This is a genomic window from Tenacibaculum profundicola (assembly GCF_057220795.1).
Genome location: NZ_CM170137.1, coordinates 473529 through 588871, shown reverse-complemented (window position 1 = coordinate 588871; position 115343 = coordinate 473529). Strand labels below are relative to the sequence as shown.

At 32.0% G+C, this 115343-nt stretch carries 105 protein-coding genes, 1 other RNA gene and 2 pseudogenes (1 of these 108 only partly in view); 48 read left to right on the top strand and 60 right to left on the bottom strand.

The window, feature by feature from the left end; genetic code table 11:
• Both AC2TDS_RS02505 and AC2TDS_RS02500 read left to right on the top strand, forming a co-directional pair.
• A protein-coding gene (locus AC2TDS_RS02505) for a ligand-binding sensor domain-containing protein (RefSeq protein WP_484737558.1) crosses the window boundary here: on the top strand, window positions 1-352 show its 3' end. 701 nt of this gene lie to the left of the window's left edge; 352 of the gene's 1053 nt are visible here — the last part of the coding sequence; the start codon falls outside the window, past its left edge; its stop codon occupies window positions 350-352.
• 524 nt (window positions 353-876) lie between these two features.
• On the top strand, window positions 877-1314 hold the full coding sequence (locus AC2TDS_RS02500) for a hypothetical protein (protein WP_484737557.1): 438 nt from the start codon (window positions 877-879) through the stop codon (window positions 1312-1314).
• A gap of 300 nt (window positions 1315-1614) precedes the next feature.
• Here the strand turns inward: AC2TDS_RS02500 and AC2TDS_RS02495 are convergent.
• A pseudogene (locus AC2TDS_RS02495) lies at window positions 1615-2187 on the bottom strand (IS91 family transposase); the annotation flags it as partial.
• Window positions 2188-2262: 75 nt separating this feature from the next.
• Here AC2TDS_RS02495 and AC2TDS_RS02490 point away from each other — a divergent pair.
• Together AC2TDS_RS02490 and AC2TDS_RS02485 are read left to right on the top strand one after the other, a co-directional pair.
• The gene (locus tag AC2TDS_RS02490; RefSeq protein WP_484736659.1) at window positions 2263-2391 is read left to right on the top strand and encodes a hypothetical protein; all 129 of its coding nucleotides are present in this window, start codon (window positions 2263-2265) and stop codon (window positions 2389-2391) included.
• A 160-nt stretch (window positions 2392-2551) separates the two neighbouring features.
• Complete coding sequence (locus tag AC2TDS_RS02485; protein ID WP_484737556.1) at window positions 2552-3145, top strand: hypothetical protein; 594 nt, start codon at window positions 2552-2554, stop codon at window positions 3143-3145.
• Between the two features lie 283 nt (window positions 3146-3428).
• Here AC2TDS_RS02485 and AC2TDS_RS02480 read toward each other — a convergent pair whose 3' ends face one another.
• On the bottom strand, window positions 3429-4577 hold the full coding sequence (locus tag AC2TDS_RS02480) for an IS91 family transposase (protein WP_484737555.1): 1149 nt from the start codon (window positions 4575-4577) through the stop codon (window positions 3429-3431).
• Between the two features lie 5 nt (window positions 4578-4582).
• Window positions 4583-4867, bottom strand: a complete 285-nt coding sequence (locus AC2TDS_RS02475) for a tyrosine-type recombinase/integrase (RefSeq protein WP_484737554.1) — start codon at window positions 4865-4867, stop codon at window positions 4583-4585.
• A gap of 137 nt (window positions 4868-5004) precedes the next feature.
• Here AC2TDS_RS02475 and AC2TDS_RS02470 point away from each other — a divergent pair, with 137 nt between their 5' ends.
• Entirely contained in the window at window positions 5005-5349 is a 345-nt protein-coding gene (locus AC2TDS_RS02470) for a DUF3024 domain-containing protein (RefSeq protein WP_484737553.1), read from the top strand.
• Window positions 5342-5782 (top strand): UPF0158 family protein, encoded by a 441-nt coding sequence (locus AC2TDS_RS02465; protein ID WP_484737552.1) that lies wholly within the window; start codon window positions 5342-5344, stop codon window positions 5780-5782. The genes AC2TDS_RS02470 and AC2TDS_RS02465 overlap by 8 nt, the downstream gene beginning before the upstream one ends.
• Window positions 5783-6216: 434 nt before the next feature.
• Here AC2TDS_RS02465 and AC2TDS_RS02460 read toward each other — a convergent pair whose 3' ends face one another.
• From AC2TDS_RS02460 to pyrR, 5 genes are read right to left on the bottom strand one after another with little or no spacing between them, the layout of a single operon-like run.
• Window positions 6217-7158, bottom strand: a complete 942-nt coding sequence (locus AC2TDS_RS02460; RefSeq protein WP_484737551.1) for a ribonuclease Z — start codon at window positions 7156-7158, stop codon at window positions 6217-6219.
• Window positions 7158-7478, bottom strand: a complete 321-nt coding sequence (locus AC2TDS_RS02455) for a T9SS type A sorting domain-containing protein (protein WP_484737550.1) — start codon at window positions 7476-7478, stop codon at window positions 7158-7160. The genes AC2TDS_RS02460 and AC2TDS_RS02455 overlap by 1 nt, the downstream gene beginning before the upstream one ends.
• 36 nt (window positions 7479-7514) lie before the next feature.
• Window positions 7515-7847: a ribonuclease Z gene (locus AC2TDS_RS02450; protein ID WP_484737549.1), complete on the bottom strand. Its 333-nt coding sequence runs from the start codon at window positions 7845-7847 to the stop codon at window positions 7515-7517.
• A 2-nt stretch (window positions 7848-7849) separates the two neighbouring features.
• Complete coding sequence (locus tag AC2TDS_RS02445; RefSeq protein WP_484737548.1) at window positions 7850-8782, bottom strand: aspartate carbamoyltransferase catalytic subunit; 933 nt, start codon at window positions 8780-8782, stop codon at window positions 7850-7852.
• 36 nt (window positions 8783-8818) lie between these two features.
• A complete protein-coding gene (gene pyrR, locus AC2TDS_RS02440; RefSeq protein ID WP_484737547.1) occupies window positions 8819-9361 on the bottom strand; it encodes a bifunctional pyr operon transcriptional regulator/uracil phosphoribosyltransferase PyrR in 543 nt (180 codons plus the stop codon).
• Window positions 9362-9498: 137 nt separating this feature from the next.
• Between pyrR and AC2TDS_RS02435 the strand changes: the two genes are divergently transcribed.
• On the top strand, window positions 9499-11160 hold the full coding sequence (locus tag AC2TDS_RS02435) for a SulP family inorganic anion transporter (RefSeq protein ID WP_484737546.1): 1662 nt from the start codon (window positions 9499-9501) through the stop codon (window positions 11158-11160).
• 31 nt (window positions 11161-11191) lie between these two features.
• Here AC2TDS_RS02435 and AC2TDS_RS02430 read toward each other — a convergent pair whose 3' ends face one another.
• Window positions 11192-12133: a hydrogen peroxide-inducible genes activator gene (locus AC2TDS_RS02430; protein ID WP_484737545.1), complete on the bottom strand. Its 942-nt coding sequence runs from the start codon at window positions 12131-12133 to the stop codon at window positions 11192-11194.
• A gap of 116 nt (window positions 12134-12249) precedes the next feature.
• Here AC2TDS_RS02430 and AC2TDS_RS02425 point away from each other — a divergent pair, with 116 nt between their 5' ends.
• Entirely contained in the window at window positions 12250-12720 is a 471-nt protein-coding gene (locus tag AC2TDS_RS02425; RefSeq protein WP_484737544.1) for a Dps family protein, read from the top strand.
• Window positions 12721-13134: 414 nt separating this feature from the next.
• Entirely contained in the window at window positions 13135-16320 is a 3186-nt protein-coding gene (locus AC2TDS_RS02420) for a VCBS repeat-containing protein (RefSeq protein WP_484737543.1), read from the top strand.
• Between the two features lie 191 nt (window positions 16321-16511).
• Here the strand turns inward: AC2TDS_RS02420 and AC2TDS_RS02415 are convergent, their stop codons facing one another.
• On the bottom strand, window positions 16512-17282 hold the full coding sequence (locus AC2TDS_RS02415; RefSeq protein ID WP_484737542.1) for a sulfite exporter TauE/SafE family protein: 771 nt from the start codon (window positions 17280-17282) through the stop codon (window positions 16512-16514).
• Between the two features lie 114 nt (window positions 17283-17396).
• On the opposite strand from AC2TDS_RS02415, the gene acs reads away from it, so the two are divergent.
• Window positions 17397-19319: an acetate--CoA ligase gene (acs, locus tag AC2TDS_RS02410; RefSeq protein ID WP_484737541.1), complete on the top strand. Its 1923-nt coding sequence runs from the start codon at window positions 17397-17399 to the stop codon at window positions 19317-19319.
• 3 nt (window positions 19320-19322) lie between these two features.
• On the opposite strand, the gene AC2TDS_RS02405 is transcribed toward acs, so the two are convergent.
• The 4 genes from AC2TDS_RS02405 to AC2TDS_RS02390 form a co-directional block, all read right to left on the bottom strand.
• Complete coding sequence (locus AC2TDS_RS02405) at window positions 19323-19601, bottom strand: STAS domain-containing protein (protein WP_484737540.1); 279 nt, start codon at window positions 19599-19601, stop codon at window positions 19323-19325.
• A 122-nt stretch (window positions 19602-19723) separates the two neighbouring features.
• Window positions 19724-20266 (bottom strand): RsmD family RNA methyltransferase, encoded by a 543-nt coding sequence (locus AC2TDS_RS02400; protein ID WP_484737539.1) that lies wholly within the window; start codon window positions 20264-20266, stop codon window positions 19724-19726.
• Complete coding sequence (locus AC2TDS_RS02395) at window positions 20267-21097, bottom strand: DUF3822 family protein (RefSeq protein WP_484738909.1); 831 nt, start codon at window positions 21095-21097, stop codon at window positions 20267-20269. It abuts the gene before it with no gap.
• The gene (locus tag AC2TDS_RS02390; RefSeq protein ID WP_484737538.1) at window positions 21075-21812 is read right to left on the bottom strand and encodes a hypothetical protein; all 738 of its coding nucleotides are present in this window, start codon (window positions 21810-21812) and stop codon (window positions 21075-21077) included. Before AC2TDS_RS02390 ends, AC2TDS_RS02395 begins: the two co-directional genes overlap by 23 nt.
• A gap of 103 nt (window positions 21813-21915) precedes the next feature.
• Here AC2TDS_RS02390 and AC2TDS_RS02385 point away from each other — a divergent pair, with 103 nt between their 5' ends.
• From AC2TDS_RS02385 to AC2TDS_RS02375, 3 genes are all read left to right on the top strand, one after another.
• Entirely contained in the window at window positions 21916-23343 is a 1428-nt protein-coding gene (locus AC2TDS_RS02385) for an ATP-dependent DNA helicase (RefSeq protein WP_484737537.1), read from the top strand.
• 403 nt (window positions 23344-23746) lie between these two features.
• Entirely contained in the window at window positions 23747-24394 is a 648-nt protein-coding gene (locus AC2TDS_RS02380) for an energy transducer TonB (protein ID WP_484737536.1), read from the top strand.
• A gap of 204 nt (window positions 24395-24598) precedes the next feature.
• The gene (locus AC2TDS_RS02375; RefSeq protein WP_484737535.1) at window positions 24599-27124 is read left to right on the top strand and encodes a PIG-L family deacetylase; all 2526 of its coding nucleotides are present in this window, start codon (window positions 24599-24601) and stop codon (window positions 27122-27124) included.
• A gap of 175 nt (window positions 27125-27299) precedes the next feature.
• Here the strand turns inward: AC2TDS_RS02375 and AC2TDS_RS02370 are convergent, their stop codons facing one another.
• Window positions 27300-28919, bottom strand: coding sequence for a class I SAM-dependent methyltransferase (locus AC2TDS_RS02370; RefSeq protein ID WP_484737534.1), 1620 nt, complete (start codon window positions 28917-28919; stop codon window positions 27300-27302).
• 445 nt (window positions 28920-29364) lie between these two features.
• Between AC2TDS_RS02370 and AC2TDS_RS02365 the strand changes: the two genes are divergently transcribed.
• Window positions 29365-30108 (top strand): LytR/AlgR family response regulator transcription factor, encoded by a 744-nt coding sequence (locus tag AC2TDS_RS02365; protein ID WP_484737533.1) that lies wholly within the window; start codon window positions 29365-29367, stop codon window positions 30106-30108.
• Window positions 30109-30112: 4 nt separating this feature from the next.
• Here AC2TDS_RS02365 and AC2TDS_RS02360 read toward each other — a convergent pair whose 3' ends face one another.
• The 6 genes from AC2TDS_RS02360 to AC2TDS_RS02335 form a co-directional block, all read right to left on the bottom strand.
• Window positions 30113-30838, bottom strand: a complete 726-nt coding sequence (locus AC2TDS_RS02360) for an SDR family NAD(P)-dependent oxidoreductase (RefSeq protein WP_484737532.1) — start codon at window positions 30836-30838, stop codon at window positions 30113-30115.
• A gap of 810 nt (window positions 30839-31648) precedes the next feature.
• Window positions 31649-33265: an RluA family pseudouridine synthase gene (locus AC2TDS_RS02355; RefSeq protein WP_484737531.1), complete on the bottom strand. Its 1617-nt coding sequence runs from the start codon at window positions 33263-33265 to the stop codon at window positions 31649-31651.
• 80 nt (window positions 33266-33345) lie between these two features.
• Window positions 33346-35118, bottom strand: coding sequence for an AMP-dependent synthetase/ligase (locus AC2TDS_RS02350; protein WP_484737530.1), 1773 nt, complete (start codon window positions 35116-35118; stop codon window positions 33346-33348).
• Between the two features lie 71 nt (window positions 35119-35189).
• The gene (locus AC2TDS_RS02345; protein WP_484737529.1) at window positions 35190-36956 is read right to left on the bottom strand and encodes an AMP-dependent synthetase/ligase; all 1767 of its coding nucleotides are present in this window, start codon (window positions 36954-36956) and stop codon (window positions 35190-35192) included.
• Between the two features lie 35 nt (window positions 36957-36991).
• Window positions 36992-38167: an aspartate aminotransferase family protein gene (locus tag AC2TDS_RS02340; RefSeq protein WP_484737528.1), complete on the bottom strand. Its 1176-nt coding sequence runs from the start codon at window positions 38165-38167 to the stop codon at window positions 36992-36994.
• Window positions 38168-38172: 5 nt separating this feature from the next.
• On the bottom strand, window positions 38173-39807 hold the full coding sequence (locus tag AC2TDS_RS02335) for an OstA-like protein (RefSeq protein ID WP_484737527.1): 1635 nt from the start codon (window positions 39805-39807) through the stop codon (window positions 38173-38175).
• Between the two features lie 139 nt (window positions 39808-39946).
• On the opposite strand from AC2TDS_RS02335, the gene AC2TDS_RS02330 reads away from it, so the two are divergent.
• On the top strand, window positions 39947-41383 hold the full coding sequence (locus tag AC2TDS_RS02330) for a pyridoxal phosphate-dependent decarboxylase family protein (RefSeq protein ID WP_484737526.1): 1437 nt from the start codon (window positions 39947-39949) through the stop codon (window positions 41381-41383).
• A 252-nt stretch (window positions 41384-41635) separates the two neighbouring features.
• Here the strand turns inward: AC2TDS_RS02330 and gcvT are convergent, their stop codons facing one another.
• Complete coding sequence (gcvT, locus tag AC2TDS_RS02325; RefSeq protein WP_484737525.1) at window positions 41636-42718, bottom strand: glycine cleavage system aminomethyltransferase GcvT; 1083 nt, start codon at window positions 42716-42718, stop codon at window positions 41636-41638.
• Between the two features lie 117 nt (window positions 42719-42835).
• Between gcvT and AC2TDS_RS02320 the strand changes: the two genes are divergently transcribed.
• The 5 genes from AC2TDS_RS02320 to AC2TDS_RS02300 all read left to right on the top strand — a co-directional run bounded on the left by AC2TDS_RS02320 (window position 42836) and on the right by AC2TDS_RS02300 (window position 47882).
• Window positions 42836-43027 carry a hypothetical protein gene (locus tag AC2TDS_RS02320; protein ID WP_484737524.1) on the top strand — a complete coding sequence of 64 codons (192 nt, stop codon included), beginning with the start codon at window positions 42836-42838 and terminating at the stop codon, window positions 43025-43027.
• A gap of 159 nt (window positions 43028-43186) precedes the next feature.
• Window positions 43187-43747 carry a TlpA family protein disulfide reductase gene (locus AC2TDS_RS02315; protein WP_484737523.1) on the top strand — a complete coding sequence of 187 codons (561 nt, stop codon included), beginning with the start codon at window positions 43187-43189 and terminating at the stop codon, window positions 43745-43747.
• A 343-nt stretch (window positions 43748-44090) separates the two neighbouring features.
• Window positions 44091-46511: a replication restart helicase PriA gene (priA, locus tag AC2TDS_RS02310; protein WP_484737522.1), complete on the top strand. Its 2421-nt coding sequence runs from the start codon at window positions 44091-44093 to the stop codon at window positions 46509-46511.
• Window positions 46512-46849: 338 nt separating this feature from the next.
• The gene (locus AC2TDS_RS02305; protein WP_484737521.1) at window positions 46850-47005 is read left to right on the top strand and encodes a hypothetical protein; all 156 of its coding nucleotides are present in this window, start codon (window positions 46850-46852) and stop codon (window positions 47003-47005) included.
• Between the two features lie 454 nt (window positions 47006-47459).
• Window positions 47460-47882, top strand: a complete 423-nt coding sequence (locus tag AC2TDS_RS02300) for a hypothetical protein (protein ID WP_484737520.1) — start codon at window positions 47460-47462, stop codon at window positions 47880-47882.
• A 262-nt stretch (window positions 47883-48144) separates the two neighbouring features.
• On the opposite strand, the gene AC2TDS_RS02295 is transcribed toward AC2TDS_RS02300, so the two are convergent.
• The 5 genes from AC2TDS_RS02295 to AC2TDS_RS02275 all read right to left on the bottom strand — a co-directional run bounded on the left by AC2TDS_RS02295 (window position 48145) and on the right by AC2TDS_RS02275 (window position 54220).
• A complete protein-coding gene (locus AC2TDS_RS02295; protein WP_484737519.1) occupies window positions 48145-50502 on the bottom strand; it encodes a TonB-dependent receptor in 2358 nt (785 codons plus the stop codon).
• 495 nt (window positions 50503-50997) lie between these two features.
• Window positions 50998-51771, bottom strand: a complete 774-nt coding sequence (locus AC2TDS_RS02290; protein WP_484737518.1) for a TerC family protein — start codon at window positions 51769-51771, stop codon at window positions 50998-51000.
• 4 nt (window positions 51772-51775) lie between these two features.
• Window positions 51776-52195 carry a hypothetical protein gene (locus AC2TDS_RS02285; RefSeq protein ID WP_484737517.1) on the bottom strand — a complete coding sequence of 140 codons (420 nt, stop codon included), beginning with the start codon at window positions 52193-52195 and terminating at the stop codon, window positions 51776-51778.
• Between the two features lie 13 nt (window positions 52196-52208).
• A complete protein-coding gene (purB, locus tag AC2TDS_RS02280) occupies window positions 52209-53552 on the bottom strand; it encodes an adenylosuccinate lyase (RefSeq protein WP_484737516.1) in 1344 nt (447 codons plus the stop codon).
• A 71-nt stretch (window positions 53553-53623) separates the two neighbouring features.
• Window positions 53624-54220, bottom strand: a complete 597-nt coding sequence (locus tag AC2TDS_RS02275; RefSeq protein WP_484737515.1) for a Crp/Fnr family transcriptional regulator — start codon at window positions 54218-54220, stop codon at window positions 53624-53626.
• A 67-nt stretch (window positions 54221-54287) separates the two neighbouring features.
• On the opposite strand from AC2TDS_RS02275, the gene AC2TDS_RS02270 reads away from it, so the two are divergent.
• Window positions 54288-54686, top strand: coding sequence for a group III truncated hemoglobin (locus AC2TDS_RS02270; protein ID WP_484737514.1), 399 nt, complete (start codon window positions 54288-54290; stop codon window positions 54684-54686).
• Window positions 54687-54689: 3 nt separating this feature from the next.
• Here the strand turns inward: AC2TDS_RS02270 and AC2TDS_RS02265 are convergent, their stop codons facing one another.
• On the bottom strand, window positions 54690-55025 hold the full coding sequence (locus tag AC2TDS_RS02265; protein WP_484737513.1) for a hypothetical protein: 336 nt from the start codon (window positions 55023-55025) through the stop codon (window positions 54690-54692).
• Between the two features lie 142 nt (window positions 55026-55167).
• On the opposite strand from AC2TDS_RS02265, the gene AC2TDS_RS02260 reads away from it, so the two are divergent.
• The 3 genes from AC2TDS_RS02260 to AC2TDS_RS02250 all read left to right on the top strand — a co-directional run bounded on the left by AC2TDS_RS02260 (window position 55168) and on the right by AC2TDS_RS02250 (window position 57881).
• Entirely contained in the window at window positions 55168-57186 is a 2019-nt protein-coding gene (locus AC2TDS_RS02260; protein ID WP_484737512.1) for a VWA domain-containing protein, read from the top strand.
• A gap of 19 nt (window positions 57187-57205) precedes the next feature.
• A complete protein-coding gene (locus AC2TDS_RS02255; protein ID WP_484737511.1) occupies window positions 57206-57388 on the top strand; it encodes a CPXCG motif-containing cysteine-rich protein in 183 nt (60 codons plus the stop codon).
• A 100-nt stretch (window positions 57389-57488) separates the two neighbouring features.
• A complete protein-coding gene (locus AC2TDS_RS02250) occupies window positions 57489-57881 on the top strand; it encodes an acyl-CoA thioesterase (RefSeq protein WP_484737510.1) in 393 nt (130 codons plus the stop codon).
• A 72-nt stretch (window positions 57882-57953) separates the two neighbouring features.
• On the opposite strand, the gene AC2TDS_RS02245 is transcribed toward AC2TDS_RS02250, so the two are convergent.
• From AC2TDS_RS02245 to AC2TDS_RS02220, 6 genes are read right to left on the bottom strand one after another with little or no spacing between them, the layout of a single operon-like run.
• Window positions 57954-58304 carry a hypothetical protein gene (locus tag AC2TDS_RS02245; RefSeq protein WP_484737509.1) on the bottom strand — a complete coding sequence of 117 codons (351 nt, stop codon included), beginning with the start codon at window positions 58302-58304 and terminating at the stop codon, window positions 57954-57956.
• A 36-nt stretch (window positions 58305-58340) separates the two neighbouring features.
• Window positions 58341-59675, bottom strand: coding sequence for a DUF58 domain-containing protein (locus tag AC2TDS_RS02240; RefSeq protein ID WP_484737508.1), 1335 nt, complete (start codon window positions 59673-59675; stop codon window positions 58341-58343).
• Window positions 59676-59681: 6 nt separating this feature from the next.
• Window positions 59682-60686 (bottom strand): AAA family ATPase, encoded by a 1005-nt coding sequence (locus AC2TDS_RS02235; protein WP_484737507.1) that lies wholly within the window; start codon window positions 60684-60686, stop codon window positions 59682-59684.
• A 2-nt stretch (window positions 60687-60688) separates the two neighbouring features.
• Window positions 60689-61900 (bottom strand): DUF4350 domain-containing protein, encoded by a 1212-nt coding sequence (locus AC2TDS_RS02230; RefSeq protein ID WP_484737506.1) that lies wholly within the window; start codon window positions 61898-61900, stop codon window positions 60689-60691.
• Window positions 61901-62626: a hypothetical protein gene (locus tag AC2TDS_RS02225; protein WP_484737505.1), complete on the bottom strand. Its 726-nt coding sequence runs from the start codon at window positions 62624-62626 to the stop codon at window positions 61901-61903.
• The gene (locus AC2TDS_RS02220) at window positions 62623-63591 is read right to left on the bottom strand and encodes a stage II sporulation protein M (protein WP_484737504.1); all 969 of its coding nucleotides are present in this window, start codon (window positions 63589-63591) and stop codon (window positions 62623-62625) included. Before AC2TDS_RS02220 ends, AC2TDS_RS02225 begins: the two co-directional genes overlap by 4 nt.
• Window positions 63592-63612: 21 nt before the next feature.
• On the opposite strand from AC2TDS_RS02220, the gene AC2TDS_RS02215 reads away from it, so the two are divergent.
• The 6 genes from AC2TDS_RS02215 (at window position 63613) to AC2TDS_RS02190 (ending at window position 72278) form a co-directional block, all read left to right on the top strand.
• Window positions 63613-64425, top strand: a complete 813-nt coding sequence (locus AC2TDS_RS02215; RefSeq protein ID WP_484737503.1) for an RDD family protein — start codon at window positions 63613-63615, stop codon at window positions 64423-64425.
• A 61-nt stretch (window positions 64426-64486) separates the two neighbouring features.
• Window positions 64487-64819 carry a hypothetical protein gene (locus AC2TDS_RS02210; RefSeq protein WP_484737502.1) on the top strand — a complete coding sequence of 111 codons (333 nt, stop codon included), beginning with the start codon at window positions 64487-64489 and terminating at the stop codon, window positions 64817-64819.
• A gap of 108 nt (window positions 64820-64927) precedes the next feature.
• Entirely contained in the window at window positions 64928-69241 is a 4314-nt protein-coding gene (locus tag AC2TDS_RS02205) for a CusA/CzcA family heavy metal efflux RND transporter (protein ID WP_484737501.1), read from the top strand.
• Window positions 69242-69244: 3 nt separating this feature from the next.
• Entirely contained in the window at window positions 69245-70438 is a 1194-nt protein-coding gene (locus tag AC2TDS_RS02200; RefSeq protein ID WP_484737500.1) for an efflux RND transporter periplasmic adaptor subunit, read from the top strand.
• A 78-nt stretch (window positions 70439-70516) separates the two neighbouring features.
• The gene (locus AC2TDS_RS02195) at window positions 70517-71407 is read left to right on the top strand and encodes a cation diffusion facilitator family transporter (RefSeq protein WP_484737499.1); all 891 of its coding nucleotides are present in this window, start codon (window positions 70517-70519) and stop codon (window positions 71405-71407) included.
• A gap of 43 nt (window positions 71408-71450) precedes the next feature.
• Window positions 71451-72278, top strand: coding sequence for a prohibitin family protein (locus AC2TDS_RS02190; protein WP_484737498.1), 828 nt, complete (start codon window positions 71451-71453; stop codon window positions 72276-72278).
• Window positions 72279-72314: 36 nt separating this feature from the next.
• Here the strand turns inward: AC2TDS_RS02190 and AC2TDS_RS02185 are convergent, their stop codons facing one another.
• A complete protein-coding gene (locus tag AC2TDS_RS02185) occupies window positions 72315-73211 on the bottom strand; it encodes a sterol desaturase family protein (protein ID WP_484737497.1) in 897 nt (298 codons plus the stop codon).
• A gap of 111 nt (window positions 73212-73322) precedes the next feature.
• On the opposite strand from AC2TDS_RS02185, the gene rpsF reads away from it, so the two are divergent.
• Genes rpsF through rplI form a run of 3 tightly spaced genes read left to right on the top strand, consistent with a single transcriptional unit; the run spans window position 73323 to window position 74429 of the window.
• Window positions 73323-73664: a 30S ribosomal protein S6 gene (gene rpsF / locus AC2TDS_RS02180; RefSeq protein WP_484737496.1), complete on the top strand. Its 342-nt coding sequence runs from the start codon at window positions 73323-73325 to the stop codon at window positions 73662-73664.
• A 3-nt stretch (window positions 73665-73667) separates the two neighbouring features.
• A complete protein-coding gene (rpsR, locus tag AC2TDS_RS02175; protein WP_484737495.1) occupies window positions 73668-73964 on the top strand; it encodes a 30S ribosomal protein S18 in 297 nt (98 codons plus the stop codon).
• A 15-nt stretch (window positions 73965-73979) separates the two neighbouring features.
• Window positions 73980-74429 (top strand): 50S ribosomal protein L9, encoded by a 450-nt coding sequence (gene rplI / locus AC2TDS_RS02170; RefSeq protein ID WP_484737494.1) that lies wholly within the window; start codon window positions 73980-73982, stop codon window positions 74427-74429.
• A gap of 227 nt (window positions 74430-74656) precedes the next feature.
• On the opposite strand, the gene lysA is transcribed toward rplI, so the two are convergent.
• From lysA to AC2TDS_RS02145, 5 genes are all read right to left on the bottom strand, one after another.
• Window positions 74657-75865: a diaminopimelate decarboxylase gene (lysA, locus tag AC2TDS_RS02165; RefSeq protein WP_484737493.1), complete on the bottom strand. Its 1209-nt coding sequence runs from the start codon at window positions 75863-75865 to the stop codon at window positions 74657-74659.
• A 154-nt stretch (window positions 75866-76019) separates the two neighbouring features.
• Window positions 76020-76754, bottom strand: a complete 735-nt coding sequence (locus AC2TDS_RS02160; RefSeq protein WP_484737492.1) for a head GIN domain-containing protein — start codon at window positions 76752-76754, stop codon at window positions 76020-76022.
• A 22-nt stretch (window positions 76755-76776) separates the two neighbouring features.
• Complete coding sequence (locus AC2TDS_RS02155; RefSeq protein ID WP_484737491.1) at window positions 76777-77859, bottom strand: hypothetical protein; 1083 nt, start codon at window positions 77857-77859, stop codon at window positions 76777-76779.
• A complete protein-coding gene (locus AC2TDS_RS02150) occupies window positions 77843-78367 on the bottom strand; it encodes a hypothetical protein (protein ID WP_484737490.1) in 525 nt (174 codons plus the stop codon). Before AC2TDS_RS02150 ends, AC2TDS_RS02155 begins: the two co-directional genes overlap by 17 nt.
• An 11-nt stretch (window positions 78368-78378) precedes the next feature.
• A complete protein-coding gene (locus AC2TDS_RS02145) occupies window positions 78379-78927 on the bottom strand; it encodes an RNA polymerase sigma factor (RefSeq protein WP_484737489.1) in 549 nt (182 codons plus the stop codon).
• A gap of 183 nt (window positions 78928-79110) precedes the next feature.
• Between AC2TDS_RS02145 and AC2TDS_RS02140 the strand changes: the two genes are divergently transcribed.
• Both AC2TDS_RS02140 and AC2TDS_RS02135 read left to right on the top strand, forming a co-directional pair.
• The gene (locus tag AC2TDS_RS02140) at window positions 79111-79968 is read left to right on the top strand and encodes a hydroxymethylglutaryl-CoA lyase (RefSeq protein ID WP_484737488.1); all 858 of its coding nucleotides are present in this window, start codon (window positions 79111-79113) and stop codon (window positions 79966-79968) included.
• Between the two features lie 4 nt (window positions 79969-79972).
• Window positions 79973-80776, top strand: a complete 804-nt coding sequence (locus tag AC2TDS_RS02135) for a hypothetical protein (protein WP_484737487.1) — start codon at window positions 79973-79975, stop codon at window positions 80774-80776.
• 167 nt (window positions 80777-80943) lie between these two features.
• Here AC2TDS_RS02135 and mazG read toward each other — a convergent pair whose 3' ends face one another.
• From mazG to ruvX, 4 genes are read right to left on the bottom strand one after another with little or no spacing between them, the layout of a single operon-like run.
• Window positions 80944-81723, bottom strand: coding sequence for a nucleoside triphosphate pyrophosphohydrolase (gene mazG, locus AC2TDS_RS02130; RefSeq protein WP_484737486.1), 780 nt, complete (start codon window positions 81721-81723; stop codon window positions 80944-80946).
• 4 nt (window positions 81724-81727) lie between these two features.
• Entirely contained in the window at window positions 81728-82150 is a 423-nt protein-coding gene (locus AC2TDS_RS02125) for a DUF5606 family protein (RefSeq protein WP_484737485.1), read from the bottom strand.
• A gap of 34 nt (window positions 82151-82184) precedes the next feature.
• Window positions 82185-82769: a peptide deformylase gene (gene def / locus AC2TDS_RS02120; protein WP_484737484.1), complete on the bottom strand. Its 585-nt coding sequence runs from the start codon at window positions 82767-82769 to the stop codon at window positions 82185-82187.
• Window positions 82770-82823: 54 nt separating this feature from the next.
• On the bottom strand, window positions 82824-83234 hold the full coding sequence (gene ruvX / locus AC2TDS_RS02115) for a Holliday junction resolvase RuvX (protein ID WP_484737483.1): 411 nt from the start codon (window positions 83232-83234) through the stop codon (window positions 82824-82826).
• A 120-nt stretch (window positions 83235-83354) separates the two neighbouring features.
• Here ruvX and AC2TDS_RS02110 point away from each other — a divergent pair, with 120 nt between their 5' ends.
• The 4 genes from AC2TDS_RS02110 to AC2TDS_RS02095 all read left to right on the top strand — a co-directional run bounded on the left by AC2TDS_RS02110 (window position 83355) and on the right by AC2TDS_RS02095 (window position 87151).
• Window positions 83355-84170 carry a 2,3,4,5-tetrahydropyridine-2,6-dicarboxylate N-succinyltransferase gene (locus tag AC2TDS_RS02110; RefSeq protein WP_484737482.1) on the top strand — a complete coding sequence of 272 codons (816 nt, stop codon included), beginning with the start codon at window positions 83355-83357 and terminating at the stop codon, window positions 84168-84170.
• A 77-nt stretch (window positions 84171-84247) separates the two neighbouring features.
• A complete protein-coding gene (locus AC2TDS_RS02105) occupies window positions 84248-84997 on the top strand; it encodes a glycosyltransferase family 2 protein (RefSeq protein ID WP_484737481.1) in 750 nt (249 codons plus the stop codon).
• Window positions 84994-86109, top strand: coding sequence for a glycosyltransferase family 4 protein (locus AC2TDS_RS02100; RefSeq protein ID WP_484737480.1), 1116 nt, complete (start codon window positions 84994-84996; stop codon window positions 86107-86109). Before AC2TDS_RS02105 ends, AC2TDS_RS02100 begins: the two co-directional genes overlap by 4 nt.
• Window positions 86090-87151: a glycosyltransferase family 4 protein gene (locus tag AC2TDS_RS02095; protein ID WP_484737479.1), complete on the top strand. Its 1062-nt coding sequence runs from the start codon at window positions 86090-86092 to the stop codon at window positions 87149-87151. Before AC2TDS_RS02100 ends, AC2TDS_RS02095 begins: the two co-directional genes overlap by 20 nt.
• 569 nt (window positions 87152-87720) lie before the next feature.
• Here AC2TDS_RS02095 and AC2TDS_RS02090 read toward each other — a convergent pair.
• The gene (locus AC2TDS_RS02090; protein WP_484737478.1) at window positions 87721-88863 is read right to left on the bottom strand and encodes a glycosyltransferase; all 1143 of its coding nucleotides are present in this window, start codon (window positions 88861-88863) and stop codon (window positions 87721-87723) included.
• Between the two features lie 6 nt (window positions 88864-88869).
• Window positions 88870-89757, bottom strand: a complete 888-nt coding sequence (locus tag AC2TDS_RS02085; RefSeq protein WP_484737477.1) for a polysaccharide pyruvyl transferase family protein — start codon at window positions 89755-89757, stop codon at window positions 88870-88872.
• A 129-nt stretch (window positions 89758-89886) separates the two neighbouring features.
• Here AC2TDS_RS02085 and AC2TDS_RS02080 point away from each other — a divergent pair, with 129 nt between their 5' ends.
• Window positions 89887-90447, top strand: coding sequence for an L-threonylcarbamoyladenylate synthase (locus tag AC2TDS_RS02080; RefSeq protein WP_484737476.1), 561 nt, complete (start codon window positions 89887-89889; stop codon window positions 90445-90447).
• Between the two features lie 4 nt (window positions 90448-90451).
• A complete protein-coding gene (locus AC2TDS_RS02075) occupies window positions 90452-91876 on the top strand; it encodes a CCA tRNA nucleotidyltransferase (protein WP_484737475.1) in 1425 nt (474 codons plus the stop codon).
• Here AC2TDS_RS02075 and AC2TDS_RS02070 read toward each other — a convergent pair.
• The 5 genes from AC2TDS_RS02070 to AC2TDS_RS02050 all read right to left on the bottom strand — a co-directional run bounded on the left by AC2TDS_RS02070 (window position 91873) and on the right by AC2TDS_RS02050 (window position 97939).
• Complete coding sequence (locus AC2TDS_RS02070; RefSeq protein ID WP_484737474.1) at window positions 91873-92823, bottom strand: glycosyl transferase family 90; 951 nt, start codon at window positions 92821-92823, stop codon at window positions 91873-91875. The genes AC2TDS_RS02075 and AC2TDS_RS02070 overlap by 4 nt on opposite strands.
• A gap of 1 nt (window position 92824) precedes the next feature.
• The gene (locus AC2TDS_RS02065; protein ID WP_484737473.1) at window positions 92825-94657 is read right to left on the bottom strand and encodes an ABC transporter ATP-binding protein; all 1833 of its coding nucleotides are present in this window, start codon (window positions 94655-94657) and stop codon (window positions 92825-92827) included.
• Window positions 94644-96350, bottom strand: a complete 1707-nt coding sequence (locus tag AC2TDS_RS02060; protein ID WP_484737472.1) for a phospho-sugar mutase — start codon at window positions 96348-96350, stop codon at window positions 94644-94646. The genes AC2TDS_RS02065 and AC2TDS_RS02060 overlap by 14 nt, the downstream gene beginning before the upstream one ends.
• 34 nt (window positions 96351-96384) lie before the next feature.
• Window positions 96385-97341 carry a glycosyltransferase family 2 protein gene (locus AC2TDS_RS02055; protein ID WP_484737471.1) on the bottom strand — a complete coding sequence of 319 codons (957 nt, stop codon included), beginning with the start codon at window positions 97339-97341 and terminating at the stop codon, window positions 96385-96387.
• 76 nt (window positions 97342-97417) lie between these two features.
• The gene (locus AC2TDS_RS02050) at window positions 97418-97939 is read right to left on the bottom strand and encodes a DUF4199 domain-containing protein (RefSeq protein WP_484737470.1); all 522 of its coding nucleotides are present in this window, start codon (window positions 97937-97939) and stop codon (window positions 97418-97420) included.
• A gap of 174 nt (window positions 97940-98113) precedes the next feature.
• On the opposite strand from AC2TDS_RS02050, the gene ffs reads away from it, so the two are divergent.
• Window positions 98114-98212: signal recognition particle sRNA small type (gene ffs, locus AC2TDS_RS02045), an RNA gene on the top strand.
• Between the two features lie 18 nt (window positions 98213-98230).
• Here ffs and AC2TDS_RS02040 read toward each other — a convergent pair.
• Window positions 98231-99145, bottom strand: a complete 915-nt coding sequence (locus tag AC2TDS_RS02040; RefSeq protein ID WP_484737469.1) for a site-specific tyrosine recombinase — start codon at window positions 99143-99145, stop codon at window positions 98231-98233.
• A 743-nt stretch (window positions 99146-99888) separates the two neighbouring features.
• On the opposite strand from AC2TDS_RS02040, the gene AC2TDS_RS02035 reads away from it, so the two are divergent.
• A complete protein-coding gene (locus AC2TDS_RS02035; RefSeq protein WP_484737468.1) occupies window positions 99889-100443 on the top strand; it encodes a DUF3575 domain-containing protein in 555 nt (184 codons plus the stop codon).
• Between the two features lie 506 nt (window positions 100444-100949).
• Window positions 100950-101423, top strand: a complete 474-nt coding sequence (locus AC2TDS_RS02030; protein ID WP_484737467.1) for a putative outer membrane beta-barrel protein — start codon at window positions 100950-100952, stop codon at window positions 101421-101423.
• Between the two features lie 87 nt (window positions 101424-101510).
• On the opposite strand, the gene AC2TDS_RS02025 is transcribed toward AC2TDS_RS02030, so the two are convergent.
• From AC2TDS_RS02025 to AC2TDS_RS02010, 4 genes are all read right to left on the bottom strand, one after another.
• On the bottom strand, window positions 101511-102191 hold the full coding sequence (locus AC2TDS_RS02025) for a response regulator (protein WP_484737466.1): 681 nt from the start codon (window positions 102189-102191) through the stop codon (window positions 101511-101513).
• Complete coding sequence (locus AC2TDS_RS02020) at window positions 102163-104232, bottom strand: tetratricopeptide repeat-containing sensor histidine kinase (protein WP_484737465.1); 2070 nt, start codon at window positions 104230-104232, stop codon at window positions 102163-102165. The genes AC2TDS_RS02025 and AC2TDS_RS02020 overlap by 29 nt, the downstream gene beginning before the upstream one ends.
• A 67-nt stretch (window positions 104233-104299) precedes the next feature.
• Complete coding sequence (locus tag AC2TDS_RS02015) at window positions 104300-104491, bottom strand: hypothetical protein (protein ID WP_484737464.1); 192 nt, start codon at window positions 104489-104491, stop codon at window positions 104300-104302.
• Between the two features lie 576 nt (window positions 104492-105067).
• The gene (locus AC2TDS_RS02010; protein WP_484737463.1) at window positions 105068-105196 is read right to left on the bottom strand and encodes a hypothetical protein; all 129 of its coding nucleotides are present in this window, start codon (window positions 105194-105196) and stop codon (window positions 105068-105070) included.
• 986 nt (window positions 105197-106182) lie between these two features.
• Here AC2TDS_RS02010 and AC2TDS_RS02005 point away from each other — a divergent pair.
• The 4 genes from AC2TDS_RS02005 (at window position 106183) to AC2TDS_RS01990 (ending at window position 111405) form a co-directional block, all read left to right on the top strand.
• Window positions 106183-106914 carry a DUF6503 family protein gene (locus AC2TDS_RS02005; RefSeq protein ID WP_484737462.1) on the top strand — a complete coding sequence of 244 codons (732 nt, stop codon included), beginning with the start codon at window positions 106183-106185 and terminating at the stop codon, window positions 106912-106914.
• A 48-nt stretch (window positions 106915-106962) separates the two neighbouring features.
• A complete protein-coding gene (locus tag AC2TDS_RS02000) occupies window positions 106963-108066 on the top strand; it encodes a helix-turn-helix domain-containing protein (protein WP_484737461.1) in 1104 nt (367 codons plus the stop codon).
• 138 nt (window positions 108067-108204) lie between these two features.
• Window positions 108205-110544, top strand: a complete 2340-nt coding sequence (locus tag AC2TDS_RS01995) for a TonB-dependent receptor (protein ID WP_484737460.1) — start codon at window positions 108205-108207, stop codon at window positions 110542-110544.
• 3 nt (window positions 110545-110547) lie between these two features.
• Window positions 110548-111405: a DUF4249 domain-containing protein gene (locus tag AC2TDS_RS01990; protein ID WP_484737459.1), complete on the top strand. Its 858-nt coding sequence runs from the start codon at window positions 110548-110550 to the stop codon at window positions 111403-111405.
• 229 nt (window positions 111406-111634) lie between these two features.
• On the opposite strand, the gene AC2TDS_RS01985 is transcribed toward AC2TDS_RS01990, so the two are convergent.
• From AC2TDS_RS01985 to AC2TDS_RS01970, 4 genes and pseudogenes are all read right to left on the bottom strand, one after another.
• Window positions 111635-112882 (bottom strand): exo-beta-N-acetylmuramidase NamZ family protein, encoded by a 1248-nt coding sequence (locus AC2TDS_RS01985; RefSeq protein ID WP_484737458.1) that lies wholly within the window; start codon window positions 112880-112882, stop codon window positions 111635-111637.
• A 336-nt stretch (window positions 112883-113218) separates the two neighbouring features.
• Window positions 113219-113395 (bottom strand): annotated as a pseudogene (locus tag AC2TDS_RS01980) (helix-turn-helix transcriptional regulator); the annotation flags it as partial.
• A gap of 126 nt (window positions 113396-113521) precedes the next feature.
• Entirely contained in the window at window positions 113522-113962 is a 441-nt protein-coding gene (locus tag AC2TDS_RS01975) for a hypothetical protein (protein ID WP_484737457.1), read from the bottom strand.
• A gap of 12 nt (window positions 113963-113974) precedes the next feature.
• Window positions 113975-114703 carry a hypothetical protein gene (locus AC2TDS_RS01970; protein WP_484737456.1) on the bottom strand — a complete coding sequence of 243 codons (729 nt, stop codon included), beginning with the start codon at window positions 114701-114703 and terminating at the stop codon, window positions 113975-113977.
• Between the last annotated feature and the right edge of the window lie 640 nt (window positions 114704-115343).

Below are 115343 nucleotides of genomic sequence, written 5' to 3'. Positions count from 1 at the left end.
CAGAGTAGCTGAAAAAGATAATCCTAACCTAAAAAAACGAATAGGGAAAGGAGGAATCAACATGTATGACGGAAAATTTATGAATGTATTTCCAGAATTAGAAGGGTTTAATAATGATGATGTCTATGGAATTTACAAAGATAAATCAGATAATATATGGATTAGCACAATAGCAAATGGAGTATATAGGTTTGATGGAAAAGAATTCAAGAACTATAATATACCAATATCAATAATGGGAATGATGAAAGATAAAAAGGAAAATTTATGGTTAGCTGGTGCAGGAGGTCTGTATAGAATAAATAATAATGGTGAAATAATAAATGTAACAACAAACGGACCTTGGCAATAAACAAAATACGAACGTACCACTAAACATATGGAGTGCCGATAGGCTAACGCTATATGATTTGTTGGGCACATAAGGAATAAAAAACATATAATATACTTACCACAAACACCTTTTTCAAGGTGTTTTTTTATGTCCAAGGTTTAGTAAACAAATTATAAATAAAGAGTAGGTTCTCCGACACCTTAAAAGCGGAAAAGTTCTTTGACATAATTGTGGTAAGTAAATTACAATAAGTGTTTATAAAACGGTTATTTGTAAACATATTATTATCTTTTAACATGATAAATTCTTTGGGATGATATTCATGTTTATTTCATATAGAAGTATAAACACAGGGGAAATCAATGAAATTTTAGTAATTAGATGTTAAACTTAAACCTAGATATACAATCAACCCTAAAAATAATTTTAATCTCAGCCCTATTTACTTATATTTGAAAGGTAGATATGCGCAATTGTGCATATACACTAGTTGTAAGCAATTACTCTGTTGCACTAAAAATTAGAATTGAAAAGTACACTAAATGGAATTTTATAATAAATTATCTGACGGAAAGAAAAGTGCGTTAATTGGAGGAATATTAATTATAATTCTTTCCTCTATTCTATTCTTTGTTGCAAACAAGAGGAAAGAAAAATTAAATAAAAATCCTTTAATCACATTTGGAATAGTTGAAAAATTAAGACCAAGAGCGAGTAAAAGTACAATTACAAGAAAAGATGTTATTTATTTTTATTTTATCAAAAATGACACTGTGTTTCATAAATTGGCAACTTTGAGTGTTGGAAATATTGAAAACAAAAAAATTGAATTAAATAATGCTTATGAATTAAAAGTGGCTGAATCTGATCACGGAATCTTTAAAATTGATTTTAATAAAAAAGTAAATAAATTTATTGATAAAAAGGATTATAATAAACATATATATAATTCTGAAAAACATAGAAATAGGATTGAATAAAATTAAAAAAATATAGAACTGCTTACAATAACTAAGCATATGGCGTGCCGATAGGCTAACGCTATATGCCCTGTGGACTGATCCGTTGACAGTAAGGGGTAAAACGATAAGTTTATGCTGTTTTTGTAAGTGAAGATTCGTTATTTTCTAAGAGAATTTTAGATATTTTTATATGTCTTAGTTTATAATTTGCTACTTTTTCTTTCTGATTGTAAAATTCATAGCTTAATCTGCTTGTTTATTTGGTTTTTTCTTAAATATAGGCATTAATTGTCTAGGACACTTTTTAGTGTCATTTTTTTAAGTCATGTATTTTTTAATTTTATGTTTAGCTATTTTTAGATAGTTTTTTGGAGGTCCTCTAGAGTCAAAAGTTAGCAATGTAATTAAGCTTGCTTTTTTACAACTCGGGCAACATCTGTGTACACTTTTCTCAGTAGGGATAAATAGGTCAATAGTATCTAGCTCTTTATCTGCTAATAGCAATTGTAATCTTGGTAACTTTTCTTTTTTCCAATTACTACTTAAAATTCCATAATGTCTAATTTTGGTAAACCCTTTGGGTAGAATATGAAATTGAAACCGTCGAATAAACTCTTTAATCTTTAAATTTAGGATGGTTTTTTGTCCGTTTTTACGATAGTCTTTGATACGAAAAGTCACTGTTTTCTCTTCTTTATTAATAGCTATTATTCGGTGATTACTAATGGCTATTTTATGAGTATATCTTCCTAAATATTCTATTACATTTTCTGGTTTTCCAAAGGGAGGCTTTGCGTAAACAATCCATTTATTTTTAAACAAATCATCATATAATGATTGGTCTACATCTGGAATTACTTTTCGTAGTTTAGCCACAAAGACACCTCTAAAATAAGTAAAACGACCCATATTTGGGAAACGATCAAGGTTATAAAGAAACAATTGGATTACCAACTGTTTAAATGGATGAAAAGAAAAGGTCGAAAAGCACATCGGAAGCTTCGCCAGCGTCCCTATGAGACATTAGTTAGATTGTATAATCTTCTAGACATAGAAAAGTATGCTCGCTTAAAGACACTCTCGAAAGCGGAATGAAGAACTCTATTCGGTAAGCCGTATGAGGGAAAACTTCATGTACGGTTTGATGAAGGGGGCACTGATAGCTATTTTGTTTTGTATATTTGGTAAAACAAGTAAAACAAAAATATAGAGATAGCTATCAGGCTCTACTCTACCCACACATTAAAACCCAACTATGAAAATATTGACAAGCTTTTACATCTTTGTTCTATTTACAAGCTTCATAACAATTATTAACAACCTGAATAATTTATTAAATCCGACAATAATTATTAGTCTAATCGGTATTATTTCTGCTATTTTATTTTTCTTCAAAAAATCGAATTTTTATTTTTTAGCAGTTATTTGGATTATTGCTCAAATTCCATTTTTTGAAACTGAAACTTTTAAATTAGATTTATCTCAATTTCTAAATATTCATTTTTCAATGAGATGGGGAACAGTATCTATTGGATTGAATGCTCAAATATTTCTGCTTTTCTTTGTAAAAACTATTTTACTCTCTGAATTTTTATTTCGGAAAATATCATTCAAAGCTTACACTGAAAATGCAAAATTGAAAAGGGAGAATGAATATACTTTTATGACAACAGATATCATTGGTAAAAAAATAGTTGGCAAATCTGAAATTGAAATAGAAAATGAAATCTATACAAAAGCTGAATTTGAACCTCAAAAAAGCGAAAGAATTAAGAAAGCTGGAATTACATTAATTCCTATAAATAAAATTGGAAAAATAAATGTAACAGTTGAATATAGGTTGAAATAAAAACGTGTGGTAATAACTAAGTATATGGCGTGCCGATAGGCTAACGCTATATGCCCTGTTGACTGATCCGTTGACAGTAAGGGGTAAAACGATAAGTTTATGCTGTTTTTGTAAGTGAAGATTCGTTATTTTCTAAGAGAATTTTAGCTATTTTTATATATCTTAGTTTAAAATTGCTACTTTTTCTTTCTGATTGTAAAATTCATAGCTTAATCTGCTTGTTTATTTGGTTTTTTCTTAAGTATAGGCATTAATTGTCTAGGACACTTTTTAGTGTCATTTTTTAAGTCATGTATTTTTGAATTTTCTGATTAGCCAACTGTTTATAATTTTTAGGAGGTCCTCTAGAGTCAAAAGTTAGCAATGTAATTAAGCTTGCTTTTTTACAACTCGGGCAACATCTGTGTACACTTTTCTCAGTAGGGATAAATAGGTCAATAGTATCTAGCTCTTTATCTGCTAATAGCAATTGTAATCTTGGTAACTTTAATTTTTTCCAACTACTACTTAAAATTCCATAATGTCTAATTCTGGTAAATCCTTTGGGTAGAATATGTAATTGAAACCGTCGAATAAACTCTTTAATCTTTAAAGTTAGGATGGTTTTTCGTCCATTTTTACGATAGTCTTTGATACGAAAAGTCACTGTTTTCTCTTCTTTATTAATAGCTATTATTCGGTGATTACTAATGACTATTTTATGAGTATATCTCCCTAAATATTCTATTACATTTTCTGGTTTTCCAAAGGGAGACTTTGCATAAACAACCCATTTATTTTTAAACAAATCATCATATAATGATTGGTCTACATCTGGAATTACTTTTCGTAGTTTAGCCACAAAGACACCTCTAAATTTTATACTTATTGCCTTTACACTGAATAGGAAATCGTCTTTGTAGTTCCCTTTTTTCCAATATCCTGCTTTAGTAACACCTCCTTTGGGAACAATACAATGCAAATGTGGGTGTAAACTCAGATTTTGCCCCCAAGTATGTAATACGGCTATCATTCCCATTTTAGCACCAAGATGTTTGGGGTTATCACCAAAAGCAGTCAAAGTTTCCCAGGCGGCATCAAATAGCATTTTATAGATCTGTTTAGGATATTGAACAGCTACTGGATTTAGAGTATCGGGTAAGGTAAACACGACATGAAAATAGGGCACCGGTAATAGCTCTTTGGTTCTAGCTTGAATCCATTGTTGTTGTTTATGTCCTTGGCAAGTGGTACAATGCCTATTACGACAGGAGTTGAATTGTAAATGTAATTTGTTACAGGCTTTACACCAATCTAAATGTCCGCCAAGCGCTTTGGTACGGCATTTTCTAATGGCGTGTAAGGTTCTTTCATGCCAGCTACTGCTGGTTAATTCTTTTAGATGCTCTACTTGTATATTCAATACATCCGCTACGGTATGTTTAGGGAACATTACCTTTAGTATAAGGTGTCTAAGGGACTAAATTTTCTGGAACTTCCTGTATTGGCAACATGCAGATAGATGATAGTGGTTTGTATATGAGCGTGGCCTAGGAGTTCCTTAACACTCATGATATTAAGACCATCTTCCAATAAGTGTGTAGCAAAGGAATGACGTAGGGTGTGGGCTGTGAATTTTTTTTTGGTATTGACCTTAGCGCTACTTTCTTTAATAACCCATTGTATGGCTCTGACAGATATAGGTTGAGGGAGTCCATTTTTAGTGACTTGATTTAACCTCAAAAAACGCCTTTTTAGCAATGGAGTTTAATTTTTATGATTTTAACAAAAGAAATACGAATTCTTTTTTATTTTCACCATACTAATAGGAGTTAATACACAAACTCCCGTTGTGCGTAAGCTGAAAAAACTGTAAATGAATGACAAATAAAACAATTGATATAAATGAATCCACAATAAAAAATTGTGTAGAATCACTACGACCTGAAAATACTGAAATTCGGGAACAAGTCGATATTGGATATTCATATGATGGGAAAAATGTAATCTTATTTGAAATTCGACCTGATTGGAGCGACCCAAAAGAAAAAAAACAAATAGAATTTGCTAAAATCCGATATTATAAATCCAGAAAAGAATGGAATTTATATTGGATGCGAGCAAGTGGAAAATGGGAGATTTACGAACCTTTTCCTGAATCCACATATTTGGACAAGATAATAGAAATTATAAAAGAAGATAAACACGCTTGTTTTTTTGGATAATCTTAAACAAAATATCGTAACGAATATCGCACAAGAATTAGACTCCGGATTTGACTGTTATTACAATTTTAAAACTAATGAAATAGTAACAATACCTAGCTTATCTCATATCATAGACGAAGATGATTTTAGAGAGGCTTTCAGAACTGGTTTAGAAAAAGTAGAAAAGCATAAAGCGGATTTTATAAAAATTGAGGTTTTACAAAGTTTTGATAGTTTTAAATTAATGGAACGATTTGTTGAGCAATTACCTGACAAAGATTTTAAATCGGAATTGGAAAATGCTTTAGCTAATAAAAAACCATTTCAGAATTTCAACCACTTTATTGACAAATCTGATTTTAGGCAAGCTTGGTTTGATTTTAAACAAAAAGAAATTGAAAAAATAGTAGAAAACGAATTAGAATTCGGAAAGCCTACGCACAATAACTAACCATATGGCGTGCCGATAGGTTAAAGGCTATATACTTGTTGCGCACTTAAGGGATAAAACGAGATACTTCAACTTACTAGAAGCACCTTTTTATGGTGTTTTTTTATGTCTCGGTTTAAAGTAAACGAAATATAAAATTAATCTTGGTTTATAGGTTTCAAATAACCATCGGTGTGATACCATGAAAATAATGGTGAAAAATGAGTATTCAAATACTATCATTTATAGATCTGTATTTATCATAAACAATTATCGACTGCAAGTTAATATCCGAAAGAGTGTAAGGTGTTTCGTTCATTTCTGATCAGAAAAAAGTATTGCGAAGAAGGAGTTTCTTGAGAGGTGTCAAAAGTAATTTAACAGTTCTTAAAACTTCGTCTTAGCTTATGGTGTCAGAAATATGATTGCACTAAAAGATGATGAAAGTGATGTTACTAGATTAAAACTTCAATAGGGTAAGAATCTATAGAGTATCTTTTTCCTGCTTCCGCGAGTTCAACATTTTCAAAAACAGCTTCCGCTTCTTTTTTAAATTCGGAGATATCACGGTATCTACTAGAGTAGTGGCCAATGATTAATTTACCAACATTAGCTTGATGGGCAATGGATGCCGCTTGCGCTGCGGTAGAATGTTTTGTTTTTTCACACAACTCTTCTCGATCTTTTAAAAAAGTAGCTTCATGATAAAGTAGATCTACATTTTTAATAATAGGAACAATATCTGGTTTATAGGATGTATCACTACAAAAAGCAAAGCTTTTAGGTTTATCGGGTTCGATGGTAAGTGCGCTATTGGGTATTGTTTCGCCTGAAGAAAGAACAAAGTCTCTACCAGCCTTTATGTGATGATAATCACAAATTTCTATCTCTTCGTATTGCTGAATGGTATCCATATGAAGTTTTCGTAACTTTAATTTCTCCACAAACAAAAAACCATTGGTATACACGCGATGATCTAACGGAATGGTATATACAGAAACTTTATCATCTTCAAATATTAATTCACTTTCATTAGAAGAAAGTTCATGAAAGATAATGTTGTACTTTGTCCAAGATTTTGAAAGCTTTAATTGTAAGGTTGTTACCTCTTTGATTCCTTTAGGGCCATAAATATGCAAGTCTTTTTCTCTATTTAAAATGCCAAGAGTTGATATTAAACCAATTAACCCAAAAAAATGATCGCCGTGTAAATGTGAAATGAAAATATGATTGATTTTTGTAAAACCGATTTTATATTTTCTCATTTGTCGCTGCGTACCTTCTCCACAATCAATTAGGAAGTGACTATTATTCATTTCCAAGTATTGTGAAGTAGGGTGTGCGTTCACACGCGGGGTTGCTGAATGGCACCCAAGGATAGTTAAATTAAAACTCATTATTTAATAATGAATCGTTTAGAGATCACTTCCTTATTTGTTTGGATAGCATAGATATACATTCCTGATTTTAAATCATTACGCTTAAAGTAAAAAGAATTTTTTCCTGTTTCAATATTTAGTTTTTCACTAAATACTGTTTTACCCAATATGTTTCTTACGGTTAACAGGATAGGCTGATTAATTTTAGAATGGAAATAAATGGTCGTAGTGTTGGTAAATGGATTTGGGGATGCAACTAAATTTTCAATACTTTTCTCTTGAGAGAGTACTGATAAAGAAGTGATTAAAAATATGCCTAATAGTATTTTTTTTATCATAATAATTCATTAAGGGGGTTATGAATAGTTATATGGTTAAAAACCTAAATCGCGTTGAATGTCTTCCATTTCAATTACATCTTCTGCTTCGTCTAAAGTAGGAACGATGTTAAAATCTTCAGGAAAATTATCAACGTTTATGTTGCTTAAGACTATTACAAAAGACATGCCATTTTGTAATTGAGCTTCAGCGTATTTCAAAAGTACTAAAATATTCTCTTCGGAAAAATTATTTTCTTGGTAAATTTGTAGTATTAGATGGTTTTTCTTTAAATTACCATAACTTTTATCAAAGTTTGCAATAAACTCATCAAAAGTTGTTTCTTCTATAGAAACTAAGGTATAGTTCTTTTTTTTAAGAATTTTCATGATTATCGTTTTACCTGTTGAGCCAACAAATAAATAACGGCCATTCTAACAGCGACACCATTTTCTACTTGATTCAAAATAATAGACTGATCGCTATCAGCCACATCACTTGTTAATTCAACACCTCTGTTAATCGGACCAGGGTGCATTATGACAATTTTCTTGTCAAGCTTGTCCAAAATTTCTTTATTGATACCGAAAAGTTGTGTATACTCTCTTGTAGAAGGGAAATATTTAATGTCCATTCTCTCGTGTTGTACACGCAAAACATTGGCTACATCACACCACTCAAGAGCCTTTTTTAAGTTCGTTTCGACCTCAACACCTAAGCTCGATATATATCGTGGAATTAACGTTGTAGGACCACATACTTTAACTTTCGCTCCTTGCAACTGCAATGCGAAGATATTAGACAATGCTACCCTTGAGTGTAAAACATCACCAACAATGACAATTTTTTTACCCTTTAAATCACTATTCAGCGCTTCACGCATCGAATAACTATCTAATAAAGCTTGTGTAGGGTGCTCATGAGTGCCATCACCAGCATTGATGATTTTGGCGTCTACATGTTTAGATAGAAAAATGCCAGCTCCAACACTTGAGTGCCTCATTACCACAATATCTACTTTCATAGATAAAATATTATTGACAGTATCAATAAGGGTTTCTCCTTTTTTTACAGATGATTGCCCAGCTGAAAAGTTAATTACATCAGCAGACAATCTTTTTTCAGCTAATTCAAACGATAATTTGGTACGTGTACTGTTTTCAAAAAATAAATTAGCTATTGTTATATCTCTTAAAGAGGGTACCTTTTTGATGGGTCTGTTTATAACTTCTTTAAAATGAGAGGCAGTTTCAAAAATAAGATCTAAATCATTTTTGTTAAGATATTTAATGCCTAATAAATGTTCAACACTTAACTGCTTCATTTTTAGTATACTTTTTTAATCATAACTTAATCAAGCTTATTGCTTGTTTTCAAGGTAAATTGCATCTTTCTTGTGAGTCTCTTCCCAATGAACAACTACTTTTTCTTCATTAATGGCATCAACTTGTCTTCCTCTATAATTAGGTTGTATTGGCAAATGGCGACTAAATCTACGGTCAATTAACACCAGTAATTCAATACTTTCGGGACGACCATATGATTGAATGGCTGTTAATGCTGATCTAACACTTCTACCCGAGTAGAGTACATCGTCAACAATAACAACTCGTTTGCCTTCTATTAGAAAGTCTATTTCTGTAGTTGTCGCTTCTAATGGTTCGTCTCTTCTTCGAAAATCGTCACGGTAAAAGGTAATATCCAGTAAACCTAATTGTAAATTAGTAATTTGATAATCATTCTCTAACAATTGTGCCAAGCGTTGTGCTAAAAAAATTCCTCTTGGTTGTAAACCAATTAAAACGGTATTGGAAAAATCGTTGTGATTTTCGATTAACTGACAAGCCAATCGATGCAGAATGATTTCTATTTCTTTTGAATTAAGTAGTGTTTTTCTGCTCATTGTTGCTACCAAGTTTGTTTGATAGTTTCAATATTCAAAAGTAAGGCAAAATATCACGTTGACAAAATTAAAGTTCAATAAACCTCTATGCATGAAATAATATCTATATTTGCGAACTTTAAAATTAATAAGTAGGTATGACTGAATTTATTAGAAAGAGAGTTGGAAATGTTAGAAATGATGTGTTATCGGGTATAACTGTAGCTTTGGCTTTAGTGCCTGAAGCAGTTGCCTTCGCTTTTGTAGCAGGCGTTGATCCGTTAGTAGGGCTGTATGCAGCTTTTATGATTGGATTAATAACCTCAATTTTTGGAGGTAGACCAGGTATGATATCAGGAGCAACTGGTGCGTTGGCTGTGGTAATGGTAAGTTTGGTAAGTGAAGGAAATGCAATGGGAGCTGAAGGAGAAAACCTCGGGTTGTATTATTTGTTTATGACGGTAATTCTTATGGGAGTTATACAAATGTTAGCTGGAGTTTTCAAGTTAGGTAAATTTGTTCGCCTGATTCCTCATCCGGTTATGATGGGGTTTGTAAATGGTTTAGCAATTGTTATTTTTTTAGCACAGCTTAAGATGTTTCCGAACATAGCTCCTGAAGGAATTTCTTTATGGAGTAATACAGGTGACTGGCTTGCAGCATTATTTTCTAATGGAGACTTTTGGTTTATGATTGTTTTGGTTGGTTTAACAATGCTTATGATGTGGGGTTTACCTAAAATTAAGGCAACTAAAAAGTTGCCAGAAGCATTGATTGCTATTTTAGTGGTTTCAGGAATTGTCATTTTTTCAGGAATAGATGTTCCTACTGTTGGTTCTTTTATAAAAGAAGGTGGAGGAGAAGGCTTAAAAGGTGGTTTACCTGTTCCTGTGTTGGAAACATTTTATAAAATACCGTTCAATTTAGAAACTTTAAAATTTATATTTCCTTATGCGTTAATTTTGGCGGCAATAGGTTTAATAGAGTCATTAATGACATTGAATTTAATTGATGATTTGACAGAAACCAGAGGGAACTCTAATAGAGAGTGTTTAGCTCAAGGAGGGGCTAATATAATTACCGGATTGTTTGGTGGTATGGGAGGCTGTGCTATGATCGGTCAATCTATTATCAATATCAAAGGAGGAGGTAGAGGTCGATTATCTGGAATAACGGCTGCTGTTTTCCTTTTAATGTTTATACTTTTTGCTTCTTCATTAATTGAGCAAGTTCCAATTGGAGCATTGGTGGGGGTTATGTTTATGGTAGTAGTTGGTACTTTTGCATGGTCGAGTTTTAGAATTGCAAATAAGATCCCTCTTACAGACTTGTTTGTCTTAATTTTAGTGTCATCGTTAACCGTAATATTTGATTTAGCGATTGCTGTAATTGCCGGAGTTATTGTTAGCGCATTAGTGTTTTCTTGGGAAAATGCTAAGAGAATTAGGGCTAGAAAACGTCTAAAAGAAGATGGTACTAAAATTTACGAAATATGGGGTCCATTGTTTTTTGGAAGTATTACAGCATTTAATGAGAAATTCGACATAAAAAATGATCCAGAAGTTGTAGAAATTGATTTTATTGAATCACGTGTATCAGATCATTCTGCAATTGAAGCTATATTTAACATAGTAGAAAAATACCAAGCAGCAGGTAAAAAAGTAATATTAAAACATTTGAGTGAAGATTGTAAAGTATTGCTTTATAAAGCGAGCCCAGTATTTTCTACAGTGATTGAAGAAGCCGTTGATGATCCAAGATATCATTTAGCAGCAAATCCAGAAAAATTTCAAAAACCGTTAGCAGAATATAAGTTATAAAAAAAATCCCGCAATCGCGGGATTTTTAGTATTATACTTTTTGCAATGGACTAATAATATTGACATCACTGAAAGCTATTGCACCTCTAATAACACCGTCTATCGTAGTTTTTAATGCTTCAATGAGTTGCATTTTTAATTGTGACTTATGATAAATTAAACTTACCTCACGGGCTGGTGGAGGCGTTTCAAATTCACGTAAGTGCTTTTTGTCTTCTTCGTTTAAATCAAGAGTATTCAAATAAGGAAGTAAGGTCATTCCTAAACCATCTTTAGATAGCTTTATAAGGGTATCAAAACTTCCACTTTCTAATTGAAAGCGTATATTTTTATTTCTTTTGTTCGTTCTGCACAAGTTAATAATACTGTCTTTAAAACAATGGCCATCTTCTAAAAGTAAAATGTCATCTACATCAAGTTCGTCAACTTTCAACCTTTTTTGACTAAAAAACCTATGTTCTTTAGGAATTAAACCAACAAAAGGTTCATAGTATAAAATACGCTCTCTTATAGCTTCATTTTCGAGCGGTGTTGCTGCAATGGCTGCGTCAATATGACCATCTAATAACTTCCGAATAATCTCATCTGTTGTGAGTTCTTCAATGATTAATTGAACTTTAGGATAATTGCGGCTGAATGTTTTTAAAAACATAGGTAAGAGGGTAGGCATAACGGTTGGTATAATACCTAATTTAAACTCACCACCTACATATCCTTTTTGCTGATGAACAATATCAACTATTCTATTACTTTCATCAACAATTACTTTGGCCTGTTCAACGATGCGTTTACCAACTTCTGTTAGCTCAATCGGTTTTTTAGATCTATTGAAAATTTTAGCATCTAGTTCTTCTTCGAGCTTTTGAATTTGCATACTTAATGTAGGCTGAGTTACAAAACAATGTTCAGCGGCCACAGTGAAATTTTTATATTCTGCAACTGCTAATGTATATTTTAGTTGAGTAATTGTCATTTCTATAATATTTTTTGATAAAGATATTAAAACAATCAATTATATTTATTGTTTTGTTCGGTAAATTTCTAATAGTTTTGTAGTAGAAAAAGTAACAATCATAAAATCAATATCATATGCAAACAACTAATTTGGGGTTAGACAAATTGAAAACAGAAATTTTAGTAAAAGAATTGAATGTTTTATTAGCAAACTTTCAAGTATACTATCAAAATGTTCGTGGATTACACTGGAATATTAGAGGGAAGAGTTTTTTTGAATTACATGCTAAATTTGAGGAGTTTTATACAGACGCACAAGAAAAGGTAGATTTGATTGCCGAACGGATATTAACGCTTCAAGGGACTCCTTTACACACATATAGCGACTATGAAGAAGTATCTCAAGTTCCAGTGGGAAAAGATATTTCAGGAGATATAGAAGCTGTAACACTAGTTGTTAGTTCATTATCAGAATTACTTAAAATTGAACGTACAATCCTAGATTTATCAGACGAAGCAAATGATGAAGGAACGAATTCAATGATGAGCGATTTCATTTCAGAACAAGAAAAAACACTCTGGATGATGAATGCTTGGCTAGGATAGGTAGTTTTATCCGTATAGAAACTAAAAAAAGGTAGCATTGAATCGCTACCTTTTTTTAGTTAGAACAAGAATTATATATAAATTTATAACTGTTAGTTTATGCACAACATAGAACAAACAAAATAATGTATGTATAACTAATGCTATTTAATCATGCGAGACGTACTTTAGGATATATTGAGTTTATTGTTTTTTATACAATGATTTATGTTGTTTATCGATAAAACCAAGTCTTTAGGGATATAAATTTATAGACAGAAAAGAAGAGTGTTATTTTCATGATTTATTCGTTAAAACTTAAATTAAAATATGAGACGTAGTATATGTTATTTTTTAATGCTTATTTCTTTGTTATCTAGTTGCTCAAAATTTTTAAAAAAGAAAGAAAATAAAGAGCATAGTAACCAACATAAGATGTTTGAAAAAATAACTGAAAGTCATAGCGCTATAGGTTTTAAAAATAAAGTAAAAGAGAATTTATATTTTAATTTTATTAATTATTCGTACATATATAATGGAGGAGGGGTTGCTGTAGGTGATATTGATAATGACGGGTATGAAGATATTTACTTTAGCTCCAATCAAGGAACTAATAAACTCTATCTAAATAAAGGTGATTTTAGTTTTGAAGATATAACTATAAGAGCTGGGGTTGAAGATACGGAAGGTTGGTCTACAGGGGTTTCGATGATCGATATTAACGCAGATGGATGGTTGGATATTTATGTATGTAAATCTGGTTCATTGTACAGAAATCAAACCAGAAAAAACAGATTATACATCAATCAAAAAAATGGAACATTTATTGAAAAATCGGAGCAATTCGGTTTAGCATCTGCAGCATATTCAACTCAGGCATATTATTTGGATTTTGACAAAGATGGCGATATTGATGTGTTTTTAGTTAACCATAGAGCTGATTTTAAGAATAATGTTACTATTAATCCTACAATTCAATCAACATACCAAACTGAAACAACGGACCAACTTTTTGAAAATGTAGACGGACGATTTAAAGAAGTTACTGCCAAGGCAGGTTTATTAAATAAAGCTTGGGGCCTTAGTGCATCTATAGGAGATTTTAATGAAGACGGATGGCCGGATATTTATGTAGCTAATGATTTTTTAGAGCCTGATTTTCTGTATATTAATAATCGTGATGGTACGTTTAGTAATAAGATTACCAGTACTTTTGATCATATAACGTCTAATAGCATGGGATCAGATTTTGCGGATGTAAATAATGATTTAAAGCCAGATCTTATTGTTGTAGACATGGTTTCAGCAGACCACAAAAGAAGTAAAGAGAATATGGCTTCTATGAGTACTGAAAACTTTAATCGTTTGGTTAAGGCAGGGTATCATCATCAGTATATGTCTAACATGTTGCAATTAAATCTTGGCAATGGGGTTTACAGTGAAATAGGACAGGTATCTAAAATTTCTAAAACAGATTGGAGCTGGGCCCCGTTGTTAGCCGATTTTGATAATGATGGGTATAAAGATCTTTTGGTAACCAATGGTATTTTGCACGACCTGTCTAATCAGGATTTTAGAAATCAAATGAAAAAAAATATCATGCAACGTAGAAAAGTGACGTTGGAAGAAGCTGTTAGCATGATGCCCTCTACAACCATTAAAAATGAGATATTTAAAAACGTAAATGGAGTTAGTTTTTCTAGGATTGCTGAAAAATGGGGGGTAGATCAAGAGATTAATTCAAACGGGGTGGCTTATGCTGATTTCGATAATGATGGTGATTTAGATCTTGTTATTAACAATCAAATGGAAAAGGCGGGACTTTATAAAAACAATCAAGAGAATAATTTTATTTCAATAAAACTAATTGGAAATAAAAATAATCCAGACGGTTTGGGGGCACGAGCTCACGTATATACAAAATCACACAAACAATCCGCAACCCAATATACCAGTAGAGGTTTTCAATCTTCTGTAAGTTCTCGGTTACACTTTGGTTTAGGAAATACGGATATTATTGATAGTATTGCCATATTCTGGCCATTGGGAAACATTTCTAAACTAACGAATGTACAAGTCAATCAAACCCTCTCCATTTTTAGTGATACAGTCCAGCAGAAGCAACAACAAAATAACGATAAAGAATCGAGGGAAACTTTGTTAGATGGCGAAATGTTCGGACTTACTTACAGAAATTTAGAGAAGCCTTTTGACGACTTTAAGCTACAATTATTATTGCCGCAAAAACAAAGTGAAAAAGGAGCAGCACTATCAGTATCTGACCTAAACAACGATGGAATGGATGATGTTTTTATAGGGAATGCTAAAGGGTCATCAGCGGCACTTTATATACAAAATCAAGATGGGACTTTTCGATTATCAAGCCAAGAATGTTTTGATAGAGATAAATATTATGAAGATAACCAATCTTTATTTTTTGATATTGACAATGATGGAGATAAAGATTTATACGTATCAAGCGGAAGTTATGAAGACAGCGAAGAGAGTCAATATTTAGAAGATAGAGTTTATATAAATGACGGGAAAGGTAATTTCTCAAGATCAAATTCCCAATATAAAACCAAATCAGTTACTACAGCTATTACTGCAAGCGATTTTGATAATGATGGCGATCTAGATCTTTTTGTTGGAGGAGGCGTTATTCCGGGAAAATATCCATTATCATACCCCTCTTTATTGTTGAGGAATGAGGCAGGGAATTTGGTAAATGCAACCAACGAAATATCACAAAATTTAGAGCAATTAAAGATGGTAAATGGAGCTGTGTTTTCCGATTTTGATAATGATGGAGACTCAGATCTAATCGTGGTAGGTGAATGGATGCCTATAACTATTTTTGAAAATGAAGAAGGTTATTTCACCAAAAGGAAAAATGAGTTATTGGAAGCTTCGGTAGGATGGTTCTTTACGATAAAACCAACAGATGTAAACAACGATGGTTATATGGATTACTTGGTGGGGAATATTGGTGCGAATAATAAGTTTAATCCTACAAAGAATAGCCCTCTTCATATATATGTTAATGATTTTGATGAAAATAAAAATTTGGACGTTGTACTGAGTAAAGAATCTAAAACAGGAATTTTATTACCCGTTCGTGGTAGAGAGTGTTCTTCTGAACAACTTCCTTTGCTCAAAGAAAAGTATTCTACATATGCTGGTTTTGCGAGTGCTTCTTTATCAGATATATACGGTAGTCAGAACTTGAAAGAGTCCACCCACTATAAAGCAACAAATTTTAAATCTGTAGTGCTTTTAAATAACCAAAAAGGAAGTTTTGAAATGGAATTTTTACCAATGCAATCGCAATTTGGCCCTACTACTGATTTTGAGATATTCGATTTCAACAATGATGGAAAGAACGACGTTTTTGGCGTTGGGTCTTTGTATGAGTCAGAAGTAGAAACCATTAGATATGATGCCAACAAAGGGTATATTCTCTACAATGAATTCAATGAAAAACCATCAGGTTTTGAAGCTAGTTTACTACATCATTTACATGGATTAGAAGTTAAAGCTATCGAGTTAATTAATATAAAGGATGAAAATTACTTACTAATTTTTAGTAAAAATAATAGTTTAAAACTCTTACCCATTTAAAGGGGTCTAATACGATTTACAAATATATATATCGCATATCTATTATTTCTTTTGTAGCTATTTTTGCGTTATAAAACTTGACCATAGCTTGGCTATGCTAAAGTTTTATGCCTTAAACTAACTTAAAATAATTCAATAGCTATATACGAAATATGTATCTGTAAATCGTATAATATAATAATATATCCAGGTTATGAAAATAGTATTTTAATACTTACTACGGCAATTAATATAGCAGTAGCTTTTTTTAATTGTATAGGGGAGAGTAGTTTATAGCTTAATTTGCTGCCAATTTGACCACCAATAAAAACAGTGATTAAAAGAACTATGGTTAAATCCCAATGAATTGAAAAGTTAGGGTTGGTATATTGACCTATTAAACCACTAATAGAATTAGCTAAGATAAAAAAGCTGGCAGTAGCCGCTATTTTTTTGGGCGTATCCCAGTTGGTTAAATGGAGTAGAGGAGCTAAAAAAATACCACCACCAATTCCAACCATGCCGGAAATAAAACCAATGATTCCTCCGTAGCTAGCATTTTTGGTTATGTTGGTATGTAAAGAAATATTTTCGCTAGAAACAATTTCCTTAGACATCCACATTGTTATTGCAGCAAATAACAAGGTAAACCCTAACAGAATAAAAAAGAAAGTTTCGTTAATACGCAAATAACCACCAAGAAAGGCTAAAGGAACACTAAAAGTTACTAACGGAAAGACTTTTTTCCAATGGTATTGTCGTTGTTTTATAAATAGCATAACATTACTAGTAACAACTACAATATTGCATAACAAGGCAGTAGCTCTTATTTCTGTAAAAGTTAAACTAGTTAAGGCTAATACTGCTAAATAGCTTGAGCCACCCCCAAAACCCACAGAAGAATATAAAATAGCAATACTTAAAAATAACAGTAGTATGTACCAATTTTCAATAATTATTTGTAGAGGAAAAATTAGTTCCATATAGAAATCAAATATAAAGATTAATCTAAAATCTTATGTTGTTAGTAGAAAAAATATAAATTATACTTAAAAAAATGGTAGATTAGTTTTTGAAAAATTTAAAAGATTTTATAGATGAGTAATTATCACATAAAACATTTAGAAGAATACTATCAGGTTTACAGAAAATCAATAAGAAACCCTGAAGTATTTTGGGAAGAGATTGCCGAAGAGCATTTTGTTTGGAGAAAGCGTTGGAATAAAGTGTTATCCTATGATTTTTCTAAGCCAGAAGTAAAATGGTTTGAAGGTGCAAAATTGAATATAACCGAGAATTGTATAGATAGACATTTAGGAACTAAAGGTAATAAAACCGCTATTTTATTTGAACCCAATGACCCAAATGAAGGGCCACAACATATAACGTACAATGAGTTGCATAAAAGAGTATGCAAGTTTGCCAACGTATTAAAAGAAAATGGGGTTCAAAAGGGAGATAGAGTTTGTATCTATCTTCCTATGATTCCTGAATTAGCTATTTCGCTGTTGGCCTGTGCTCGAATTGGAGCAGTGCACTCTGTTGTTTTTGCTGGGTTTTCAGCAACAGCTTTGGCAACAAGGATAAACGATTGCCAGGCGAAAATGGTGATAACCTCTGACGGATCGTATCGGGGAAAGAAATCAATTGATCTAAAAGGAATTGTAGATGAAGCGTTAGAAAATAGTGAATGTGTAGAAACGGTATTAGTTGCTAAACGAACACATTCAGAGGTTTATATGAAAGACGATAGAGATAAATGGTTAGCGCCTTTATTAGAAGCAGCTTCAGATGAATGCATTGCAGAAGAAATGGATGCAGAAGATCCACTATTTATTCTGTATACATCGGGTTCTACAGGAAACCCAAAAGGAATGTTACATACAACCGCCGGGTATATGGTTTATACAGCTTATACGTTTAAAAATGTGTTTAACTATAGAGAAAATGATATTTATTGGTGTACGGCAGATATCGGTTGGATAACAGGACATAGTTACATTGTTTATGGCCCATTGGCTAATGGTGCAACAACAGTAATGTTTGAAGGTGTGCCTAGCTATCCTGATTTTGGGCGTTTTTGGCAAATTGTGGAGAAACATAAAGTAAATCAGTTTTACACAGCGCCAACGGCGATTAGAGCGCTGGCTAAAGAGAATTTAGAGTACGTAGACTCGTATGATTTATCATCAATAAAGGTGTTAGGTACCGTCGGTGAGCCGATAAATGAAGAAGCATGGCACTGGTATAATGACAATATAGGGAAGAAAAAAAGCCCTATTGTTGATACCTGGTGGCAAACAGAGACTGGAGGAATGATGATTTCACCAATACCTTATGTAACGCCAACCAAACCGACATATGCTACCTTACCACTACCGGGCATACAACTAGCTTTGGTAGATGAACATGGAGAAGAAATTAACGGGAACCAGGTTGATGGTCGCTTATGTGTAAAATTTCCTTGGCCATCTATGGCACGAACAATTTGGGGAAACCATCAACGTTATAAAGAAACATATTTTTCAACGTTTAAGAATAAATATTTTACAGGTGATGGTGCTTTACGTGATGAAGTAGGGTATTATCGTATCACAGGTAGAGTAGACGATGTTATTATTGTTTCTGGGCATAATCTAGGAACAGCTCCTATTGAAGATGCTATTAATGAGCACCCAGCAGTAGCAGAAAGTGCTATAGTAGGATTTCCTCATGATATAAAAGGTAGTGCACTATACGGTTATGTTATTTTGAAAGAAATAGGAGAGGGAAGAGATCATAATAATTTACGCAGTGAAATTAATCAAATTATAACCGAGCATATAGGTCCTATAGCTAAACTGGATAAGATTCAATTTACGGTAGGACTTCCCAAAACCCGTTCAGGAAAAATAATGAGACGTATATTACGTAAAATAGCACATAACGAATTAGACAACCTAGGAGATGTTTCCACGTTGTTAAATCCGGAAGTGGTTCAGAGTATTATTGATAATAGAATAGTATATAAACTAAGCTAATTATCAAAGTATACTTCTGGATATTAATTCATCATAAATATCTTTAGTACCTAGGCCTTGAATACTGATGTTTTTGTTAGTATCCAGGGCTTTTTTGAATAATTTAGCTAAAGAATTCACGGCAAATGAATCAATTTCTGTGACATCATTGATATCTATTATGATAAACGCGTGTTTTCTTAAGAACGAATTCACTTTTGTTCTTACACTTTTAAATGTTTTAAAATTTAAATTACCTTTAAGATATAAATAATTATCTGAGTTTTTGATATGCAAAGACATGACAATTAGTTTTTCTGGTTATCTTAAAAGTAAACATCAAAGACTATATAATCATTAGCTTTCGTTAAAAGCTAGATTTTTTGAGTTGAGTTGATGGGTAAGCAGCGATTTGCGGTTATTTGCTAGCTTTTCAACTCAAAAAAACTAAAAGTGCTACCTCCATACCTCTTTTCATAGCTAAAATTCATATGGCTGGATAAATCGGTATGTTTTGAGTGTTCAATGATTAAAAAACCATCTTCGTTCAAGATGTTTCTTTCAAAAACAATAGTAACAATTTTTAAAAAGCTTTCTTCTTCAAAATCATATGGAGGGTCAGCGAAAATAATATCAACGTTTAACGGTGTTTTCTCTAGAAACTTATAAACATCACTTTTAAAAGTAGTGATATCGAGGTCTAATTTTTCACAGGTTTGGTTGATGAATTTAATACAACCAAAGTGCGCATCAACGGCATAAATTTCAGAGGTACCTCGTGAAGCAAACTCATAGCTGATATTTCCAGTTCCCGAAAATAAGTCTATTACAGAGATGCTATCAAAATAATAGGAGTTATTTAGTATGTTGAATAATGATTCTTTCGCCATATCTGTTGTAGGACGAACCGGAAGATTTTTTGGGGCAGTAATCCGCTTACTTTTATGTTTTCCTGAAATTATACGCATTTATGATAGTAAAATATAGTTTGAGTGATTAGAAAAGGCATCGTTCGTATTAAAAAAGTTTGTGGTACTTTCTATAAAATTAATGTTTCTGACATACTTATAGGTAATACTATAAAGCTCAGATTCTTCTTCTATGTCACCTAAAAGAGTTAATTGGAACTTTTCAGGATCCATTTGCAATTGTTCAGCTACAAAAAGAATATAATAAATAAAGTCTTCTTTGGTGTTGTATATGAATGAATTATATAATATCAATTGCCCATTATTGATAATAACAATATCTAGTAATGTTGGATGCACGTGAGCAAAAATTACAGTGTTATCAGTTTTACTTTTAGAAAAATCTAGCAGTTTATCGATAAGTACTGTTGCGTGATGTTGATACTCAAACTCCCCAAAGTTTTGGAATATGAAATTATTTATATTCACGTATGGAATATAAACAGTACTAGCCTCAGTATTGGATAAGGTATCGTAAGTAATAAAATCAGTAGTTAATGTTTTTACAGAAAGTTTTAAGTAAGTTTTTAACTTGTTTCTATCGAAGAATTGATTGGGAACAATTGTTGCTAAATTATTTTGATGTATAGCGAATACACCTGAAAACTCCTGTTGTAATTCCTTATCATTTTCAAAAATATACATTATTTTCTCTAATAATAATTCTGGAGAAGCTACCGTATTTTCGAATCGATATTCTGTAAATACTAGAGCCTCTTTGGTCTTAGAATTTGAAATACAAAAAGAAAATCCATCCAAATTAAATTGGATGGATAGATTTTTATTTTGCGCATTAGCGCTAGTTTTTTTACTCCTCTTTTGCAACTGCATCACGTCGTCTATCGTATGAAGGAGGCCAGTTACCACCTGTTGTAACTTCAGTCAAAGACCCAACAGATACAAAAGGACCTTTTACTTGATTAGATTCAATAGCTTCTAATTCTTGTTTTACCAATGAAGGAGGCATTCCGTTTAATATAGGTTCTTTACTAGCTTTAGCTTCAAAAACAGGAACAAATAAACCAGTAACTTTTTCTACAGTTCCAGTCGCTAACTCAAATTGTTTATCCGTACCAGGTACATTAAACATATTTTGATAATCTTTCCCTTTGAAATATTTCATTACAGGTTCAGAACCAATAGTATCTATAACTTTTTTAGAAATTTTAATTTTAATACCACCACCTCTATCTACTTCTTCTTCAATATTTTTAGTTTCGGTTAGTGCTAGTTCTCCTTTGTCAATAAAGCTTATCAAAGAGTCTTTACTATTGGTATAAGTACCATGAACTTCTTTGTATTTAACTTCAGCATCACGAATCATTCTTAAATTCTCAATAACCTTAGCATAACGAACTTTTTTATCTTTGTCAAACTTTATCGGTTCCATGATACCACCATAAATTTTATAAGCTAAGAAAATAGAAGCTGCTAATAATAGTATAGAAACTAACCACCTCATTTTTAGGGGTACAAACTTAACAATAGCTACTGCTAAAACAAACGCAACAACAACAGCTGCTAAAATCATTAATAATAAATTCATTTTTTTAATTTTTAATGTATGATATTCGCAAATCTACAATTTTTTTTTAACGAAGAAAATTTTTAAGGATAAATAGATTTATCTTTGAAAATTATTTGATTTTATGATACTATCTGCCCAAAAGTTTTACACTGAGGTGTTACAAAAATTCCCTTATAAACCGACCTATAAGCAAAATGAGCTATTAACAAGTTTAGTGAATTTTATTTTCGAAGAGAAAAATGATGCATTGTTTGTTTTGAAAGGGTACGCAGGTACGGGTAAAACCACGACTATAAGTACCGTGGTGAATAATTTATGGCGAGCTGGTAAAAAGGCTGTATTGTTGGCCCCTACAGGTAGGGCGGCTAAAGTAATTTCAGGTTATTCAGGAAAACAGGCCTTTACAATTCATAAAAAAATATACTTTCCTAAAAAACAAAGCAACGGTGGTGTTAGTTTTGTAATGCAACCCAATAAACATATCAATACTATTTTTATCATTGATGAAGCCTCAATGATATCGGATGAAAAACAAAATGCTAAATTATTTGAAAATGGATCCTTGTTAGATGACTTGATGTCTTATGTATATTCAGGAAAAAACTGTAAAATTGTCTTTATAGGAGATACAGCGCAGTTACCTCCTGTAAAACTAACGATGAGTCCAGCACTAGAAGCCGATAAGTTGTCGTATGAATTTAATAAGGAAGTGACTGAAATAGAATTGGACGAAGTGGTACGTCAACAAGAAGATTCTGGTATTTTATTCAATGCAACTGATTTACGTTTGCTAATTCAGAATGATGCCGTAGATTTTAAGTTTAACGTAAACTTTCCTGATATAATTCGCTTGGAAGATGGTTACGATATTCAAGATGCTATTACTGGTGCTTATGATGGAGAGATAGGGGTAGAGGATACAGCAATTATAGTACGCTCAAATAAAAGAGCTAATCAATATAATCAACAAATTCGAACCAAAATTAGAGGGCAAGAAAATGAAATTTCTACTGGAGATTATGTGATGGTCGTAAAGAATAATTATTTTTGGCTAAAAGATTCCTCTTCCGCTGGTTTTATAGCGAATGGAGACATTTGTGAAGTGATGCGTATAAATGGAATTAAAGATTTATATGGATTTAAATTTGCTGAAGTTGAAATTCGAATGATTGATTACCCCGATATGAAACCATTTGAAACAGTATTGTTATTAGATACCCTATCGAGTGAAAGTCCATCACTAACGTACGAAGAATCAAATAAACTGTATGAAGCAGTAAAGGAAGATTTTACGCATGAAAAGACAAAGTATAAACAATTTATAGGAGTAAAGAAGAATAAATACTTCAATGCGTTGCAAGTGAAATTTTCATATGCTATGACCTGTCATAAATCACAAGGAGGCCAATGGAAAACGGTGTTTATTGAGCAACCATATTTACCAGAAGGCCCAAGCATTGAATATTTACGATGGTTATATACGGCTGTTACAAGAGCTCAAGAAAAGTTGTACCTCATCGGCTTTAAAAATGAATACTTTGTTGAATAAAGTATAAAACGTTGTTAACTTTTTAGGATATATATTATACCATTTATCATTTGAATTTACCGTAATAAAATGTCCTTTTTTCCTTACTATTTCAATATAACAAGAAATCATAGCTACTGCTATTATTGATTTTTCTATCTCATATAAAGAAAAAAAAACATTCATTTTATTTTACAGTAAATTCAAACAATAACTGGTATTACTTAACCTGATTTTGCAATTTTCGCAAACACATTTTTTATATTGAGTGACTTTTATAGAAATAAAAGGTTCTAACTAATTAAGAACCTTTGCTAGGGTTTGAAGAAACACAACAAGATAATTGGAAGAACTTACTGTGAAAAGACTATTATTTAATATCGCTTTATTTTTTTGTTGTCAAATCTATTCTCAAGAAACCTGTGTGAATAACCAGGAAATTGATCGGATAGACTTGAATCAAATAGACATTAACAAATGTAAGATAGAAGAACAAGAGTTGAAAAGAACAACAACTAACACAAGTACAGCGTTTTTATTTAGTAACAGATATTTAAAAAAGAGAATACTACGAAACAGGCAAGTAATATCATTAAATATAGCACCTCGAAAAATAAATAAGATAAATGGTGTATTTGACGCGCCTGTATTACAGCTGGTTAAAATAGAGTGGCGAAATTCAAATTTTTTGGTAGCAGGATTATCAGATAGCTCTGTTATTCCGTTTTCAGAAGTCAATGAAATCCCGAAGTTCTCTTTTTGTGAAGACTATTCGAACTTAAGTCAAGAAGAGTGTTTCAATTACAGTATGAAAAAACATATAGAGAAAAACTTTAGATACCCAGAAGAATCATTGAAACAGGGTATTGAAGATCATTTGTTCGTTCACTTTGTTATTGATTCTAATGGAAATGTAAAAAACATTGAAGTTGTATCAACCAAAAATGTTGAAGTTATAAAAAAAGAGGCCTACAGGTTGATTTCATTGCTTCCTCAATTTATTCCTGGTAAACATAACGGACGTGCTGTAGGTGTATCTTACAGTTTTCCAATGGATTTCAGTTTAAACTAGAACTGCTCCGAATTCGGTATCAGAATTTCCAAATGATATCGTTTAACTTTAAATGTTATCTAGTAAAATTATGGAATGATGTCGATGGTTATTTAGAATCTTTTGATTCATTGGAAATGAAAGTAATAAATGTTAGCATTTTGTTAATTAACTGCAAAGGAGCCACAAAAAGGGTACATTTGTTATTGAATCTAATACTTGAAAATGGACAAGAAAGTAATTGTTTTTATGTCATTTTTATTGATAACTACATCAATAATAGCTCAAAAACCGTCGAAACTAACTTCTAATCAGATTTACGAAAAGATAAAAAAACTTAACTTCTTGGGGTCAGCGTTATATATAGCAGCTCACCCTGATGATGAAAACACAAGGCTGATAGCATATCTGTCAAACCATGAAAAGGCGAGAACAGCATATTTATCGCTTACAAGAGGCGATGGCGGACAAAATTTGATAGGACCTGAAATGCGCGAGTTATTGGGTGTAATTCGTACACAGGAATTATTAGCAGCACGTAATATAGATGGAGGAGAGCAACGATTTTCTAGAGCTAATGATTTTGGGTATTCGAAACATCCTGATGAAACCTTAAAAATATGGGATAAAAATAAAGTGTTAGCAGACATCGTTTGGGCTATCAGAAAATTTAAACCAGACGTTATTATTAATCGTTTTGATCATAGAACACCTGGTACAACGCACGGGCATCATACATCATCGGCTATGTTAAGTGTTGATGCTTTTGATTTGGCTGGAGATAAAACAAAATATACTGAACAATTAACGCATACAAATATTTGGCAGCCTAAAAGGTTGTTTTTTAACACTTCATGGTGGTTTTATGGTAGTAGAGAAAATTTTGCAAAAGCGGACAAAAGTAATATATTGAGTTTTGATGTAGGTACATACTATCCGTTAAAGGGTTTGTCAAACAACGAATTAGCATCTATGGCAAGTAGCCAACATTTATGTCAAGGTTTCGGACGCTTAACTACTCGGGGTAGTCAAAAAGAATATGTGGAGTTTTTAAAAGGAGACGCTCCAAAAGATAAGAAGGATTTTTTCTCTGGTATCAATACCACATGGAATCGTATTAAAGGAGGAGGAGAAATAGGTGATATATTATATAAAGTTGAAAGAAATTTTGATTTTGTGAATCCATCAAAGCATTTACCAGACTTGCTTAAAGCGTATGAAAAAATTGATAAATTGGATGATGTACATTGGAAAACGATCAAGTCTAACGAGTTAAAAGAAATTATATTGGCTAGTGCGGGACTGTATTTAGAAAGTTCAGCAACAAGCTCTAGTACGGTTCCCAACAGTGAGGTTACTCTTAATTTTGAAGTACTTAATCGAAGCGCTGTTTCTATAGAGTTAACCTCTATAGAAGTGCTTCCTGAAGGAAAAAAGATAAAAAAAGAACTTGATCTAGCGCCAAACAACAAGAAAACTTTTAAAGAGGTAATAAACGTTGGAAACCATCAGTATTCGGCACCGTATTGGTTAATAAATTCATGGAATTTAGGAATGTATAACGTCGAAAACAAAACGTTAATAGGAAATCCTGAAAGTAAACGTCCTATTCAAATAAGATATAATTTAACAATTGAAAACCAGGAGGTTTCTTTTACGAAACCAGTTGTTTATAGATATTCAAAACGCGACAAAGGTGAAATTTATGAGCCTTTTGAAGTGTTACCTAAAGTGACTACGAAATTAAAAGAAAAAGTGTTGCTTTTTTCTAATAAAGAAGGAAAGAATATCACCGTAGATGTAAGAGCAGGCACGAGCAGTACTAAAGGGATTTTACACTTAAAAGCTCCCAAAGGATGGGAGGTAAGTCCTAAACAAATTACCTTTAACATTGAACAAAAAGGAGCTTTACAAAGTTTGAATTTCAGGGTCATTCCTACTCAAAACGAATCAGAAGGGTGGTTGAAAGCTGAAGCAACTGTAAAAGGTAAAATATATGATAAAGAATTGGTAGAAATTAACTATTCACATATCCCTAAACAGTCTGTATTATTGCCATCACAAGCAAAAGTAGTGCGTTTGAATATTAAGAAAGAAGGAACGCAAATAGGGTATATTCAAGGATCAGGCGATGCATTACCAGAAAGCTTACATCAAATCGGATATACGGTTACAGAGATCAACCCCGCAGAGATTAATGATAAAACCTTACAAGAATTTGATGCTGTAGTGATCGGAATACGTGCTTACAATACGAAAAAGGAGTTGCAATTTAAGCAGAAGTATCTTTTAGAGTATATGAAAAATGGAGGAAATCTCATTGTACAATACAATACTAATAGAAGAGTCGATGTAAAAGCACCGTATCAATTAAATTTATCGCGTGATCGCGTTACCGATGAATATGCTCCAGTAACTTTGTTAGCTAAAGAACACGACGTATTACAATATCCAAATAAAATTACAGAAGCTGATTTTGATGGTTGGGTGCAAGAAAGGGGCTTGTATTTCCCCAATTCTTGGAGTGATGAATATACTCCCATACTTTCGATGAATGATGTCGGAGAAACGCCAAAACAAGGGAGTTTGTTAATTGCAAAATATGGGAAAGGAAACTATATCTATACAGGATTGAGCTTTTTTAGAGAACTCCCCGCAGGCGTTCCTGGTGCATTTAAATTATTCGCTAACTTATTGTCTTTGAGAAATAATAAAGCACCAAGTAGTACCCCAGTAAAACCCGTAAAATAGTCTTAGAATTTAAATATAAATGATAAATAGAGGTACTACTAAGGTAACTTTGAATTTCCTCTATTACTTTATGTAAGAAATAGGATAAATCATGTTAATCGATTCTTAAGTAAAATTACACAACGATTACATTTAGTGATATGTTTTATCTATAAACTTTACATGCTATAAACAATTATGCTATAGGCTTAAAAAGATTAACAGAAACTGTTGCTAAATCAGAGTTAGGAAACTTTCTAAATGCATTTTCATCAGGAATTAAACCAATGTGCCGCATTGCCTTCATGTACTCATCTAATTCAACAATATATTGATCTGAATAGCCATGAGTGGCATCATAAGCTGTAGCCGCAGTTTCTCCGAGGTTTTTAGAAACTAGATTAGGGTCAGTGGTGTGTAGCTCAATGAGTAATAATCCGTATCTACCGATATACGGAGTCCATTTAGCAAAATGTTGCTTTAATGATTCTAAAACCAAATTATTGCTCAATCGATTGCCTTTATAGGTGTACGCACCTGTTGAAGATGATACAGCCAAATTGTTAGTAGGTGTTGGATTTTGCCAAATACGGTTGTGATCTAAAAATGTACGAACGTTTAATAGGTCAGATAGATTAATACCGTACTTTTCTTGTAAGTCTTCTGACATGGCTTTTGGATTTCCAATATCCCCCCAAATAACCTTTGCCCAAATATCAGCTTGTACCAAATTTTTACGTGTAACCTTTAGAGCAGCTTCATTATAATCTACTCCGATAAGTAGCAATGGATGATCCTCTAGAACTTTACCACGTTCGGTCTGATTTTCAATAACATTAAATAAATGTTTTAAAAAAGCACCATTGCCACAACCGACATCTAAAATACCTTTAGGTTGCTCTTGTATTGGTTTGTTAAAAAGATTAATGATGATTTCATCGATCACTTTAAAATATGCAGAATGAGCTCCGCCACTTCCCCAGACATTCATCTCCCTATCTACATGAACCTCTTCATTATGTGTGCTTGAGGTAGTAAATAGTGTTGTATTTCCAAAAATTAACGTAGTTAACTTTCGTAGGGTAGGAATGTAAGAAACGGTAACCCCATAGGCACTCGCTCTTCTTGCAAAAAATAAACCTTTGTCAGTAAACTCATAATAATCGTTGGTTTTAATAAACCACTCCATACTGGTAAGGATGTCTAATAATCGACCAAAATTTTCTGCATCTTTATGGAACTCTTCCGCTTTAAACTTTGTTTGCATAAAGTACTGGTGAAACATACCACTCATACCTAGTAAAACTAAAGTAGGACCAACGATAATGCCTTCTATATGAGTAAGAATTTGAGTTAAAATTTCTTTTTCTTGAGAATTAGTTGACGTTGTTACACCAAAATTATTTTTAAAACTTGTGTACAATTTTTCAAGTTTAAAAAATGGTTCAGCTTCAAACTTTCTCGAATTATAACGTTCAGAAAACTTCAATAGCAGAAAAGCTTCTTTATATAACTTAAAATATGAAAAGGCTACTGAAGAACGTTCATTGATTTCAAAAAGAACAGTGTTGTTTTTGTTGTCAATACATTGGGTTAACCAACCTTGTGAGCATAAAATGCGTAAGGCAACATTTAAATATCCATCATTGGCGTTAAATTTAGTAGCTATTTCCGATAGGTAGGCCGATTTTTTCTCTAAAAGATATTCTGTAACACCACTTTCTTGCAAGCTATATGCCGAAGGGCAGGTAACAATTCCATCTAAATGACGAAATAAATTACCTCGGAGATGTTTTTTTTCTTGTTTTGACAACATATAAAGTGTTATTTTTTTTAAATATAACTATTTGATAGTAAAATAAAAACCTATTTCGAATTATTGAATAGGTATTGGTTTTTTTTTATCTTTTTGGTTGTGGTATTAACAAGTTGAAATCAATTGTATACGAGATGATTTTGATACTTTTATAGAGAAAGCATAAATATAGAGAGATGAATTCTTGTGTATAGTTTTGTTTTTCATTATCTTATGGTGATTTTTATTTTTTAGAATTGTTTGGTGTTGCATCCAATTATTTTGTTCTGGCTATTTTAATAAAGAAAATTAAATGAAATTAAATGGAAACAATGTATCTAACTTGTAATTATAACATTTGGTAAAAATGAAACCCTGAAGATATAAAAAGAATTTAATCGACCAAAAGGCAATATAAAAGTAATAAAAATTGGTTTTGTTAACAAATTTCATATATTTTTATCCTATGAACATACTAAGACTATTACTACTTGAAGATTTAGATGAAGAGGCCAACGAACTGATTACATTATTAGAAGAGAACCAATATGAAGTAATACGAGTAAATAATGCTTTTGAGGCGGAAAAGGAGATTAAAAACCGCTTTTTTGACGTAATTATTTTAGATATTATGATAGATGGGAGGCCTGAAGGAATTGAATTAGCGCAACGCATTAATCAATATGGAGTAAATGTTCCATTTTTGTTTTTAACCAGTATGCAAAGTAAAGCTATTTTTGATGAGGCCAAGCTAACCAATCCTATGGTTTATCTACTAAAACCGTATAATGAGCTAGAACTTTTATATGCACTTGAACTGGCGATAGAATCCTGTTATCAGCAATCTAATAGCATTAGCTTTAATGATAACAACGCCGTATTGAGCCCTGCTTTCTTATTTATTAAAAAGAAAAGAAGCGTGGTAAAGGTAGATGTCGGATCTATTAACTATATCGAAGTAAAAGAGAAATATTGTAATTTACAATGTGATGACGGAACGTATTTAATAAAATTATCATTAACCAAATTAAAAGAAATGCTTTCAAATCCTAATTTTAAGCAGGTACATCGAAACTTTCTGATCAATATGAAAAATATAAAAGAAATATATTTTGAAGATAATTTAATTATACTAGAAGATAATAGTCAGATTCCTTTTAGTGAGCGTTATAAAAATGCTTTTATTAAGGATAATACTATTTTTAGGTAATTATCTATAGGTTTCTAATATCAAAAATTGAACCATTAGCGAGCATATTTGAGGTGTCAATTTTGAAAATGGTATCAGCAACGAAATTTGGCTTATATAACTCGTTATTTTCTTTTAAATCAATAAAGCGTTGTAATTTTTTAAAATTACTTTTATCAGTACTTCTTATTTGAGCTTGCATACTTGTGTCTACAACACCAGGGTATATAGATATGCATTTAACACCATTTTCGATCGTTTCTTGCTCTGCTGCGATGGTTTTGGTTAGCATGTCTATGGCAGCTTTAGATGTACAATAAACACTCCAACCTTGATAGGTATTTACGGCGGCGCCAGAAGATATATTTATCAGTTGTTTTTTACATCTTAAGTGTTGGGTGTGCTTTATGAATAAACTGGCCAATATAATTGGAGTGGTGGTATTAAGTTGCATGGTTTTATAAATATCACTTGCTTCTATATTTTCTAAATTACCAATTTGCCCTAGTCTTCCCGCATTATTTATCAATGTGATTGATGAAATACAATCTTTTAGAATGGTATTCAAAAGAGTCTTGAAATTCACTTCAGTTTCTCTTGAATTACTTAAATCAAGAGTAATTTGAGTGATGTTTTCCATGTTTATGATACTCCTAGAAATTGAATATACTTTATAATTTTTAGATGCATACTTCTTTGCTAAAGCCTTACCGACTCCTTTACTACCTCCTGTTATAATAATAATATCCATAGTGTAAAGATAAGTAAAATGAATCGCTCTATTTGGTAAGTATTATGAATTACCATTGATCTACACTTTTTTATCAATCGTCTTTAGAAACAAGAAAGCTGATCTTATTTATAAGAAATGAATAGAGTTTAGCTCGTATTTTTATATCAAAGTTTTTTCAATATTAGATTTTTAAATTGGTTTTTAGTTTGAGCTCTCTGCGGAGAGCTTTTTTTTGTTATACCCTATGCCATTTGATATTGTGGTATACGAAACTAATACTTTTGTTATGTTATACGAGTTATTGTTTGAATTTACTGTAAATTCAAATGGTATTACATCAAACACGGTTTTGAAGGGCTATTTATAATTTGAAAAACATAACAGCTCATAAGGAAAACAAAATTAAAAGTGCAAAGCCTTATAAACAGTAATCTTTACTCGAAAAAGTCTTGAATTATAGGTTCAATTTCTGTCCTTTTTAAATCAAATCGTAGTATGGGCTTCTGTGGAAGTAAAATGAATCGAAGTCAGGCGACTAAAATAACAAGGGAAAAAAGATTGTTTTATTAGGGTGATTTCAAGTGATAAATACTATTTCGTATAAGATTCATGGTTTTTGAGTAGTAAATTAAGGGTTAACCCTTAATGCGTTTCTAGGGATATCCCTGAGTTAAAATTGCGCCAATTTTACATAAATTGCAGTGTGTTTGTATAAGAGTTGCAAACACAACACATTCTGCTAATATTTAAGGGATATCTCCTTTCTGAAACGAAAGGGGATTTTTTTTGGTATAGGTAAGCTTAAAATTTATAAACTCATGGTTTAGACTAAAAAGGTACCGGCGAACTTATTTCTATTTTTTTCTGAGTAATAGGGTGAGTAAAACAAATATATTCTGCGTGTAAATGTAGCCTGTTTTGTTGTGTCCCATATAAGTCATCACCCACAATAGGAGTATTAAGACCTAAAGTATGTGCGGCATGAACTCTTAATTGATGCGTCCTTCCTGTAATAGGATAAAAATAGACCTTAGTTTGTTGGTTTTTTACACGAATTGTTTCCCAGTGAGTTTGGGATGGTTTTCCATACTCAAAGCAAACTAGTTGCCTAGGACGATTTTCTAGATCTACACGTATGGGTAAATTTATACTTCCTTTTTGTTTGGGTAATACACCATTTAGTAAGGCCACATAACGTTTGCGTATCGTTTTATGAAGAAACTGTGCTTGTAATGCTTTATGTACTTCTTTTGTTTTCGCGATAAGAAGTATTCCAGAAGTACACATATCTAAGCGATGCACAATCAAAGGGCCTGTTGCATTAGGGTATTTTTTACGTAGTACACTTTCAACGGAATAAGTAATTTCTTTGCCTGAAACACTCAAAAAATCAGTTGGTTTGTTTACCGCCGCCATATAATCATCTTCAAATAAAAAGTCGAGTTTTTGAGGCGAACTTAATTTGGTCAGTAAAGGGTTCTTTTCTAACACCAAACCTTGAAGCATATGTTCTAAAATAGGTTTACATTTACCAGTACATGCAGGGTAGTAATTTTGGTGTTTTCGTATGGATGTTGATAACGGTTTTCCCCACCAAAATTCTGCCATTGCAACAGGGGTTAGTTGATTTGAAAAGGCGTATTGAAAAAGTTTAGGAGCGCAACACTCACCAGCGCCAGCAGGGATTTTTTGCAAACTATTAGTGAAAATGCTTAATAAATTTTTAGTTTCATTTTTGGTATTTAAAAAGACATAATGCTCAAATATTTTATATTGAACATTGGCTGACATTTTTGCTCGTTGTTCATGTAATTTGTTTATTTGAGATTGAAGTTCTAGAAATTGCTTTTCTAATGAATTGATTTTGTTATTCAAATAAACTTCATATTCTCTAAGATAGAACTCTTCGTTTATATTTTGTTGATTGTTAGTTTTATGATGTTCCTTTCGGTGCTTACGTCGTGTTTTTATTTTTAAACGTTCTTCGTTTAATAAAATGGCATGGCATTCATTTTCTCTTTGATACCGTTGTTTAACCGTTAAATATTCTTCTTGATTACTTAGAGTTGAAATACGCTCATTAAGTATATTGAGTTGTTTTTCGGTTTTTATATAAAATCCGGCAGGGTCAAGTATATCAAATATTGGAGGAACAAAGTAGTTATGTTGGGTGACATTTGCGAGCTTTCCTGAAAAAGCAGCGATATAGCCTAAGTTTCCTTGTGCATCTTTTACAACGAGTACTCCAAACATTTTACCCACAGCTTTAGTGGAGTTATTAAAACCAAATTCATGATCAAAATCAGTTTGATGTTGGAGGTAGTCCTGAAGTTCTCGAGATGCTATTTGAGCTATTGGATGAGGAACATAATTGTAAGGATATGCAAGTTTGTCTGGCAGTTCAATGTTCGTGATATTTGTCGTAAACTGATGTACCTTCTGCATGGTATTTTAAAAATTACGTCATTACAAGCATGCTATTTGCAAAGCTTTGTAATGACGTTATGTTTTGACTAATACAATGATTAGCACCTATAAATTTTGTCGTATAAATCTGAGTAAATTTCTTTAATTATTTTTCGTTTCATTTTCATGGTAGGGGTTAAGTGACCTCCATCAATTGACCATTCTTGTGGGGTTAATTCAAAACGCTTTATCTGTTCCCATTTACCAAATTTAGTATTACAATGGTTGATCTCTTCTTGAATACGTTCAATTACTTTATGATTACTTATTAAGTCGCTATTATCTTGTAATGTAATTTTGTGACGACTGGCCCATTCACGCACAAAATCAAAGTTGGGTTGTATAAGTGCCGCAGGCATTTTTTCACCTTCGCCAATAACCATTATTTGTTCAATAAACCTTGATTGTTTTAACTCTCCTTCTAATAAAGGAGGGACTACATATTTTCCACCGGAAGTTTTAAACATTTCCTTTGTTCTTCCTGTAATTTTCAGAAAGCCATCTTTACAAATTTCACCTTTATCACCAGTATGGAAATACCCGTCCTTAAGAACCTCCGCAGTTTTTTCTGGATCTTTATAGTACCCAACCATTATATTTGGTCCTTTTGCTAAGATTTCTCCATTTTCTGCTATTTTAACCTCAACGCTATCTATAACCTTACCTACGGTTCCAACTCTGAACCCACCATTCTTTATGCTATTTACAGATATTACCGGAGAAGTTTCTGTAAGACCATAACCTTCCATTACAGGCATTTTTGCTGCAGCAAAAACTCTTGTTAGTCTTGGTTGAAGTGCTGCAGACCCAGAAACCATAAGTTTTAATTCACCTCCTAAGGCTTCTTGCCATTTAGAGAAAATGAGTTTACGCGCAATATTTAGTTGCTTTTCGTACCACCATCCATTAGCCCCGTATGGCTCATATTTTAATCCTAATTTAATAGCCCAAAAGAAAAGTTTTTTCTTGATACCAGATAATTCCGTTCCTTTTGCGTAAATTTTATCGTAAATTTTTTCGTAGAGACGGGGCACAGCCGTCATTACATTAGGTTTAACTTCCTTGGCATTATCACTTAACAATTCTATAGACTCTGCGAAATATATTGAAACACCACAGTACTGATATAAATACAGTATCATTCGTTCGAAAATATGACATACAGGTAAAAAGCTCAAACCTTTATCACTACCGTACGTTAAAGGCACTAGTTTTTCACTATTTAAAACATTACTAACAATATTCTCGTGAGATAACATAACACCTTTGGGCCTACCAGTAGTTCCAGAAGTGTATATAAGCGTTGCTAACGTATCTGGAGTGACAGCATTTTTACGCTCTTCAACGTCGGGTTGATTGTCTTGGTTTTCTCCTAGTTTGAGAATTTCTTTCCAGCTTTTTTCCCCGTTAATATCATCAAAAGTAAAAACCTCTTTAAGCTTTGTATTTGCTTTTATTTGGTTTAACTTTTCTAAAATTGTATCATCTGAAACAAGGCAATAGGTTGCTTCTGAGTGATTTAATATATACTCGTAGTCTTCTTTAGAAATAGTAGGGTAAATTGGCACGTTTTGCGCACCTGTTTGCAAGATACCAATATCGCAGATGTTCCATTCAGTTCTATTATTGGTAGAAATTATAGCAATTTTATCATTAGGCCGCACTCCTAAACGTAATAAACCTCTACTGATAGCATTGGCTTTATCGATATACTCTTTGGATGATATCGATTCCCATTTACCTCCGTATTTTGTGGTAAATGCTTTTGGTAAATTATATGTTTTTAATTGATAGTATGGAAAGTCGAAAAGACGTTTAATTTCACTCGGCATAAGTTCAAATTTTGGATTCTGCAAAGTATAAAAAATAGCTTGATCCGACAAATAAGATTTTGTTGTTTGATTTATTGAGAGTTATATATTTTTTCATATAAATAATGGTATTTTTTCAATATAATATTCCGCTTCATTTTCATGGTTGGGGTCAAAAGACCACTTTCAATTGACCATTCTTCAGGCGTAATTTCAAATCGTTTTATTTGTTCCCATTTTCCAAATCGTGCGTTGCAGAGATCTATTTCTTTTTGTATTCGAGCAATCAGCTTATCATCATTTGTGATGTCTTCAATTTGGTATTGATGTCTGTTAGCCCATTCTTGAACAAAATCATTTGCAATTTGTATTAAAGCGGCTGGCATTTTTTCATTTTCGCCAATAACCATTACCTGCTCTATAAATCTTGATTTTTTTAGTTCACCTTCCAATACGGTTGGGGCAATATATTTTCCACCAGATGTTTTAAAAATACCTTTTTTTCTATCGGTAATTTTTAAAAAACCATCGTCATCTAACGTACCAATATCACCCGTATGGAAAAAACCATTTTTCATTACTTGATTGGTTATTTCAGGGCTTTTATAATAGCCTAACATTACGTTCGGACCTTTCACTAAAATTTCACCGTCATTTGCTATTTTTACGGTTACATCGTTTATTATTTTACCAACGGTACCAATTTTAAACCTGTTATTTTGGAAACTTGACACAGAAACTGCTGGAGAGGTTTCCGTTAATCCATATCCTTCAAAAACCGGAATACCGGCAGCCGTAAATACTTTTATGAGTCTTGGTTGCATTGCGGCGCTACCAGCTAACATAAACTCCAAATTACCCCCTAAGGCTTTCTTCCATTTTGAGAAAACGAGTTTTTGCGCTAGTACTAATTGCATTTCATACCACCAACCATTTTTTTGGTAAGGTTGGTAGCATTCTCCTAGGTTTAGAGCCCAAAAAAACAATCGTCTTTTTAGTCCTTTTAAATCACTCCCTTTGGTTACTATTTTATCAAAAACTTTCTCTAATAATCTTGGAACAACCGCCATAAAATGGGGTTGTATTTCTTTTAGATTATCTCCAATTTTGTCAATGCTTTCGGCAAAATGAATTTCAAACCCCATGAATTGAGAATAATACGAAACAGCTCTTTCATAAATATGACAAATTGGAAGGTAGCTGATCGTTTTTTTATGGTTTTGAATATGCAATACACTGCCTACAGCAAAAACATTTGTGACAATATTATTATGTGAAAGCATTACACCTTTTGGAGTTCCTGTTGTGCCAGAAGTATAAATAATGGTTGCCAAATTTGATGCCAGTACATTATTTTTTAGATCTTCTACCTGCGATTGTAGTTCTATATTATCATGACTTAAAAAATTATTCCAATCAAAATCAGTTTCGATTTCTTCAAACGAAAATACTTTTTTAAGTTCTGTTTGACCTTGTACAGCCTTGATTTTTTGATAGAGTTCATTATCAGAAACAAAACAATACATACTATCAGAATGATTTAGAATGTATGTATAATCCTTTTCTGAAAAAGTTGAGTAAAGGGGTACATTAACAGCCCCTATTTGTAAGATTCCAATATCTAGAATGTGCCATTTAGGCTGATTTACAGAAGTAATAATTGCTATTTTATCATTGGGTTTTACACCTAATGATAATAAAGAACGGCTTACTTTATTCGCTAATTCTAAATATTTCTTAGTAGAAGTATGCTTCCATTGATTATTCGTTTTTGAAACAAAACATTTTTCTTGTGGGTATTGACTTAATTGATGATATGGGAAATCAAATAGTCTTTTGATATTAGAAGGTATATGCATTTAGTATTCTTTTGCGATAAATCTACTAAAAATTATTATTTATTTAAAATCTTCAATAAAATAGAACACCCTTTTCTAATTTCTTTTTCACTTATGTTTAATGGAGGGGTTATTCGAATTGCTTTTCCTTCAAAAAGTAGCCAGAATAGTATTAAACCGTGCTCAAGGCAATCGAGAATTACCTCGCTTGCATATTCCGCAGATTCAACCATTAAAGCCAGCATTAAACCACGACCTCTTATTTCTTTAATTTTCGGATGTTTTTCTAAGACCCTACGAATGAGTTGTTCTTTTTTAAGAGCTTCATTCATTAGGCTAGTTTGAGTTATTTCGTTTACAGTTGCTAAACCAGCAGCGGCAATAACTGGATGGCCACCAAAGGTAGTAATATGTCCTAACTTCGGATTATCTTTCAAACAGCTCATTATTTCTTTAGAACTTATAAAAGCACCAATAGGCATTCCTCCTCCCAATCCTTTTCCTGCAACAATAATATCTGGGATTACCTTATAGTTTTCAAATCCCCAGAACGTTCCCGTTCGTCCTATACCTGACTGAATTTCATCTAATATAAGTAGAGCACCGACTTCTTCACATCGCTTTTTTACCTTAAATAAATAATCATTTGTAGGTTCTATAAATCCAGCACCGCCTTGTATCGTTTCTAAGATAACAGCAGCCGTAACGCTTGTGATTTTTGCTAGATCTAATTCATGATTAAATTTAATAAACTTTATACCAGGTATTAATGGGCGATAAGCGCGGTTTTGCTGTTCAGCACCGGACACACTCATGGCTCCTTGTGTGTTGCCATGATAACTGTTTTTTGCCGCAACAATTTCACTTTTACCTGTATATCTTTTTGCAAGTTTTAAAGCCCCTTCAGTAGCTTCGGTTCCAGAATTAACTAAATATACCGAAGATAGCCTGTTGGGCAATGTATCGACAAGTTTTTTACAAAGTTCTAATTGTGGTTTTTGTATAAACTCACCGTAAACCATTACATGAGTGTATTGCGTAAGCTGTTTTTTTATGGCATCATTTACCTTCGGGTGGCAGTGTCCTAAACTATTAGCAGACACCCCTGCAACAAAATCTAAGAGCTTTTTTCCGGAGGTATCGTAGATATAGCTACCTTTGGCATGTGAAATTTCAATAGCCAATGGATGCGGAGTTGTTTGCCCTTGATATTTGAAAAAATCATCTTTCATAAAATCTACTTTCTTTTAAAATCGAAACGAGGCTTAACAGCTTTTCCTTTTCTTCTATTTTCTTTGGATAGTTTTTCTTGTGCTTTTCTAACAACCTCACTTGTTTTTTGCTTTTTAACAGGGGTGATTTTATCTCTTATAAAGATATCTTCCATTACTTTCGGTTGTTCATCACCTCGCCAAACAAACCCTTTAAATTGACGTTCATTTTCAGGAAATTCAGAAGGGGGGAACGTTTTTCCTTCGGATTTTTTAAAATATTTTGTTTGTATGATTTCGTTATTCTCCAGAGTAAATTCTATATCGCTAGCAATCTCTTTGGTGATGGTTTCTAATTTTTGAGTATCCTTATTTCTATTGTAGTAAAGAGATTCAGCATTTCCCTTTACAAGCATGGTTCTTAAATCATTTTCCATAAACTTACCATAAATATTTCTTCCTTTTATCTGGTTATAGTTCTTTTTTGCCAATGAATCTTTTTGAATAATAAACGCATTTTGTAAAACAAATAGGGAGTCTAACTTATTTGTTTGTTTGTTTGATAGCAGCTGAATACTATCGCCTGTAATTTGACTTTTACCAGACCACAAAACCGGATTTTGAAACATTCTTGTTAAACCAGTAACTTGACTCGTATGTATAGAGTCGCATTTTCCTTGTAGGTTAGATTTAAATATTTTAACATTTTTAAATATTCGTACAATCCTTTCTTCAGACTTACCAGTAATTAAAATTTTATCACCATGAACATACATTGAATCTTTTTGATGCTCAGAAATAGCAACGGCTCTACCAATAATGAACAATGAATCTTTCATTTCATATAATTCAGCATAATTCCCCTTAGTAACTGTGCGTTGTATGCTGTCAATAACTTTTATTCTGTTCGTAGCAGAGGCAAACCCTTTTCTTTTATCGTAATATAAACTGTCAGCTTCTACCGTTCTATTTTTAAGAAAAAGCTTAGCTTTTTTTACAAAGTACGAAACTTCTGTATTGGTGTCATAAAATCCTTTTTCAGAATATACTTTAGTACTATCTTTTAAATTGGTAATGGTGCTGGGACCATATAAATAAGCCAAACCTGTATTGGTATAATAATCTAAATGATCGGACTCCAGAAAGTTGTTTGGATTTACAACCGTTACTTTAGATTTTGCTGAAAACTTTTTTTCTTGAAGAAAATAGGTGCCTCTTAAACTTTTTAAAGTATTTTTTTTATCCTTTATGGTGGCCCCATTTTTATAATAAAGAACTTGTTCTTTCCTGTCGAAATGAAGGGTGTCAGTACTCATTTTCATTTCTTTGTCGTTAATCTCAACATTACCCCATGACTTTGCTTTTTTCGTATTACCATCGTATAATGTATAATCACTGTACTGAATAATACTGTCTCCTTGTTCTATAATCACGTCACCAGCTGCTTTAAACAAGTTGTCTTTTTTGTACAATAAGGCTTGTTTACAATTTAAAGTAGCACCTTCATGAGCTAATTTAACGTTACCAATTAAAATAGTGGCTCCGGGGAATTTCTTTTCATCAGATTCAGAATACTGACTTGAAATTATTCTAATTTTTTTTGCTTGCGAATAACTATTAACAAAGAACAGCAAAGTGAGGAGAAAAAATATTTTTTTCAAAATAGTACATTTTTGGAATACAAAAATAATGAAAAGAATAGGCTAATTTTCTTAATAATAAAATAAAAAAATATTCTAATAAAAAAGGCTAGGGTGTTTAATTGTTTTAATTTTGTTTAAAATTTAAAATAATAAAAATATGAGTGCTCATTTTGATCTATCAAAAGAAGAAATGAAGTCGTATGGATATAAAATAGTTGACTTAATAGCCGAACATTGGAGTACAATAGGAGATAAAAAACCTGTGGTAAAAGCGAGTAGAAAAGAAATGGATAGTGTTTTTTTACAAGAAGCACCAAATGAAGGAACACCTGCAGAAGAGGTACTAGATTTTGTAATGGAAAACGTCATTCCGAATAGCGCGGTGACTTCGCATCCTAAAGCGTTTTCTTTTGTGCCAGGACCTAGTAATTTTATCAGTACAATGGCTGATAGTTTGGCTACTGGATTCAATATTTTTTCTGGTGGATGGATGGTTTCTCCCGCAGCGGCTGAATTAGAGATTGTTACCATGAATTGGTTACTTAGAATGTATAATTTCCCAGTAGAAAAAGGAGGTGGTATTTTTACCAGCGGTGGATCTATGGCAAATTTGACGGCTATTGTAACCGCCAGACGTTTGAAATGTGGAGATGATTTTTCAAAAGCAGTTATTTACTTGTCTGATCAAGCACATTCCTCAAATATTAAAGCAATTAGAGTTTTAGGGTTCAAAAAAGAGCAAATTAGAGTGTTACCTACTGATTTAGAGTTTAGAATTAGTATTAACAAGCTTAAAAATGCAATAGCTAAAGACCGATTAGAAGGACTTCAGCCTTTTTGTTATATTGCTTCGGCAGGAACTACGAATACCGGAACGGTTGATCCTTTAGATGAGATCGCTGATATTTGTGAAGAAGAAGATTTGTGGATGCATATAGATGGTGCCTATGGAGGCGCAGCCATTTTATCAGAAAAAGGAGCGAGTGCTTTAAGAGGTATTGAACGTGCAGACTCTCTTACTGTTGATCCTCATAAATGGTTCTTTCAACCTTATGAAATAGGTTGCTTGCTAGTTAAAGATGCTTCTTGGTTAAGCAATACATTTAGTGAAAAACCTGAGTATTTAAGAGATATTGAAGGCAATGAATCTGAAATTAATTTTTACGATTATGGAATTCAACTTACCCGACGCTTTAGAGCTTTAAAGTTTTATATGTCCATTAAAACCTATGGACTAGATACGTTTAAAAAGGCGGTAAGTTATAATATAAAATTGGCAGATGATGTTGAGCGTATGTTGCGCAAAAGTAGAAATTGGGAAATTATTTCTCCAGCCAATCTAGCGGTGATAAATTTTAGATATAATCCAATTGGTTTAACGCTTTCAGAAAAGGATTTAGATGAACTTAACCAAAAGATTTCTCAAAAAATCATGGATTCTGGAGATGCGTTTTTAGTTACAACGGTGTTAAATAAACAAGTAGTTTTAAGAATGTGTTTGATTAATCCTAAAACAACGTTTGAGGATGTTGAATCTACTTTCTTACTGTGTAATTCATATGCTGATGAGATTTTAGAGAAAGGTAACGAATAACGTATTAAATGCCCTTACAATGCTTGTAAAGCAGTTTGTTTTGAGTAATTGTACTTAAGAGTTGGTGTAAGCATCAAGCATAATCTTTTTGATATAGTTTCTTTTTCTAAGAAAGTAGCAAGATAAAAACTGTATTAGAATCTTGATTTCAAGTGATGAATGGAATTATTTATAGAAGAAATAAGTATTGAAATAAAATAAAATAGCTAGAGATGTATACTCTAGCTATTTTTTTAGGTTATATAAATTATACTAAGCTTTGTAAAAAGGTAGTTTAACCACTTTGGCAGTAACTTGTTTTTTACGTATTTGAATAAAGATATCCGTATCAACTTTTGAATGTTCAATAGTGACATACCCCAAACCAATACCTTTTTTTAGTGAAGGACTCATGGTTCCCGAAGTAACATAACCTATTTTAGTTCCATTGTCATTCACGATGTCATATCCTTGACGGGGAATACCGCGATCAATAATTTCAAAAGCAACCAATTTACGAGTTACTCCTTCCAATTTTTGCTGTTTTAAGGCATCAGAATTAACAAACTCTTTCGTAAATTTGGTTATCCAACCTAAACCTGCTTCAATAGGAGAGGTGGTGTCATCAATATCATTCCCATAAAGGCAATATCCCATTTCTAAACGTAGGGTGTCTCGAGCTGCTAGTCCAATTGGTTTAATACCCCAATCAGCACCTGCTTCAAAAACTTTGTTCCAAACAGCTTCAACATCTTTATTTTTTACATAAATTTCAAAACCTCCTGAACCAGTATAACCTGTAGCAGATACGATAACATTTGGTAAACCTGCAAAATCGGTAATTTGAAAAGTATAGAATTTAATTTTAGATAAATCAACTGAAGTTAATGATTGCATAGCTTCGGCTGCTTTAGGTCCTTGGATGGCTAATAAAGACCAATCGTCAGAGCGATCTTCCATTTCAACTCCTAAATCATTGTGAGTAGCAATCCAGTTCCAATCTTTTTCAATATTAGAAGCATTCACAACTAACATATATTCTTGGTCGCTAATCATATATATTATCAAGTCATCAACGATACCACCATTGGCATTTGGCATACAACTATATTGGGCTTTTCCAGGAACTAATTTAGACGCGTCATTAGATGTTATTTTTTGTATTAAAGCCAATGCATTTTCTCCTTTTAAGAAGAATTCTCCCATATGACTCACATCAAATACACCAACACCGTTACGCACAGTTTCGTGCTCCATGTTCACACCTTCATACTGTACAGGCATATTATATCCTGCAAAAGGAACTAATTTTGCACCTAATGCCTCATGAATGTGTGTTAATGCAGTATTTTTCATTTTTAAAATTGTTTGTTTATTATCATGCTAAAGTATATAAAAAATGATTAATAAATTCGACGATAACATGTAATATTTTACCATGTTGCATTCTGCAGTTATGTTAATATTCGAGTAGTGCAAATAATTAATTTTACTTTTGAGATATTACAAAATTCAAAAATTAATGAAATTGAGAGTATTACTTTACTTTTAATTTTTCTAGCAAATAATGAAACCATTGCTGAGCAAACTCTTACGGATTATATTCCAGCGAATTTTCATGAAATTAATGGAGAAGTAGTATTGGTTGTTTCTTCTGAAATGTAAACAGACTACTAAAGGAATATGTATAATGAAGTATTCTTTGTGCCTAAGAAAGATTACTTATCAAAGGAATTACCAAACTCGGTAATATAAATTTAAAAATTAATGAAAAAAGAAAGTATTTTTGATGAACTTATAGTATCAAATTTAGAGGATTAACAAATGAAGATCACAAAAAAATTAGTTTCGAATGTTGTTTTTTTATTGCTTATAGGGGTGCTTTTATACACACCAACTAGAGTACATGTTATCCGTTTGTTTTCTTTTTCTCCTTCAGTAGTGAGTGAGGAGAAAACGGAAGTATTATCGGAGTATAATTGGTCATTAAAGGGCTTAAACACAGAGAATATTGATTCCCGAAAATTAAAAGGTAAAATCATATTTCTTAATTTCTGGGCAACATGGTGTCCTCCTTGTATTGCGGAAATACCGAGTATACAGCTATTATACAATGATTACAAAGATAAGGTCGTTTTTGTTTTTGTGAGTAATGAGAACTGGAGTGCCATAAGTGAGTTTTATACGAAGAATGGATATGATTTGCCTACCTATAGTACCTATGGTAAACTTCCTGAGCTGTTGCGCGCTAGTTCCATTCCTAAAACACTCATAATTAATCAACATGGCGAGATTATGGTAAATAAAACTGGCCCTGCAAATTGGAACCATATAAAAGTAAGAAACCTATTTGATTCCTTAATTGAAGATGATCATAAGAATTAGGTTGTTTAGGTAAAAAGGCCTCTTAAAATCGAGTAAGAACTAAAACTAAAAAGAATAGACTCCGTTTATATATAACGTGCTTTATGCAATAAAATGACGGCTTTAGTATTTTTTGATAGTTTAATCTTTTTAAAATAGCGGCTCAATTCATTAGTAAAGATAAGATAGTATGTCATTATTTTATTGATTCTAAAATCAATAGAATTGAGGTGTAATTTGGTTGTGGGGCTTCGGTACAAGAAAATTAAGGAGATTTCTCAAAAACTTTTAAAGTATAGTCAAATTTGCGTAGTTTTGATTGTATCTTAAAAACATCATTCCAATCTATTTTATAGACGTCATATTGCCAATACCACTTCAAAGAACGTTTACCTATTCGGTAACGGAGTTAGAGGCTAATTTCTTGAAAAAAGGAATGCGTGTTGCTGTTCCTTTCGGGAAATCTAAAATATACACAGCGCTTGTATATAACATACACCAGATAGCTCCAATATTATATGAAGCTAAGGATATACATCAAATATTAGACGAGCTACCTGTAGTTAATGAGAAGCAGTTAAAACATTGGGATTGGATTGCTAATTATTATATGTGTTCTCTGGGAGAAGTATACAGAGCGGCATTGCCGTCGGCGTTTTTGTTGGAAAGTGAAACAATTGTTTATAAAAATGAATCGTTCATCGATGATTTAGCACTAGGAGATGAAGCTTTTTTGATCTTCGAAGCATTACAACATCATTCTCAATTAACAATACATCAAGTAGCTGATATCTTAGGAAGAAAAACGGTATTGCCAATAATAAATGAATTACTTAAAAAAGATGCTATTCATATAAAAGAGGAAATTTATGAAGTATATAAGCCAAAATTAGTTAAATATGTTCGTTTGAATTCTGACTATTCTTCCGATGTTGGGCTTCAAAATTTATTAGATCAATTATCCAGAGCAAAGAAGCAAAGAGAGGCGGTATTGCATTATTTTCAGTTAGCTAGCGCTAAGAAGCCTATAAAAACTAAAGACTTAGAAAAGCAAGCTGGAGTATCTTCTGCGGTTATAAAGGCGTTGGTGGATAAGGAAATTTTTGAGATTTATCATATCCAAACGGATAGGATTAATTTTGAAGGAGAAACAAATGGTATCAAAGCGTTGAATGAATTTCAAGAAGAAGCGTTTCATGCTATTAAAAAAACGTTTGAAATACATGCAGTAACTTTATTGCATGGAGTTACAGGCTCCGGTAAAACAGAAATTTATGTGAAGCTTATAAAAGATGTACTAGCTAAGGGAAAGCAAGTACTTTTTTTGCTGCCAGAAATAGCATTAACCACTCAAATAATTGCTCGATTGCAAAATTATTTTGGGAGTCAGATCTCCGTTTTTCATTCTAAGTATTCTATGAATGAACGGGTGGAAGTTTGGAATAATGTATTGGAGAATAAAACGAAGGCGCAGATTATATTAGGAGCAAGATCGTCTATATTTTTACCCTTTAATGATCTCGGGTTAATTGTAGTTGATGAAGAACATGAAAGTTCCTATAAACAATTTGAGCCTTCACCAAGATACAATGCAAGAGATACAGCGATTGTTTTGGGATACCAGCACAAAGCAAAAGTACTGCTTGGTTCTGCTACACCATCTATAGAAAGTTATTTTAATGCAAAACAAAATAAATATGGGTTTGTTTCTTTACAAAGGCGATTTGGAAATGTTCAATTGCCTAAAATAGAGTTAATTAATATTAAAGAAAAACAACGAAAAAAAGAAATGACAGGTCATTTTTCTGATCGTTTGTTAGAGATGATTACAGAAGCGTTACATCAAAAAGAACAAGTCATTTTGTTTCAAAACCGTCGAGGATATTCTCCTGTTGTTGAATGCACAACTTGCGGTACATCACCTCAATGCCCGAATTGTGATGTAAGTTTAACCTATCATAAATTTCGTAAAGAGCTGAAATGTCATTACTGTCATTATCAAAGAGCCATGCCTACGAATTGCGATGCATGTGGTAATACCACGCTAGATACAAAAGGTTTTGGAACGGAAAAAATAGAATTAGAGTTAAAAGAATTGTTTCCGGATCATTCTATTGGTAGAATGGACATAGACACTACTCGTGGGAAATATGGATTTCAGAAAATTATTGGGGCTTTTGAGGCACAGGAAATTGATATTTTAGTAGGTACACAGATGTTATCGAAAGGTTTAGATTTTGAAAATGTATCTTTAGTAGGAATATTAAATGCTGATTCCATGCTCAATTTTCCTGATTTTAGAGCACATGAACGCGCCTATCAATTAATGGTACAGGTATCGGGTAGGGCAGGGAGGTCTAAGAAACAAGGAAACGTAGCAATACAAACGTATAACCCTTATCATCAAATATTACAGCAGGTTTCTACAACAAATTATATAGAAATGTATAAGGAACAATTGAATGATCGTTGGCAGTTTCACTACCCACCTTACTTCAGAGTTATAAAAATAACGTTAAAACATAGAGATTATACGAGAGTGGATTCTGGCATACACTGGTTAGCAAAAGCGTTGCAAAATATATTTACAGATAATGTGTTAGGACCAACGGAACCGTCTGTATCTCGTGTTCGTAATCAATATATAAAAAATATTGTTCTTAAAATACCACCTAAACAATCCTTAGTAAAAACGAAGCAGCAATTGTATAAAATAAAAAATATTTTTGAGGCAATAAAGGATTTTAGACCTATCCGATTTATAATCGATATTGATGCTTATTGATGTTTTGGTTAATTTTCAAAAAAAACTCATAATCAACTAAATAATGTCTTATATAAAAATACATGACAGATATGTCATGTATTTTTTATCTTATTTCTTTGGATGATTCTAAAAAAAATAGTATCTTGCAGGTGTCTTTGGAGACGTCCATAGACTTTCTTTTTCATAGCAATTTTCCCACTCAATCTATTGAGTGGGTTTTTTCGTCTAAGAACATTTCCATTTTGTCTATAGATTTGGTAAGCTCAAAGGTCGATGCGTTTGTTTCAACTAAAATGTAGAGGATACCTTAAAATTCCTTATTAATTTGCAGTAAGCATTCATAAAAGCTTTAAAAAATGAAAACAGAGACCATTAAAATAAAGCTAGTTAATAAACAAGGAAACGAGGCAACTAATCAATTCGTTCTTGTTGAAATTCCAATAGTTTCTAACGAAACCTTGTTTAATCAGGTATTCATGATTAAAGATTTTGGGTGTGTGTTTTTAAGTTAAAAATTATAATTTTAAGCTTGAAAGAAAAGGGAGATAGTACTATATAAAGAAAAAAACTGCTACTACTATTTTAACTTGAATTAAAAGAATTAATTGGATTAATACCTTGTTAAAAAATAAGGCTATTACATCGATATTTATACTCATACTTTATAAGGTTGTAACAAAATATCGAAAAGAAACTTGACACTGTTAAATGTATTATTTTTCTAGGTCATGATCTTCGTTATTTATTTCTAGTTCGACGAGCTACACGTTAAATATACTAACCAACATCGATTACCATGTTTACTAATTCAGATTCTTTCACTTGAAGATAGTATCCCCACTTTCTTTAAACCAGAAGTAATAATAACTAGTGCCCCCCACTACTTAAACAACCTAAATAAAAACAAACTTAATAGGATAGAAGTACATAGAACATAATTGCCAAAAAAATAAAATACCAAAATTTATGCGATTCCCCTATTTATTAATCCTGATCATATTAGTAGCTAGCTGTTCAAGCTCTAATGATAACATTGAATTAAAAAACCCTATCATTGGAATATGGAAGCTTCATAAAATTACCAAAAATGGAATGGATATTTTTGAACAATGTATGGAAAAAAATGTTTTCATTGCCAATGAAGACGGAACTATTATTATTGAAACATATAGAGCAATCAATATGAATAGTAATTGCATTCTTATTGTTAACTCAGCAAATTGGAAACTTATAGGAAACAGTACTTATGAGATAATTTATGAGAATAATTCTGAAAATGCCACCGTAAACGACAGTAATTTTATCGTTGCAAGTTCTTATATGGAAATAACAAAAAGTGGTCAAGAAGTCATAGTAGAATCAAAAATGATATATAAAAAAGAAGAATGACCCATATTTAGAACAAAATCTAGATCGGTAGTATTTCAAATAGGTTAAACTTCATTAGTTAATCATTAAAAAAACAAGCATTAGGTAATCAGTAAATTACCAAAATAGTTAAAAGCTTCTTCTTTTCATTTGATAAATAGATCAATGGTATATAATGCATTGTTTTCAAAAGAATTTATATTTCTCTTAGGCTAAATATAAATGGGTGTTATTATATTGTATAATAACACCCATTTTAAATACGTATTAGGTACATTATTGTTTATAAATCACATTGAATACCAATAACAAAGTTTCTTCCAGGATTCAGAATACCGTCAGATTTTAGACGAGATAAATGATTGATATATTTTTCATCTAGCAAATTATTAATTACAAAAGATGTTGAGAATTTGTATTTGTTTATGATAATATCACCTCCAAAACTGAAGTTAACCAAATTATAGCTTGGTGTTACAGTTTCGAAATTACTTACTTTATTTTGCTCTAAAAAGCTATGTAGACTAACTGAAGTGTAAGCACGCTGTAACCATTTATTGATATCAAACTCTCCTCTAATTGAATTTTTGAATACATTGGCAGGTATTAAAGGTAAATAGTCGCCATTGTCTTGTTTTCCAATAACCGTTTCATAACTACTTTTAATATGTAACCAATCTAAAGGATGAGGGTGCAGGTGTAACCCGAATTCACCACCATACAATTTAGCATTTTCTTGTAAGTAAGTAAATACAGGAGCTCCATCTTCAACTTCTCCTGTTGGAGATAGATAGATGTAGTTGTTTATTTTATTATAAAATCCATTGGCAAAGAGTTCAAAATGATCTGTACCGTAGTCAAAAGCAAGGTCAAACTGGAAGTTCTTTTCACTTAGTAAGTCATTGTTTCCTATTTCGAAACGGTTCGTTCCATGATGCACACCATTAGATGTTAATTCAGCTAAATTTGGAGCTCTAAACCCATTCGCAATACTTAACCTTGTTGATAGTATATTAAACAAAGTTGTTTTAACTCCTAAGGAAGTAGTAAAACTGTTAAATGATTTGTCAATAGCATTGAAAATATGCACCTCATCTTCGTGCTGAATTTCATGCATTTCACTTGTAATAGATCGGTTGTCAAATCGTATTCCTGCTTGAATTGTCGTACCATTATCAAAACTATAATTAGCAGTGGTAAATAAGCCGAAATCATTAACTGTGGCATCTGGGATTAAAATTTCTTCACCAAAATTTTCATTCGTTTGATACATTCCTTGCGCACCAACAAGCATCTCGATAGCTCCAAATTTCGGAAAGTGGTATTTAGTGTTATAACTAAAAGTTTTTAAGTCTAGATCTAAAGCTGCTTCACCTTCACCGTGTTCATCATGGTCATCATGGTCATCATCATCATGGTCATCATCATCATCATCGCCGTGATCATCATCATCACCGTGATCATCATCATCACCGTGATCATCATCATCACCGTGGTCATCGTGGTCATCGTGATCACCATGGTCTTCAAACTCTTTTCTATTATTGAAGATATAACCTAGATCGATATCAAGTTTAGAGTTTTTAAAGAATATGTGATTATGAAGGCTCAGAATGTGGTTAGTAACGCCTTGATAAGGTAGTTCCATGTGAGTTTCTGTAGTTTGCTCACCAATACCTTCGGTTATTCCTAAGTCAGAATCTAAATAATTATAACGCAATTCTGAGGTGAAATTTTTAGAATTATAACCAAGACCTAATTTTAAATCCTTTTCTTTAAATCTTGTGTTAGTCACTCTTTGATCAGTAGGTATTTTATAATCTGAATGACTAGTGTAAGTTCCTCGGGCTAAAAATTGCCAATTGGTTAAGGAAGATTTAACCCCAACAGACGTATTGCTACCAACTGTATTGCTGAAAAAACGTTGATCTATGTTAACACTTGTTTGGTTGTCAGAAGCAAATTTCTCGGGTTTAATATAAAGTACTCCTCCAAGAGCATCAGAACCATATAACAAAGAAGCTGGACCTTTTATGACTTCAACTCCATCAATTCCAGCACCGTTAATACCCAAGCCATGTTCACCTCCGAACTGTTGGTTTTCTAAACGAATTCCTTGTGTGTAAACTAAAACTTGGTTTCCACTTAAACCTCTAATTACTGGTTTACCAATGGATACTCCAGTTGATATTTGTGATACACCAGCAATGCTACTAATTCCCTCCATTAGTGTAGAAGCACCAGTTTTTTGAATAGCATTTGCAGATAATGCTTCTACTTTCATGACATTTTCTGATTGCAGTCGGTTGAAAGGAGTAGAGATCATTACCTCATCAATACTAAAAATTGACTCTTCTAACTGTGGGTCAAAAGTGATATTTTCATTCTTAAATTCAAATGTTTTCGAAATTGTTTTATAGCCCATAAAAGAAAAACTGATAACCATTTTTCCATTGGGAATGTTTTTAAAATTGTAGGTACCGTCTTCAAGCGATGTTGTTCCTTTATGCAATTGAGGGGCATAAACCTCAACACCTTGCATAATATTCCCTTTGCTATCTGATATTTTACCTGTTAATGTATTTTGAGCATATATGCTCGTTACCCCGATAAACATCAGGATAGATAATAAATGTTTCATAGTTGTATTTACCGTTAATAAGATTTTTTTATTTCATTGTATTAATGACTATAGAAGTTTGTTAGCTCAACACTGAAAACTTCTATTAATAAACGTTTCTATACAGTAAAGTATGGAGGTGCTCTGGAAGATTGTTGTTCGATAAACTTCTTTGGAGAAGTTTGTTGATTGCGTGTATGACTTGATTTGTAAAATTGATCTTGCAATACAATAAAATCTTCAGTAGTAAAAAAAGAAAAAGACTTACATTGAAAATGGAGAATAGAACAATCTACCTCTTGTTCGTGAAAATGAGACTCATTTTCAGTAGAACAAATTATATGTATATGATCCTCTAAAACCGCATGAGCTGTTTGTATGACAGATGGAACTGTCAAAACAAACAAACTGAGAAGGGCAATATGTCTTTGGAATTTCAACATTAATACAAAACCAGCTACAAAAATAAATAAAAATAAAAACTAGGAGTTATAAATACCTAGTTTTTATTTTTATTTATTTTTTCTTTCTTCTCATTCGCATATTAAGCATTTCTACAACTAAAGAGAAAGTAATGGCAAAGTACAAGTAGCCTTTAGGAATTGTGCCAATTTCTTCACCAAAAAAGTTAGCGTGTGATAAATGGGCGGCTTCTGCTATCAACATAAAACCTATAAGAATTAAAAAGGATAATCCTAGCATTTGAATAGCTGGATGTTTGTTGACAAATTTCCCTACGGGGTTTGCAAATAACATCATAATTATCATCGATAAAATAACCGAAATAACCATGATAGGTATAGCTCCTTTGATACCATTAGTCATTCCTACAGCTGTTAAAATAGAATCAAAAGAAAAGACTATGTTGATCAGGGTTATTTGTATTATTGCCTGACTCAGACTGTATTTTTTCTTAGGTTTATCACTCATTTCATCCTCGTCTGCGCCTTCTACTTTATGGTGGATTTCTTTAGTGCTTTTAAACAACAAAAATATACCTCCAGCAAATAATATTAAGCTTTGTCCCGTAAAACCAGCTTGAAACCAAGGAAGGTCAATATGAAAAAATGGCGCATTCATTGCGATTAATAACGAAATACCAAACAGTAAAATAATACGCAAAATCATGGCTAAGAACAAACCTATGTTTGTAGCCTTTTTCTGCTCGCCTTCGGGGAGCTTATTTGCGGCTATTGATATAAATATGATATTGTCAATACCTAGTACGATTTCTAAAAAAGTTAAAGTTATCAGCGCACCCCAAGTGTCTGCTTGTAAAAATAGTTCCATAGTTTTATTTTACTTTGTATACAGTTCCGTTGTTTTTAAAATTAGAATAACCAATTTTAGCTGTAAAATCATAAGAGCTATCTGTTACTTTGGTTATTTGTACAAATATAGGATCTTTATCTAAATCTGTTTTTGGGTTTTTCATTCGCAATGTGTAGGCGAAGTTGTTTTTCCAGGTAATGTACAGTGTGTCAATTCGTTTTATTTCTTTTTCAGTGGTCAACGTATCTGTTGAAATACTTACTTTTTTGGTATATTCCTCAATTTGTAAATTAGCTACTCTTGTAATAATAGTCTTACTATAAGAGTCTCCAGCAGGAATTTCAAAAACCCCTTTTTTAAAACGTATTGGATCGCCTTTTTTTTCAGGCGTACATCCCAGAAAAGTTACAATTATTAAAAATAAAGGTATGAATGCTTTCATCAGGTGTATAAAATTAAATTCCAGTGTAATTAGAAGGTGTTATTACCTTTAATTCTTCCTTGATTTCAGAAGATACATCAAGAGTGTCAATAAAATTACCAATTGAATTTTGCGTAATTTTCTCGTTCGTACGTGTTAAGCCTTTCAATGCTTCATATGCATTTGGATACGCTTCACGACGCAAAATTGTTTGAATAGCTTCAGCTACCACTGCCCAGTTGTTTTCTAAATCTTCTTTGAACTTTTCAGCATTTAATAATAATTTATTCAAACCTTTTAAAGTTGAAGAAAACCCAATTAAAGTGTGTCCGAAAGGCACCCCAACGTTACGCAAAACGGTGCTGTCAGTTAGGTCACGTTGTAAACGAGATACAGGTAATTTTGATGATAAATGTTCAAAAATCGCATTGGCGATACCTAAATTGCCTTCAGAATTTTCAAAATCGATAGGATTTACTTTATGCGGCATGGCCGATGACCCTACTTCTCCTTCTTTAATTTTTTGTTTGAAATAATCATTAGAAACATAGGTCCATATATCTCTATCTAAATCAATTAAGATAGTGTTTACACGTTTTAGCCCATCACATAAAGCAGCCATATGATCATAATGTTCAATTTGAGTAGTTGGAAAGGAATGGTGTAATCCTAAGATATTTTCCACGAAGTGGGTTCCGAAATTTTTCCAGTCGATGGTTGGATAGGCCACTTTATGTGCATTATAATTACCAGTAGCTCCTCCAAATTTAGCGGCGTGTGGTGTGTTTTGTATATGTATAACCTGATTGTTGATACGTTCTACAAACACAAAAAATTCTTTTCCTAAGCGAGTAGGAGAAGCGGGTTGCCCGTGCGTACGAGCTAACATCGGAACGTTTTCCCATTCTTCAGATAAATCTGCTAGTTTGCAAACCAAGGTATCTAAAGAAGGGTAGTAAACTTCTTCCATGGCGTCTCTAATAGATAATGGAATAGCTGTATTATTGATATCTTGAGATGTTAAGCCAAAATGAATAAACTCTTTGTATTGTTCTAAATTTAAAACATCGAATTTTTCTTTAATAAAGTACTCTACCGCTTTTACATCATGGTTTGTAATACTCTCAATATCTTTGATTTTCTGAGCATCTTTGGTAGAGAAATCTTCGTAAATTTCACGTAAGTTAACGTAAAGGTTTTTATTAAAGTCAGCCAACTGTGGTAAGGGTATTTCACACAGCGCAATAAAATATTCAATTTCTACTTTAACTCGGTATTTTATTAAAGCTTCTTCAGAAAAATAATTCGCTAAATCTGCTACTTTGTTTCGATATCTTCCATCAATAGGAGATATAGCATTTAATTGTGTTAAGTTCATGTTTACTTGTTGTGTTGAAGTAGCAAAAGTAAAAATTCTAAAATAGATATCCTTTATTAAAAAAAGGAAATTTACCTAAAAACTTTCCTATTAATAATTTTTAGTTCATCTTTCTTTTCCAGTGTTTTAATAGCTCTAATAGTTGTTTCTACACGTAAGCCTAATATGTCGGCTATTTGTTGTCTGGTATGCGGAATTTTAAAAGTGAATTTGCCGTCTAGTTTGTATACATCGTCTTTTAAATAATCAAAGAAGCGAAGCACCCTATGTGAGGGTTCTTGGCTAGAGATCTCTGAAGCGATAATTGCTTTGTAATAGAGTCTTTGGGCTAGGCTCTTGGTGATTTTTAAATGAATATCTGGATACTTTGCTAATAGTGCTAGCAAGTTGTTTTTAGGGACTATTAAAATAGTTGACTCTGTAAGTGTTACAGCATTGGCAGGATACGTTACATCAATAAAAAGAGGAGGCTCTCCGAAGCTTTGATTTTTATAAAAAATACCCTGAATAAATTCTTTACCTTCGTCGTTAAAGTTATTCATTTTAACAGCCCCGCTCATTATCTGGAAATAATTACGGGCGATACTATTTTCTGAAAAAATAATTTCATCTTTAGAAAAGACTTTAATTTCGGCTTTAAAGAGAAGTAAAATTTCTTGTGGAATCATTATGATTTAAGTCATAAATTGCAAAAGCATAAAGATATAATTTTGACGCCTATTAATTACATTTATAATGGATAAAAGAGAAATAACTACAAGAGATGATGTTTTTATGTTAGTATCAACATTTTATGCTAGAATTAAAGAGGATGATTTTATTGGACCTATTTTTGTTAAAACGATACCTCAAAAGGAATGGGATGATCATCTCGAAAAGCTTACCGATTTCTGGGAAACGAACTTGTTTTTTGTTAGAAAATTTAAGGGAAACCCTATGAAGGCGCATAAAGATGTTGATAGGGAGTTTGAACATACTATTACCCAACAACATTTTGGTCGTTGGCTCCAGTTATGGTTTTCAACAATTGATGATTTGTTTATTGGTGAAAAAGCAAACGACGCAAAAGAAAGAGCACGAAATATTGCTTCAATGCTCTTTTTAAGAATGTATGAGTCAAAACCTAAGCGATAAAACTTACGCAAGCTGGTAAATAATTAAGAGTACATTTCCCAAGATATTAACTATAAATGCCCATACTACCATTTTAAATGGTCTCTGGCTTATGGCAATAGCGTTGGCTGACATCGCTGATATACATGCGAAAATTAGAGGAAAGTAAGCAACTTCTCTGTGCACTGCTAATGCTGCTGAAATGCTACCGATCATTGAACCGATGATGATTAATATAATCGATATTCCAATGGCATTTTCTTGCTCATCAGCGATCCAATTATTAATTTTTAATAGAACGTTTAATTTGTGTTGTTTTTTGTGTGTTATTTCTGAGGATATAATGCTTACACTGATCATAATATGAATTGTTTATAGCAAATTTATTAACTATAAAAGTGTTAATTTATGACCTTAATCATAAAGAGAGATAAAATTAAACGACGATATCCATTTTTATGTTATGACTTATTTTTATATTCACAATTTAAAAAAATAATTAGTGCAGTCAACTACGTTAATATATATGGTATTCGCCATTTTAGGAAGTACAGCGGTTGCTTTTTTTCAATATTTTTATAAAGAGAAAAAGCCATCTAAAATAACGATCCTATTGTTTAGTTTAAAAGCGATAAGCTTATTTTTGATCTGTTTATTATTGTTTAACCCAACTATTGATGTTGTGGTAAATCAGAATATAAAACCTAAATTGGCAGTACTCGTTGATAACTCACTTTCAACCAAGTTTTTTGGAGAAGATAAGAACGTTGTAAATTTGTTGAATATCGTTAAAAATGATAGAGATTTAAACAAAAAATACGATGTTTCGACGTTTAGCTTTGGTGCATCATTACAGGTATTGGATAGCTTACATTTTACGGAAGCAAACACGAATATATCTGAAGCTATCAATGCTACCAATGAGTTATACAATGATTGTAAATTGGTACATGTATTACTATCTGACGGAAATCAAACTTCAGGTGATGATTATGAGTTTTTAGCGTCTGAAAATAAAATTTACCCTGTGGTAATTGGTGATACAACCCAATATCAAGATATTCAAATCACACAACTTAATGTTAATAAATATAGTTATATAAAAAATAAATTCCCTGTAGAAACCTTATTACTTTATGAAGGAAAAGAACAGGTGAGTACTATTTTTACAGTAAGTCATAAAGGGAAAAAAGTGTATTCTGAAAAACTACATTTTTCATCTGATTCGCCCATTAAAACAGTTAATGTAAATTTAACTTCTGAGGAAAAAGGATTGCAATATTATCAGGCCTCTATAAGCAGGCTTAACAATGAAAAAAATACAAAAAACAACGATAAGAACTTTTCGGTTGAAGTATTTGATGAACAAACAAAGGTATTGTTGTTAAGTGGCGTTTTGCACCCAGATTTGGGAGCCATTAAAAAGGCTATAGAGAGTAACAAGCAACGCAAGGTAGATATACAAATCATTGGGAAAAGTAAGGTCAATTTGGAAGATTATCAGTTTTATGTATTGTATCAACCAAATTTTTATTTCAAAGAAATTTTTGAGAAAGTGCCTTCCAATTTTTTAGTGATAACAGGAGATAGAACGGATTGGAATTTTATTAATTCTTTGAATTTAGGGGTACGCAAAAATGTAATTAATCAATCAGAAAATTACGGTGCCTTATATAACGATCAATTTTTAACCTTTATGCAAGAGGATATAGGCTTTGAAGATTTTCCTCCGCTGCGAGATAAATTTGGAACCCTAACATTTTCAGAGAATTCACAAGTTTTACTGCATCAAAAAATTGGTGATATAGGTTCTGAACAACCGTTATTATTTGTTCAAGAGAACAATGATCAAAAGTACATGTTTTTATTAGGGGAAGGCTTATGGAGATGGAGAGCTACGAATTATTTAAAAGAGAAATCGTTTAAAAGCTTTGATACGTTTATTGGAAATTTGACGCAATACTTGGCTTCAAATAAAAAGAGAAAACGATTAGAGGTTAAAGCGAAAACATTGTATCCGGCGAATGCAACCATTAATTTTTCAGCGTTTTATGTAGATAAGAATTATCATTTTGATAATCGAGCTTCATTGCAATTAAAAGTGATAAATACGAGTACCGACGAAGTTAAAATTTTACCGTTTTCATTGGTTAATAATTCTTACCAAGTAGCTGTTGAAGGCTTATCGGCGGGTAACTATTCATACGAGGTTTCTGTAGAAGGGCAGACTATTAAACAGAGTGGGAGGTTTAAAATAACAGAATATCAAATTGAAGAACAGTTTACCAGTGCTAATAATAAGAAGTTGTTGAAATTAGCTCAAAATACTGGAGGTGTACTTTTTTATGCAGATCAGTCAAAAGCTTTAATTAAAAGCTTACTTAACGATGCTAGTTATTTTACCGTGCAAAAATCAATTACTAACCATCAGAATTTAATTGATTGGAAATGGATTTTGATGTTAATCGTAGTTTTTCTATCAATAGAGTGGTTTGTGAGAAAATACTACGGTAAAATTTAAAAACTAATCTAAATCTTTTATGTTAGAACATTTTTTTCAATGTCCTTATTGTTGGGAAAACATATCAATGTTGTTAGATACTAGTAGTTCAGAACAGCGTTATGTAGAAGATTGCGAAATATGTTGTAATCCTATACGAATACAAGTAGTATTTGAAAACACCAATTTGATTAGGTTTGAAGCCATAGATTTAGAGCAGTAACTTGTAACGAACCAATTATGGTAGGTGATAAATACTATAAATAGAAATAAATACGACAAAACAAATTTAGAGGTGATTAGTAACTTTTAAAAATAGACATATGAAATTTAATACACGTAAATGGGTAAAACCAGAGGATTTAAATCCGAATGGAACATTGTTTGGAGGAAGATTATTACAATGGATAGATGAAGAATTAGTAATTTATGCTATAATTCAATTAGAAATACCAAAAACAGTCACGAAATTTATGTCAGAAATAGATTTTGTAAGTTCTGCTAAGCAGGGAGATATTATTGAAATTGGTATTGATGTTGTAAAGTTTGGAAAAACTTCCATAACATTAAAGTGTGAGGTCCGTAATAAATTAACACGTAAAACCATTATTGAAATAGAAAAAATAATCATGGTAAGTTTAGATGACAACGGTATTCCTAAAGAGCATGGAAAAACCAAAAAAGAATACGTTCAAGAGAGATTAAAGAAGGAGTAAACGAAGAATGTTTATATACTAATAAAGGTAGTCTCATAGACTACCTTTATTAGTAAGACATATTGTTAAATATTAGTTTTCTCCTATTTTTTCAATATCGACACCAGTATTTTCAAAATTTAATTCTAAGCCACCTACTTTTTTCAAAATAAAATTGAAAAGCATAGTGCCAATTAAACCAAAAATAAACCCAATAATAAAATACAAAATTGGGCCAATAATTAAGGCAATAATTCCTCCTCCCATTATGGCGGCCATAGGCCCCAAGTCACCTGAACCATTTCCTCCAATGGCTCCAAGTAGACTACCAAACAAGGTGCCTAGTCCAATCATAATAAATGCCATTAGAGCCATTAAAATAGCTGTTATCAAAGCGTACCTTACAGGATCAATTCTTTTTAAGTTTAATTTTAGCGTATTCATAAGTTTTAAATTTAATTAATATATAAATGTAAATAATTAAAACAAACCTCTTGATTTTAAATCAAGGTATTTATTTATAGTATTACCTGTTAAATTCTCTGGTTTCGTTAGTACGGATTGTATTCCATATTTTTTTAGTTCGTTCGCTATTTGCTTCTTTTCATACATGAATTTTTCAGCAATAATTTTGTCATAAACGTTTTCTACCGTATCTGCTTTTTCATTTACTAAAGTGTTCAGTTCTGTATTTTGAAAGAAAACAACCAATAATAGATGATTTTTAGCAATAGCTCGTAAATAGGGGAGTTGCCTGTGTAAGGCATCTAGCGTTTCAAAATTTGTATAAAGAATTAACAAACTTCTGCTCGTTATTTTTCGCTTGATCGTAGCGTACAGCAAACTATAATCGGCTTCTATAAATTTGGTAGTAACATTATACAAAGCTTCTGATATTAAATTCATTTGCGAATTTCGTTGTTCTGCTACTACTAGATTTTCAATTTTTTTCGAGAAGGTTAGCATACCCGCTTTGTCTTGTTTTCGCAAAATAATATTACTTACGGCCAACGTTGCGTTAATCGCGTAATCAAGTAATGACAGGTTATTAAAATGCATTTGCATAGGTCTACCTTTATCTATAATAGAGTATACGGGTTGTGATTTCTCCTCAATGTATTGGTTAACCATTAGCTGATTCCTCTTGGCAGTAGCTTTCCAGTTTAACGTTCTTATGTCATCTCCAGAAACATACTCTTTAATTTGCTCAAACTCTAAAGAGTGTCCGATTCTTCTAATTTTTTTGTTTCCGTGCGCATTTAAGTCGTTTGAAACTGGCTTGATATCAAATTCTTTCAGCTTTAGAAAAGAAGGGTAGCAAGTGAGTTCCTTTTCTTTACCTAAAACATATTTTCGCATTGCTAGTTGAAGAGGGGAACTTACATAGACATTAATATGACCGAAACTATACGTACCTCTTTTTGTTGGAAGAAGATCATAACTTATTGATTTTTGTTGATCAGGTTTTAGGAGTTGTTTAAATGAGTTATTTCTTTTTTGAAACTGAAAAGGCAATTCTTCTATAATGGTGGCATAGGCATTGAATTTATAGTTGTTTTTTATGTGTAACTTAATTTTATTAGGATCTCCATTAGATAGCCTTTCTGGTAAAAAACGAGCTACTTCAATACCTTTTTTCAGGGTGTAAATTAAAATGATATCGACAAAGATTAAGAGCGTAATCGTGAATACTACTATTTTAGAAATAGTTAAAAAAAGAGGGATGAAAAACCCGATAACAAATAAAATAGCAATCAAAAAAATGCTATAAAATAGTCTGTCGTGCAAAAATAAAGAATCGTATAATTTCTTCATTTCGTATTACCTTGGAATTTCTACTGATTCAACTATTTGCGCTATTATTTGTTTACTTGTAACACCTTCCATTTCTCTTTCTGGAGTAACAATAACTCTATGTTGCAAAACAGGCCCCGTTGCGCGTTTAATATCTTCCGGGGTAACAAAGTCTCTACCATTAATACCTGCAAAGGCTTTTGAAGCTTTCAAAATAGAAATGGATGCTCTGGGTGAAGCTCCTAAAAATAAAAAGGAATTATTTCTTGTATTTACAACAATATCAGATATGTATTTCAATAAATGCTCTTCAACTTTTATGTGCGTTATTAGGTTTCTATATTTTAGTATATCGGAAGCAGAAATTACCGTGTCAATTTTTTCAATTTTAGTATTATTCAATAAGGCCTGCTCTCTCATAACTATTTCGAGCTCTTCTTCAGCAGAAGGGTAATCAACATTAATTTTAAATAAAAAACGATCTAATTGTGCTTCAGGTAAACGATAGGTACCTTCTTGTTCGATAGGGTTTTGAGTTGCTAATACGACAAATGGAGCTTCCATTTTATACGTGGCACCATCAATTGTAATTTGTTGTTCTTCCATCACTTCAAACAAAGCAGCTTGTGTTTTAGCTGGAGCTCTATTAATTTCATCAATTAAAATCATATTAGAAAAAATAGGTCCTTTTTTAAACTCGAACTCAGAAGTTTTTACATTAAAAACAGAGGTTCCTAAAATATCGGAAGGCATGAGGTCTGGTGTAAACTGAATTCTACTAAAATCTACTGACATCGTACGAGAAAGTAACTTAGCAGTAATGGTTTTTGCAACGCCAGGCACTCCTTCAATTAAGGCATGTCCATCAGAAAGCAAAGCAACAATTAATAAATCGATCATGTTTTTTTGACCAACAATTACTTTACCTAACTGCGATTTTATCTGGTGAACACTTTCTTGTAGTTCTGCTAAATCAATTCTACTTTCAAACTCTAAATTATTAGTATTGGTATTAGGTTCCATTTCTTCCATAATTAACTGTTTTCAAAAAAGTTTTCAATAAGGGTATTTAGACGCATTAATTCATCTTGTGTGCAGTCTGATTTCTTGTTTAATCCTATAATGGTATTTATTAAATACCTGGTTGTACTTAATTTATTTCCTGACTTAGAAGCTAACTTCTCAATAAAATCAGTGTTTAACTTGTTTGTTTTGATTAAGTGTTTACTTCTAACACGTTCTAGAAAATACATTATTTTTTTATCTACTAAATTTTTATGATTGTCTTCTTTTAAATATAAATTGGCAATCGTATGTGTAAAATCAACGGTTGAATTTTTTAATTTTTCAATATAAGGAACGGCACGTTGTTTTCTCTTCGCATTAAAAAAGAGAAATAATAACAAGCCTGTTAAACCAACATATAATGCCCATTTTAAGGACTCGTGTTTCCAAAAGAATTTTAATATGGATTTTTGATCACTATCTTTAGAATTCTTTCTAGTTTTTACTTGTGGATCCCAAAGAATGCTTCTATTAGGTAGATACGACAAGATGTTTTCAGTATAACTTTCTGTATTGTTTAAGAGAAAATAGTTGGTAAAAACAATAGGCTGGGTATGTAAGTATACAGCACCTTTTCCGTAATGTACTTTAATGAAATTAGGCTGAAATATTTTGTTAACTTTTTGGGTGCCAAGTACAACTGAATTTGTAGAATCTATCAAGGAAAAGTAATTACGTCTTATGTTCCTGTCAAAGTAGACTAAAGTGTCTTTAAAACTCTTATTAGTAAGGTGTAAAGTGTCTTTTAATACTTTTAATGCCGACGTAGTATACGAATTGCTATCTAAGTTCTTAGTCTCGAATTTTAATTTTTCTTGCAGGTGTTTATTGAAATAATTTAGAGAAATAAAAGCTTGATTTCCTGTTTCTACAAATGCTAATAGCTCCTCTACTGATTTTTCATCTAACTTATAGGCAGCATTTTTTATACAGATATAGTTGGCATAATTCGGCTCATTATCATAGTATATATCATTGAAATAATCAAAAATGTTTTTTTTCAGATATACTAACTCAGTATTGTCGAATAAATTCGGGATCTCGTTATATAGAATATAAGTGCCAAACGGACTTTTGGAGCTTTTTCTATAATTTTCACGCCAATCCGTTTTTTTACAACCAATAAAAACCAATGTAATAATAAAACAAAGAAAAACTGATATGTAGTTGTGTGCTTTCAATTATAAGGTATGGATAAAAGATTTATAGTTGTTTTCAATGGTACTGAACTTTAACTCATCTATAAAAAACTCACCATACCAAACATAATCGTAAATATATGACAAGTATGAAAATTGTTTCCTTTGATCTTTATTTTTTAGCTCAAAAATATATTGAGAGTTTGTTTTATCTTTATGATAATCAATAAGTTCTTTTTTTGACATCTCTTGTAATAATAGCAAATAATAATATCGAGTAGCTAACCTATAGTTTTGATTTTTAATTGCTTTTTGTAATAATTTTTCATAGTCGTTTTCATGAATGTCATCATCATCTTCCTCATAAATTAATGGTTGATTGGTTTTTTTAAAAGTTCTTTTGAATTTCCAAAAGTCTTGATCGTGATATACAAAACTCTTAATAAGTATATAGACGACAATGATGGCTAATATATACGGAAATATACCCCCAAAAAACGCAATTAAACTCTTAAAAAAACGTAGAGAGTTTTCATCAATTTGAGTTGTTTCTTTTTTCTTAGGAGTAGTTTTGTCTTCGGTATAAATAAAGTCTGGTTGATTGTACTTTTTTTTTATCTTGGTATTGAAGTTTCTTTTTTTATGAATTGTGTTGGTTTTCTCATAGCGCAAAGTGTCATTATCTTGCGTATATCCGTTGTAAAGACCTCCTTTGGAATACATAGAACTCACCATTATAACAAATAAGAATACTAGTACCTGTTTCATGATCGTAATTGGTGTTTTTTAGCAACTTTATAGGGAAGTATTAAATAATAATACGATATAGAAAGCAGGCATGATAAAATAATTACATAACAAACAAATGACGGTATTTGGTTGTAATACCTTGTGATATAGCCTTCTAAAAAGGCTGCGGCTAAGGTAAAAGGTATTGTGCTTAAAAATATATAGAACGCTTCTCGGACCCCATTTTTAAAAGATTCAAATCGATTCAAAGCACCAGGAAACAATATACTAGCCCCAATGATATACCCTGCAGCAGCTTCAATGATCATTGCGAAAATTTCATAGGTACCATGAATCCAAATGCCTTTCACACTGTCAAATAGAGTATTGTTTTGATAGAAAAATGCTTGAAAAACAGCAACCATAATACCATTATACATTATATAATAACCGGTACCTAGACCAATAAACAACCCTGAGAGAAACATATTTAATCCCACTCTCAAATTATTATTAAATATTCCGATAAAGCTTCCCCAGTTACTTCCGCCTTTATAAATGGCTAATGCATCACCACTTTCTATATTTTCAAGTGTTTCGTCAATATATGTGTTACCCAGGATTTCCCGAGCAAAACTATTGTCATTAAATGTAGATAATAATCCTATGAAAAAGCAAATAAAGAAAAAGATAAAAGAAATATAAATATACTTTCGATGCTTATAAGCTAATAAAGGAATTTGTTCTAAGAAAAACTGTAAAACCGTGTTTTTGTCTTGTTTTTTTGTGTGATAAATTTTTCCATAACTTTTTTTCGCCAATTTATTTAGATATAAAACAACCTTACTTTTAGGGTAAAATGACTGTGCGTAAGACAGATCATTCATTATTTTTATATGTAAATCAGCAATTTCGTCTGGGCTCTTTTTCGTATTATTTGAAATTACTTCTTCAAATTCAAGCCATTTTTCTTTATTTTGCTTTATAAAAGCTACCTCTCTCATTGAGACAAATGTAAATAATGTATGAAAAGACTGCAAGTAAATACTACACAAAATGTTAAGATAAACTTTGAATTGGCTAATGCAGGGCAACGAATACTGGCTTTTGGTGTAGATAACCTTATCAAATTTGCCTATTTGTACCTCATTATATGGCTATTCGATTTTACACTAATTAGGGCCGCAGTAAACAATGATTCGTGGTCTATAAAGGCAATTGATGTCTTACTTTTTTTACCGATTACATTGTATTCACTCTACACAGAGATTCTGTTTAATGGGCAAACGATAGGTAAAAAGTTATTAAAATTAAGAGTTATAAACATAGAAGGATTTAAACCGTCTTTTACCGATTATACCATGAGGTGGTTTCTTAGAGTGGTTGATTTTAATTTTTTTATACTAATTTTTGTGTACGTTTATTCCTTAGGCTTAGATAAATATTTATGGTTAATATGGCTCATTTTTTTAGGAGGGAAGTTGGTAGGGTTGTTTTCTGTTATTATGACTAACAATAATCAAAGATTTGGCGATTTAGCGTCAGATACAGTGGTTATTAGTTTGCAGGATAAGGCCTCTTTTTCTGAAACTATTTTAGAAAATATACATGAAAAATACATGCCTAAATATCCAAGTGTTATTAAGTTGTCTGATAATGATGCTCGTATTATTAAAGATACATTTATTTCAGCCAGGAAAAATAGAGACTATAAAACATTAATTAAATTAAGAGCTAAAATAGAAGAAGTAACAGGAGTGAAATCTAAGGATGAAACCGATATGATCTTTATCGATACTATTTTGAAAGACTATAATTTCTATACTCAAAATATGTAATCTACATTTTATTTTTAATTGATTATAAAAAGACTAAATTAGTATCTTTGTAAAAAGTAGTATGAAAAACCTCGTAATTACAATCCTTGTATCCTTGATACTTGCGCCACCATTGCAAGCACATAATGATGTGGTGATTTATGAGGATGTAGAGTCACATACCGATATTGATAGCGTGCATGAAGATATTCATCACAAAAATGATTCACATGATGAAAAAGAAAAGAAACACCATCACCACTGCACGATAATTACACTCTCTTCAGAATTTATAGCCAACATATATTCATTTCAGTTTCTTCCTTTGATAGAAACTAAAGGTGTTGTAAATTATCACCAGAACCCTTATTGTAATTTATATCTAGAAGAGATATTTCAACCGCCTAAATTTTAATTTATTTCAAAGAGTAACTTTTATAATTAAGCATATCATTGAATGATGATATGATTTTTTGATACGTGCATTTTATGCACACATAATAAATTAAAATTAAACAAAATAATGTTAGATAACATCATAAAGTTTTCAATTAAAAATAAATTGATTATCGGTGTATTTATAATTGCATTGATAGGGTGGGGAGTCTACTCTTTAAAACAATTACCTATTGATGCTGTTCCAGATATAACGAATAATCAGGTGCAAATAATTACTACTGCACCATCTCAGTCAGCTCAAGATATTGAACGACTTGTTACATTTCCTGTTGAAATGATTATGTCTAGTATTCCTGGTATAGATGAAGTGAGGTCTTTTTCTCGTTTCGGGTTGAGTGTTGTTACAATTGTCTTTGAAGACGAGGTGGATATTTATTGGGCAAGACAACAAATTAGTGAGCGATTAACCGAAGTTAAAGACCAAATTCCTGTGGGGGTAGGTGTTCCCGAAATGGCGCCTGTAACAACAGGGCTTGGTGAGATTTATCAATATACACTCCATACGGAAAAAGGATATGAAAATAAATATTCGATTATGGAATTAAGAACGATTCAAGATTGGATCGTTAGAAGACAACTCTTGGGTATTGAGGGGGTAGCAGATGTTAGTAGTTTTGGAGGCTTCGTAAAGCAATATGAAGTAGCAATACAGCCAGAAAGGCTTCAAACATTAAAAATCAGTATCAGTGAAATATTTGAGGCTTTGGCAAATAACAATCAGAATACAGGAGGAGCTTATATAGATAAAAACCCGAAAGCATATTTTATTCGAAGTCAAGGGTTAATAAAAACAGTTGATGACATTAGGAATATTGTAATCAAAAATACTGGAAATGGTACCCCTATTTTGATGAAAGATATCGGTATTGTTCAGTTAGGGCACGCTGTTAGATATGGTGCTATGACAAGAAATGGAGAAGGAGAGGTGGTGGGAGGCATTGTGATGATGCTGAAAGGAGCGAACTCTTCAAAGGTGATAGAAAATGTAAAAAATAGAATTACACAAATTCAACAAAACGTACCCGAAGGTGTTGAAATAAAACCATTTTTAGATAGAACGAAATTAGTAAATAACGCCATTAGAACGGTGACATCTAATTTGATTGAGGGAGCTTTAATTGTCATTTTTATTCTTGTATTGTTATTAGGGAATTTTCGTGCAGGTTTAATAGTAGCATCAGTTATTCCTCTTGCGATGCTATTCGCCATTAGTTTAATGAATGTTTTTGGAGTGTCAGGTAATTTAATGAGTTTGGGGGCTATTGATTTCGGAATTATTGTTGATGGGTCTGTGATTATTGTCGAAGCAATATTACATTATTTAGGTCTAAAACAATCTGGCACGATACTCACACAAAAACAGATGGATGAAAAAGTGTATAATGCTGCATCTAAAATAAGAACCAGTGCAGCTTTTGGAGAGATCATTATTTTAATTGTATATCTACCTATTTTAGCCTTGGTAGGAATAGAAGGTAAGATGTTTAAACCCATGGCAATTACTGTGAGTTTTGCCATTTTTGGTGCGTTCATATTATCACTGACTTATGTGCCAATGGCTAGTGCCTTGTTTTTAAACAAAAAAATACAGAATAAGCGTAATTTATCAAACCGCATACTAGAGGTCATTCAAAAAATGTATGATCCTATGTTGCGTTTCGTTTTAAGAAACAAGGTAAAAGTGTTAATAGGTTCTGTAATGATTTTTTTACTGAGTATTTTGTTATTTGTAAAAATGGGAGCTGAGTTTATACCTTCCTTAGATGAAGGTGACTTGGCTGTGCAAACAGTTGTTCCAACGGGAAGTTCTCTCTCATATTCAGTGGATGTCACGAATAAGTCGTCAAAACTACTTTTAAAAGAATTTCCTAATGAAATAGAACAAATTGTAAGTAGAATAGGTTCTTCTGAAATACCCACAGATCCCATGCCCATTGAGGCTTCAGATATCATTATCATTTTAAAGGATAAGATAAAATGGACCAAAGCTTCTTCCAAAGACGAATTAACAAGGAAAATGCAGCAACTTTTAGAAGATCATATGTTAGGAGTTTCTTATGGATTTCAGCAACCTATACAAATGCGATTTAATGAATTAATGACTGGGGCTAGACAAGATGTGGTTGTTAAAATTTATGGTGAAGATTTAGGTAAATTGGCAACGTATGCAAATAGGTTAGGTAGAATTATTCCAAAAGTAGAAGGAGCTGAAGATTTATATGTTGAAAAAATGACTGGTTTGAAGCAAATAGTCATAGAATTTAATCGGAGTCAATTAGCGTATTACGGATTAAATATTTCTGATGTAAATACCACCATAAATGCGGCTTTTTCTGGACAAAATGCAGGGGCAGTATATGAAGGAGAAAAAAAATTCGATTTAGTAGTTCGTTTAGCAAAAAACAAAAGAGAAAGTATAGATGATCTTCGGAAATTATATATAACTACTCCAAATGGTAGTCAGGTACCACTATCGAATATTGCAAAAGTTGAATTTCAAACAGGCCCGAACCAAATTCAAAGAGATGATGCAAAACGTAGAATAACCGTAGGGTTTAATGTACGTGGACGTGATGTGGCAAGTATTGTTGCTGAACTTAAGAGAAAAATTCGTAAAAATGTTCAATTTGATCCTGGGTATTATGTTACCTATGGAGGAACATTTAAAAATTTAGAAGAGGCAAAAGATCGATTAGGTGTGGCGGTACCTATAGCGTTATTACTCATTTTTTTACTGTTATATATTACATTTAAGTCCATAAAGCACAGTTTGTTAATTTTTACAGCGATACCAATGTCAGCAATTGGAGGTGTTATAGCTTTGTGGCTTAGAGATATGCCATTTTCCATTTCTGCAGGAATTGGATTTATTGCATTATTTGGTGTTGCCGTTTTAAATGGAATTGTGTTAATAGCAGAATTTAACAGATTAAAACAAGGAGGAGTAACTGATTTAAATGAGATCATCAAAAAAGGCACCTCAGCACGACTCAGGCCAGTTGTTATGACTGCTGCTGTAGCATCACTGGGGTTCTTGCCAATGGCCATGTCATCATCAGCAGGTGCTGAAGTTCAGAAACCATTGGCTACCGTGGTAATAGGGGGGGTAATATCAGCAACGCTATTAACATTGTTGATTCTTCCAGTTTTGTATGTGTTATTCGAAAAAGTTAAATTAAAAAATAAAAGACAGCTTAAACTGTTGACAGTATTGGGTATCTTTTTTTTATCATTGAATAGTCAGGCACAAGAATTACAAAAGAAAATAGAAGAGCATGAGGTGATCACATTAGCATTGAAGAGGTCACTTTTATTAAAAAAAGCAAAATTTAATGTGGCTAAAAGTGAGACAGATGTTTCCGGTGCGATACAACTAAAACCAATCATGATTCAATATCAAAATGTAGGTGTTACTCCGGGGATTTATGAGCAAGAATGGTCAGTAAATCAAAATTTCGGATCTCTTTTGTCACATATTAATAATAAAAAAGTAACCAAATCAAAAAGAGAGTTGATGCAAGTAACAAGAAAACTTACAGAAAGAGATGTTGTAAGGAAAGCAAAGAGCTTGTATCAACAATGGAATTATTTATACGGTCTGATTTCATTGATGGAAGAACAAGAGCAAAATAGCATTAATATTAATAAAATAGCGAAAGAGTTACATTCTTCCGGAGAGATAGGAGGCTTGGAGAACGATTTGACAGCACTACAATTTTTGGAAATCCAATCGCAAAAAAACACTATATATAATCATTTTGTTAAGATAGAGAATGCCTTAAAAGAATTACTACAAATTAACTATGAGATACAACCAATAACTAGATTTCCAGTTAAGAAAACAATGATGTTTAGAAATGATACTATGTCACAATCTTTTTATGAAGTACAAGAAAAAAGACGTGAATTAGCAATAAAAAATATACTATCAGCTAAATCTAATTATTTTCCAGAATTCACCGCTGGGATCATAAACAGGAAAACAGGAGAGAATAATGGTTTTACTGGTTTTATGGTGGGAATGAATGTGCCTATTTCTTTTTGGTCAAACAGTTCAAAAATTAAGAAGAAACACATAATAAAAAATGAAGTTCAATATGAAAATAGTGCTAGTATGATAGCTTTACATAACAATTTTAAAAGTTTACAAAAGCAAATAAAATATCTATACAAAGAACTAAAAGATATTGATGAAACTGTTAAAACAGCCAAAACGTTTATAGGTAAACTTCAGATAGCTTATAAAGCGGGTGAAATTGATGCTTATCAATATGGTCAAAGTTTTAATTCATATTTTCAAGTAATGCAAAATTATTTATCAATTATAAACAATTACAACCAAATAGTAATTGAGTATGAATACTATAGTAAAGAATAAAAGATGAAAAAAATTATAGCCTTAGTAATAGCGGTATTGATGGTAAGTTGCAATTCAAAAAAAGAAGACCATTCGGATCATGACCATGCAAAAGAAGTCCTAAAAAATGCAAACATTCAATCTGAAGAAGCCTTTCATAAAGAGGGTGAAATTCATTTAACCAAAGCTCAAATTGAAACAGGCAATATAGGCTTTGGTACTATTGATAAAATAGTAATTAGAAGCCATATCGATGTTACCGGTACCATAGAGGCGCCACCTCAAAATAAAGCTACTATTTATGCTCCTATGGAAGCATTTGTACATAAAACAAATTTACTGCCTGGTGATAAGGTTCACAAAGGGCAAGTAGTTGCTGTTTTACAGCATCCGAACTTTATACAACTCCAGTATTCTTATTTAGAAGCAATAAACAAACGTACCGTAGCCAAAGCGAATTATGAAAGAAAAAAAATGTTGTTAGAAAAAGATATTACTTCGAAAAAATCTTTTCAGGCTGCGGAAGGAACGTATAAATCATTACAGAGTTTAGTAGAAAGTTATGCGTCTCAATTGCATATGGTAGGCCTGTCTTCTGAGCTTATTCGCAAAAATGGTATACAACAGTATGTGTATGTTAAATCACCAATATCAGGGTATGTCGTTGAAAATAATTTGAATAAAGGAAAATTTTTGGCGGCAAATTCGGAAATGATGGAAATTATAGATAATGATCATATTCATGCTGAATTAAATGTTTTTGGTGCTGATATTATGAAAATTAAAAAAGGCGACGACTTTATTTTTAAACCCTCTGGGATAGAGATCCAATATGAGGGATATATTAAATTAATAAGCCAAAAAGTAGATTATGATACTAAAACAGTAAATGTACATGGGCATTTTGATGATCCTAAAAATATATTGAAATCGGGAATGTTTATAAATGCCCAAATTCTCTTAGAAGGAAAAAAAGTTTTTGCCGTACCTCAAGAAGCTGTAGTTGAAAATGAAGGAAAGAAAAATATTTTCATTGTTAAAGGGAATGCGAATTTTGAACCAGTAGAGGTAACAATTGGCAACACGGATAATGGTTTTACAGAGATTAAAACCATAGAGAATAATTTTTTTGATGTTAAAATAGTAACCAAAGGTTCTCATTTACTCAAGGGAAAATTACTACAGATGTCGGGTGAACTGGAAGGACATGATCATTAACGAAAAGAGATGTTGAGATGATTTTTTTCGCTAACTTGAACCTTTTGACGATGAGCAGCGTCTACTAAAAAACATACAATGGGACATAAACACGTACATCATCATGGAGTTTCTAATAATATAGCCATCGCTTTTTTTTTAAATTTAGGGTTTACAGTAATTGAATTCATAGGAGGTTACTTAACAAATAGCTTGGCTATTATGTCAGATGCATTGCATGATTTAGGTGATAGTTTAAGCTTAGGCTTAGGGTGGTATTTTGAAAAAAAATCAAAACAGAAACCCACAAAAGCCTACTCTTATGGTTTCAAGCGATTGTCGTTGTTAGGAGCAATTATAAACTCAGTAGTGCTAATTGTTGGCTCCATTTTTATTATAGCAGAAGCCATACCCAGAATGATGTTACCACAAGCGTCAGATGCCAATGGAATGATGTGGTTAGCTCTTTTAGGAATTTTCGTAAATGGGATTGCTGCCTTAAAATTAAAAAAAGGAACATCTATGAATGAAAGAGTGATTTCTCTACATTTATTGGAAGATGTATTGGGCTGGTTAGCAGTATTGGTAGCAAGCATTATGATGCAGTTTTGGGACATTCCAATATTAGACCCTGTTTTATCCATATTAATTGCAGTTTATGTATTGTGTAATGTATATCAAAATATTAAAGAAAGTGTAACGATTATTTTACAAGCTGCTCCTAAAAACATATCAATTGGAGCTATTAAAGAAGAAATTTTAAAGAGCCCATTGATTGAAGGGGTTCATGATTGTCATAGTTGGACGATGGACGGAACGTACAATATTTTTACCGTTCATATAATTTTAAAAAACAATTCTAAAAGAGAAGATATACTAGTATTGAAGAGAGCATTAAGAAAAAACTTATACAATAAATTTAAGCTGAAACATATCACAATTGAATTTGAATATGCTAATGAAGAATGCGAATATCTCCACTGTAATTAGCTAATTATATTGTACATTTGGGGTATTAAAAAAAAATATACAAATGTCTAGAAATCAAGTAGGAGTAAATATCCCAAAGGGAGGAGTGTTAATAATAGCAACGGTAGTGATATTATTAATTTTTATAGCGAAAGCAACTGAAACCATCGGGCCAGGAGAAGCAGGTGTGTTATTTGAACGTTTTGGAAATGGTATCAATACAGAAAAAACATACGGAGAAGGTTTTCATCTTGTTGCACCATGGAACGATATGCTTGTGCAAAAGGTGCGTCAACAATCCATTTCTGATCAAATGAATGTACTTTCAGTAAATGGTTTAGAAGTGAGTGTTGATGGAACGGTATGGTTCAAGCCTGATTATGATAAATTGGGTTTGTTGATAAAAACAAGAGGACCGAATTATATTTCAGATATTTTGAGTCCAGCAATAAATGGAGCAGCTCGTAGTATAGTAGGACGTTATACACCAGAGCAGTTATATTCTAGTAAAAGAGATGTTATTGAACAGGAAATTTTAGCAGCAGCGCAGGAGAAATTAAGCAATCAATATATAATTGTTGAACGAGTATTAGTAGAAGATGTGCAATTACCCAATACAATTAGAGACGCTATTGAACGTAAATTAAAACAAGAGCAAGAATCATTAGAATATCAATTTAGAATAGAAAAAGCTCAAAAAGAAGCGGATCGTCAGCGAATTCAAGCACAAGGAAAAGCAGATGCAAACAGGATTTTAAGCGCTTCTTTAACAGATAAAATTCTACAAGATAAAGGAATTGAAGCCACTAACAAATTGGCAGGCTCTTCAAATAGTAAGGTAGTTATAATTGGATCAGGTAAAAGTGGTATGCCAATTATTTTAGGAAACTAATCAAAGAAAAATAAAAAATAAAAAAGCCAAGAATTACTAATTCTTGGCTTTTTTATTTTTTATCCATTGACGTCTTAAATCAGAAGATAATTTACCTGTTCCATCATGTTTCCACCCAGGAGGTTTAATTAAATAGTTAATTTTATTTTTCAACCTAGTATTGCTAGAGAAAAAATCTGAAAACATACAAAACCATTCGTGAAAAGCAATCTTTAACGGGTTGTAGGTATTGATGTTTTTAACAAGACCATAAACGGGTTTTTCTTTCTCCTCTTCAAAAGTACCAAAGAGCTTATCCCATATAATTAAAATACCAGCGTGATTTCGGTCTAAATACTGCGGATTGGTGGCATGATGAACTCTGTGATGGCTAGGCGTATTAAAAATCCATTCAAACCAGTTAGGAAGCTTTAAAATAAGCTCTGTGTGAATCCAATATTGATATAATAAGCTAATACTCATTTGCATTAGTATCATTATCGGGTGAAAACCGATAACTGCTAAAGGAGCCCAAAATATGAATGTGTAAAAACTACCTGACCAAGTTTGACGTAATGCAGTTGATAAATTATAGTTTTTGGAAGAGTGGTGCACAACGTGACTGGCCCAGAAAAATCTGCATTCGTGTGCAATTCTATGATTCCAATAGTAAGTAAAATCTTCTGCAAAAAATAAAATTAACCAAGCCCACCATTCAAAGGAAATTGAAAATAATCGATATTGATATAGAAACATGAAAAAAGCAAACGAAATACCTTTCGTAAACAAACCAATCGCTACATTACCCAAACCCATAAAAATAGAGGTTAAAGCATCTTTATGCTCATAATTTTCCATTTTAACTTTTACCGTTAGAACGATTTCGATAAGAACAGTTACGATAAAAAAAGGAATGGCGTAATGAATAATATTTGGTAAATTTGAAACGGGCATTTTTATGGTAGTTAGGTTATTCACAAACTTAGCTAAAAAATAACAGAAAATAATACTTGAATTAATAAGCTAAATTTGTATATTTGCAGGCTTAAAATAAATTTTATAAATATGAACCATTACGAGACTGTTTTCATTTTGAATCCCGTTTTATCTGAAGGTCAGGTAAAGGAAGCAGTGCAGAAATTTGGAGACTACTTAGCTTCAAAGGGTGCAGAAATGATTTACAAAGAAGATTGGGGCTTAAAGAAATTAGCTTATCCAATCGAGAAGAAAAAAAGTGGATTTTACCACTTATTAGAGTTTAAAGCTTCAGGAGATGTTGTTGCTCCGTTTGAATTAGAATTGAGACGTGATGACAGCATTATGCGTTATTTAACTGTGAAGTTAGATAAGCATGCAGCAGCTTGGGCCGAAAAGAGAAAAGAACGTGTTAAATCTGCAAAAAAGTAACCTATGTCGTCTATAGATCAACAAGCAAAAGGAAATAAGCAAGGAGAAGTACGTTATTTAACTCCTCTTGATATAGAAACTAAAAAAGAAGCGAAATACTGTCGTTTTAAGAAAAATGGTATTAAGTACATCGATTATAAAGATGCTAGCTTCTTAATGTATTTAGTAAACGATCAAGGTAAGATTTTACCAAGACGTTTAACAGGAACATCATTAAAGTATCAACGTAAAGTTGCGCAAGCAATTAAAAGAGCTCGCCATTTAGCTTTAATGCCGTACGTTGGTGATATGTTAAAATAATAAAGAAGTAGAAACATGGAATTGATACTAAAACAAGACGTAGAAAATTTAGGTTTTAAAGACGATGTTGTAACTGTTAAGAATGGTTATGGACGTAATTACCTAATACCTCAAGGATATGCAATTTTAGCTACTTCTTCAGCTAGAAAAGTGTTAGCAGAGAACTTAAAGCAACGTGCTTTTAAAGAAGCTAAATTGGTAGACGAAGCTAATAAGTTAGCCGAAACTATTAAGGGATATGAAATTAAAATCGCTTCAAAAGTAGGTTCTGGAGATAAATTATTCGGTTCAGTAAATAATGCCAATGTAGCAGAAGCTTTAGCTAAAGCTGGTACTGAAGTTGAAAAGAAATTTATCAAAGTTACAGGAGGTAACGTAAAAAGATTAGGAAAATATAATGCAGCCGTACGTTTACATAGAGCAACAGTTGTTGACATTATATTTGAAGTAGTTGCTGAGAAATAAGCACTAAACGCTACATAATAATACGATAAAATCCGCTTTATAGCGGGTTTTTTCATGGGAAAAGTTAGGGATTTTTCCTGTAGAAAAAACAATTTTTTTTTTCGAAATTTGTAATACAGGTAGATTATTAGGGGAGTTTATCTGTACTTACTCAAATTTATACGAGTATAATTAACATGAAGGGTGTTAAAGAAACTCCAATCTTAATAAGATTGGAGTTTTTACGTTTATTGAATATCTATTTGTTCTTGATTCCTCAGAATATCTTCAAAAGCTTCTCTTTTTCTAATTAAATAATCTTTTCCTTTATATAACATAACTTCTGCAGGTTTATATCTTGAATTGTAGTTGGAAGCCATAGAAAAACAATAGGCGCCTGCATTGTGAAAACATAAAATATCATCTTCCGCTATTTCAGAAATTCTTCTGTTAGACCCGAAAGTGTCTGTTTCGCAAATATACCCAACAACACTATAAAAACGCTTTCTGCCTTTTGGATTTGATATATTTTCAATTTCATGGTAAGAATTGTAAAACATTGGTCTTACAAAATGATTAAGGCCACTATCAATACCAGCGAATACTGTTGAGGTGGTTTGTTTTATAACATTCACTTTGGCTAAAAAGTACCCAGATAGACTTACTAAGTATTTACCAGGTTCGAACATAAGGGTAACATCTTTTCCATAGTTTTTACAAAACACATTGAATCTAGTGGTTAACTTTTTACCCAGTTCATCAATATCAGTTGAAATATCATCGCTTTTATAAGGAACCTTAAAACCACTTCCGAAGTCTATAAAATCAATGTTCTCAAACTGTCTAGCCACGTCAAATAAAATATCGGTAGCTCGTAAAAAGGTATCAATATCCAAAATATCTGATCCAGTATGCATATGAATACCGTTGATATGCATTCCTGTATTTTCTACTACCCTTTTTATAAGGGGTATTTGATGTATTGAAATGCCAAATTTAGAGTCAATATGTCCAACAGATATTTTACTGTTACCACCAGCCATTACATGAGGATTGATACGAATACATACTGGAATTTCAGGATGTTTTTGACCAAATAGTTCTAATATAGATAAATTATCAATATTAATTTGTACGCCTAATTTGGCAACAGTTTCAATTTCTTGTAATGAAACACCATTAGGGGTGTAAATTATATTGTTAGGTTCAAAGCCAGCTAATAAACCTAATTTTACTTCTTGAATAGAAACGGTATCTAAGCCACTTTTTAAAGAGTTAAAAACTTTTAATATATTAATATTAGAAAGTGCTTTCGCTGCATAATTAATTTTTACATTTTTAACTTTAGAAAACGCATTCGTGATTTTCTTATATTGATCAATTATTATATCTGTATCGTATACATATAGCGGGCATTCATAGGTGGCTGCCAATCTTAATAATTCTTTTCTATTCATTGGTATATAAAGTTTTTAGACGCGGTAAAAGTAGAAAAGAGTAGGAGGTAAGAAAATTAACTTTAAGAAATAAACATATCTATGCTATTTGTAGAAAATAAAAAAACTAGAAGATTTTCTTCTAGTTTTAAAATATCGATGATGGTGATAAGGGTTAGTTTCTATTGATGACATCACCAGACCCAAGTGAATTAGTGTCAATATATTTTGGATTGCCTTTATAATAGATACTACCAGAACCAACCACATTAGCTTTTATTTTTGTAGCGACATTTGTTTGGATGTCTCCTGAGCCAGAAATATTGGCTTTTAAATTACTTGCTTTTAAATTATAGGCTTTTATATTGCCTGAACCCGCAATTGAACATTTAAAATTATCTGTATTGCCGCTTAGTTTAATATTTCCAGAACCACCTATTGAAGTTTTAACGCTATTAGCCAATACAGAAGCTTCGATGTTACCTGAGCCACCAATACTGAACGAAAGGTTCTCATTATTAATAGTTTTTTTAGCAAGAATACTTCCAGAACCGCCTAATGAAATAGCTTCTAGTTTATCAAAAGCAACCATGATAATAATATTCGTAGTAGATATAATGTTTACATTGTCTTTAAACTTAATGTGTAATTTATTGTTACGAACAGTAGTTTTGATATAAGGAATTAAATTCTCATCTCCTTTAATTGAGATGTCGCCTTCTTTACCGTCAACAAGATGAACGGTAAAAGAACCTCCAAGGCTAACATTGTCAAAACTTCCAACTTGTCTTGTTTTAGTAATGATGTTTCCATTGCCCCTCACTTTCTTTGAATTCCACCAACTTTGAGCATGTGAAGGAAAGGAAATACTCAGGATAAACAAGATAAATAGATTAGTTGATTTTTTCATGATATACAGTTTTTATGTTATTTTAGTCAGTTATTTTTAGTGATACTCCACCGTATCTGGATGTAATATTTAGTTTCGAACTAGTATTTGAATTTCCGAAAACACCTTCGTAGTATTTTTTTGACGATTTTTTAATGCTTTTGAATAATTCAACGTGATCTTCTGGAAAATTAAAACCAGCATACCCTAAATCAATTTTAAAGGTGAAATTGTTGTTTCTTTTAGTTCCTATTTTTATTCCTGCATAGGTTCCGTCGATCATAACACTTTCAAAACCAGTAGCTAGATTTTGTATTTTAACACCTCCGTAATCGGTGTTTATTTTCAATATGTTCTTTAAAGTACCAATTTTAATATTTGCGTAATCTGAATTTCCAATAATATTATTAACATTACCAACCAAAATACTGCCATAATCACTATTAAAATTAATGGTATCAATGCTACCAATTTCTATTGTTGAATAATCCGTATTAACCTTTAATTTCTCAGAGTCGTTAATAATTAACTTAGAATAGTCAATAGAAACACTACCTGATTTAATGAAGTCGATTTCTGAAGTACTACAGTAATCTAAATTTATAGTATTGTCAATATTTGTTAGTTTGTCAATATCAATGTTACCGTACTGACAATTAATATTGGTTTTACCATGAATTTCATTTACCTCAATATTACCGTATTTATTATTTAGATCAGCATTATTGCTAACAGGCATTTTTATAAAATAGTTAATTTTAAAATTAACATTACTACTTTTCCACCAAGACCAATTGGACTTTGTGTTTTCAATACGAGTTCTTGCCTCAATCAAGTTTTTGGTTGCTTCGAAGTCAACAGTAATTGCATTTAGTTTATGTTCAATATAATCGATATTGTTCCCTTTTACAGTGATTATCACTGTAATCTCAACGCTGTTTTTATTCCAAGTGGTTACGTTTAAATTTCCATACTTGTTATTGATGTACACTGTTGCATTTTCCGTCACATTAAATTGTCTTTCAATAGTTTTACTTTTTTCCTGCTTTTTATTGGGTTTAATTGTATGTGAGTGCAATAAAGCAGGAAGCATAATTAGTACGAGTAATTTATATAATTTCATCATATTTTGTTTCAAATTTTACAGGATTCTTTTGATGCTCTAGCTTTATAACTAAATTATTCAAAACATCTAATCGCTGTTGATAATTGTTAATCATTCTTTGAATTATGTATTTTTTATTTCCATTATTAGATAATTCTTGTATAAATATTTTGAATTTATCTTCTAGTTCTTCTAGTTCGTCAAGGGCATCTTCAATTAACCTTTCAGTTTTTAAACTTCTATGTTTTTCAATTTCTTTAAGCTCTTGTTTTATGGTTGAAATAAAAAATGTTTCAGCCTCTGCCATTTTTGGAGAAATACTAGCTAAAGTATATTGTTCGTGGTTTGTAAGAATACTACCTAAATAAAAACCTAAAACGAGTACGATAGAAGCAGCGGCACTCATCCATTTCCATGACAAAGTAGTTTTCGGTTGTAATTTATTTTGAAAACGATCAAAATGGCCAGCACGTGGTTCGTGAATATCAAGATCATTTTCATTAAAAAATGTATATAGTTTATCTTCCATTTATCCTTGTTTTAACATTCTGCATTGAGCAAATTGTATTTTAATTTCTTTTTTGCTCTTGAAATAGTTGTTCTAACATTTTCATTGGTGTAATTTAATATTTGAGCTATTTCCTCGTAATCATACCCTTCAATTAAGCTGAGTGTCAGTACAATTCGGTAATTTTCCTTTAAACCTTGAATTTTCTTGAGTATTTCTTTTACATTTAAATTTGTATACTTAATAGATTTATCCTCTTCTTCATTATAATTAGGAATAATATCCATTTTCACTTCATTATAACGATTGTTTTTCTTCAATTGAGTCAGGCTTCGGTTAATCACTATTTTTTTTAGCCATGCACCAAATGCTACTTCGCCTTTATATGTATGTAGCTTGGTAAATGCAGTAAGGAAAGCTTCTTGCATTATATCCTCTGCTTCAAATTCATCTTTGAGTATGCGATATGCAGTATTATACATAGCCTTATAGTAGTTTTTGTACAATTGCATTTGTGCACTATTATCATTGTTTTTACAACGCTCGATTAGTTGGTTAGTATGTGAATTTCCTGATTTCAATGTGTATTTTCTATTCTAGAGACAATTCAAATTTTAACATGTGACACTATTTAAAAAAAAACTTAAAATATTTTAAAAGATCAAATATAGTGTCAAATAATTTTTTTTATATAGTTTCATTATATTATCTAGCTTCCTCCTAAAATAAACTTTAAAATTGTGGAAAATATGTATATTTGAACGATGAATGATAGCGTTAAAATTATTGAGTGTCCGCGTGATGCGATGCAAGGAATTAAGGATCATTTTATTCCTACTGATATAAAAGCTAAATACATAAACTCATTATTAAAAGTTGGGTTTGATACCATTGACTTTGGAAGTTTTGTGTCTCCGAAGGCGATACCTCAGATGCGAGATACGGCAGATGTTTTATCGAAGTTAGATTTGTCAAATACACAAAGTAAATTGCTGGCAATTGTTGCGAATGTGAGAGGGGCGAATGACGCAGCATGTTTTGAGGAAATTAATTACTTGGGGTATCCGTTTTCAATATCTGAAAATTTTCAGATGCGGAACACGCATAAAACAATAGAACAGTCAATAGATACATTAAAAGAAGTTTTATCGATTGCCAGTAGAACAAACAAGGAGGTGGTTGCATATTTATCAATGGGTTTTGGTAATCCATATGGCGATCCATGGAATGTTGACATAGTAGGAGAATGGACGGAAAAACTTTGTGAATTCGGAGTAAAAACGCTATCTTTATCTGACACGGTTGGAAGTTCTACTTCAGAAGTGATAGAGTATTTATTTTCTAATTTAATTCCGAAATACCCGAGTATAGAATTTGGAGCCCATTTACATACAACTCCTGATTCTTGGTTCGAAAAGGTAAATAGTGCTTATAAAGCAGGGTGTAGGCGTTTTGATGGAGCAATTAAAGGATACGGAGGATGCCCAATGGCGAAAGATGACTTGACAGGCAATATGCCTACAGAAAAATTATTGTCATACTTTACGTCTATGAAAGTAGATACTAATATAAAACCAATGAGTTTTGAAAGTGCTTACAATAAGGCATTAGAAGTTTTTTAGAATTATGAAGTTTACTATAGGTATATTTTTTATTGTTTTTTCTTTATTTCATTATTCTTCAGATGATGAAAAAATAGGGATATGGAATATAAGGAATGGAAGGTTAATGAAAAATTATACTAGAAATGACGATTTAGCAACCTATCATTGGAATACGTTTTACAATATTTTCCCCAAATCAATTACCAAAAAATATATCAAAAAACTGGTGTTAATATCTGACGGATTGGATGAAAAGACTGGAGCACTTGGTGCATTGAATACACGTAACGATAAATGGCAACTTGTAATTGATACCATAGATGTAAATTTTAAATCGAAAGATAAAAGAAGGCTTCAAGAATCAGTATATACACTTGTACACGAGTTTGGGCACTTGTTAACACTGAATAATACACAAATAAGACCAACAGCTAAAACAAATCAAGAAGAAGGTGAACCCTATTTAACATTGGAAGGCGAAGCTTATCGGAATAGTTATTTAAATAGATTTGTGTCTTTATTTTGGAAAGGTAGATTACTTGATAAATGGGACGTTATAAAAGAAAGACACTGCTTTACAGAAGAGAGTTGTGTTGAAAGGTTATTTGGATTGTATAGAGAAAATTTCACTGATTTTGTTACAGACTACGCTGCTGAAAGCCCAGAAGAGGATATAGCCGAGAGTTGGACCTATTTTGTGCTTAAAAGACGAGTAAAAAAACCGAGAACTATAGCCCAAAAAAAAATAAACTTTTTCTATCAATTTCCTGAGTTGGTGGAGTATAGAAAGTTGATACGATACAATACCCGTTATTATTTACATTAGAGATTGTGGCCCTAATTTTTAGAATTTAGTAATTGCAGTGAATCTTTATGAAGTAAAGGATATCAAGGTGAGTACTTTTAATTCAATAACTAGCAGTGCTTGTCTTTTATGAAAAAAAAACACAAATACTAATGGGTATCGAATAAATCAGCCTTTCTTTAGTATGTTTATTTAAAAAATTTCTTAGATTTTTCCCAGTAAATATCCATTTCAGATAAGGTCATATCAGAAAGTTTCTTACCTTCTTTAGCTGTTTCTTGTTCTAAGAACTGAAATCTTTTAATAAACTTTTTATTTGTTTTTTCCAGAGCATTTTCTGGATTTACACCAATAAAACGAGCATAATTAATCATTGAAAAAAGGACATCGCCAAATTCAGTTTCAGTATTTTCATGATTTGCATTTTCAATCTCATGGTTTAGCTCCGTTAATTCCTCTTGAACTTTTTCCCATACTTGGTGTGGTTGTTCCCAGTCAAAACCAACTCCTGCGACCTTTTCTTGAATTCTACTAGCTTTTATGAGAGCAGGTAAGCTTTTAGGAACTCCTTGTAGCACTGAGTTTTTACCTTCTTTAAGCTTAAGTTTTTCCCAGTTTTGTTTAACCTCTTCTTCATTAGCAACCTCAATATTACCATAGATGTGTGGATGCCTATCAATAAGTTTATCACAAATGGCATTGGCAACGTCAGCAATATCGAATGCTTTTTTTTCACTTCCTATTTTAGCATAAAAAACGATGTGCAAAAGCACATCGCCTAATTCATTCTTTATTTCTTCTAAATCATTGTCTAAAATAGCATCTGCAAGCTCATAGGTTTCTTCAATGGTTAAATGTCGCAAGCTTTCTAAGGTTTGCTTTTTATCCCATGGACACTTTTCTCGAAGTTCATCCATGATATCTAACAAACGATTAAAAGCTGCTAGTTGTTGTTGTCGAATACCCATTATGCTATTCTTCTTCTTCCGAAATAACTTCCGTTTCGACTAAAGTACTAAAGTCAAAATTAGCCTTCACTAAAGAGTTATACCATTGGATTACTTTTTTGATGTTGGAAGCATACACACGCTCTTCGTCAAAATTCGGTAAAACTTCTCCAAAGTACGAAACCAATTTATTAGCACTTTCTTTATGAGAAATAGCTTCTTTACCGTCTTCTTTATCAGCTATATTTTTCATAATTTTAGCCAAAGGAACTTCTTCCTCGTACGTGTAAATTGCAATATTTTCTAATAAGCTAACATTGTGTGTTGCTGTTATAGGAAAACGTCTATCATTGTCAATTGATTTTACGATGACTCCTGTTTTAGTTTGTGACAAAATTTCAAATAAACCAGGCTTACCAGTTACTGCTATAATTTTGTTAAATTTCATATATTCTTAGTAATATTTAATATCGTATATCTTGTTATTTTTTCGCTTTAGGAAAACGCATTCTATACCCTGCATCAATTTTCCCTTTGGAAATATTTTCTAATTTTTTCTTGATCAGTCTTTTTTTCAATGACGACAATTTATCAGTAAACAATACTCCTTCAATATGATCGTATTCATGTTGAAAAACTCGTGCTGCTAAACCGCTAAATGTTTCTTGGTGCTTTTCAAAATTTTCGTCTTGGTATTCAACGGTTACATTTTCTTGTCGGAACACATCCTCTCTAACCTCTGGAATACTTAAGCAACCTTCGTTAAACGCCCATTCATCTCCTTCTTCTTCAATAATCTTAGCGTTAATAAATACTTTATTGAACGTTTCTAAAACCTTTTTTTCTTCTTCATTAATTCCCTCATCTTCCGCAAAAGAAGTGGCATCAATTATAAACAAACGTATTGATTTTCCTATCTGAGGAGCTGCTAATCCGACACCGTGCGCATTATACATAGTCTCCTTCATATCCGTAATTAATTTGCTTAAATTGGGGTACTCATCATCAATTTCTTTTCCTACTTTACGCAATACAGGATCACCGTACGCAACAATGGGTAAAATCATTTATTTAACTTTTAATTGTCGGCAAAAATACAAAGAATGGTGGTTTGAATAAAACTATTTATTATATAAATAAGACTGAAGTATAATGGTGGCACTAATTTCATCTACTAAAGCTTTGTTTTGTCGTTGCTTTTTTTTCAATCCTCCATCAATCATTGTTTGAAATGCCATTTTTGAAGTAAATCTTTCATCTATACGCTTTATAGGTATTGCAGGAATTTCTTTTGCAAGCTTTTCAAGAAAAGGAGCTATTAAAACTTCACTCTCACTTGGGGTATTGTCTAACTGCTTTGGCTTTCCAACAACAAAAAGTTCTACGTTTTCTTCGGAAATATATTTTTTCAAGAAAGAAATTAGCTCCTTGGTGTCAACCGTTGTTAGGCCAGAAGCAATAATTTGAAACTCATCTGTAACAGCTATTCCAGTCCTTTTTTTTCCAAAATCTATAGCAAGAATTCTACCCATATCTAATATTTTGAGCAAAAGTAATGATTTTTAACAAGAGCATACTTTCTGTTTAAAAAATGTATCTTCGTGTTTAATTTATAAACACAAATTATATTTGTAGCAAATTAATTTAAAAAAATGACAGAGTTACAATCTATTATAGAAAAAGCTTGGGATAACCGAGAATTGTTAAAAGAAGAGTCAACGATACGTGCGATAAGAAAGGTAGTAGATTCATTAGATGAAGGAGAATTAAGAGTGGCAGAACCAACAGAACAAGGTTGGCAGGTTAATGAATGGGTAAAGAAAGCTGTAGTTTTATATTTCCCAATTCAGAAAATGGAAACATTAGAAGCTGGTATTTTTGAATATCATGATAAAATTCCATTAAAAAGAAATTATCAGGAAAAAGGAATAAGGGTAGTGCCAAATGCGGTAGCCCGCCACGGGGCCTATATATCTTCAGGTACCATTTTAATGCCGAGTTATGTAAATATAGGTGCCTATGTAGATGAAGGAACTATGGTTGATACTTGGGCAACTGTAGGATCATGTGCTCAAATTGGTAAAAATGTACACTTATCTGGTGGAGTGGGCATAGGAGGAGTTTTAGAACCTTTACAAGCCGCTCCGGTAATTATTGAAGATAATGCTTTCATAGGATCTAGATGTATAGTCGTAGAAGGTATAAGAGTAGAGAAGGAAGCAGTATTAGGAGCAAACGTAGTATTAACGGCTTCAACTAAAATTATTGATGTTACAGGAGAAAATCCAGTAGAAATGAAAGGCGTAGTTCCTGCACGTTCTGTTGTTATCCCAGGAAGTTACACTAAAAAGTTCAAGGCAGGTGATTACAACGTACCTTGTGCGTTAATTATTGGTAAGCGTAAAGAAAGCACCAATAAGAAAACATCATTGAATGATGCCTTGAGAGAATACGATGTAGCTGTTTAGAAAAATTTAATGAACTGAATAAAATATATGTGCATAGACTGAGTTTTATTGTAATATATTTGAAAAAAAATAAATAGTTGACAAAAATAACAGTAATAATACCTACTTTAAACGAAGAATCCAACATTCAAAGAGCGTTGGATTCTGTTTTTTTTGCAGATGAAATTATTGTTGTTGATTCTTATAGCGAAGATAATACCGTAACAATAGTAAAGGGGTATAAGAAGGTTAAACTACTTCAAAGAAAATTTGACGATTTTTCTACACAAAAAAATTATGCCATACAGCAAGCTGAAAATGACTGGGTTTTAGTGATTGATGCCGATGAAGAAGTTTCCAAAGAATTGAAAGATAGTATAAATAGAAAATTAAACAATTCAACGAAGAATATAGCATACCTAATAACTAGAAAAAATTTCGTGAAAAATAAAAAGCTTAATTTCGGAGGTCACACGAATAAAATCGTTAGGCTTTTCCATAAAAACTATTGCTTTTACGAAGGAATAGTTCACGAAAAAATCAAATTCGAGGGGAAAGTTGGCAAATTAGATGGAGTTATTAACCATTATACATACAACAACAAAGCACAGTTTAAAAGAAAAATAGAGTATTACGCTAAATTAAGAGCCAAAGAATTATATAAAACTGGAAAAAAAGTAACATTTTACCATTTATATATAAAGCCTTTCGTTAGGTTTTGTATTCATTATTTTCTAAAACTTGGTTTTTTAGATGGTAAAAAAGGAATGACCTTTTCTTGTTTTATGGCGTACGGAGTAGCGAAAAGGTTTGATGAATTAATTTTATTAAAAAAGAAGGAAATATGAAAATAGGTTTTGATGCCAAACGTATTTTTCATAATACAACCGGTTTGGGAAATTACAGTAGGGATTTGGTTCGGATTTTAGCAAATTTTTATGCAGAAAATGAATACTATTTATACAATCCAAAACCAAAAAAAATCACAAGATTAGCCATAAAAGATCCAATAAAAGAAGTGTTGCCAAACACTTTTTTAGGAAGGAAATTTTCTTCGATATGGCGGCAAAGAGCTGTTATTAAGCAAATAAAAAGAGATGGCATTAAAATTTTCCATGGATTATCAGGAGAAATTCCAAGAGGTTTAAAAAAGAATGGAATTAGGTCAGTGGTTACCATTCATGACCTTATTTTTATGCGCTATCCTAAACTGTATTCTTATTTCGATAGGAAAATTCACCTAGCAAAGTTTAAATATGCAGCTAGAAATTGTGATAGAGTCATTGCCATAAGTGAGCAAACAAAAAGAGATATTATTGAATTTCTTGACATTGAACCTTCTAAAATAGAAGTAGTATATCAAGGATGCAACCATGTTTTCAAAGAGAAAATTACCCGTGATGAAAGGGAAGTATTCATAAAAAAATATAATTTACCTGAAAAATTCTTGTTAAACGTAGGAACTATTGAAGAAAGAAAAAACGCACTGAGTATTGTAAAGGCTGTCAAAAATATAGATATATCATTGGTAGTTGTTGGTAGAAAAACAAGATACTACGATCAGATTAAAAACTATATAGATACGAATAACTTGGGAAGTAAGATTTTTTTTCTTGAAGGGTTAACCTTGAAGGAGTTATCTATATTATATCAATCGGCAGAGGTATTTATTTACCCTAGTGTTTTTGAAGGGTTTGGTATTCCAATAATAGAAGCCTTATTTTCACGTACTCCTGTGATCACCTCAATAGGAGGAGTTTTTCCCGAAGCAGGCGGCCCTGACTCGATTTATATAGATCCATATAATATTGAGGAGCTAGAAAAAGCCATTACTGTAGTATTGAACTCAGAAGAGCAAAGAAAAGTAATGATCGATAATGGCTGGCAATACGTGCAAAAATTCAATGATGATTGTATTGCTGAAAATGTAATGAAAGTTTATGAGCAATTTAAAGAGTAAGAATAAAATTATTGTAGATGTTGAACGAATGAAGCACCCTAATACAGGGTTGCATAATTATTGCGAGAACTTGTATAAATTCTTAACAAAAGATTCAACATTTAATTATTGGTTTTATTCGCCTAAGAAAATAGAGTTCCCCAAGAATATCCAAAGGATAAATACTAAACTTATGGACAAAATGGTGCTCAAAGTACCTTCTAAATTTTCATTATGGCATGGAACTTATCAAACTACTAAATTTGTCCCTCTAAAACCTATAAAATTTGTACTAACGATTCATGATCTAAATTTCTTATATGAAAATAAGAGTAATAAAAAGAAAGATAGATTAATTAGAAATATTCAAAAAAGAATTAATAGAGCTGACTATGTTACCACCATATCGGAATTCGTTTTAAAGGATGTAAAGAAACATCTTAATGTAGATAATAAAAAGATCAAAGTTATTTACAATGGCGTTAATTTAGTAGAGCATCCAGAATTTGTAAACCCACAATATAAACCTAAAGATAAATTTTTATTTGCATTGGGTACGGTTTTGCCTAAGAAAAATTTTCATGTTTTACTGAATTTATTAAGAGAGAATAGCAATTTAAACTTGGTAATAGGAGGAATTCATCCGGATGAAGAATATATAAACAAAGTAAAAAATATAGCGTTAGAATACGGTATTCAAGATAATATTAGATTATTAGGAGCAATCTCCGAAAAAGAAAAATATTGGTACCTTAAAAATTGCGAAGCGTTTTTGTTCCCTTCTTTGGCAGAAGGGTTTGGAATTCCTGTTATCGAAGCTATGTTACTTGGCAAGCCAGTGTTTTTATCAACGAAAACAAGTTTACCTGAAATTGGAGGTGAGTATGCTTATTATTTTCAGAATTTTGAAGAAAAACATATGAATACCGTTTTTAAAGAAGGTTTGAAAGATTACTATGAAAATAACAAAGCACCATCTATTATTCAATGGGCACAACGTTTTTCTTGGGAAAAGGCAGTCAAAGAATATATAGAGGTTTACAAAGAGGTACTTGATAATTGACAAACAATGTTACTAAGCAGTAAGGAACCGAATGGCTTTGTTAAATGCATTAAATACTTCTCTTCAATGTATACTGCGCCTTTTTATGATGACATATTTTTGAATTCTTCTGCACAGTACACCAACGAAAAACAACACTGATTATAAACACCTTTTTTAAGTTTTTTTCATCAGAATTTAAAGAGATGAAGTAATACCATTTAGCATTTTCTTTTACAGTAAATTCAAACAATAACTAGTATAACTGAAAGTGCTGCAATAAAATCGTATACGGGTAGTTGCGGATCATTAATTTTACTTTGTAAATGTCTAACTACAATAATAATGACCGTAACAAAGGTTAGGAGTAGACCTGATAACAAACAAAGAGTTTTAAATGAATTGTGGTTAATCCAAGATAGATATAATAATAGGTAACCTCATATTAAAATGATAACTCCCAGCTATATAGAAATAATTTTCTCATAAGAAACAAAACTAAAAAAGAATTAAACGATAAACATATAGAGAATCATAAGAATCAATTTAGATGTTAAAAATGAGAGAAACAAATTCAATCAAAACACGGGTTAAATATTAAAAAAAGAATCTATTTGATCAAATACTTTACTTTCTTCAAGCGTTTCTAAAAAAAAGGTTTCAGCATTTGATTGGTGTTTATCATAAAATACTTGGTTTTGTAATAATTCAGTTATATAATGAGCATACGCTTGTGGGTCATTGGTAACTAGGCAGCCGTTATTTATTTTTGAAAGTAAACCATCAACTCCACGATCTGTGCACACCACAGGAATCCCGTACGACAATGATTCGACCACTTTTATTTTCAAGCCAGTACCAGTTAACATTGGGCAAATGGTGATTTTTGTTTGCCTATAAAGATCTTCTATATCTTCAGCAAAAATCAGTTTCTTTACATTAGGTAGGTCAGGAATATAGTCATTTATTCTTCCAACAACTGTAAACCTTATCGTTTTAGCAAGTAATGGATACACCTCAGCGAAAAACCATTTTGCCGAGTTTATATTATGAGGGTTATTACTCGCTATGTAAAAGACATCAATGGTAGGGAAATCTGTTTTTGTATTACTTAAATTTGGGGCACTATGAGGTACTGTAATAACCTTCTTGTTAGGTAGGAATTGACTAAATATAAACTGTTCATCGGCGGAAATAGACCAAATTACATCAAATTTATTTAAAAGATCAATTTCTGTTTTAAACAGCCTTCCTATATCAATTCTTTTAAAATCACTAAACTGACTTGTGAAAAAGTCGTGGGTATCTACAACTAATTTCGAGTTTTTAGCCAATGTTTTATTTTCGATAAAAAAAGCAAAAAGCACATATGATATAATGATAACGTCGTATTCATTTTCCCTTAATATACGTTCAAAGTACTTTTTTTGATTGTAAGAGATTCTTTGAAATTGTCTGGGGTATCCTTTTATTTTATTCGGTATAGAAGTACCAAATAAGTATCTGAGACCATTGTTTTTTCGTTTCGGAATCATGAAGGTTCTATTAACTAAGCCCGCCTTTTTTATAGCATCTAATTCGTCTAGTAAAAAATCCTTTTTTGTTTCTCCTACAAAATCAACAACAAAATTTCTAGATTTAAAATATTGCAGTAATTTCTTAGCTCTAGCGTTATTTCCTTGGTTAGCTATTAAAGGGTTATTTGGGTAAAAGTATAATATTTTTAGTGGCATTGACGTTTAACAATATTTGTCTAGTAAGTAGTTTTGTTTAATTTTTAATTCGGAAATAATTTCAGAAAACCTATGTTGGTCAGATAAGTTAAAATCTTTGTTATTTAACGATTTTAGAGCATTTAATAGTTCTTTTTTAATACTATTATAATATTTAGTTGGAAGCAATTTACGCTTTAATTTTTTCTTAGGCGTATTTTTTAGGGTTATATGGTTTACTTGGTGCAAATTAATGGAAGCGTACCAATCGTGCCATTTAAATTCCGAAACAACTTCACCTTCCCTTAGATGCGCGTTAAACTTTAATCGTTTCCATGGTACCCTTAATATATCAGCCATAATAGCTCCATGCATTGCTTCAGAAATAATAAGTTTACTACTGGCAACTTCTTCTATAAAGTGCTCAATATTATTCCCTAGTGGCGTAATCAGATTCATATTATGTTGAGAACAAAATTTTTCCCAATTGAAAGAATCGGTAGATTGAAAATAAGGAATGATACTAATCTCGTGTTTTTTAGGAAGTTTCATGATCGTTTTATACTCATCTAAAAGAGCATAAAAATAAGCAGCATCAGTAATATAGTTGTCAAATTTACCAGTTAACTTAAAACTACTCAAAGGACCTCTTAAAAAAGAAATATCCCAACTATCATCTAGTTGTATGTTTTCTTTTAATGATCTTATTCCGGAGCCAGCGATGCATTTCAAACGGCATTTATTCGCTTCATTTAAGTAGAAAGGATCACTTAAGGTTAATATAGAACCAATACCCAAAAAAGCAGTATCGTCGTTTTTACTAAAAACATTTTCATTTAACAATTTCGGCCATAACCAATCATTTAAATCATCACCAAAATTTCCATTTTTTGATTTATAAGAGACTAATTTCATTTAAAATATTTTAGGTTTGCAAAATACATCTTTTGCTATTATTAGAACTTAGCTTTGTGTGTTTTTTTGAAATGACAAAGAACTTTGTTATTCTTGCAGAATTTATAATTATATACTAAGAAATGTTCCATGAAGTCAAATGAAATTTCTAAAACTATCGATACGCTAAACCGGTTGGGTACCATTTTGTATCCAACGGATACTGTTTGGGGAATAGGGTGCGACGCAACTGATGAAGAAGCGGTAAAAAAAATATATAAAATAAAGAACAGAGAAGAATCTAAAAGTTTAATCATCTTGGTAGATTCGCTGACAATGTTGAAAAAATATATAGCTGAAATTCCTGTAAAAGTTTTACAAATTTTAAAGGAGACCTCTAAACCAACGACGATCATTTATGATAGCCCTAGGCATTTAGCAAAAAATACTATTGCCAAAGATCATACCATTGCGATTCGAATAGTTCAAAGTGAATTTTGTCGAGAGTTAATTAATGAATTCGGCAAACCAATCGTGTCAACGTCGGCAAATATTAGTGGGCAACCAACTCCCAAAAGCTTTTCAAAAATAGATGAGACAATTTTAAAGAGTGTAGATTATGTGGTAAATTTGCAGCAGAACAAGGTTACAGAAAAATCATCAACTATTCTGAAAATAGAAGGTGATAATGTGATTGTGATAAGAGATTAAACCTATGCAAAATTACTATTTTAAGGAAGCAATAACTGATGATATTTTTGAATATATAAACAAAGCTGCGGAAGAATTACAGTTAGATTGTTATGTAATTGGAGGTTTTGTTCGAGATTATATATTAAAAAGAGGAACAGCGAAGGATATAGATATCGTGGCTGTGGGAAGCGGTATTGAACTGGCAAAAAAAGTGGCCCTCTTGCTGCCGCATAAACCTAAAGTTCAGGTTTTTAAAACCTATGGAACAGCGATGTTACGTTATAAAGATATTGAAGTTGAATTTGTAGGCGCTAGAAAAGAATCATACTCTGAAGACAGTAGAAATCCTGAGGTTTCAGAAGGAACTTTGCAGGATGATCAAAACAGAAGAGATTTCACGATCAATGCATTGGCATTGAGTTTAAATACTCAAAATTATGGACTCTTATTGGACCCGTTTGATGGCATAGGAGACTTGGAGGCTAAAATTATTAGAACGCCTTTAAATCCGGATATTACCTATTCTGATGATCCTTTACGAATGATGAGAGCAATTCGTTTTGCAACACAATTGAATTTCACTATAGAAAAAAACTCATTGGATGCGATAACTAAAAATGTCGAACGTATTGATATTATTACCAGAGAGCGAATAGTGGTTGAATTAAACAAAATTTTAGAGTCACCGCAGCCTTCTATTGGTTTTTTATTGATGGAAAAGACAGGGTTATTAGAACGGTTACTACCAGAGTTAATTGCCTTAAAAGGAGTAGAAGAGGTGGAAGGACAAAAACACAAGGATAACTTTTATCATACCCTTGAAGTTGTTGATAATATAGCAATGAATACCAAGGATGTTTGGCTACGATGGGCTGCCTTATTGCACGATATAGGAAAAGCACCTACTAAAAGATTTAATCCTAAACAAGGATGGACTTTTCATTCGCATGAGTTTGTAGGAGCTAAAATGGTATACAAACTTTTTAAACGTTTGCGTATGCCATTAAATAATAAAATGAAGTTTGTTCAAAAAATGGTTTTATTAAGCTCCAGACCAATTGTTTTATCTACAGGAGTGACAGATTCTGCGGTGAGACGTTTAATATTTGATGCTGGAGAAGAGGTAGAGAGCTTGATGATTTTGTGTGAGGCAGATATAACTACTAAAAACTCTAAAAAATTCAAACGTTATCATAAAAATTTCGAGATTGTTCGGCATAAAATTAAGGAAGTTGAAGAGCGTGATAGGGTTCGTAATTTCCAACCACCAATCACTGGAGAAGAGATTATGAAGGTGTTTAACTTAAAACCTTGTAGGGAAATTGGTCAGATAAAAGAGGCTATAAAAGAGGCCATTTTAGATGGTAAAATCCCGAATGAATATGAGGCATCGTATAGATTTATGTTAGAAAAAGGCAAGAAATTAGGCTTAGAAGCTGTGCGTTAAAACTGATTGGTTTGTTTAAAATAATGATCTAAAACTTCGATTGACAAGACCTTTTCTAAGGTTTTATCTTGGAATTGTTTTACCCAGTTATTCGCATTCTGAATTATTTGTAAAGTCTCTTCCGGATTATTTAAATAGTAATCTCTTTTTTCGAAAAGATCAGAATAATCATCTTTTATAAGAACATAATGATGATTAGGAATTAATTTCCCTTCCATAAACCAAGTTTCAAACTTAGGTTTAGGCATTAAACAAAGAGAATTGGAAGACATGATCCACTTTAAATTTGTTGCGACATCAATACCTTCAATGGATAAGATGAACTTATAATTAAGCTGTTCTTCGATACTTAAAAAATCTTTTCTCCATTCTTGAGGTGATGATGTTGGCAGTCTTTTACTTACCTCTCCAATATTACATAGTGGATGGTCATGAAATTTTTCAACTAATAAACGGCGGTTTTCTTTGTGGATAACTCCTCTCCAAACAATGTGATCTATTTTCTCATTGAACTGTTTGCGATCATCAACAAAGTAATAATGGCGTAACGCATCTAGTTTCATTAAAACAGAATTGCCATTATGATTAATAGGACGACTTTTAACAAGGGTGGGTTCGTTAAAGTTTTCAGTTACATCCCCAAATTTATAGTTTATTTTTTTTCGAGAAGAAAAGTATTTGGTAAACTTTACCAAATCAAAAAAGTACATGGTTCCCTTTTTAGGACGCTTAAAGTCTTTTAACGATATCCAACTATTTGGTTTTTTAATAGTTATCGATGGTGAAATATAATAGTGTAAACGATCAGCCACATTATTATATTGACTCTTCTTAGTTAACCATTTCTTCAATTGTGATCTGTAAAGAACGTTAGGGGTTAAATAAAGAAAAAAATGCGTGATATAGTAGTATAGTTTTTGATTTTTTATTTTACTTAAAATGCTCATTTTACTGTAATGTTTGCATCGTTACTAATTTAAAATATTCTCCCTTTTTCTCTAATAGATCTTCATGCTTACCTTGTTCTATTATTTTTCCTTTTTTCATAACAATAATTAAATCGGCATTTTGTATGGTCGATAATCTATGGGCAATGATCAATGAAGTTCTATTTTTCATCATCTTCTCTAAAGCTAGTTGCACTAATTGTTCAGATTCGGTATCTAACGCAGAAGTTGCCTCGTCGAGAATCATAATCGGCGGATTTTTTAACACAGCACGCGCAATGGCGATACGTTGTTGCTGCCCTCCAGAAAGCAAACTTCCTCTATCTCCCATAGGAGTTTCATATTGTAGCGGTAAATCTTTTATAAATTCATGAGCATTAGCAATAATGGCCGCTTTTTTTATCTCTTCCAAGGAAGCTGAAGGGTTACTTAGGGCGATATTATTGGCAATCGTATCGTTAAATAAAGTAGAATTTTGGGTTACGACACCCATTAAACTACGCAACGATTTTTTGGTAAGAGTTTTAATATCTTTCCCATCAATGTAAATTCCACCCATGTTTACATCATAAAAACGTGTGATTAGGTTCGCTAATGTTGACTTTCCGCTACCTGATTGCCCAACAAGAGCTACGGACTTTCCTTTGGGTAGCGTTAATGAGAACTTATCTAATACGAAGGTATCATCATATTTAAACGAAATATCTTTAAATTCAACTTGTTCTTTAAATTGGTCTATGGCAATCGCATTTTTATCGTCTTCTAATTGATTTTTGGCATCTAAAACTTCAAAAATACGTTGTGCCGCTGCATTACCTATTTTAACGTTGTTGTTGGCTTTAGCAATAGCTTTTGCAGGGGTCAATACATTGTAAGCAGCTGCCATAAATGCAATAAAAGTACCTCCTAATAATGTTTTATCTATTAATACCATTTTTCCTCCATACCATAGGAGGGCAGCAATGGTAACGATCCCTAAAAATTCACTCATAGGGCTAGCCAAAACTTCTTTAGTACTCATTTTATTTGATAAATTCTTGATTTCAGTTGCTTTTGAGTTGAAGCGAGATGAAAAAAAAGTTTCACTATTAAAAGCTTTAATAATTTTTAGCCCTGAGATACTTTCTTCAATTAAACCTAAAAGACCTCCAGTTTTACCAAAAATCTCTCCTGATTGCTGTTTAATTCGCTTACTGATTACTGAAATAACTAAACCAGCAACAGGAATAAAAGTAAATATAAAGATAGAGAGTTGCCAGCTCGTATGAACCATAAAGAACAATGTGAAAATGATATTTAAAGGCTCTCTTATCAAGGTAATAATTAAGTTAAGGTAGGTTTCATTGATCACGTAGATATCACCGGTGGCTCTATTAATAGTATCACCTTTCTTTTGTTCAGAAAAATACGTTAGCGGTAAATGGATTATTTTGTTATACATAATACCTCGCAAATCTTTTAACACACTGTTTTTAAGAAAAACCATGGTCAATTGCCCAAGATAGCCAAATATATTTTTAAGTAAGAATACCAAAACAACCGCTAAAACAACATAAAGTAATGTTGTTTCTGCCCCAAAATATTCATTAGTATAGGTAACGTAATAATTCAACAAACTACCTAAATATTCCTTATTGAGAGATTCATAAAAACCAATAAATGCTGGCTTTTTATATACTTTTGTTGTTTCTCCAAACAATATATTCAAGGTAGGCATTAAAATAACGTACGATAGCGTGGTGAAAAATGCATATAATACATTTAGAATAACACTTATTACCCATAACTTTTTGTAGGGAGAAGCAAATTTTAAAAAGCGCTTAAAATAATTCATCAATAATTCGTTGAATTTTAGAATCTAATTGTTGTTCTGTTTCTGGAGCATTATCAATGGTATTTAATTCAGACTTAACACTAAAATAAAATTTTATTTTTGGCTCTGTACCGCTTGGCCTTACCGCTACTTTAGTACCGTTTTCAGTTTCGTAAATCAATACATTAGATTTTGGTAAATTGATAGCACTTTCTTCACCATTTATCATGTTTTTCTTGATAGAAGATTTATAATCAAATAGGTATTTTACCGATTCTCCATCAATGGTTTTCAACGGGCTATTTCGAAAGTCAATCATCATTTGTCGAATTTGCTGTGCACCATCCATTCCTTTTTTTACCAAAGACACCAAGTGTTCTTTATAAAAGTGATGTTTTGTATAAAGGTTTAACAAATCGTTATAAAAAGAACTACCATTAGCTTTCGCATTACAAGCAATTTCACATGCTAGTAGGGCAGCAGTAACGGCATCTTTATCTCGAACAAAGTCACCGACCATATATCCAAAACTCTCTTCACCTCCTCCGATGAACTCTTGATTTGGATGATCTTTGATCATTTTGGCAATCCATTTAAAACCAGTTAACCCCATTTTAGTTTCAACGCCATAACTATCAGCTATTTCATTGACAAGATTGGTAGATACTATGGTAGAACCAATGAATTGATTACCGTTTAACTTATCTTTCTTTTTCCAGTCGTTAATTAAAAAATCAGTCATGATACTCATGGTTTGATTACCATTTAGCAACTTCATTTTTCCATCTAAATCACGAACAGCAATTCCAATTCTATCCGAATCTGGGTCGGTACCTAAAACGATATCAGCATTTAGTTCGTTGGCCAAATCAACGGCCATTTGCAGTGCTTCGGGCTCTTCCGGATTGGGTGATGTTACAGTAGGGAAATCACCGTCAGGTATAGCCTGTTCTTCTACAATATGTATTTGTGTATATCCCGCTCTTTTTAAAACTTCAGGAATTAATTTTATCGAAGTTCCATGTAGTGAGGTAAATACAATTTTTAAGTGTTCTCTACCTTCAATATCAAAACAACCATTTTTTAGAGAAGCATCCCAAAAAGCTTCATCAATTTCTTTTCCTATAATGGAAATTAGACTAGAGTTGGTGTTAAAATTAATAGCTTCATAAGCTAATGAATTTACCTCATCGATAATGGCTTGATCTTGAGGAGGAACAATTTGCCCACCATCATTCCAATATACTTTGTATCCGTTATACTCTGGAGGGTTATGAGAAGCAGTTAACACAATTCCCACATCGCAGCCCAAGTGGTTTACGGCAAAAGATAGCTCTGGGGTAGGGCGTAAGTCTTCAAAAACATAAGTATGTATATTGTTTGCAGAGAGCACGCTCGCAACAGTTTCAGCCAACCATTTGCTATCATGTCTGCAATCAAAACCGATGGCTACTTTTAACTCTTTATTAGGAAAGCACTTGTGTAAGTAATTGCTTAAGCCCTGAGTAGCTTTACCAATGGTATATTTATTAATTCTATTAGTACCTGCACCTACAATCCCACGCATTCCTCCTGTACCAAACTCCAAATCTTTATAAAAACGATCGTTTAAATCGTCAGAGTTGGTATCTAATAAATATTGAATTTCTTTTTTGGTTTCCGTGTCAAATGTCTCAGAAAGCCACATGTGGGCTTTAGTCAAAATATCTTCCATGTGTAAAATGTAATAAGCATGCAAAAATACAATTTTATAGATTTACCTGTTGCTTAATCCTATAATGTTTTTGTTGAATAACACTCTTTATAATCAGCTCTCCTAAGAACCCTGCTAAAAACAGTAAGGTACCTAAAACCATAGAGGTTAGGGCTATATAAAACCAAGGGTTATTGGTTACTAAAATGGTTTTAATATCATAAGAAATACGGTACAATTTCATCGCGCCTATATAGAAAGCAGATAGCAAACCGAATACAAACATTAAAGTGCCCCATAAACCAAAAAAATGCATGGGTCTTTTGCCAAATTTAGAAAGGAAAGAAATGGTAATTAAATCTAAAAACCCATTGACAAACCGATTCATGCCAAATTTGGTCACACCGTATTTACGAGCTTGATGTTGTACTATTTTTTCACCAATAGCATGAAAGCCTTCATTTTTTGCGAGTACGGGAATGTATCGGTGCATTTCACCACTAACTTCTAATGATTTAACAACTTCATTTTTATAAGCTTTTAACCCACAGTTGAAATCGTGGAGTTTTAAGCCTGAAGTTTTACGTGCTGCCCAGTTGAACAACTTAGATGGGATGTTTTTCGTAATAACATTGTCATAACGCTTTTTTTTCCAACCAGATATTAAATCATACTGATCTTTAGCAATTAAATCATACAAGCCTGGTATTTCCTCAGGATTGTCTTGTAGGTCAGCATCCATTGTTATCACCACATCTCCTTTGGCTTGACTAAATCCTGCATCAAGAGCCTGTGATTTCCCGTAGTTTCTTCGAAAACGAATTCCTTTTACCGCTTCGTTTTTTGACGATAACTCTTCTATTATTTCCCAAGAACGATCGGTACTCCCGTCATCAATGAAAATAAGTTCATATAAAAACTGATTGGATTGCATAACTTTCGCAATCCAATCATGTAATTCTTGCAACGATTCTTCTTCGTTAAGAAGTGGTATTACTACCGATATATTCATGTATTGATGTCAATTTTAAAACCTCAAAGTTACAGGTCTTTTACAGACTTTACAACTTTTAAATTGCAAACTAATCTTAATACTCGTTTCCTTCTGTTTTTTTCATTACCGCTCCAGCAATGGCTGAAATAACAAATCCAAAGAATGCAGATACTATAATAGACATGGCAGAGGTCATCAAGGGATTTTGGAATTTTGCAGCCATTTCAGACGAAGCTTCTATTTGCTCTTCTGTCATTCCTGAATCTAACCAATTTTGTCTTTGTAATTCCATTGCTTGTTCTTGAAAAGTAGGATCAATTACATTAATAAATAAAAGAGTATATATTATTGAAATAACCGCACTGAAAACAGCAATACCTACCCCTACTTTTAATGCTTCACCAAATGATAAAAAACCATTATTGCTTTGCTTGAATTTTAGTAAACCTAAGATTATAAAAACAATCATGGCTATAAGACCAAAAACCCCGGTTAACCAAGTAAAATCTATAAGTTTTCCTGAAGCGTAAAGCACTAGGTGGAATAAAATCCCAACGATTCCTAAATATAGACCATAATTTAAAATAATACTTTTACTGTTTGTTTGATTTTCCATTGTGTAAAATTAAGTTAGTAAACAAATATACTGTTTTTTGAGGCACACTTTTATTCACCTCATTGGTTAAAAAAAACAGATAACAATGAGTTAGTATTCAAAAGCTTAGAATTGTTACAATAATTTAATGTAAATTTTGTTGTTTTTAATAAAAAAAAGGCTGTAACTTTGCAGCGGCAAGTCCTACACAACTAGCTCCCTTTGAATCCCCCAGGGCGGGAACGCAGCAAGGGTATTAGGTTGTAGCAGTGTGATGTAGGTAGCTTGCCTTTTTTTATGCCCTAAATTTACTTAACCCTTTATATTCAAATTACTTCTCGGATGATGCAAGGTAACTACCTCTTTAAGGTGTTGTTTGTCTACATGTACATAGATTTCTGTTGTGGTAATACTCTCATGCCCTAATAATTGTTGGATAATCCGTAAATCAGCACCATTTTGTAAGAGATATGTCGCAAAGGAATGACGTAGCGTATGCGGACCAATTTTCTTTTTTAAATTTATTTTTATAGCTAAATCGTTTAAAATAATATAAATCATTTGTCGTGTTAAACGGTTGCCTCTTCTGTTTAAAAAAAGAGTATCATCATCTTCTTTTTTCGCTTTAATTGTTGAACGAATTTCATTCACATAAAAACCTATCCTTTGTATTGTTGTATGATGAATTGGAACAAAACGATATTTATTACCTTTTCCTAATATTTGTATATACCCTTCGTCAAAAAATAAATCGGAAAGCTGTAAATTTATAACTTCACTTACACGAAGCCCACAGCTATATATGGTTTCAATAAGAGTTTTATTGCGTTCTCCTTGCGGGTGACTTAAATCAATGGCATTGATCAGGCTATCAACTTGCTCTTTGGAAATAGTATCCGGAAGTTTTCGCCCAATATTCGGACTTTCAATTAAATCTGTTGGGTTATCTTGCCTGTAATCTTCAAAAACGATATAGTCAAAGAAGCTTCGCAAACTAGAGATAAGCCTTGCTTGACTTCGTGCACTAATCGTTTTTCCTACATCGTATATACATTGTTTCAGAGTATCGGAGGTAATAGTAATAGGCGAAGGAGTATGATGTAATGAATCGACAAAGGATACTAGTTTTTTAAGATCTCTTTCATAGCAATCAATGGTGTTTTGTGCGAGTCCACGCTCAATTTTTAAATAAGTAATGTAGTCGTATAGAGCTTGTTTCCAATTCATTATGTTTTAAGGTGTTTTTTATATTTGTTGTTTCATGTCATGATGTAAATTTCAAGTTTCACAAACATAAAATTATATATTCAAAAAACGATGCTAAAAGTAGCACTAATTATAAGAGTCGGGTTATAGGCAATGGTAAATACCTAAATTTAAAACTAAAGAAGTACCCAATAAGCAGGAATTAATTGTGATCACAGAGGTATTCCTAAAATCGTTTTTTTATTTGCAATAAATTATACTAGTTATTGTTTGAATTTACGGTAAACGAAAATGAGTATTTTGTTCTATCCTATAGAAAGGGAAAAAAGACGCTTTTGTTATGATAAATGCTACTAGTGTTCAGTAGAAATTATTCATGGTTGATTTTACTCTTAGAAAATACTTGTTTAACATTTAAATATAAAGTAGCGATGTCTACGGAAAGCGAAATCTTAATTTTTTTTGTAATCAGATGTTAAAATAGTTATTAAAATTAGCTAAAGAACTGGTACTTCAGCTCAAGAATTAATTGGGTTTGCCTTGGATTTCTAATAATTTATATCATATTTTAATAGTTTTCTGTAAGGAGGAAGTAATTTTACTTTCTTTTTTAAATATTTTTTTGGGGTGTAATTTGTTTTTGTTCAGTGTTTTAGGTTTTTGAAAAATGATAAGCTCTTTGAGAACGAGGAGAAGATAGATTTTTTGGCATCACATTTGTTTAGAAAGTTTACTAATAATAAAAAAAGTTTAAAACTAAAATTATGAAAAACTTACTACTCGTAGTTATGATGGCTCTAGGGCTAAGTGCTTATGCACAAAAAAATGTTATTAAAGCAAATCCTTTAGCATTATTGGGAGGTACTGACTTGGTTTCTTACGAAAGGGCTATTGGTGAAAATTCATCTATTGTTGCCAGTGGAGCCATTGGAGGGTTTAAATTTGGAGGAACAGAGTATAAATCTAAAGGTTTTGGTGCCCAATATAGATACTATTTTGGAGAAGCGCTAAAAGCATGGTATGGTGCGGCCTCTGCCGAGTATAGGTTTGGATCGGTAGAAACTGATGTAAGCTCTATATTTTCTGATATTTCTGTAGAATCAACAAAAATAGACTTCAATTCCTTTGGAGGGGGTGCAAGATTTGGATATCAATGGGTTTGGAATAGTGGATTCTCACTTGATTTAAATGTGGGTGCTGTGTATTCTTCTTTTAGTTATGATGACAGTGACGACGAGGATAATTCTTTTGATATAAATACCTTAAAAGGAAGCGGAATTTTACCAACGTTTGGGTTTGCTCTAGGGTATGCTTGGTAATGAAAAAAGTACTGACAATAGGTGTTGCTTAACGCGATGTTTATGTTAAAAATTATAATTAATTCTATAAGCATATATATTCTAAATGAATGAGAGAATAGTTGCTAGGCTAGTTACTCAATTTAACGTAAAGGTTAGACGATGCACTAACGTCAAGGACCATGGGTTTTTTCTAAATTCGAACTAGTTATAGATGCTATAATCTACTAATTATACATAAAAAGAGTGGTTTCATATCACTCTTTTTTGGTGCTTAAAAATGAAAAGTGTTGTCGTTCAAACGGAAGTATATATAATAAATAATACTAGGCCTTTTAGCATAATGATTGAAGTGCTTTTTTTGTTGTTGTTTGATAATGAGTTTCTTAGTGAAGGGCTGATTCTTACTATGTATTGGTAAGCCTTGAATTAAAAAACCATTCTTTTTCATTTTTTTTAACATAAAGTATATTCTGTATCAGATATTTAAAATTATATTTGACTACATAAACAATAAAATTAAAATTATGAAAAAATTAGTAGTAGTAGCTATGATTGCTTTCGGATTTGCCGTAAGCGCACAAGAAGGGCAACTTAACGTTGGAGGCTCAATCGGTTTACCGGTAGGTGAATCAAGTGACCATTATGACATTACTGGTTCAATCGAAGCCAACTATTTGTTTGAGTTAAGTGACGATTTTAAAGTTGGACCATCGGTGTCTTATTTACACTTTAATGGTGAAGGTCCAGATTTAGGGTATTTACCTTTAGCCGGCGCAGCCCGTTACAATGTTTCTGATAAATTTATTTTAGGAGCTGACTTAGGGTATGCTATTGGAGTTTTCCAAGAAGGGCAAACGAGTGGTTTTTACTACAGACCTATGGTTGGTTATACGGTAAGCGATAAGATTACTGTACAGGCAACGTATTCTGGAATTAGTTTAGAAGGAGCTTCTGCTTCAAACATTGGTATTGGAGGAACCTATTCATTTTCTTTATAAGCGAAGAAAAGAATTAGAAACAAAAAGGGAGTTATTGTAAAATAACTCCCTTTTTGTTTTTGTTTACGGATGTAGGATGCGTTCTACTTAAATAAATCCTTTCTCGCGGGCGGTAAGAATTAAATCCTTATCATCTTGTCCATTCACAATTCCAAAAATAGCTTTTAACTGACGCTTTCTTTTTTCAATAGCTGCAATTGATAGCAATAAAATACTCGGTAAATCTTTCATTCTTGTTCCTATGGACAATTCGTAAATCAAACGTCTGTCAATATCATCTAGCAAATAATCACTAGTAAACTGATTTCTTACTAGTTTCAATACCGTTTTACTGTAATATGGTGGTTCGGACAGTACTTTTTTAATAGCCATTACCAATTCCTGCGGAGTAATATCATTTTTCACTAAAAACCCCTCGGGGTCGATGTTTTTTAAAATACTATGAACCCGGTAGTTGTCGTTGAACGTGGTAGATACAATAATCTTAGCGTCTGGTAGGTGCTTTTTTATTTGCAGTCCAAGATCTTCGCCCGATAAAATTTTCTTGTCTTTTGAAGGAGGAAGCCTCATATCCAAAAAAATAATATCTATTTTTCGCTGAGTACTCGCGCATTCTTTGAGTATTTCACAGGCATCATCACAATTATGTACGATATGAATGTCAAAAGAATAGCTGTCTTCTTGACTTTCTACTAATTTAAAAGCACTTTTATAAGCTTCTGAGATTAACGGATGATCATCAATGATTAAAGCGGTCAATTGTTTCATTTCCATCTTTTTTGATGTAGGGTGTACGCATGGTTACCGTAGTTCCCTGATTAATTTCTGATTGTATGGTTATGCTTCCTTTTAATTTTTCAACTCTTGAGGTGATATTTTTAATACCAATTCCTTTTTTGCCTTTTTTTACATTAAAACCAACACCATCGTCTTGTATGGTAAGTACTAAGGTATTCTCAACCACCTCAAAACCTAAGCTTACGCAGGTTGCTTTGGCATGTTTAAGAATGTTTTGCAAACTCTCTTGTACAATACGATAGATATTTACTTTGGTTACTTCGTCTACATCTTTCCATGAAATATTTGGTGAAAATGTAACACGGGGGCTAAAGTTACCAATAATACTTTTATCATCTAACAAATGTCGAATAATTGATGTGAAATTTATACTAGCATCGTTAAAATTATCACTTAACCGATGCGATACATCTCTTATTTCCTTTTCAATATCCTGCAATTCATCTAGTAAGCTTTGATGCTTTTGTAAGGTGTCATCGTCGCCTTGTAAGGCTAAAAAACCCAAGCCAAATCGTGTACCAAACAATTTGCCTAAAATACCATCGTGCAACTCTTCTGAAATTCGGTTTCGTTCTTTAATCCGTTCTTCCTCAATCTTTGCTTGTTGCTGTAGGGTTAAAATATATACCTCTTCATTGGCTTTTTGATGCTCGGTTTCAATTTGTAGTTTTTCGTTTTGTACTTTTTGTACATGCATAAAATACAATAAACTTAAAATGAGTAAAACGCTTATGCTGGTAACAATGATCCAGACACGCTGTTCTGCCAAGCGCTCGGTTTCTTCAATATACTCATCGGTTTCTAACTCAATACGGGTAAATTTATTTTGTATTCTTCGTTCGGCACTAATTAAACTATCGTTAAAGGCGATATAACGATCATAATGTTTTTTCGACTGTTGCCGGTCTAAAGCGGCTAATTGCTGTAAGGTGGTTAAATAATCGGCACCATTTTTTAGTTTTTTAGCCAAAGCATTGGCTGTTTGGGCATAGTATAAGGCTTTTGTGGTATCTTTTATATAAGAATAATATTCTGAGAGCCTAATTTTTGAAGCAAGAATATCAGTTTTATTATGTATACTATCACGAATTTGAAGCGATTCTAGAAACTGTTTCTCAACATCAGTAGTATCATTCATTAATAACTTACAATAGGCACGATTGCTAATAATACGGGCATATTCAGATTTAGATAAACCTTTTTTAAGTTCAGAATTGTAATATTCTAAAGCTTTTCGGTATTCTCTTTTTTCTACATAGGCATTGCCAATATTATTATAGATCGCGAGATCCATTCTTTTCTGTATAAGTTTGGGCATTTTAGAAAAATAAGTCAAGGCCTTTTGGTGATAGGTAATGGCCTTATCGTATTCTTTGATATCGTATTGTAAAAGCCCTAAGTGATTGTACAGTTTGTATAGCCATTTATGATCGTTTAGATCTTTGAATATTTTAATGGCTTTGATATCCAGTTTTTCACTTCCCGTATAATCGCGATACTCTCCCTTAATTAATGCCATACCGTATAACATGATACCAGAACTCTTGCGTTCGTTTATTTTTTCAAAATACCGGTAGGCTTTGGTAAAATCTTGGTATGCCAGGAGATGCTCAGATTTTTTTCGATTATACAAAGCATAATTCCAATGTAAGTAGCCAGATAGAAAATCATTTTGAAGTGGTTGTACCAAATTACTGGCACTGTAATTTACCTTTTTAAACTCAATAGTATCATTCAATATATAATAACGATAGGCAATATCAATCAGGTGTTTCGCTTTTAATGAATCGTTGGGTAAGGTGAGTGCAGTAGTATAGGCCTTGGCTAAGCATAGTTTTCTTTGTGCTATCAGATTCCCTTTTTGCTTTGCGGTTTGCAACCAAATGCTAATGCTATCCTTGGGATGCCCATTTACAGGAAGTCTTTCTGTTTTTAACTTACAGCCATAGCCTAGCAATACAAAAACAGTAAGAAAAAAGAACACAGATGTTAGCGAGAATGTTTTTAACATAGACCACAAAGCTAAAAAAAAAGCCTTTGGTTTTACACCAAAGGCTAAAATTTAACAAGAATAGTACTTATTCTCTATCAGGTTCACCGGTACTACCAATACCACCCGTATCAAATACGTTGGCGTTGGTTTTTGAGGTATCGATGATTGTTTCTTTTTTAATGTCATCATATAGTGTTAGATCTTCACTTAAATCAGTACAAGATATGTTTAACACGATAAATACAATTAGACCGAAAATAATTTTTAAATTTTTCATAATTTCAATTTTAATAGTTGATAATAATCTCCCAGGCCGCGTAAGCAGCTATGGTTGTATCGAATGTTATTCGATGGTTAATACCCACCAATTTTTTAAATTAGCGATATAGTCATACACCCCAAGAAATTGGGTGTTAGTAGAATTTGAATGGCAGGAATGCCAATAGTGAAGACTTATTACTTTTTAAGGCCTATTGAGTACAATAGCCTTCAGTAAATTCTACGAGTCATAAATTAGGAAGCGTTTGCAATTTTGAGGAACGCTAGCTGACTTTAACCCTAAATTAACGGGTTATCATCTTACGGTGTACGTAATTTTAGGAAGCGTCCTATTTGGATGAGTAAACGTCCTTTTTCATTTAGTATGTGCAATTTCAAATTTTTCATATTTTCTTCAATTTTCATATACTTAAATATAACAAAAAATTACGATATATCCAAAGATTTTAACATTTATTCGATAATACTAATAGCTATTTTTTATTTTTTACTAGTTTACTGAATATTCTGCAATAAAAAAGGCATCTTGTATAAGATGCCTTCTGTTGTATATAGTGTATGTATATGAATTGTTCTACCTCTGCATATCATACGCTTTATTATTCGCATCTTTGTCCATTATTACGTTACCATCAGACTCAATTAGCACTAAAAAGTCACATTTTACGCTAAACTTACTTCCTGCTTTTCTGTGTAAATACATCTGGTTTATTATTTAATGATTATTACTTGTTTCATTTGATGGGGCAAAGATGAAATGTTTTTTTTTAATGAACAAATACTTTAACAGTTAATTTGTTGGTAGTGAGGTGTTTAACTGTTGTTTTTAGGCTGTAGACGTCCTGTCCAGAGATGCTCTAGATGTTTGTTGAGTTACAATTTATTGTGAACCAATGTTTTAGTGATAAAACTCAATTATTTGCTATGTTTTTATATATTCATCATTAATTAAAAAAAAATAAAAAAAAAAGCGCCCAAGATACCTTGGGCGCTCTGTGTTATTTGAAAATTATTGTTACTTCATATTTATATGGGTATTCAATATATACATAACTACGCCCTTTTATAGATAAAGAATACGATCTTCTCCATAAAATAACCACAAACTTGCTTGTGGCTTCACTGTTATATGTATAGTTATATTCATCATAAGGTGCAAATATAATGGTTTTAGGGTAGTTGGCAAATTGATCGAAAAAAGTAAGGTTGAGCCTTACTAAAAGTAAGGTTCAACCTTACCGCTTTTAAATATAGGCCGTATATCTTTGTCACGAACAAAATTTATATAGACAGTGATAAAAATAATACTAGGAGTCGTCGGGGAAAATTTATATGAAAAAGGTTTATAAAGAGTCTGTAAGTTCTCATTGTCTATTAATTTGGAACAGCAAACGTTCTTATCTGTTCAAGTATTAGAGAGGATTCTTTATAAGTTCATATTTATAACATAATATGAAAGGATTAAAAAAACGTCATCACATGACGTTTTTTTTATGTTTATAGCTTAACGATACCTCGTTTTTAATGCCTGTCATACCGTTTTTGATGTTAATTTCGATCATCATTATGCATAATGAGCTCGAGTGCTTATCTGTTAAATAGTTCTTGGGGTTTATTAACATAAATTTAGGGGAATCGCTAAAAATATTCTTGTAATTTTGAAAGATGTCAACGATCCAAAAATATAGTATGAAGTTTTTCTCCTTATTGGTATCAGTAGTATTTGTTGCTTGTACACCTGAATATACAGCACAACAAATAGTGGATCTTTCATTAAAAAATGCAGGATTACACAAAATAGAAAACGCTACAGTATCCTTTGACTTTAGAAATACCTTTTATCAAGCTACAAGACAACAAGGGCTTTTTGAATTTGTGAAAATTAAGAAAACAGACACTTTGGTAACCAAAGATGTGCTTTCAAACAAGGGCTTTCAACATTTTGTAAATGATAGCTTAGTGGTGTTATCAGATCGAGATAGGGGCAGGTTTCGAAACGCACTCAATTCAGTGCATTATTTTTCGGTGCTACCATACGGATTAAATGATGCGGCGGTTCATAAAAAATTACTGGACGTTGTTGAAATCAAAGGAAAAGAGTATTACAAAATACAAATATCCTTTAGCGAAGAAGGTGGGGGTGATGATTATGATGACCTATTTATATATTGGTTTGCTAAAGACAATTTTAGGCTTGAATATTTGGCTTATCAATACCACACGGAAGGTGGAGGTATGCGATTTAGAGATGTAAAAAAAGAACATGTTATTGAGGGTACCCGTTTGGTAGATTATAATAATTACAAACCCGCTAGTAAAGACATTGATTTTTATAAAATAGGGGAGTTGTATGAAGCTGGTAAATTGGTGAAAATATCAGAAATCATATTAGAAAACATCAGTATTAAGGAGATTGATTAACTAGAATATAATACTTTTGATCTTTGGTCTCTTTATAAAAAGTACTCTATGTTTTTTACCTTTGGAATTTTTACCGCTATCTTCTTGATACTATTGTTGATAGTAAAAAAGAACAAGTCAACGTCAGATACCATACTGATGTATTGGCTTAGTTTAATAGGAGTTCACCTCGGTATTTTTTATATAATCCATACACAGCTCATATTGCAAGTGCCTCATTTACTGGGGGTAGATTACATTTTTCCAGTGTTGCAAAGTGTTTTTCTGTTTTTGTATGCGAAAAGTTTAACAGGAGGCGCGTTGTCAACCAAAGAGGTGCTTATACACCTGATTCCCTCGCTGGTCTTGTTACTTTTAATCACACCTTTTTATGCATTGAGTGCCGAGAAAAAAATAGATATCATGTTTTATGGCAATGTGCTTGGCTATGAATGGTATGTGTATATACAACATTTTGCAATGATCGTATCAGGATATTTTTACTGTGTTAAAACCTTATTGTTAATTAGACAACATATAAAAAATGTGAAAAATTGTTTTTCAAATACTGAAAAGAAAAATTTAGTTTGGCTTAGAAACTTAACCTTTGGGCTTTTGTTTATTTGGAGTGTTGTTTTTTTTGTTGATAATCCTGTTATTATATTTACATCTTTAGTTGTGTTTGTGTTGTTCATTGGTTTTTTTGGAATTAACCAAACAGCAATTTTTTCTTCGGATATGGTGTTAATAGAAAATAACCAAAGGATTACTAATTCTGATACTAAGGGAGCTTCAGTAACTAAAAAACAGTATGAAAAATCTGGGTTAACCACCCACAAATCTGAAGAAATCTACAAGCGCTTACAAACCGCTATGAACGATAAAAAGTTGTATTTGAATACTGAGTTAACCTTAACCGATTTGGCAAAGGAATTAGAGGTAAAAACCAATTATTTATCGCAGGTAATCAACGAACGAGAGGAAAAGAATTTTTATAATTATATCAATTCTTTACGAGTTAAAGAATTTTTAAAACGCTACCAGCTACCCGCCAACAAAAAATTAACGATTCTAGGAATTGCTTTTAGCTGTGGATTTAAGTCAAAATCTACTTTCAACAAACATTTTAAATTGGTAACAGGAACAACTCCTAAAGAGTATATGAATATGTAAATATAGTAGATTAACTGTTTTGAAAGGTTCTAGCGCATACGCTAGAACCTTTTTTTTATGCAAGCGTATAGGTTAGGTCGATTAGTATCGTGATTATCGTCACTTTTGAGGCTAATTTAAAATTTAAAAAATCATTAAATGAAGAATTTATTTGCCATATACTGCTTGTTAATTCCCTTAGTTATTTGCGGACAAAGTGTAACGTTAAGAGGTGTTGTAAAGGAGAAAGCTAACGGAGAAAATATTTTAGGAGCAAGTATTTATTTAGAAGGAACGAGTAATGGAACGATGACTAATGAATATGGTTTTTATTCCATCACCATTCCCAAAGGAAAATCGAAACTCGTAGTGAGTTTTGTTGGATATAAAACCATTTATACATCATTAGATATAAGTAATAACTCCACGCTGAACTTCGAATTGGAAGACGAATCAACAGAGCTCACAGAAATTGTGATTAATAGTGGTAGTAATAAAAGAACCAATATAAGAACCCCTCAAATGGGCGTTACAAGGCTACAGGTAAGAGATGTTAAAAATACACCAGTAGTAATGGGAGAGCCTGATATTGTAAAAACTATTCAGGCATTACCCGGGGTAACAAACAGCGGAGAGGGGTCAAGCGGATTTAATATAAGAGGTGGCGCGGTTGATCAGAATTTAGTGTTGCTCGATGAGGCAATTATATATAATACCTCGCACTTATTAGGTTTTTTTTCTGTTTTTAATGCAGATGCCATCAAAGACGTTACGTTATATAAAGGAGCAATGCCAGCTCAGTTTGGTGGTAGAGTTTCGTCGGTATTGGATGTACGACAGAAAGATGGAAACAGTAAACAGTTTGCCATACGCGGAGGTATCGGTGCAGTGGCGAGTAAATTGACTTTAGAAACCCCTATCTTTAACAACAAAGGCGCCTTATTACTTGCAGGAAGAGCTTCCTATGCGCATTTATTTTTAAATGGAGACAATAGCGCATCGTTTTACGACATTAATTTTAAAACGAATTACCAATTAGATAAGGACAATAGACTGTATTTTTCTAGTTACTTAGGGAGGGATTTTTTTAGTTCCAATAACGTGGCAACGGACTATGGGAATTTTACAGCGAACTTGCGATGGAATCATATTTTTAATGATAAACTATTTTCTAATGCTTCTCTAATTTATAGTGAATATGATTACAACGTTTTGTTAGGTTTTTTCGATTTAGATTGGATAGCCAACATAAAAAACCTTCATGTAAAATATGATTTTAATTATTATCTGTCAGAGAAACTTAAATTGTCATTCGGATTTAGTACTATTCTCTATAATTTTAATCCGGGTGAGATTTCTCCCTCTAATGAAAACTCCGCTGTTAACGTACATATTTTAGATGCTAAAAGAGCTTTGGAAAGTGCACTTTATATTAACGCTAACCATGTGGTCTCAGAAAAAATCAGGGTGTCGTATGGTTTTAGACTATCCTCTTTCAATAGATGGCTTACCCAAGAGGTACATCGTTATAAAGATAATTTGCCAGTAGTGTATAATTCTGATTTAGATCGTTATGAAAAAGGGGAGGTTATCGGTAGCACTTCAACCATGAAATCGTACGTAAATTTAGAACCGAGATTAGCCTTTTCATACCAGTTGGATGAAAACACATCCCTTAAGGCAAGTTATGCCAAAACAGCTCAATACATTCATTTAGTATCAAATACCACCACTGTAAATCCGGTAGATGTTTGGACACCAAGTGGCAACTTTATCAAACCACAAATAGCCAATCAATATAGTTTAGGGTATTTCAATAACTTTTCTAACCATACCTATTCGTTGGAGGTAGAAAGTTATTTTAAAACAATTAATAATAGAATAGATTATATAGACGGTTCGTATTTAATTGGGAATAATACAATTGAAACGGAAATTTTGGAAGGTAAAATGAGAACCTATGGTATTGAGTTTTTACTCAGAAAGAATACGGGGAAGTTAAAAGGTTGGATTTCGTACACCTTGTCAAAAGCAGCGCAACAAACTACAGGTGGTTTAGCAGGGGGGAAGGGAATTAATAACGGAAATTGGTATAATGTGAATTTTGACAGGCCTCATGATATATCGGTAACAGGAACGTATAAGGTCAATGACAAATGGACTTTCGGAGGAAATTTAGCGTATCAAACAGGGAGGCCAGTTACATATCCGAATGGGCAATACTCGTATCAAGGATTATCAATTGCTTCCTATGGTGATCGAAATAATGGTAGATTACCAGATTATCATCGTTTCGATATTTCAGCAACGTATACACCCAATAGAGAATTAGAGAAACGATGGAAAGGTGAATGGAATTTTAGTATTTACAATGTATATAATAGATACAATGCTCAGGATGTTTCTTTTGCACAAAACAGAAATACCGGAAGAAATGAAGCTATTAAAACATCAATTTTTGGAATTGTACCGTCTGTATCTTATAATTTTAAATTTTAATCAATGAAAACAATATATCAAATAATTAGTTCAATCACTATCGTAAGTGTTCTTGTGTCATGTACTGAAGTTATAGACGTTGATGTTCCAGTAGGTAAAGAAAGATTGGTGATTGAGGCGTCCATAGAATGGAATAAAAACACAGTAGGCAATATGCAAGAGATTATGTTGAGTTTGTCTTCTCCTTATTATGAGAATAATGAAAATAAAATAGTATCAGACGCAACTGTGACTGTTGTAAACACATTTAAAAATATCGAATTTGATTTTTATCATACAGAAAACGGAATGTATAAAACTACCGTTTTTGAACCAGTATTAAATGATACTTATATGCTGAGGGTACAATATAACGATGAAATCTATGAAGCCACCGAGAAATTATTGGGTGTTTCATCCATTCAAGATGTATCACAATCTACGGAAGAAGGGGATGACTCAAACGCCATAGAAGTTAAATTTTATCATGAAGATCCTCCATTGGAAGAAAATTACTATTTGGTAAGGTTTACTACACAACGTGATGTATTTCCTTTTTTTGAAGTTCAAAAAGATGAGCTTACCAATGGAAATTTAATGAAGGAAGTTTGGGAAAAACAAGATGATGAAGATACCAGTGAAAATGAAGAATTATCACAAGGAGATTTGGTTTCTATGCACCTTTACGGAATTTCAAAAAGATATTATGTATATATGAATGTACTTCTTAATCAGTACTATTCTGGTCAAAATGGAAATCCTTTTAAGGCAATTCCTGTTGGATTAAAAGGAAATTGTATTAATATAACGAACAAAGAGAACTACTGTTATGGCTATTTTAGTTTATCAGAAATATCTAGTGAAACATATATCATAAAATAGCACTATTTCCGATGTTCGTTTACCGATATCATTAATGTTGAATTCACCAAGAATCGGTAGTGCAGGGTATTTTTTGCTTAAAAAAAGCCGAAACTATGTATTTCGGCTTTTGGAACTTATACCAGTTATCATTTGAGTTTTGTAAAAGAAAATGAGTGTTTTTTTCTTTATATAAGATAGAAAAGGAAAAAGGACGTTTTATTACGGTAAACTCAAATGATAAATGGTATTATTCATATAGTAAGTATTTCGATCTAGTTTTTTTAAATTGGCGCAAATCATTTTGCCAGGTTTTTCTTATTTCTTTTTCAGTAAAGCCATGTTCAATTTGTTGTTGTAATTTTTCAGTACCTGCTAGTTTTGTGAAAAAATCGATAAAGAATTTTTGTTTTTTATTTGTTGCTTTATTGGCTTTGTAAAAGTTGAGCAACCATTTTAATTCTATGCTATCTAATTTTGACTCTTTTCTTAAATCATAACCATAACATATTTTATCTTTATGTTTTGGGTATTTAGCGCCTTCATTTGGCTGCGGTGTAAATGTATATCCATGTTGTTTTAATGGGTAATACGGACTTCCTACTACTTGAAATTGTGTAGAAGTACCTCGACCAACGGAAACAGTAGTTCCTTCAAAAAAACACAAACTAGGATATAAATTAATAGACTTGTCGTTTGGTAAATTAGGTGAAGGTTTTATGGGCAAACTATAAGAAGTTGTATGCGTATATTTTTTTAGGGGAATGACTGTTAATTGGCATTGGATTCCATTTTTCAACCATTTTTCACCATTAATCATTTTTCCGTATTCACCTATGGTCATTCCATAGACTACAGGAACAGGATGCATGCCCACAAAACTTTTATGTTTCATTTCTAACACAGGGCCATCTATATAATGCGCATTAGGGTTCGGACGATCTAATATAAGTACAGGAATATTAGCCTCTGCACAAGCCTCCATTACATAATGCAAGGTAGAAATATAAGTGTAAAAACGAGCGCCAACATCTTGAATATCGAATACTACAATATCTACACCTTTTAACTGTTGAGGATGCGGTTTTTTATTTTTACCATATAATGAAATGATGGGTACATTGGTTTGTGTATCGATGCCGTCAACCACAGTTTCTCCCGCATCGGCTTTTCCTCTAAAGCCATGTTCAGGAGCGAACACTTTTTTTACGTAAACATCTTTGATATGGTGAAGATAATCTACTAAATGCTGCGAAGACCATTCGGACTTTATAGCCGTTTTATGGGATACTGTATTGATGATGGATGTTTGATTTGCCACTATGGCTATATTCTTATATTGAAGTTTCTTTAGATACAAATTAACTTGATCTGCACCTGTTTTTAAAACGTTTATATCTTTTACTGTAGTTTTCTTTTTATCATATTGAGTACATGAAATAATTTGAACATGTATTAAAAAAATTAAACAGAAAATAGCACCAAAATTAACCTTCATAATATAAAGTTTTATGTGGTTAAATTTAATGCTAAAATTTTGCATAGCAAATTATTTATTCTTCCTCATTCATTCCCGTATTTGTTTTGCAATTTTACACATGATTTTAGGAGAGTGCATTATTTTTAACACGTATTTTATACCAGTTATTGCTTGAATTAGCTGTAAAAGAGAATGAATATTTTTTTCTTTATATGAGATAGAAAAATCAATAATAGCAGTGACTATGATTTTTTTTATATTGAAATAGAAAGGGAAAAAGGACGTTTTATTACGGTAAATTCAAATGGTAAATGGTATTAATACGTACTACCACGTATATTTGTACGTATTGTTTTAATGTGGTTTTAGAGAGTTGAATTTTTCTATAAAACTATTCTTATTGCTTGTAGCTGTTTTTTTGAAAATAGTTGAAGCATGCTTAGAAACGGTTTTTTCTGTTATAAAGACTAAATCAGCGATTTCTCTGTATTTATGTTTCTTCAAAATTAGGTTAGCTATTTCAATTTCTTTGCTTGTTAAGTTTAAATTTTTAAAATTTACCTAATCATGAGTTAATTGATTTTTTTAATCAAAAAAGTAACAGAAAAATTAAACCAATTAATATCTACTACTTTAATCTTACATGTACTTTTTATATTATGCTATGACATGTTTATTAATAGCGTTATTTAAGTACTTTACTTCTAGACTTATGTATTTTTTGTGTCCAAAAGTGCAGAAATATAGTAAAGCTCCAAGATAAAATAAAGCTAAATATTCAGAAAGTTTATAAAGAAAATTCAAATTTAAATCTGAATACGTCATTAAAAAAAGGTTAACTAGAATGAATGGCATTATCAAGAGTATTAGATAATTATTTAAACAAGAGCCAATAGTGATTTCGACATTAATACCTTTTGGGATTATTATTTTTTGTGATTTGAAATAGAGGTATTTAACTTGGAAATAGTTAACATCTTTTTTTAAATCAATATCTATAGTTTCTCCTGAGGAAATTTTATCAACAGAATTATTTACTAAATAGTTGTATGTAGCAAAAAAATCAGTAAAATCTTTTTTTCTTTTTAAACTAATCATATTAAAGTTATTTTAATTTATACATCCGCCATTATTATCAACCTGCATAGCTCTCACCAGCACGGAACCAGCACCACCTGCTAATATTCCCCCTGGCCCTGATAATAAAGCTCCAAAAAAACCAATCACAGCATCTGCTACAATAACTTGTGATTGTGGATCACAACCTTTTCTCCTTTTTTTTGGAATAATAATATATTTTTCAGGAGCTTTTTTCGTCCATAATTCCTTAGAAGAATTATAAAAAGACATAAATATTGCTTTTTGTCCTATGAACTTATCATTTGTGTCGTTTTGTTTTGCAGAGTAATTATCTGGTACTTCATCATTATAATACAGATAATCAATAAATGAAATCATATCTTGTTCTGCTCCATTTTCTATTGCTAATGCCTTTAAGTTTTCATAAAATTGATCATTGTATTCAAATTCATTAATTTTTTGATTTAAATCAAAAATAGCATCTATTTTTGAATAATCTATGTTAGAGAAATCTTCTGGATGTAATTTTTCCATTTCTATTCCCATCGTTTTGACTAAAGCTCCTAATGTCTTAAATTGATCGTTTTTACTCTGAAAAGAATTATTGTTTAATATTGTTAGCACTGCCTCATTATGGTATATACCATAATTTTCAATACTTATTTCCGATAATGTGTTTAAATCCGATTTTTCTTCATTAGTACAATTTAAAGCAAATATACCAATTGTAAAAAGTATAATGATTTTTAATTTTTTCATGATTTTTGTCTTTAGTGGAAAAGTCTTGTACTTTTTCTTTTCCTGATTAATAAACTTAATTTCTTTCAGTTTAAATTTCAGCTTTTGAGATACAAATCATTCTCTCAGTATCTTTTGTAATAAAGAAATTAAACACTTTTTTATTTCATAAAGGTTCGTTACTATAGTCACCGCTAACATCAAAAAAATCTTGAAAGCATGTTCTTTTAAACCAAAATAATGAAAGTATTATAGTTAATAGTTCTTTCATTATTTTGCCATACCGGCACCCCGAAGATAATGTATTTAAATTATATAAATAGTTCTTTTTCAAGTATTTATATTGAATTATGTATATATGTTAGACGTTTTAGTTAGCAGTTTGTTTAGGATTATACTGCCAATTCTAGAAAATATTTATTTTTTTAATTATTAGTAAAAACACACCTGTGAATCACTAGAAATAACAAGTTTTTTAACCTTTTTTCTTTGTTAAGCTTTCTGTTTTTAGAAACAATTTCGATAATCTCTCTTTTCATTTCGCCAAAAGTTGTTATATAGTCGATAGTTTAGGCTTCCTCATTCACTTAATATTTTAATTTATTATTTAGAGTATTAAGAAAAGAAAGGTTTGAAATTAAACAAAAATAGTTTAAAAAGA

Bases quoted from the DNA above. Each gene is read 5' to 3' on its own strand.
- AC2TDS_RS02400 (WP_484737539.1), bottom strand. From the start codon at position 20,266: ATGCGTATAATTTCAGGAAAACATAAAAGTAAGCGGATTACTGCCCCA.
- AC2TDS_RS02015 (WP_484737464.1), bottom strand. From the start codon at position 104,491: ATGAAAAATTTAAAAATTATTTTCGGTCTAATTGTATTTATCGTGTTA.
- AC2TDS_RS02220 (WP_484737504.1), bottom strand. From the start codon at position 63,591: ATGAGAGAGGTAGCTTTTATAAAGCAAAATAAAGAAAAATGGCTTGAA.
- rpsF (WP_484737496.1), top strand. From the start codon at position 73,323: ATGAACCATTACGAGACTGTTTTCATTTTGAATCCCGTTTTATCTGAA.
- AC2TDS_RS02190 (WP_484737498.1), top strand. From the start codon at position 71,451: ATGTCTAGAAATCAAGTAGGAGTAAATATCCCAAAGGGAGGAGTGTTA.
- AC2TDS_RS02365 (WP_484737533.1), top strand. From the start codon at position 29,365: ATGAACATACTAAGACTATTACTACTTGAAGATTTAGATGAAGAGGCC.
- AC2TDS_RS02195 (WP_484737499.1), top strand. From the start codon at position 70,517: ATGGGACATAAACACGTACATCATCATGGAGTTTCTAATAATATAGCC.
- AC2TDS_RS02110 (WP_484737482.1), top strand. From the start codon at position 83,355: ATGACAGAGTTACAATCTATTATAGAAAAAGCTTGGGATAACCGAGAA.
- AC2TDS_RS02285 (WP_484737517.1), bottom strand. From the start codon at position 52,195: ATGAAAGCATTCATACCTTTATTTTTAATAATTGTAACTTTTCTGGGA.
- AC2TDS_RS01990 (WP_484737459.1), top strand. From the start codon at position 110,548: ATGAAAACAATATATCAAATAATTAGTTCAATCACTATCGTAAGTGTT.
- acs (WP_484737541.1), top strand. From the start codon at position 17,397: ATGAGTAATTATCACATAAAACATTTAGAAGAATACTATCAGGTTTAC.
- AC2TDS_RS02360 (WP_484737532.1), bottom strand. From the start codon at position 30,838: ATGGATATTATTATTATAACAGGAGGTAGTAAAGGAGTCGGTAAGGCT.
- AC2TDS_RS02000 (WP_484737461.1), top strand. From the start codon at position 106,963: ATGTTTTTTACCTTTGGAATTTTTACCGCTATCTTCTTGATACTATTG.
- AC2TDS_RS02210 (WP_484737502.1), top strand. From the start codon at position 64,487: ATGAAAAACCTCGTAATTACAATCCTTGTATCCTTGATACTTGCGCCA.
- AC2TDS_RS02240 (WP_484737508.1), bottom strand. From the start codon at position 59,675: ATGAAGAAATTATACGATTCTTTATTTTTGCACGACAGACTATTTTAT.
- AC2TDS_RS02125 (WP_484737485.1), bottom strand. From the start codon at position 82,150: ATGAAATTTAACAAAATTATAGCAGTAACTGGTAAGCCTGGTTTATTT.
- AC2TDS_RS02255 (WP_484737511.1), top strand. From the start codon at position 57,206: ATGTTAGAACATTTTTTTCAATGTCCTTATTGTTGGGAAAACATATCA.
- AC2TDS_RS02445 (WP_484737548.1), bottom strand. From the start codon at position 8,782: ATGAAGCAGTTAAGTGTTGAACATTTATTAGGCATTAAATATCTTAAC.
- AC2TDS_RS02275 (WP_484737515.1), bottom strand. From the start codon at position 54,220: ATGATTCCACAAGAAATTTTACTTCTCTTTAAAGCCGAAATTAAAGTC.
- AC2TDS_RS02095 (WP_484737479.1), top strand. From the start codon at position 86,090: ATGAGCAATTTAAAGAGTAAGAATAAAATTATTGTAGATGTTGAACGA.
- AC2TDS_RS02235 (WP_484737507.1), bottom strand. From the start codon at position 60,686: ATGGAAGAAATGGAACCTAATACCAATACTAATAATTTAGAGTTTGAA.
- AC2TDS_RS02500 (WP_484737557.1), top strand. From the start codon at position 877: ATGGAATTTTATAATAAATTATCTGACGGAAAGAAAAGTGCGTTAATT.
- AC2TDS_RS02160 (WP_484737492.1), bottom strand. From the start codon at position 76,754: ATGAAAAAATCAACTAATCTATTTATCTTGTTTATCCTGAGTATTTCC.
- AC2TDS_RS02405 (WP_484737540.1), bottom strand. From the start codon at position 19,601: ATGTCTTTGCATATCAAAAACTCAGATAATTATTTATATCTTAAAGGT.
- AC2TDS_RS02030 (WP_484737467.1), top strand. From the start codon at position 100,950: ATGAAAAAATTAGTAGTAGTAGCTATGATTGCTTTCGGATTTGCCGTA.
- AC2TDS_RS02025 (WP_484737466.1), bottom strand. From the start codon at position 102,191: ATGAAACAATTGACCGCTTTAATCATTGATGATCATCCGTTAATCTCA.
- AC2TDS_RS02005 (WP_484737462.1), top strand. From the start codon at position 106,183: ATGAAGTTTTTCTCCTTATTGGTATCAGTAGTATTTGTTGCTTGTACA.
- AC2TDS_RS02155 (WP_484737491.1), bottom strand. From the start codon at position 77,859: ATGATGAAATTATATAAATTACTCGTACTAATTATGCTTCCTGCTTTA.
- AC2TDS_RS02080 (WP_484737476.1), top strand. From the start codon at position 89,887: ATGAAGTCAAATGAAATTTCTAAAACTATCGATACGCTAAACCGGTTG.
- AC2TDS_RS02055 (WP_484737471.1), bottom strand. From the start codon at position 97,341: ATGAATATATCGGTAGTAATACCACTTCTTAACGAAGAAGAATCGTTG.
- AC2TDS_RS02100 (WP_484737480.1), top strand. From the start codon at position 84,994: ATGAAAATAGGTTTTGATGCCAAACGTATTTTTCATAATACAACCGGT.
- AC2TDS_RS02450 (WP_484737549.1), bottom strand. From the start codon at position 7,847: ATGAAAATTCTTAAAAAAAAGAACTATACCTTAGTTTCTATAGAAGAA.
- AC2TDS_RS01975 (WP_484737457.1), bottom strand. From the start codon at position 113,962: ATGATTAGTTTAAAAAGAAAAAAAGATTTTACTGATTTTTTTGCTACA.
- AC2TDS_RS01995 (WP_484737460.1), top strand. From the start codon at position 108,205: ATGAAGAATTTATTTGCCATATACTGCTTGTTAATTCCCTTAGTTATT.
- purB (WP_484737516.1), bottom strand. From the start codon at position 53,552: ATGAACTTAACACAATTAAATGCTATATCTCCTATTGATGGAAGATAT.
- ruvX (WP_484737483.1), bottom strand. From the start codon at position 83,234: ATGGGTAGAATTCTTGCTATAGATTTTGGAAAAAAAAGGACTGGAATA.
- AC2TDS_RS02375 (WP_484737535.1), top strand. From the start codon at position 24,599: ATGGACAAGAAAGTAATTGTTTTTATGTCATTTTTATTGATAACTACA.
- AC2TDS_RS02395 (WP_484738909.1), bottom strand. From the start codon at position 21,097: ATGCAGTTGCAAAAGAGGAGTAAAAAAACTAGCGCTAATGCGCAAAAT.
- AC2TDS_RS02490 (WP_484736659.1), top strand. From the start codon at position 2,263: ATGAAAAGAAAAGGTCGAAAAGCACATCGGAAGCTTCGCCAGCGTCCC.
- AC2TDS_RS02010 (WP_484737463.1), bottom strand. From the start codon at position 105,196: ATGTATTTACACAGAAAAGCAGGAAGTAAGTTTAGCGTAAAATGTGAC.
- rplI (WP_484737494.1), top strand. From the start codon at position 73,980: ATGGAATTGATACTAAAACAAGACGTAGAAAATTTAGGTTTTAAAGAC.
- AC2TDS_RS02305 (WP_484737521.1), top strand. From the start codon at position 46,850: ATGAAAACAGAGACCATTAAAATAAAGCTAGTTAATAAACAAGGAAAC.
- lysA (WP_484737493.1), bottom strand. From the start codon at position 75,865: ATGAATAGAAAAGAATTATTAAGATTGGCAGCCACCTATGAATGCCCG.
- AC2TDS_RS02290 (WP_484737518.1), bottom strand. From the start codon at position 51,771: ATGGAACTATTTTTACAAGCAGACACTTGGGGTGCGCTGATAACTTTA.
- AC2TDS_RS02265 (WP_484737513.1), bottom strand. From the start codon at position 55,025: ATGATCAGTGTAAGCATTATATCCTCAGAAATAACACACAAAAAACAA.
- AC2TDS_RS02350 (WP_484737530.1), bottom strand. From the start codon at position 35,118: ATGCCGAGTGAAATTAAACGTCTTTTCGACTTTCCATACTATCAATTA.
- AC2TDS_RS02455 (WP_484737550.1), bottom strand. From the start codon at position 7,478: ATGATAAAAAAAATACTATTAGGCATATTTTTAATCACTTCTTTATCA.
- AC2TDS_RS02075 (WP_484737475.1), top strand. From the start codon at position 90,452: ATGCAAAATTACTATTTTAAGGAAGCAATAACTGATGATATTTTTGAA.
- AC2TDS_RS02225 (WP_484737505.1), bottom strand. From the start codon at position 62,626: ATGAAACAGGTACTAGTATTCTTATTTGTTATAATGGTGAGTTCTATG.
- mazG (WP_484737486.1), bottom strand. From the start codon at position 81,723: ATGGGTATTCGACAACAACAACTAGCAGCTTTTAATCGTTTGTTAGAT.
- AC2TDS_RS02245 (WP_484737509.1), bottom strand. From the start codon at position 58,304: ATGAATACGCTAAAATTAAACTTAAAAAGAATTGATCCTGTAAGGTAC.
- AC2TDS_RS02270 (WP_484737514.1), top strand. From the start codon at position 54,288: ATGGATAAAAGAGAAATAACTACAAGAGATGATGTTTTTATGTTAGTA.
- AC2TDS_RS02485 (WP_484737556.1), top strand. From the start codon at position 2,552: ATGAAAATATTGACAAGCTTTTACATCTTTGTTCTATTTACAAGCTTC.
- AC2TDS_RS02200 (WP_484737500.1), top strand. From the start codon at position 69,245: ATGAAAAAAATTATAGCCTTAGTAATAGCGGTATTGATGGTAAGTTGC.
- AC2TDS_RS01985 (WP_484737458.1), bottom strand. From the start codon at position 112,882: ATGAAGGTTAATTTTGGTGCTATTTTCTGTTTAATTTTTTTAATACAT.
- rpsR (WP_484737495.1), top strand. From the start codon at position 73,668: ATGTCGTCTATAGATCAACAAGCAAAAGGAAATAAGCAAGGAGAAGTA.
- AC2TDS_RS02480 (WP_484737555.1), bottom strand. From the start codon at position 4,577: ATGTTCCCTAAACATACCGTAGCGGATGTATTGAATATACAAGTAGAG.
- AC2TDS_RS02345 (WP_484737529.1), bottom strand. From the start codon at position 36,956: ATGCATATACCTTCTAATATCAAAAGACTATTTGATTTCCCATATCAT.
- AC2TDS_RS02135 (WP_484737487.1), top strand. From the start codon at position 79,973: ATGAAGTTTACTATAGGTATATTTTTTATTGTTTTTTCTTTATTTCAT.
- AC2TDS_RS01970 (WP_484737456.1), bottom strand. From the start codon at position 114,703: ATGAAAAAATTAAAAATCATTATACTTTTTACAATTGGTATATTTGCT.
- AC2TDS_RS02205 (WP_484737501.1), top strand. From the start codon at position 64,928: ATGTTAGATAACATCATAAAGTTTTCAATTAAAAATAAATTGATTATC.
- AC2TDS_RS02470 (WP_484737553.1), top strand. From the start codon at position 5,005: ATGACAAATAAAACAATTGATATAAATGAATCCACAATAAAAAATTGT.
- AC2TDS_RS02070 (WP_484737474.1), bottom strand. From the start codon at position 92,823: ATGAGCATTTTAAGTAAAATAAAAAATCAAAAACTATACTACTATATC.
- pyrR (WP_484737547.1), bottom strand. From the start codon at position 9,361: ATGAGCAGAAAAACACTACTTAATTCAAAAGAAATAGAAATCATTCTG.
- AC2TDS_RS02390 (WP_484737538.1), bottom strand. From the start codon at position 21,812: ATGAATTTATTATTAATGATTTTAGCAGCTGTTGTTGTTGCGTTTGTT.
- AC2TDS_RS02140 (WP_484737488.1), top strand. From the start codon at position 79,111: ATGAATGATAGCGTTAAAATTATTGAGTGTCCGCGTGATGCGATGCAA.
- AC2TDS_RS02050 (WP_484737470.1), bottom strand. From the start codon at position 97,939: ATGGAAAATCAAACAAACAGTAAAAGTATTATTTTAAATTATGGTCTA.
- AC2TDS_RS02315 (WP_484737523.1), top strand. From the start codon at position 43,187: ATGAAGATCACAAAAAAATTAGTTTCGAATGTTGTTTTTTTATTGCTT.
- AC2TDS_RS02060 (WP_484737472.1), bottom strand. From the start codon at position 96,350: ATGGAAGATATTTTGACTAAAGCCCACATGTGGCTTTCTGAGACATTT.
- AC2TDS_RS02425 (WP_484737544.1), top strand. From the start codon at position 12,250: ATGCAAACAACTAATTTGGGGTTAGACAAATTGAAAACAGAAATTTTA.
- AC2TDS_RS02250 (WP_484737510.1), top strand. From the start codon at position 57,489: ATGAAATTTAATACACGTAAATGGGTAAAACCAGAGGATTTAAATCCG.
- AC2TDS_RS02370 (WP_484737534.1), bottom strand. From the start codon at position 28,919: ATGTTGTCAAAACAAGAAAAAAAACATCTCCGAGGTAATTTATTTCGT.
- AC2TDS_RS02020 (WP_484737465.1), bottom strand. From the start codon at position 104,232: ATGTTAAAAACATTCTCGCTAACATCTGTGTTCTTTTTTCTTACTGTT.
- AC2TDS_RS02185 (WP_484737497.1), bottom strand. From the start codon at position 73,211: ATGCCCGTTTCAAATTTACCAAATATTATTCATTACGCCATTCCTTTT.
- AC2TDS_RS02085 (WP_484737477.1), bottom strand. From the start codon at position 89,757: ATGAAATTAGTCTCTTATAAATCAAAAAATGGAAATTTTGGTGATGAT.
- AC2TDS_RS02215 (WP_484737503.1), top strand. From the start codon at position 63,613: ATGAAAAGACTGCAAGTAAATACTACACAAAATGTTAAGATAAACTTT.
- AC2TDS_RS02330 (WP_484737526.1), top strand. From the start codon at position 39,947: ATGAGTGCTCATTTTGATCTATCAAAAGAAGAAATGAAGTCGTATGGA.
- AC2TDS_RS02420 (WP_484737543.1), top strand. From the start codon at position 13,135: ATGTTTGAAAAAATAACTGAAAGTCATAGCGCTATAGGTTTTAAAAAT.
- AC2TDS_RS02295 (WP_484737519.1), bottom strand. From the start codon at position 50,502: ATGAAACATTTATTATCTATCCTGATGTTTATCGGGGTAACGAGCATA.
- AC2TDS_RS02385 (WP_484737537.1), top strand. From the start codon at position 21,916: ATGATACTATCTGCCCAAAAGTTTTACACTGAGGTGTTACAAAAATTC.
- AC2TDS_RS02040 (WP_484737469.1), bottom strand. From the start codon at position 99,145: ATGAATTGGAAACAAGCTCTATACGACTACATTACTTATTTAAAAATT.
- AC2TDS_RS02065 (WP_484737473.1), bottom strand. From the start codon at position 94,657: ATGAATTATTTTAAGCGCTTTTTAAAATTTGCTTCTCCCTACAAAAAG.
- AC2TDS_RS02300 (WP_484737520.1), top strand. From the start codon at position 47,460: ATGCGATTCCCCTATTTATTAATCCTGATCATATTAGTAGCTAGCTGT.
- AC2TDS_RS02150 (WP_484737490.1), bottom strand. From the start codon at position 78,367: ATGGAAGATAAACTATATACATTTTTTAATGAAAATGATCTTGATATT.
- gcvT (WP_484737525.1), bottom strand. From the start codon at position 42,718: ATGAAAAATACTGCATTAACACACATTCATGAGGCATTAGGTGCAAAA.
- AC2TDS_RS02460 (WP_484737551.1), bottom strand. From the start codon at position 7,158: ATGAGTTTTAATTTAACTATCCTTGGGTGCCATTCAGCAACCCCGCGT.
- AC2TDS_RS02340 (WP_484737528.1), bottom strand. From the start codon at position 38,167: ATGAAAGATGATTTTTTCAAATATCAAGGGCAAACAACTCCGCATCCA.
- AC2TDS_RS02415 (WP_484737542.1), bottom strand. From the start codon at position 17,282: ATGGAACTAATTTTTCCTCTACAAATAATTATTGAAAATTGGTACATA.
- AC2TDS_RS02090 (WP_484737478.1), bottom strand. From the start codon at position 88,863: ATGCCACTAAAAATATTATACTTTTACCCAAATAACCCTTTAATAGCT.
- AC2TDS_RS02035 (WP_484737468.1), top strand. From the start codon at position 99,889: ATGAAAAACTTACTACTCGTAGTTATGATGGCTCTAGGGCTAAGTGCT.
- def (WP_484737484.1), bottom strand. From the start codon at position 82,769: ATGATTTTACCCATTGTTGCGTACGGTGATCCTGTATTGCGTAAAGTA.
- AC2TDS_RS02435 (WP_484737546.1), top strand. From the start codon at position 9,499: ATGACTGAATTTATTAGAAAGAGAGTTGGAAATGTTAGAAATGATGTG.
- AC2TDS_RS02355 (WP_484737531.1), bottom strand. From the start codon at position 33,265: ATGCAGAAGGTACATCAGTTTACGACAAATATCACGAACATTGAACTG.
- AC2TDS_RS02430 (WP_484737545.1), bottom strand. From the start codon at position 12,133: ATGACAATTACTCAACTAAAATATACATTAGCAGTTGCAGAATATAAA.